This is a genomic window from Streptomyces sp. NPDC023481 (genome assembly GCF_055560195.1).
In genome coordinates, this window is record NZ_JBVHJE010000001.1 from 391,870 (window position 1) to 503,248 (window position 111,379).

116 protein-coding genes and 4 tRNA genes (1 of these 120 cut by a window edge) are annotated in these 111,379 nt (G+C 70.5%); 101 read left to right on the top strand and 19 right to left on the bottom strand.

The window, feature by feature from the left end; translation table 11 throughout:
• The 5 genes from ACZ3ZD_RS01865 to ACZ3ZD_RS01885 form a co-directional block, all read right to left on the bottom strand.
• Window positions 1-660, bottom strand: the 5' portion of a protein-coding gene (locus ACZ3ZD_RS01865; protein ID WP_467392454.1) for a 2-oxoacid:ferredoxin oxidoreductase subunit beta. 402 nt of this gene lie to the left of the window's left edge; 660 of the gene's 1,062 nt are visible here — the first part of the coding sequence; it begins with the start codon at window positions 658-660; its stop codon lies off the left edge, out of view.
• Complete coding sequence (locus ACZ3ZD_RS01870) at window positions 653-2,581, bottom strand: 2-oxoacid:acceptor oxidoreductase subunit alpha (protein WP_467392456.1); 1,929 nt, start codon at window positions 2,579-2,581, stop codon at window positions 653-655. The genes ACZ3ZD_RS01865 and ACZ3ZD_RS01870 overlap by 8 nt, the downstream gene beginning before the upstream one ends.
• 274 nt (window positions 2,582-2,855) lie before the next feature.
• Window positions 2,856-3,527 (bottom strand): LuxR C-terminal-related transcriptional regulator, encoded by a 672-nt coding sequence (locus ACZ3ZD_RS01875; protein WP_467392458.1) that lies wholly within the window; start codon window positions 3,525-3,527, stop codon window positions 2,856-2,858.
• A gap of 231 nt (window positions 3,528-3,758) precedes the next feature.
• On the bottom strand, window positions 3,759-5,084 hold the full coding sequence (locus ACZ3ZD_RS01880; protein ID WP_467392460.1) for a sensor histidine kinase: 1,326 nt from the start codon (window positions 5,082-5,084) through the stop codon (window positions 3,759-3,761).
• Between the two features lie 193 nt (window positions 5,085-5,277).
• The gene (locus tag ACZ3ZD_RS01885) at window positions 5,278-6,555 is read right to left on the bottom strand and encodes a sensor histidine kinase (protein ID WP_467392462.1); all 1,278 of its coding nucleotides are present in this window, start codon (window positions 6,553-6,555) and stop codon (window positions 5,278-5,280) included.
• Between the two features lie 230 nt (window positions 6,556-6,785).
• Here ACZ3ZD_RS01885 and ACZ3ZD_RS01890 point away from each other — a divergent pair, with 230 nt between their 5' ends.
• The 13 genes from ACZ3ZD_RS01890 (at window position 6,786) to ACZ3ZD_RS01950 (ending at window position 18,784) form a co-directional block, all read left to right on the top strand.
• Window positions 6,786-7,205, top strand: a complete 420-nt coding sequence (locus ACZ3ZD_RS01890) for an NADH-quinone oxidoreductase subunit A (RefSeq protein ID WP_467392464.1) — start codon at window positions 6,786-6,788, stop codon at window positions 7,203-7,205.
• A complete protein-coding gene (locus tag ACZ3ZD_RS01895; protein WP_467392466.1) occupies window positions 7,196-7,843 on the top strand; it encodes an NADH-quinone oxidoreductase subunit B in 648 nt (215 codons plus the stop codon). The genes ACZ3ZD_RS01890 and ACZ3ZD_RS01895 overlap by 10 nt, the downstream gene beginning before the upstream one ends.
• The gene (locus tag ACZ3ZD_RS01900) at window positions 7,840-9,246 is read left to right on the top strand and encodes an NADH-quinone oxidoreductase subunit C (RefSeq protein WP_467392468.1); all 1,407 of its coding nucleotides are present in this window, start codon (window positions 7,840-7,842) and stop codon (window positions 9,244-9,246) included. The genes ACZ3ZD_RS01895 and ACZ3ZD_RS01900 overlap by 4 nt, the downstream gene beginning before the upstream one ends.
• Window positions 9,243-10,211 carry a complex I subunit 1/NuoH family protein gene (locus tag ACZ3ZD_RS01905; RefSeq protein ID WP_467392470.1) on the top strand — a complete coding sequence of 323 codons (969 nt, stop codon included), beginning with the start codon at window positions 9,243-9,245 and terminating at the stop codon, window positions 10,209-10,211. Before ACZ3ZD_RS01900 ends, ACZ3ZD_RS01905 begins: the two co-directional genes overlap by 4 nt.
• 2 nt (window positions 10,212-10,213) lie before the next feature.
• Window positions 10,214-10,816 (top strand): NuoI/complex I 23 kDa subunit family protein, encoded by a 603-nt coding sequence (locus ACZ3ZD_RS01910; protein ID WP_467392472.1) that lies wholly within the window; start codon window positions 10,214-10,216, stop codon window positions 10,814-10,816.
• Window positions 10,813-11,415, top strand: a complete 603-nt coding sequence (locus ACZ3ZD_RS01915) for an NADH-quinone oxidoreductase subunit J family protein (protein WP_467392474.1) — start codon at window positions 10,813-10,815, stop codon at window positions 11,413-11,415. The genes ACZ3ZD_RS01910 and ACZ3ZD_RS01915 overlap by 4 nt, the downstream gene beginning before the upstream one ends.
• Window positions 11,415-11,789 carry an NADH-quinone oxidoreductase subunit NuoK gene (gene nuoK / locus ACZ3ZD_RS01920; protein ID WP_467392476.1) on the top strand — a complete coding sequence of 125 codons (375 nt, stop codon included), beginning with the start codon at window positions 11,415-11,417 and terminating at the stop codon, window positions 11,787-11,789. The genes ACZ3ZD_RS01915 and nuoK overlap by 1 nt, the downstream gene beginning before the upstream one ends.
• Entirely contained in the window at window positions 11,786-13,780 is a 1,995-nt protein-coding gene (locus ACZ3ZD_RS01925; RefSeq protein ID WP_467392478.1) for an NADH-quinone oxidoreductase subunit 5 family protein, read from the top strand. The genes nuoK and ACZ3ZD_RS01925 overlap by 4 nt, the downstream gene beginning before the upstream one ends.
• Before the next feature lie 6 nt (window positions 13,781-13,786).
• Window positions 13,787-15,361 carry an NADH-quinone oxidoreductase subunit M gene (locus ACZ3ZD_RS01930; RefSeq protein WP_467392480.1) on the top strand — a complete coding sequence of 525 codons (1,575 nt, stop codon included), beginning with the start codon at window positions 13,787-13,789 and terminating at the stop codon, window positions 15,359-15,361.
• Entirely contained in the window at window positions 15,358-16,875 is a 1,518-nt protein-coding gene (locus ACZ3ZD_RS01935) for an NADH-quinone oxidoreductase subunit N (protein WP_467392482.1), read from the top strand. The genes ACZ3ZD_RS01930 and ACZ3ZD_RS01935 overlap by 4 nt, the downstream gene beginning before the upstream one ends.
• Window positions 16,876-17,064: 189 nt before the next feature.
• Window positions 17,065-17,925 carry a zinc metalloprotease HtpX gene (gene htpX, locus ACZ3ZD_RS01940; protein ID WP_467392484.1) on the top strand — a complete coding sequence of 287 codons (861 nt, stop codon included), beginning with the start codon at window positions 17,065-17,067 and terminating at the stop codon, window positions 17,923-17,925.
• Window positions 17,922-18,314, top strand: a complete 393-nt coding sequence (locus ACZ3ZD_RS01945; protein WP_467392486.1) for a YccF domain-containing protein — start codon at window positions 17,922-17,924, stop codon at window positions 18,312-18,314. Before htpX ends, ACZ3ZD_RS01945 begins: the two co-directional genes overlap by 4 nt.
• A 203-nt stretch (window positions 18,315-18,517) precedes the next feature.
• Window positions 18,518-18,784 carry a GlsB/YeaQ/YmgE family stress response membrane protein gene (locus ACZ3ZD_RS01950; protein ID WP_467392488.1) on the top strand — a complete coding sequence of 89 codons (267 nt, stop codon included), beginning with the start codon at window positions 18,518-18,520 and terminating at the stop codon, window positions 18,782-18,784.
• Between the two features lie 70 nt (window positions 18,785-18,854).
• Here the strand turns inward: ACZ3ZD_RS01950 and ACZ3ZD_RS01955 are convergent, their stop codons facing one another.
• The gene (locus ACZ3ZD_RS01955; RefSeq protein WP_467392490.1) at window positions 18,855-19,343 is read right to left on the bottom strand and encodes a YajQ family cyclic di-GMP-binding protein; all 489 of its coding nucleotides are present in this window, start codon (window positions 19,341-19,343) and stop codon (window positions 18,855-18,857) included.
• A gap of 226 nt (window positions 19,344-19,569) precedes the next feature.
• Between ACZ3ZD_RS01955 and ACZ3ZD_RS01960 the strand changes: the two genes are divergently transcribed.
• The 4 genes from ACZ3ZD_RS01960 (at window position 19,570) to ACZ3ZD_RS01975 (ending at window position 20,539) form a co-directional block, all read left to right on the top strand.
• Window positions 19,570-19,651 (top strand) — tRNA-Tyr (locus ACZ3ZD_RS01960).
• A 108-nt stretch (window positions 19,652-19,759) separates the two neighbouring features.
• The gene (locus ACZ3ZD_RS01965; RefSeq protein ID WP_467392492.1) at window positions 19,760-20,002 is read left to right on the top strand and encodes a hypothetical protein; all 243 of its coding nucleotides are present in this window, start codon (window positions 19,760-19,762) and stop codon (window positions 20,000-20,002) included.
• Between the two features lie 44 nt (window positions 20,003-20,046).
• Complete coding sequence (locus ACZ3ZD_RS01970; protein WP_467392494.1) at window positions 20,047-20,271, top strand: hypothetical protein; 225 nt, start codon at window positions 20,047-20,049, stop codon at window positions 20,269-20,271.
• 55 nt (window positions 20,272-20,326) lie between these two features.
• Window positions 20,327-20,539 (top strand): hypothetical protein, encoded by a 213-nt coding sequence (locus ACZ3ZD_RS01975; RefSeq protein ID WP_358647021.1) that lies wholly within the window; start codon window positions 20,327-20,329, stop codon window positions 20,537-20,539.
• A 200-nt stretch (window positions 20,540-20,739) separates the two neighbouring features.
• Here ACZ3ZD_RS01975 and ACZ3ZD_RS01980 read toward each other — a convergent pair whose 3' ends face one another.
• Together ACZ3ZD_RS01980 and ACZ3ZD_RS01985 are read right to left on the bottom strand one after the other, a co-directional pair.
• Window positions 20,740-21,396 carry an SDR family oxidoreductase gene (locus ACZ3ZD_RS01980; protein ID WP_467392496.1) on the bottom strand — a complete coding sequence of 219 codons (657 nt, stop codon included), beginning with the start codon at window positions 21,394-21,396 and terminating at the stop codon, window positions 20,740-20,742.
• A 157-nt stretch (window positions 21,397-21,553) separates the two neighbouring features.
• On the bottom strand, window positions 21,554-22,813 hold the full coding sequence (locus ACZ3ZD_RS01985; RefSeq protein WP_467392498.1) for an amidohydrolase family protein: 1,260 nt from the start codon (window positions 22,811-22,813) through the stop codon (window positions 21,554-21,556).
• A 395-nt stretch (window positions 22,814-23,208) separates the two neighbouring features.
• On the opposite strand from ACZ3ZD_RS01985, the gene ACZ3ZD_RS01990 reads away from it, so the two are divergent.
• From ACZ3ZD_RS01990 to ACZ3ZD_RS02025, 8 genes are all read left to right on the top strand, one after another.
• Window positions 23,209-23,281, top strand: a tRNA-Thr gene (locus ACZ3ZD_RS01990).
• 46 nt (window positions 23,282-23,327) lie between these two features.
• A tRNA-Met gene (locus ACZ3ZD_RS01995) sits at window positions 23,328-23,400 on the top strand.
• 90 nt (window positions 23,401-23,490) lie between these two features.
• Window positions 23,491-23,655 (top strand): 50S ribosomal protein L33, encoded by a 165-nt coding sequence (rpmG, locus tag ACZ3ZD_RS02000; RefSeq protein ID WP_003948671.1) that lies wholly within the window; start codon window positions 23,491-23,493, stop codon window positions 23,653-23,655.
• Window positions 23,656-23,815: 160 nt separating this feature from the next.
• Window positions 23,816-24,268, top strand: a complete 453-nt coding sequence (locus tag ACZ3ZD_RS02005) for an FAS1-like dehydratase domain-containing protein (protein WP_467392500.1) — start codon at window positions 23,816-23,818, stop codon at window positions 24,266-24,268.
• 7 nt (window positions 24,269-24,275) lie between these two features.
• Complete coding sequence (locus tag ACZ3ZD_RS02010; RefSeq protein ID WP_467392502.1) at window positions 24,276-24,704, top strand: MaoC family dehydratase; 429 nt, start codon at window positions 24,276-24,278, stop codon at window positions 24,702-24,704.
• A gap of 111 nt (window positions 24,705-24,815) precedes the next feature.
• Window positions 24,816-25,385 (top strand): TetR/AcrR family transcriptional regulator, encoded by a 570-nt coding sequence (locus tag ACZ3ZD_RS02015; protein WP_467392503.1) that lies wholly within the window; start codon window positions 24,816-24,818, stop codon window positions 25,383-25,385.
• Window positions 25,386-25,467: 82 nt separating this feature from the next.
• Window positions 25,468-26,928 (top strand): DHA2 family efflux MFS transporter permease subunit, encoded by a 1,461-nt coding sequence (locus tag ACZ3ZD_RS02020; RefSeq protein WP_467392504.1) that lies wholly within the window; start codon window positions 25,468-25,470, stop codon window positions 26,926-26,928.
• Between the two features lie 406 nt (window positions 26,929-27,334).
• Window positions 27,335-28,396 (top strand): UDP-N-acetylmuramate dehydrogenase, encoded by a 1,062-nt coding sequence (locus tag ACZ3ZD_RS02025; protein WP_467392506.1) that lies wholly within the window; start codon window positions 27,335-27,337, stop codon window positions 28,394-28,396.
• A gap of 15 nt (window positions 28,397-28,411) precedes the next feature.
• On the opposite strand, the gene ACZ3ZD_RS02030 is transcribed toward ACZ3ZD_RS02025, so the two are convergent.
• On the bottom strand, window positions 28,412-29,452 hold the full coding sequence (locus tag ACZ3ZD_RS02030) for an adenosine deaminase (protein WP_467392508.1): 1,041 nt from the start codon (window positions 29,450-29,452) through the stop codon (window positions 28,412-28,414).
• Window positions 29,453-29,579: 127 nt separating this feature from the next.
• Window positions 29,580-30,806, bottom strand: a complete 1,227-nt coding sequence (locus tag ACZ3ZD_RS02035; protein ID WP_467392510.1) for a pyridoxal phosphate-dependent aminotransferase — start codon at window positions 30,804-30,806, stop codon at window positions 29,580-29,582.
• A 260-nt stretch (window positions 30,807-31,066) separates the two neighbouring features.
• Here ACZ3ZD_RS02035 and ACZ3ZD_RS02040 point away from each other — a divergent pair.
• From ACZ3ZD_RS02040 to ACZ3ZD_RS02115, 16 genes are all read left to right on the top strand, one after another.
• Window positions 31,067-31,139: transfer RNA gene (locus ACZ3ZD_RS02040), tRNA-Trp, on the top strand.
• 106 nt (window positions 31,140-31,245) lie between these two features.
• A complete protein-coding gene (gene secE / locus ACZ3ZD_RS02045) occupies window positions 31,246-31,530 on the top strand; it encodes a preprotein translocase subunit SecE (RefSeq protein WP_467392512.1) in 285 nt (94 codons plus the stop codon).
• Between the two features lie 80 nt (window positions 31,531-31,610).
• Window positions 31,611-32,492, top strand: coding sequence for a transcription termination/antitermination protein NusG (nusG, locus tag ACZ3ZD_RS02050; protein WP_467392514.1), 882 nt, complete (start codon window positions 31,611-31,613; stop codon window positions 32,490-32,492).
• Between the two features lie 169 nt (window positions 32,493-32,661).
• Window positions 32,662-33,096: a 50S ribosomal protein L11 gene (rplK, locus tag ACZ3ZD_RS02055; RefSeq protein ID WP_362671914.1), complete on the top strand. Its 435-nt coding sequence runs from the start codon at window positions 32,662-32,664 to the stop codon at window positions 33,094-33,096.
• Window positions 33,097-33,202: 106 nt separating this feature from the next.
• Window positions 33,203-33,928 carry a 50S ribosomal protein L1 gene (rplA, locus tag ACZ3ZD_RS02060; RefSeq protein ID WP_467392517.1) on the top strand — a complete coding sequence of 242 codons (726 nt, stop codon included), beginning with the start codon at window positions 33,203-33,205 and terminating at the stop codon, window positions 33,926-33,928.
• Window positions 33,929-34,092: 164 nt separating this feature from the next.
• Window positions 34,093-34,986, top strand: coding sequence for an SCO4651 family lipoprotein (locus ACZ3ZD_RS02065; RefSeq protein WP_467392519.1), 894 nt, complete (start codon window positions 34,093-34,095; stop codon window positions 34,984-34,986).
• 454 nt (window positions 34,987-35,440) lie between these two features.
• The gene (gene rplJ / locus ACZ3ZD_RS02070) at window positions 35,441-35,971 is read left to right on the top strand and encodes a 50S ribosomal protein L10 (protein ID WP_467392521.1); all 531 of its coding nucleotides are present in this window, start codon (window positions 35,441-35,443) and stop codon (window positions 35,969-35,971) included.
• 111 nt (window positions 35,972-36,082) lie between these two features.
• The gene (gene rplL / locus ACZ3ZD_RS02075; RefSeq protein ID WP_467392524.1) at window positions 36,083-36,472 is read left to right on the top strand and encodes a 50S ribosomal protein L7/L12; all 390 of its coding nucleotides are present in this window, start codon (window positions 36,083-36,085) and stop codon (window positions 36,470-36,472) included.
• A gap of 548 nt (window positions 36,473-37,020) precedes the next feature.
• A complete protein-coding gene (gene rpoB, locus ACZ3ZD_RS02080) occupies window positions 37,021-40,506 on the top strand; it encodes a DNA-directed RNA polymerase subunit beta (protein WP_467392526.1) in 3,486 nt (1,161 codons plus the stop codon).
• Window positions 40,507-40,605: 99 nt separating this feature from the next.
• Window positions 40,606-44,505 (top strand): DNA-directed RNA polymerase subunit beta', encoded by a 3,900-nt coding sequence (locus ACZ3ZD_RS02085; RefSeq protein ID WP_467392528.1) that lies wholly within the window; start codon window positions 40,606-40,608, stop codon window positions 44,503-44,505.
• A gap of 705 nt (window positions 44,506-45,210) precedes the next feature.
• A complete protein-coding gene (rpsL, locus tag ACZ3ZD_RS02090) occupies window positions 45,211-45,582 on the top strand; it encodes a 30S ribosomal protein S12 (RefSeq protein WP_003948652.1) in 372 nt (123 codons plus the stop codon).
• A 2-nt stretch (window positions 45,583-45,584) separates the two neighbouring features.
• The gene (gene rpsG, locus ACZ3ZD_RS02095) at window positions 45,585-46,055 is read left to right on the top strand and encodes a 30S ribosomal protein S7 (protein ID WP_009330725.1); all 471 of its coding nucleotides are present in this window, start codon (window positions 45,585-45,587) and stop codon (window positions 46,053-46,055) included.
• Window positions 46,056-46,094: 39 nt separating this feature from the next.
• Complete coding sequence (fusA, locus tag ACZ3ZD_RS02100) at window positions 46,095-48,221, top strand: elongation factor G (RefSeq protein WP_467392531.1); 2,127 nt, start codon at window positions 46,095-46,097, stop codon at window positions 48,219-48,221.
• 156 nt (window positions 48,222-48,377) lie between these two features.
• Window positions 48,378-49,571 carry an elongation factor Tu gene (gene tuf / locus ACZ3ZD_RS02105; protein WP_014674366.1) on the top strand — a complete coding sequence of 398 codons (1,194 nt, stop codon included), beginning with the start codon at window positions 48,378-48,380 and terminating at the stop codon, window positions 49,569-49,571.
• Window positions 49,572-49,782: 211 nt separating this feature from the next.
• Complete coding sequence (locus tag ACZ3ZD_RS02110; RefSeq protein ID WP_467392533.1) at window positions 49,783-52,818, top strand: glycosyl hydrolase 115 family protein; 3,036 nt, start codon at window positions 49,783-49,785, stop codon at window positions 52,816-52,818.
• 222 nt (window positions 52,819-53,040) lie between these two features.
• Complete coding sequence (locus ACZ3ZD_RS02115; protein ID WP_467392536.1) at window positions 53,041-53,526, top strand: VOC family protein; 486 nt, start codon at window positions 53,041-53,043, stop codon at window positions 53,524-53,526.
• Window positions 53,527-53,628: 102 nt separating this feature from the next.
• Here ACZ3ZD_RS02115 and ACZ3ZD_RS02120 read toward each other — a convergent pair whose 3' ends face one another.
• Window positions 53,629-54,084, bottom strand: coding sequence for an ATP-binding protein (locus tag ACZ3ZD_RS02120; protein ID WP_467392538.1), 456 nt, complete (start codon window positions 54,082-54,084; stop codon window positions 53,629-53,631).
• 137 nt (window positions 54,085-54,221) lie between these two features.
• On the opposite strand from ACZ3ZD_RS02120, the gene ACZ3ZD_RS02125 reads away from it, so the two are divergent.
• From ACZ3ZD_RS02125 to ACZ3ZD_RS02320, 40 genes are all read left to right on the top strand, one after another.
• Entirely contained in the window at window positions 54,222-55,067 is an 846-nt protein-coding gene (locus tag ACZ3ZD_RS02125; RefSeq protein WP_467392540.1) for a helix-turn-helix domain-containing protein, read from the top strand.
• On the top strand, window positions 55,064-55,315 hold the full coding sequence (locus tag ACZ3ZD_RS02130; RefSeq protein ID WP_467392542.1) for a DUF397 domain-containing protein: 252 nt from the start codon (window positions 55,064-55,066) through the stop codon (window positions 55,313-55,315). Before ACZ3ZD_RS02125 ends, ACZ3ZD_RS02130 begins: the two co-directional genes overlap by 4 nt.
• A 295-nt stretch (window positions 55,316-55,610) precedes the next feature.
• The gene (locus ACZ3ZD_RS02135; protein ID WP_467392544.1) at window positions 55,611-55,979 is read left to right on the top strand and encodes a hypothetical protein; all 369 of its coding nucleotides are present in this window, start codon (window positions 55,611-55,613) and stop codon (window positions 55,977-55,979) included.
• A gap of 61 nt (window positions 55,980-56,040) precedes the next feature.
• Entirely contained in the window at window positions 56,041-58,203 is a 2,163-nt protein-coding gene (locus ACZ3ZD_RS02140; protein ID WP_467392546.1) for a hypothetical protein, read from the top strand.
• Window positions 58,203-58,733: a hypothetical protein gene (locus tag ACZ3ZD_RS02145; RefSeq protein ID WP_467392548.1), complete on the top strand. Its 531-nt coding sequence runs from the start codon at window positions 58,203-58,205 to the stop codon at window positions 58,731-58,733. Before ACZ3ZD_RS02140 ends, ACZ3ZD_RS02145 begins: the two co-directional genes overlap by 1 nt.
• Before the next feature lie 447 nt (window positions 58,734-59,180).
• Window positions 59,181-59,489 carry a 30S ribosomal protein S10 gene (rpsJ, locus tag ACZ3ZD_RS02150; protein ID WP_003948644.1) on the top strand — a complete coding sequence of 103 codons (309 nt, stop codon included), beginning with the start codon at window positions 59,181-59,183 and terminating at the stop codon, window positions 59,487-59,489.
• A 16-nt stretch (window positions 59,490-59,505) separates the two neighbouring features.
• Window positions 59,506-60,150: a 50S ribosomal protein L3 gene (gene rplC, locus ACZ3ZD_RS02155; RefSeq protein ID WP_067045344.1), complete on the top strand. Its 645-nt coding sequence runs from the start codon at window positions 59,506-59,508 to the stop codon at window positions 60,148-60,150.
• 8 nt (window positions 60,151-60,158) lie between these two features.
• Entirely contained in the window at window positions 60,159-60,815 is a 657-nt protein-coding gene (gene rplD / locus ACZ3ZD_RS02160; protein ID WP_467392550.1) for a 50S ribosomal protein L4, read from the top strand.
• Entirely contained in the window at window positions 60,815-61,234 is a 420-nt protein-coding gene (rplW, locus tag ACZ3ZD_RS02165) for a 50S ribosomal protein L23 (RefSeq protein ID WP_030345427.1), read from the top strand. The genes rplD and rplW overlap by 1 nt, the downstream gene beginning before the upstream one ends.
• A 38-nt stretch (window positions 61,235-61,272) precedes the next feature.
• On the top strand, window positions 61,273-62,109 hold the full coding sequence (rplB, locus tag ACZ3ZD_RS02170; RefSeq protein WP_030601203.1) for a 50S ribosomal protein L2: 837 nt from the start codon (window positions 61,273-61,275) through the stop codon (window positions 62,107-62,109).
• A gap of 12 nt (window positions 62,110-62,121) precedes the next feature.
• On the top strand, window positions 62,122-62,403 hold the full coding sequence (gene rpsS / locus ACZ3ZD_RS02175) for a 30S ribosomal protein S19 (RefSeq protein WP_095748093.1): 282 nt from the start codon (window positions 62,122-62,124) through the stop codon (window positions 62,401-62,403).
• Window positions 62,404-62,446: 43 nt separating this feature from the next.
• Window positions 62,447-62,794 carry a 50S ribosomal protein L22 gene (gene rplV / locus ACZ3ZD_RS02180; RefSeq protein ID WP_037858419.1) on the top strand — a complete coding sequence of 116 codons (348 nt, stop codon included), beginning with the start codon at window positions 62,447-62,449 and terminating at the stop codon, window positions 62,792-62,794.
• Window positions 62,794-63,615 carry a 30S ribosomal protein S3 gene (gene rpsC, locus ACZ3ZD_RS02185; RefSeq protein ID WP_014674374.1) on the top strand — a complete coding sequence of 274 codons (822 nt, stop codon included), beginning with the start codon at window positions 62,794-62,796 and terminating at the stop codon, window positions 63,613-63,615. Before rplV ends, rpsC begins: the two co-directional genes overlap by 1 nt.
• A gap of 5 nt (window positions 63,616-63,620) precedes the next feature.
• Window positions 63,621-64,040: a 50S ribosomal protein L16 gene (gene rplP, locus ACZ3ZD_RS02190; RefSeq protein ID WP_009190136.1), complete on the top strand. Its 420-nt coding sequence runs from the start codon at window positions 63,621-63,623 to the stop codon at window positions 64,038-64,040.
• Window positions 64,040-64,264: a 50S ribosomal protein L29 gene (gene rpmC / locus ACZ3ZD_RS02195; RefSeq protein ID WP_003974259.1), complete on the top strand. Its 225-nt coding sequence runs from the start codon at window positions 64,040-64,042 to the stop codon at window positions 64,262-64,264. The genes rplP and rpmC overlap by 1 nt, the downstream gene beginning before the upstream one ends.
• Entirely contained in the window at window positions 64,264-64,548 is a 285-nt protein-coding gene (gene rpsQ / locus ACZ3ZD_RS02200; protein ID WP_014674375.1) for a 30S ribosomal protein S17, read from the top strand. The genes rpmC and rpsQ overlap by 1 nt, the downstream gene beginning before the upstream one ends.
• Window positions 64,549-64,647: 99 nt before the next feature.
• Window positions 64,648-65,016, top strand: a complete 369-nt coding sequence (rplN, locus tag ACZ3ZD_RS02205) for a 50S ribosomal protein L14 (protein ID WP_003998823.1) — start codon at window positions 64,648-64,650, stop codon at window positions 65,014-65,016.
• A gap of 2 nt (window positions 65,017-65,018) precedes the next feature.
• Entirely contained in the window at window positions 65,019-65,342 is a 324-nt protein-coding gene (gene rplX, locus ACZ3ZD_RS02210) for a 50S ribosomal protein L24 (RefSeq protein WP_310764877.1), read from the top strand.
• Complete coding sequence (gene rplE / locus ACZ3ZD_RS02215) at window positions 65,342-65,899, top strand: 50S ribosomal protein L5 (RefSeq protein WP_019753095.1); 558 nt, start codon at window positions 65,342-65,344, stop codon at window positions 65,897-65,899. Before rplX ends, rplE begins: the two co-directional genes overlap by 1 nt.
• 5 nt (window positions 65,900-65,904) lie before the next feature.
• On the top strand, window positions 65,905-66,090 hold the full coding sequence (locus tag ACZ3ZD_RS02220; RefSeq protein WP_003948630.1) for a type Z 30S ribosomal protein S14: 186 nt from the start codon (window positions 65,905-65,907) through the stop codon (window positions 66,088-66,090).
• A gap of 213 nt (window positions 66,091-66,303) precedes the next feature.
• Window positions 66,304-66,702 carry a 30S ribosomal protein S8 gene (gene rpsH, locus ACZ3ZD_RS02225; protein WP_014674378.1) on the top strand — a complete coding sequence of 133 codons (399 nt, stop codon included), beginning with the start codon at window positions 66,304-66,306 and terminating at the stop codon, window positions 66,700-66,702.
• A 24-nt stretch (window positions 66,703-66,726) separates the two neighbouring features.
• Complete coding sequence (rplF, locus tag ACZ3ZD_RS02230) at window positions 66,727-67,266, top strand: 50S ribosomal protein L6 (protein ID WP_030345438.1); 540 nt, start codon at window positions 66,727-66,729, stop codon at window positions 67,264-67,266.
• A gap of 3 nt (window positions 67,267-67,269) precedes the next feature.
• Window positions 67,270-67,653, top strand: a complete 384-nt coding sequence (gene rplR / locus ACZ3ZD_RS02235; RefSeq protein ID WP_014674380.1) for a 50S ribosomal protein L18 — start codon at window positions 67,270-67,272, stop codon at window positions 67,651-67,653.
• 36 nt (window positions 67,654-67,689) lie between these two features.
• The gene (gene rpsE / locus ACZ3ZD_RS02240) at window positions 67,690-68,295 is read left to right on the top strand and encodes a 30S ribosomal protein S5 (RefSeq protein WP_014674381.1); all 606 of its coding nucleotides are present in this window, start codon (window positions 67,690-67,692) and stop codon (window positions 68,293-68,295) included.
• Between the two features lie 2 nt (window positions 68,296-68,297).
• A complete protein-coding gene (gene rpmD / locus ACZ3ZD_RS02245; RefSeq protein WP_003974250.1) occupies window positions 68,298-68,480 on the top strand; it encodes a 50S ribosomal protein L30 in 183 nt (60 codons plus the stop codon).
• Between the two features lie 2 nt (window positions 68,481-68,482).
• Complete coding sequence (gene rplO, locus ACZ3ZD_RS02250) at window positions 68,483-68,938, top strand: 50S ribosomal protein L15 (RefSeq protein ID WP_023547373.1); 456 nt, start codon at window positions 68,483-68,485, stop codon at window positions 68,936-68,938.
• Between the two features lie 189 nt (window positions 68,939-69,127).
• Window positions 69,128-70,441 (top strand): preprotein translocase subunit SecY, encoded by a 1,314-nt coding sequence (secY, locus tag ACZ3ZD_RS02255; RefSeq protein ID WP_467392556.1) that lies wholly within the window; start codon window positions 69,128-69,130, stop codon window positions 70,439-70,441.
• A complete protein-coding gene (locus tag ACZ3ZD_RS02260; protein WP_467392558.1) occupies window positions 70,441-71,106 on the top strand; it encodes an adenylate kinase in 666 nt (221 codons plus the stop codon). Before secY ends, ACZ3ZD_RS02260 begins: the two co-directional genes overlap by 1 nt.
• Window positions 71,107-71,204: 98 nt before the next feature.
• Window positions 71,205-72,041 (top strand): type I methionyl aminopeptidase, encoded by an 837-nt coding sequence (gene map, locus ACZ3ZD_RS02265; RefSeq protein WP_467393267.1) that lies wholly within the window; start codon window positions 71,205-71,207, stop codon window positions 72,039-72,041.
• A gap of 141 nt (window positions 72,042-72,182) precedes the next feature.
• Window positions 72,183-72,404, top strand: coding sequence for a translation initiation factor IF-1 (gene infA / locus ACZ3ZD_RS02270; protein ID WP_003948620.1), 222 nt, complete (start codon window positions 72,183-72,185; stop codon window positions 72,402-72,404).
• Window positions 72,405-72,464: 60 nt separating this feature from the next.
• Window positions 72,465-72,578, top strand: a complete 114-nt coding sequence (gene rpmJ, locus ACZ3ZD_RS02275) for a 50S ribosomal protein L36 (RefSeq protein ID WP_003998809.1) — start codon at window positions 72,465-72,467, stop codon at window positions 72,576-72,578.
• Window positions 72,579-72,773: 195 nt separating this feature from the next.
• On the top strand, window positions 72,774-73,154 hold the full coding sequence (gene rpsM, locus ACZ3ZD_RS02280) for a 30S ribosomal protein S13 (RefSeq protein ID WP_014674386.1): 381 nt from the start codon (window positions 72,774-72,776) through the stop codon (window positions 73,152-73,154).
• Window positions 73,155-73,219: 65 nt separating this feature from the next.
• A complete protein-coding gene (gene rpsK / locus ACZ3ZD_RS02285; protein WP_003956432.1) occupies window positions 73,220-73,624 on the top strand; it encodes a 30S ribosomal protein S11 in 405 nt (134 codons plus the stop codon).
• A 151-nt stretch (window positions 73,625-73,775) separates the two neighbouring features.
• A complete protein-coding gene (locus ACZ3ZD_RS02290; protein WP_003966937.1) occupies window positions 73,776-74,798 on the top strand; it encodes a DNA-directed RNA polymerase subunit alpha in 1,023 nt (340 codons plus the stop codon).
• An 85-nt stretch (window positions 74,799-74,883) separates the two neighbouring features.
• Window positions 74,884-75,378, top strand: coding sequence for a 50S ribosomal protein L17 (gene rplQ / locus ACZ3ZD_RS02295; protein ID WP_467392560.1), 495 nt, complete (start codon window positions 74,884-74,886; stop codon window positions 75,376-75,378).
• 95 nt (window positions 75,379-75,473) lie between these two features.
• The gene (gene truA, locus ACZ3ZD_RS02300) at window positions 75,474-76,337 is read left to right on the top strand and encodes a tRNA pseudouridine(38-40) synthase TruA (protein WP_467392562.1); all 864 of its coding nucleotides are present in this window, start codon (window positions 75,474-75,476) and stop codon (window positions 76,335-76,337) included.
• 383 nt (window positions 76,338-76,720) lie between these two features.
• The gene (locus tag ACZ3ZD_RS02305; RefSeq protein ID WP_467393269.1) at window positions 76,721-78,139 is read left to right on the top strand and encodes a glycosyltransferase family 2 protein; all 1,419 of its coding nucleotides are present in this window, start codon (window positions 76,721-76,723) and stop codon (window positions 78,137-78,139) included.
• Window positions 78,139-79,164, top strand: coding sequence for a glycoside hydrolase family 26 protein (locus ACZ3ZD_RS02310; protein ID WP_467392564.1), 1,026 nt, complete (start codon window positions 78,139-78,141; stop codon window positions 79,162-79,164). The genes ACZ3ZD_RS02305 and ACZ3ZD_RS02310 overlap by 1 nt, the downstream gene beginning before the upstream one ends.
• Window positions 79,161-80,969: a glycosyltransferase family 39 protein gene (locus tag ACZ3ZD_RS02315; protein ID WP_467392566.1), complete on the top strand. Its 1,809-nt coding sequence runs from the start codon at window positions 79,161-79,163 to the stop codon at window positions 80,967-80,969. The genes ACZ3ZD_RS02310 and ACZ3ZD_RS02315 overlap by 4 nt, the downstream gene beginning before the upstream one ends.
• A 25-nt stretch (window positions 80,970-80,994) precedes the next feature.
• Window positions 80,995-81,735: a polyprenol monophosphomannose synthase gene (locus tag ACZ3ZD_RS02320; RefSeq protein ID WP_467392568.1), complete on the top strand. Its 741-nt coding sequence runs from the start codon at window positions 80,995-80,997 to the stop codon at window positions 81,733-81,735.
• 6 nt (window positions 81,736-81,741) lie between these two features.
• On the opposite strand, the gene ACZ3ZD_RS02325 is transcribed toward ACZ3ZD_RS02320, so the two are convergent.
• Window positions 81,742-82,617 carry a hypothetical protein gene (locus ACZ3ZD_RS02325; RefSeq protein ID WP_467392570.1) on the bottom strand — a complete coding sequence of 292 codons (876 nt, stop codon included), beginning with the start codon at window positions 82,615-82,617 and terminating at the stop codon, window positions 81,742-81,744.
• A gap of 268 nt (window positions 82,618-82,885) precedes the next feature.
• Between ACZ3ZD_RS02325 and rplM the strand changes: the two genes are divergently transcribed.
• The 3 genes from rplM to glmM all read left to right on the top strand — a co-directional run bounded on the left by rplM (window position 82,886) and on the right by glmM (window position 85,399).
• Entirely contained in the window at window positions 82,886-83,329 is a 444-nt protein-coding gene (gene rplM / locus ACZ3ZD_RS02330; protein WP_014674395.1) for a 50S ribosomal protein L13, read from the top strand.
• Window positions 83,330-83,371: 42 nt separating this feature from the next.
• Window positions 83,372-83,884, top strand: a complete 513-nt coding sequence (gene rpsI, locus ACZ3ZD_RS02335; protein WP_019754544.1) for a 30S ribosomal protein S9 — start codon at window positions 83,372-83,374, stop codon at window positions 83,882-83,884.
• 156 nt (window positions 83,885-84,040) lie between these two features.
• Window positions 84,041-85,399 (top strand): phosphoglucosamine mutase, encoded by a 1,359-nt coding sequence (gene glmM, locus ACZ3ZD_RS02340; protein ID WP_467392573.1) that lies wholly within the window; start codon window positions 84,041-84,043, stop codon window positions 85,397-85,399.
• Between the two features lie 12 nt (window positions 85,400-85,411).
• Here glmM and ACZ3ZD_RS02345 read toward each other — a convergent pair whose 3' ends face one another.
• A complete protein-coding gene (locus ACZ3ZD_RS02345) occupies window positions 85,412-86,344 on the bottom strand; it encodes a DUF389 domain-containing protein (RefSeq protein WP_467392575.1) in 933 nt (310 codons plus the stop codon).
• Window positions 86,345-86,365: 21 nt separating this feature from the next.
• On the bottom strand, window positions 86,366-87,334 hold the full coding sequence (gene coaA / locus ACZ3ZD_RS02350; protein ID WP_467393271.1) for a type I pantothenate kinase: 969 nt from the start codon (window positions 87,332-87,334) through the stop codon (window positions 86,366-86,368).
• Between the two features lie 175 nt (window positions 87,335-87,509).
• Here coaA and glmS point away from each other — a divergent pair, with 175 nt between their 5' ends.
• Entirely contained in the window at window positions 87,510-89,357 is a 1,848-nt protein-coding gene (glmS, locus tag ACZ3ZD_RS02355) for a glutamine--fructose-6-phosphate transaminase (isomerizing) (protein WP_467392577.1), read from the top strand.
• Window positions 89,358-89,478: 121 nt separating this feature from the next.
• Here the strand turns inward: glmS and ACZ3ZD_RS02360 are convergent, their stop codons facing one another.
• A complete protein-coding gene (locus ACZ3ZD_RS02360) occupies window positions 89,479-90,258 on the bottom strand; it encodes an SDR family NAD(P)-dependent oxidoreductase (RefSeq protein WP_467393273.1) in 780 nt (259 codons plus the stop codon).
• 78 nt (window positions 90,259-90,336) lie between these two features.
• Here ACZ3ZD_RS02360 and ACZ3ZD_RS02365 point away from each other — a divergent pair, with 78 nt between their 5' ends.
• The 5 genes from ACZ3ZD_RS02365 (at window position 90,337) to tsaE (ending at window position 95,627) form a co-directional block, all read left to right on the top strand.
• Window positions 90,337-90,708, top strand: coding sequence for a holo-ACP synthase (locus tag ACZ3ZD_RS02365; RefSeq protein WP_467392579.1), 372 nt, complete (start codon window positions 90,337-90,339; stop codon window positions 90,706-90,708).
• A gap of 52 nt (window positions 90,709-90,760) precedes the next feature.
• Window positions 90,761-92,194, top strand: coding sequence for an NAD(P)H-hydrate dehydratase (locus ACZ3ZD_RS02370; protein ID WP_467392581.1), 1,434 nt, complete (start codon window positions 90,761-90,763; stop codon window positions 92,192-92,194).
• Between the two features lie 371 nt (window positions 92,195-92,565).
• The gene (gene alr / locus ACZ3ZD_RS02375) at window positions 92,566-93,741 is read left to right on the top strand and encodes an alanine racemase (RefSeq protein WP_467392583.1); all 1,176 of its coding nucleotides are present in this window, start codon (window positions 92,566-92,568) and stop codon (window positions 93,739-93,741) included.
• Window positions 93,742-93,889: 148 nt separating this feature from the next.
• The gene (locus ACZ3ZD_RS02380) at window positions 93,890-95,149 is read left to right on the top strand and encodes an alpha/beta fold hydrolase (RefSeq protein ID WP_467392585.1); all 1,260 of its coding nucleotides are present in this window, start codon (window positions 93,890-93,892) and stop codon (window positions 95,147-95,149) included.
• Window positions 95,115-95,627, top strand: a complete 513-nt coding sequence (tsaE, locus tag ACZ3ZD_RS02385) for a tRNA (adenosine(37)-N6)-threonylcarbamoyltransferase complex ATPase subunit type 1 TsaE (protein WP_467392587.1) — start codon at window positions 95,115-95,117, stop codon at window positions 95,625-95,627. Before ACZ3ZD_RS02380 ends, tsaE begins: the two co-directional genes overlap by 35 nt.
• A gap of 41 nt (window positions 95,628-95,668) precedes the next feature.
• Here tsaE and ACZ3ZD_RS02390 read toward each other — a convergent pair whose 3' ends face one another.
• On the bottom strand, window positions 95,669-96,220 hold the full coding sequence (locus ACZ3ZD_RS02390; protein ID WP_467392589.1) for a hypothetical protein: 552 nt from the start codon (window positions 96,218-96,220) through the stop codon (window positions 95,669-95,671).
• Between the two features lie 121 nt (window positions 96,221-96,341).
• Here ACZ3ZD_RS02390 and tsaB point away from each other — a divergent pair, with 121 nt between their 5' ends.
• From tsaB to ACZ3ZD_RS02410, 4 genes are read left to right on the top strand one after another with little or no spacing between them, the layout of a single operon-like run.
• Entirely contained in the window at window positions 96,342-96,998 is a 657-nt protein-coding gene (gene tsaB / locus ACZ3ZD_RS02395) for a tRNA (adenosine(37)-N6)-threonylcarbamoyltransferase complex dimerization subunit type 1 TsaB (protein ID WP_467392591.1), read from the top strand.
• 29 nt (window positions 96,999-97,027) lie between these two features.
• A complete protein-coding gene (rimI, locus tag ACZ3ZD_RS02400; protein ID WP_467393275.1) occupies window positions 97,028-97,528 on the top strand; it encodes a ribosomal protein S18-alanine N-acetyltransferase in 501 nt (166 codons plus the stop codon).
• The gene (gene tsaD / locus ACZ3ZD_RS02405) at window positions 97,521-98,627 is read left to right on the top strand and encodes a tRNA (adenosine(37)-N6)-threonylcarbamoyltransferase complex transferase subunit TsaD (RefSeq protein WP_467392593.1); all 1,107 of its coding nucleotides are present in this window, start codon (window positions 97,521-97,523) and stop codon (window positions 98,625-98,627) included. The genes rimI and tsaD overlap by 8 nt, the downstream gene beginning before the upstream one ends.
• On the top strand, window positions 98,624-98,890 hold the full coding sequence (locus tag ACZ3ZD_RS02410; protein ID WP_467392595.1) for a hypothetical protein: 267 nt from the start codon (window positions 98,624-98,626) through the stop codon (window positions 98,888-98,890). Before tsaD ends, ACZ3ZD_RS02410 begins: the two co-directional genes overlap by 4 nt.
• A gap of 231 nt (window positions 98,891-99,121) precedes the next feature.
• Here the strand turns inward: ACZ3ZD_RS02410 and ACZ3ZD_RS02415 are convergent, their stop codons facing one another.
• Window positions 99,122-101,452 (bottom strand): beta-xylosidase/alpha-l-arabinosidase, encoded by a 2,331-nt coding sequence (locus ACZ3ZD_RS02415; RefSeq protein WP_467392597.1) that lies wholly within the window; start codon window positions 101,450-101,452, stop codon window positions 99,122-99,124.
• Between the two features lie 115 nt (window positions 101,453-101,567).
• Here ACZ3ZD_RS02415 and ACZ3ZD_RS02420 point away from each other — a divergent pair, with 115 nt between their 5' ends.
• The 3 genes from ACZ3ZD_RS02420 (at window position 101,568) to ACZ3ZD_RS02430 (ending at window position 105,203) form a co-directional block, all read left to right on the top strand.
• Entirely contained in the window at window positions 101,568-102,599 is a 1,032-nt protein-coding gene (locus tag ACZ3ZD_RS02420; protein WP_467392599.1) for a LacI family DNA-binding transcriptional regulator, read from the top strand.
• A gap of 119 nt (window positions 102,600-102,718) precedes the next feature.
• A complete protein-coding gene (locus ACZ3ZD_RS02425; RefSeq protein WP_467392601.1) occupies window positions 102,719-104,059 on the top strand; it encodes an endo-1,4-beta-xylanase in 1,341 nt (446 codons plus the stop codon).
• Window positions 104,060-104,132: 73 nt separating this feature from the next.
• Complete coding sequence (locus ACZ3ZD_RS02430) at window positions 104,133-105,203, top strand: LCP family protein (protein WP_467392603.1); 1,071 nt, start codon at window positions 104,133-104,135, stop codon at window positions 105,201-105,203.
• 113 nt (window positions 105,204-105,316) lie between these two features.
• Here the strand turns inward: ACZ3ZD_RS02430 and ACZ3ZD_RS02435 are convergent, their stop codons facing one another.
• Window positions 105,317-106,483 (bottom strand): THUMP-like domain-containing protein, encoded by a 1,167-nt coding sequence (locus tag ACZ3ZD_RS02435; RefSeq protein WP_467392605.1) that lies wholly within the window; start codon window positions 106,481-106,483, stop codon window positions 105,317-105,319.
• A gap of 91 nt (window positions 106,484-106,574) precedes the next feature.
• Here ACZ3ZD_RS02435 and ACZ3ZD_RS02440 point away from each other — a divergent pair, with 91 nt between their 5' ends.
• The 4 genes from ACZ3ZD_RS02440 to groL all read left to right on the top strand — a co-directional run bounded on the left by ACZ3ZD_RS02440 (window position 106,575) and on the right by groL (window position 110,689).
• Window positions 106,575-107,549: a polysaccharide deacetylase family protein gene (locus ACZ3ZD_RS02440; protein WP_467392607.1), complete on the top strand. Its 975-nt coding sequence runs from the start codon at window positions 106,575-106,577 to the stop codon at window positions 107,547-107,549.
• Window positions 107,546-108,358, top strand: coding sequence for a polysaccharide deacetylase family protein (locus tag ACZ3ZD_RS02445; protein ID WP_467392609.1), 813 nt, complete (start codon window positions 107,546-107,548; stop codon window positions 108,356-108,358). Before ACZ3ZD_RS02440 ends, ACZ3ZD_RS02445 begins: the two co-directional genes overlap by 4 nt.
• Window positions 108,359-108,637: 279 nt before the next feature.
• Window positions 108,638-108,946: a co-chaperone GroES gene (gene groES, locus ACZ3ZD_RS02450; protein WP_066995800.1), complete on the top strand. Its 309-nt coding sequence runs from the start codon at window positions 108,638-108,640 to the stop codon at window positions 108,944-108,946.
• Window positions 108,947-109,063: 117 nt separating this feature from the next.
• On the top strand, window positions 109,064-110,689 hold the full coding sequence (gene groL / locus ACZ3ZD_RS02455; RefSeq protein ID WP_467392611.1) for a chaperonin GroEL: 1,626 nt from the start codon (window positions 109,064-109,066) through the stop codon (window positions 110,687-110,689).
• Window positions 110,690-110,761: 72 nt separating this feature from the next.
• On the opposite strand, the gene ACZ3ZD_RS02460 is transcribed toward groL, so the two are convergent.
• Window positions 110,762-111,205 carry an ATP-binding protein gene (locus ACZ3ZD_RS02460; RefSeq protein WP_467392613.1) on the bottom strand — a complete coding sequence of 148 codons (444 nt, stop codon included), beginning with the start codon at window positions 111,203-111,205 and terminating at the stop codon, window positions 110,762-110,764.
• Window positions 111,206-111,379 lie beyond the last annotated feature (174 nt).

Genomic DNA, 111,379 nt, shown 5'->3' on the forward strand with positions numbered 1-111,379 from the left:
GTTGAAGATGTTGCAGTTCTGGTAGATCTCGATCAGTGCCGTGCCCGGGTGGTCGGCGGCGGCGCGCAGGACCTCGGTGAGGTGCTTGCGGTCGGAGTCGATCGTGCGGGCCACGAAGGACGCCTCCGCGCCGATCGCCAGCGACACCGGGTTGAAGGGGGCGTCCAGCGAGCCCATCGGCGTCGACTTGGTGACCTTGCCGACCTCGGAGGTCGGCGAGTACTGGCCCTTGGTCAGGCCGTAGATCCGGTTGTTGAACAGCAGGATCTTCAGGTTGACGTTGCGCCGCAGGGCGTGGATCAGATGGTTGCCGCCGATGGACAGCGCGTCGCCGTCACCGGTGACGACCCACACGCTCAGGTCCCGGCGGGAGGCGGCCAGACCCGTCGCGATGGCGGGGGCGCGGCCGTGGATGGAGTGCATCCCGTAGGTGTTCAGGTAGTACGGGAAGCGGGAGGAACAGCCGATGCCGGAGACGAAGACGATGTTCTCCCGGGCCAGGCCGAGGTCCGGCATGAAGCCCTGCACGGCCGCGAGGATCGCGTAGTCACCGCAGCCCGGGCACCAGCGCACTTCCTGGTCCGACTTGAAGTCCTTCATCGACTGCTTGGCCCCGGCCTTGGGGACCAGCTGCAGCAGTCCGTTGCCGGTGTCAGTCATCGATGGCCTCCTTCAGCGCCGCGGCGAGCTGTTCCGCCTTGAACGGCATGCCGTTGACCTGGTTGTAGGAGTGGGCGTCGACCAGGTACTTCGCCCGGACGAGGGTGGCGAGCTGCCCGAGGTTCATCTCCGGGATCACCACCTTGTCGTAGCCCTTCAGGACCGTGCCGAGGTTGCGCGGGAAGGGGTTGAGGTGGCGCAGATGGGCCTGGGCGATCAGCTCGCCGGCCGCGCGCAGCCGCCGTACCGCCGCCGTGATCGGGCCGTAGGTCGAACCCCAGCCCAGCACCAGCGTCCGCGCGCCGTGCGGGTCGTCGACCTCCACGTCGGCCACGTCGATACCGTCGATCTTGGCCTGCCGGGTGCGGACCATGAAGTCGTGGTTCGCGGGGTCGTACGAGATGTTGCCCGTGCCGTCCTGCTTCTCGATGCCGCCGATGCGGTGCTCCAGGCCCGGGGTGCCCGGGATGGCCCACGGCCGGGCCAGGGTCTGCGGGTCCCGCTTGTACGGCCAGAAGACCTCCGTGCCGTCCTCCAGCGTGTGGTTCGGCCCGGAGGCGAACCGGACCCGCAGGTCGGGCAGTTCCTCCAGGTCGGGGATCCGCCAGGGCTCCGAACCGTTGGCCAGATAGCCGTCCGAGAGCAGCATCACCGGCGTGCGGTACGTCAGCGCGATCCGGGCCGCCTCCACCGCGGCGTCGAAGCAGTCGGCCGGGGTGCGCGGCGCGACCACCGGCACCGGCGCCTCGCCGTTGCGGCCGTACATCGCCTGGAGGAGGTCGGCCTGCTCGGTCTTGGTCGGCAGACCCGTCGACGGGCCGCCCCGCTGGATGTCCACCACCAGCAGCGGCAGCTCCAGCGACACCGCCAGACCGATCGTCTCCGACTTCAGCGCCACACCCGGGCCGCTCGTCGTGGTCACCGCGAGCGAGCCGCCGAACGCCGCGCCCAGCGCCGCCCCGATGCCCGCGATCTCGTCCTCGGCCTGGAAGGTGCGCACACCGAAGTTCTTGTGCCGGCTCAGCTCGTGCAGGATGTCCGAGGCCGGCGTGATCGGGTAGGACCCCAGGAACAGCGGCAGATCCGCCTGCCGGGACGCCGTGATCAGGCCGTAGGCCAGGGCCAGGTTGCCGGAGATGTTCCGGTAGGTGCCCACGGGGAAGGCCTGCGCGGCCGGCGCGACCTCGTAGGAGACCGCGAAGTCCTCCGTGGTCTCACCGAAGTTCCAGCCCGCCCGGAACGCGGCGATGTTCGCCTCGGCGATCTGGGGCTTCTTGGCGAACTTCGACTTCAGGAACCTCTCGGTGCCCTCGGTCGGCCGGTGGTACATCCAGCTCAGCAGGCCCAGCGCGAACATGTTCTTGCTGCGCTCGGCCTCCTTGCGGGAGAGGTCGAACTCCTTCAGCGCCTCCACGGTGAGCGTGGTCAGCGGCACCGGATGGAGGTTGTAGCCGTCGAGCGAGCCGTCCTGGAGGGGGTCGCCGGCATAGCCGACCTTCTGCAGGGCGCGCTTGGTGAACTCGTCGGTGTTCACGATGATCTCGGCGCCGCGCGGCAGGTCGCCGATGTTGGCCTTCAGGGCGGCCGGGTTCATCGCGACCAGCACGTTCGGCGCGTCACCCGGGGTGAGGATGTCATGGTCGGCGAAGTGCAACTGAAACGACGAGACACCCGGCAGGGTGCCGGCGGGGGCACGGATCTCGGCGGGGAAGTTCGGCAGGGTGGAGAGGTCGTTGCCGAACGAAGCGGTCTCCGAGGTGAACCGGTCGCCGGTGAGCTGCATACCGTCACCCGAGTCCCCCGCGAACCGGATGATCACCCGGTCCAGGCGCCGCACGTCCTTCGCTCCGCCCGGTGTGCGCTGCTCTCCCACGACCGTTCCGTCGGCCTGCTCCGCTGGGCTGCTGACCTGGCTGGTCACTGAACTGGACCTCCTTCGAGGCGGCTGTCCGGGGCCTGGTCGTCCCACGGACCAATCCCAGGATCAACCCTACGTCGGTTAGGGTCGCCTTCCCGAGGTCATCCGTGGATTGGACGAATTCGAGACGGCCTGTCGCGCTGCGTTCACATGATGTCCCGCATCGCCGGAGCGCCGGTCAAGGCGCTCCCCGCGCGTTTCCAGGTTCCTTTCTCCGGCCCCCGTCCGGGGGCCGCTTCGCCGGGGATCCCTCCGCTCTCCGGGACGAGGGCCCGTCTCAGGAGTTCAGGTAGGTGAGAACGGCCAGAACCCGCCGGTGGTCCCCGTCGCTCGGGGCCAGGCCCAGCTTCAGGAAGATGTTGCTGACGTGCTTCTCCACGGCACCGTCGCTGACCACCAGCTGCCGCGCGATCGCCGAGTTGGTACGCCCCTCCGCCATCAGCCCGAGCACCTCGCGCTCCCGGGGCGTCAGCCCCGTCAGCACGTCCTGCTTGCGGCTGCGGCCGAGCAGCTGCGCGACCACCTCGGGGTCCAGCGCCGTACCGCCCTCGGCGACCCGCACCACCGCGTCCACGAACTCCCGTACGTCCGCGACCCGGTCCTTGAGCAGATAGCCGACGCCCCGGCTGGATCCGGCCAGCAGTTCGGTGGCGTAACGCTCCTCCACGTACTGCGACAGCACCAGCACCCCGAGCCCCGGATGCATCCGGCGCAGCAGTACGGCCGCCCGGACGCCCTCGTCGGTGTGGGTCGGCGGCATCCGTACGTCGGCCACCACCACGTCGGGCAGCTCGTCCTGCTCGGCCAGCTCGGCGATGGTCTTCACCAGCGCGTCCGCGTCGCCGACGCCGGCCACGACCTCGTGCCCCCGGTCGGTCAGCAGCCGGGTCAGGCCCTCCCTGAGCAGCACCGAATCCTCGGCGATGACCACCCGCACCCTGTCCTCCACGATCTTCCGGCCCCCCACTGCCCCACGCCCCCGGTCTCCGCGACGGCACCCGTCCGTGCCGTCCCGCGGACCAGCATCCCAGGATTCGCGCCGGGCCGCCCCCGTACCGGGGGAGATCACGGGTGCTCGAAGGGGGTCGCCGCCCTGCCGGTCGTACGGGCAGCGCGCTTCGCGGGGGCGGCCTTCGCGGCGATCGGCATCGCCACCGTACCGGCCCCGGCGGCGCGGAGGTCAGCCGCGCCAGGGCAGTTGCGCGGTCACCCGGGTGGGGCCGCCGGGCGGGGAGTCCACCAGCAGGACGCCGTCCACCGCGTCCAGGCGTGCGGTGAGGCCGGCCAGGCCGGAGCCCCGGGAGGGGTCCGCGCCGCCCACGCCGTCGTCGGTCACCTGGAGCAGCAGCCGGTCCCCGGAGCGGTGGACGCCGACCGTGGCGGACCGGGCCCGGCTGTGCTTGCCGATGTTCTGCAGCAGCTCGGAGACGGTGAAGTAGGCGATGCCCTCGATGGCCGGCGCGGGCCGGGCCGGCAGGTCGACGCTGAGCCGCACCGGCACCGGGCAGCGGGAGGCGACGGCCGACAGCGCCGCGTCCAGGCCGCGGTCGGTCAGTACGGCCGGGTGGATGCCCCGGGCGAGGTCGCGCAGCTCCTGCAGGGCCGTCTTCACCTCGCCGTGCGCCTCCTCCACGAGCCGGGCCGCCGTGTCCGGGTCGTCCCGCAGCTTCTCCTTCGCCAGCCCCAGGTCCATCGCCAGGCCGACCAGCCGGGCCTGCGCCCCGTCGTGCAGGTCCCGCTCGATGCGCCGCAGGTCGGCGGCGGCCGTGTCGACCACGGTCCCGCGGTCCGACTCCAGCTGCACGACCCGCGCCGAGAGCGGCGACGGCCCGAGCAGCCCGCGCACCAGCAGAGCGTCCACGGTGGTCAGCGCCCGTACCAGCCAGGGCGTGGCCAGCGTCGACACCAGCCCGACCAGCGCCGTCACGGTGATCTCGAACGGGTTGTCGAGGTAGACGCTGTGGTGGGCGTCGCCGTACAGCTGCAGGCCGCCCTGGCCGGCGTACACCGGGAACACCCAGAACCACAGCGGATAGGTCAGCAGAGCCCAGCCGTAGACCCAGAAGGCCAGCGCGACCACGAAGGAGAACACCGCCCACGGGAACCGCACCAGCGCGTACAGCGCGTGCCGCCAGGAGGCGCCGCTCTTGAGGAGCGCGACCGTCCAGGCCGCCGGTCCCGGCCCGCGCGGCCGCAGCGGCTCCGGGTCGGCCACCTCCAGGCCGAGCAGCCGGCGCGCCCGCGCCCGCTCCAGCACGCCGAAGCCCCGGCAGCCGGCCAGCGCCGCCGCCAGCACCGGGACGCCGAGGAAGGTCACCAGCAGGCCCGCGCCGAGCGCGACCATCGCCACCGTCCAGGTGAACAGCACGATCGCGATGGGCAGGCCCAGCAGCACGTACGCGAACTCGCGCAGGGTGCGTCCCTCGACCGGCGCCCGCAGCGCGGCGGGCAGCCGGTGGCGCGACCCGCCGTGGTGGGCGTATCCCTGTCCGTACTCCGTGGCCATCGGTGTCGTCCCGTTCTCGTCGTCCTGGCGGCGGATCTGCCGTACTCCCAGGGTCGTCCGCCGCGCGCCCGCGCGACATGGCGTCCGTCGGCGTCTTGAGCGGGGGGTTTTCCCCACCCCGACCGGTCGGGGGCCTGTCCCTCGCCGGGGTTCGGCCCGTACGGGCGGGCCGGCATGCGCGTCCTGCCGGGGATCAGGCCGTACGGCCGCGCCACGGCAGTTCCGCGGTGACCACCGTCGGGCCGCCGGCCGGGGAGTCGACCGTGAACAGGCCGTCCACCGCGCCCAGCCGGTCCGCCAGGCCCCGCATGCCGCTGCCGCCGTCCAGCCGGGCGCCGCCCCGGCCGTCGTCCCTGACCTCGAGGACCAGCCGGTCCGCGGTCCGCCGCACGTCGACCGCGGCGGTCCGGGCCCCGCTGTGCTTGCTGACGTTCTGCAGCAGCTCGGAGACGGTGAAGTAGGCGATGCCCTCGATGGCCTCGGCGGGCCGGGCCGGGAGGTCCACGGTCACCTCCACCGGCACCGTGCAGCGGGAGGCGACGGCCGACAGCGCCGCGTCCAGGCCGCGGTCGGTCAGTACGGCCGGGTGGATGCCCCGGGCGAGGTCGCGCAGCTCCTGCAGGGCCAGCTTCACCTCGCCGTGCGCCTCCTCCACCATCACCGCCGCCGTGTCCGGGTCCTCCAGCAGCTTCTCCTTGGCCAGGCCGAGCCCCATGGCCAGGTTGACCAGTCGCGCCTGCGCGCCGTCGTGCAGGTCCCGTTCGATCCGGCGCAGGTCCGCCGCCGCCGTGTCGACCACGATCCCGCGGTCCGACTCCAGCTCGGCGATACGGCGTTCCAGCTCGTCCGAGGGCGACAGCAGCCCGCGCACCATCGCCCGGTCCAGGTTCGCCATGACCCGCGAGAGGTACGGCAGCACCGGCCACAGCACGAACAGCGAGGTCAGCACGGTGCAGAAGGTGAGGATGCCCCAGGGCAGCCGGATCGCGTGGTACAGCAGGGTCCGCCAGCCCACCGGGTCCTTCAGAGCCATCCGCAGCCGCTGCGCCGCGCCCCCGCCCCTGACGATCGGCAGCGGCGACGGCTCCGCCACCCGCACCCCGAGCAGCTTGCGGGCCCGGGCCCGCTCCAGTCTGCCCAGCTGCCGGGCGCCCAGCAGGCTCAGCGCGAGCAGCGGCAGACCGATCGCGGTGAGGGTGAGGACGCCGCCGGCCACCAGCACGGTCAGCGCGTACACGAACCCGGACACCGCCACCGGCAGGTTCAGCAGGAGATGCGCGATCTCCTTCCAGGTGTGCCCGTCGTAGGCGGGCCGGGGCCGGGGCAGCCGGTGCGGGCCGTCGGATCCGTCGCGTCCGTCGGGTGCTTCGCTTCCGTCGCGTTCGTCGGACCCGTCGCGGTGTTCGGACACGTCGTGTTCTTCGGTGCCGTCGGGGTGCGGCGGGCCGGCGGCGGGGCGGGGAGCGGTCATGCCGATCAGCGTGCCGTGCGCGGCACCCCTGACGCCATGCGGTACGCCTGCCTCCGCCACCGGGGGAAAACCCCACCCGGCCGGGCCCGGCCGTCTCACGGCGTGACGGGCTGCTTACCCGCTCTTTATCAGGGCCTAGACTCCCGTGCGTACAGATCCTCGAATCGCATGGCGACACAGAGGTCACTTGTTCACAAAAGGTCACGAGGTCAGGGAGCGAGGGACGCACCGTGCGGGAGACTCTGGGGGACCCGTCGTTCGCCGCGGCGCACGTCGTCGCGGGCGGCTACTTCCGGTCCTACTCGGTGGTCGGGCTGCTCGCCGTCATCGGCGTGCTGTTCGTCGCGGTCGCCTTCGGCGCGGGCCGGCTGCTGCGCCCGGTCGTGCCGACACCGGAGAAACTCCTGACCTACGAGTGCGGGGTCGACCCCGTCGGCGAGGGCTGGGCCCACACCCAGGTCCGCTACTACGTCTACGCCTTCCTGTACGTGATCTTCGCGGTCGACTCGGTCTTCCTGTTCCCCTGGGCGACGGTCTTCGCCGCCCCCGGCTACGGCGCGACGACCCTCGTGGAGATGTTCGTCTTCCTCGGCTTCCTCGCCGTCGGCCTGCTGTACGCATACAAGAAGGGCGTCCTGGCATGGACGTGAACCCCTCAGTGCCCGATTCCGTGCCCGAGTCCGTGTCCGATTCGGTGCCCGAGCCCGTCCTGCTGCCGGAGCCGAAGAGGCTGGGCGCGCTCGCCCGGCTGGCGCCCGAGCCGATGAAGGTGGTCCTCAACTGGGGCCGCCGCTACTCGCTCTGGGTGTTCAACTTCGGCCTCGCCTGCTGCGCGATCGAGTTCATCGCCGCGTCGATGGCCCGCCACGACTTCATCCGGCTCGGCGTGATCCCGTTCGCCCCGGGCCCCCGCCAGGCCGACCTGATGGTGGTGTCGGGCACGGTCACGGACAAGATGGCCCCGGCCGTCAAACGCCTGTACGAGCAGATGCCCGAGCCGAAGTACGTCATCTCCTTCGGCGCCTGCTCCAACTGCGGCGGCCCGTACTGGGACTCCTACTCCGTCACCAAGGGCGTCGACCAGATCATCCCGGTGGACGTCTACGTCCCCGGCTGCCCGCCCCGCCCCGAGGCGCTGCTCCAGGGCATCCTCAAGCTCCAGGAGAAGATCGCCCGCGAGTCGCTGGGGGAGCGGTACGACAACGGGGCCGCCCGGCCGTCCGCCGCCGCCCTGCAGAGCGGACTGGTGCCCGCCCCGGCCCCGGCCGGTGAGGGAGGCACGCGATGAGCACGGCCGCCGGCTGGCTGCCCGCCCCCGCCGCGGAACTCTTCGGTCCGGAGGCGGTGGCCGAGGAGTCGTACGAGGTGCTGACCGTGGACGTACCGCCGTCCGCCTGGCTCACCGCCCTGGAGACGGCCCGTACGACCCTGTCCTGCACCTACTTCGACTGGCTGAGCGCGGTCGACGAACCGGGCACCGGCTTCCGGGTCGCCGCGCACGTCGTCACCCTGCATCCGGTCCGCCGCCTCCTCGTGCGGACGACGGTGCCGCACGACGCCCCCTCCCTGCCCTCCGCCGTCGGCGTCTACGCGGGCGCCGGCTGGCACGAGCGCGAGACCCACGAGATGTTCGGCGTCGTCTTCGAGGGCCACCCGGGCCTGGAGCACCTGCTCCTCCCGGAGAACTTCGAGGGCCACCCGCTCCGCAAGGACTTCGTCCTCGCCGCCCGCGTCGCCAAGGCGTGGCCGGGCGCCAAGGAGCCCGGGGAGTCCGCGGCGGGTGCGGCGCACGGCGCTCCGAAGCGCCGGCAGATGCTGCCCCCGGGCGTACCGGACCCCAACGAGTGGGGTCCCCAGAAGGGTCAGCTCCCCGCTGCGCCCGCGCGCCCGGCCAGGACGGCGTCCCGTCCGGCGGCCGACCGCCCGGTACGCCGCACCCGCACGGCCTCGGAGGGCTCGGTCGGCCAGACTGCTCCGGCGGCGGGCGAGGCTCCTCCGAGGGCCGGCCAGACTGGTGCTGGTGCTGGTGCTGGTGCTGGTGCTGGTGCTGGTGCTGGTGCTGGTGCTGGTGCGGGTGCCGGTGCGGGTGCCGGTGCTCCCGGTCGGCCGCGTCGGGCGCGGAGTGCGAGCGAGGGCTCGGTGAGCCAGGCGGCGGCGCGGGACGAGGACGCGGCGCCCCGCAAGCAGGCCGCGACCGAGGGCGACGCCACCCGGGTGGCGGCGGAAGGTCCCACGGAAGGGCCGGCCGCCGAGGCCTCGGTGGCGCACGAGCCCGGTCCGGCGCCCGCGGCCGCCCGCCCGCGCCGCGCCCGCAGCGCCTCGGAGGGCTCGGCCACCCAGCGGGCGCAATCGGCGCCCTCGACGGAGCCCGCCGACCCCGGGGGACCGGGCAACGCCGGTCCCGCCCGTCGGAGCACCGCCCCGCGCAGCTCCGACGCCCCGTGGCACCACGCCCGCCCAGCGTTCACCGAGCCGGAGCCGGAGCCGGAGCCGGAGCCGGAGCCGGAGCCGGAGCCTGAGTCGGAGTCGGCGCCCGAGCCGGAGCCGGAGTCCCAGCCACAGTCGCAGCGGCAGCCGGAGGAGGGCGAGGAACGGGCACCGGAGCCGGAGCCCCGGCCGGGACAGGCACCGGCCCCCGACGACCCCACCACCCCCACCACCCCCGACGATCCCGCAGGAGGCCCGCAGTGAACGGCGCGCTGGACGTCGCCCTGCGACTCCTGGTCGTCTTCGTCGTCTTCCTCACCTTCCCGCTGATCGTCGGTCAGACCGAGCACAAGGTGATGGCCCACATGCAGGGCCGCCTCGGCCCGATGTACGCCGGCGGCTTCCACGGCTGGGCCCAGCTCATCGCGGACGGCGTGAAGTTCGCGCAGAAGGAGGACGTGGTCCCGGCGGGCGCCGACCGCCGCGTCTTCCAGCTCGCCCCCGCCGTGGCCCTGCTGCCGTACCTCCTCGTCCTGCTCGCCATCCCGATCGGCCCGAGCGAGGGCGCCGTCGGCCAGGTGCTGGACGCCGGCGTGTTCTTCGTGCTGGCGGTGATGGGCGTCGGCGTGCTCGGCTCGCTGATGGCCGGCTGGGCCAGCGCCAACAAGTTCTCCCTGCTCGGCGGCCTGCGCACGGCCGCCCAGCTGCTCGCCTACGAACTCCCGATGCTGCTGGCGGCGGCCTCGGTCGCGATGGCGGCCGGCACGGTCTCCCTGCCCGGGATCCTGCACTCCTTCCACTGGTGGTGGGTGCCCTGGCAGATCGTCGGCGCGGTCGTCTTCTTCGTCGCCGGACTCGCCGAGCTGCAACGCCCGCCGTTCGACATGCCGGTCGCCGACTCGGAGATCATCTTCGGTGCGTACACCGAGTACACCGGCCTGCGCTTCGCCCTGTTCCTGCTCGCCGAGTACGCCGGCATCGTCGTCCTGTGCGGCCTGACCACCGTCCTCTTCCTGGGCGGCTGGCACGGGCCGTGGGGCGCCGACGGCCTCGGCTGGGTCTGGACCCTGCTGAAGACCGCGATCCTCGCGTTCCTGGTCATCTGGCTCCGCGTCACCTACCCGCGGCTGCGCGAGGACCAGCTCCAGAAGCTCTCCTGGACCCTCCTCGTCCCCCTCTCCCTCGCCCAGATCGCCCTCACCGGCATCGTCAAGGTGGTGATCAGCTAACCATGGCTGTGCCGTCCCCACCCTCCCGTCCCCGCTTCCCCGGTAGCGGCCTCGCCAAGGGCCTGGCCGTCACCCTGCGCACGATGACGAGGAAGCACGTCACCGAGCAGTACCCCGACGTCCTGCCCGAACTGCCGCCCCGCTCGCGCGGCGTGATCGGTCTGTTCGAGGAGAACTGCACGGTCTGCATGCTGTGCGCCCGCGAGTGCCCCGACTGGTGCATCTACATCGACTCCCACAAGGAGACGGTCCCGCCCGCCGCGCCCGGCGGCCGCGAGCGCAGCCGCAACGTCCTCGACCGGTTCGCGATCGACTTCTCGCTGTGCATGTACTGCGGTATCTGCATCGAGGTCTGTCCTTTCGACGCCCTCTTCTGGTCCCCGGAGTTCGAGTACGCCGAGACCGACATCCGCGACCTCACCCACGAGCGGGACAAGCTCCGCGAGTGGATGTGGACCGTGCCGGCCCCGCCCGCCCTGGACCCCGGCGCGGAGGAGCCCAAGGAGATCGCCGCCGCCCGCAAGACCGCCGAGAAGCTGGCCGCGGCCCAGGCAGAACCGTCCGAGCCGGCCGATCCGGCCGAGCCGGGGGAGGGTGCGTCGTGACCTTCGCCGCAGCAACGGCCACCACGGTCGCCGCCGACCCGCACGGCTTCCTCTCCCCGACCGGCGTCGAGATCGCCTTCCTGCTCGTCGGCCTGGTCACCCTCGGCGCCGCGCTCATCACCGTCACCACCCGGCAGCTGGTGCACGCCGCCCTGTGGCTGGTGGTCGCGCTCGGCGGCCTCGCCGTGGAGTACCTGCTGCTCACGGCCGAGTTCATCGCCTGGGTACAGGTCCTGATCTACGTCGGTTCCGTCGTCGTCCTCCTGCTGTTCGGTCTGATGCTCACCCGGGCCCCCATCGGCCGCTCCCCGGACGCCGACTCCGGCAACCGCTGGGCCGCCGTGGCCGTGGCCGTCGCCGCCGCGGCCGCCCTGGTGTGGGTGGTCACCGACGCCTTCCGGACCACCTGGATCGACCTGAGCGGCCCGGCCGCCGGCACCACCGAGGTCACCGGCGCCAGCCTGTTCCGGCACTGGGTGCTGCCCTTCGAGGCGCTGTCCGTACTGCTTCTCGCCGCCCTGGTCGGCGCGATCGTCCTGTCCCGCAAGGCCGGGGCAGGCGCCGCCCCGGCGGTTCCCGGCAAGGAAGGCGCCCGCTGATGCACCTCGCCTATCCCGCCGTACTCTCCGCCCTCCTGTTCTGCACGGGCCTGTACGGCGTCCTCGCCCGCCGCAACGCCATCCTGGTCCTGATGTCGGTCGAGCTGATGCTCAACGCCGTCAACCTCAACCTGGTCGCCTTCGACGTCTGGCTCAGCCGGACCGCGCGGGAGACCCTGCACTCCGGCCAGGCCCTGACCCTGTTCACCATCGCCATCGCCGCCGCCGAGATCGGCATCGGCCTGGCGATCGTGCTCGCCGTCTACCGCAACCGCGGCACCTCCGACATCGACAAGCTCCGCGACACCGCCGAGGGCCCCGGGCCCGAAGGCCCCGACACTCCCGCGGCCGAGAAGGCTGAGGCCACCGCGTGACCACGACCACCCTCGCCGTCCTCGTCCCCCTCCTGCCGTTCCTCGGCGCCGCGGCCGGACTGCTGCTGGGCCGCACCGCCCCCGGGTTCGTCCGCCCGCTCGCCGTACTGCCGCCGCTGGCCTCGCTGGCGCTGGCCGCGCTGGTCGCCGTACGGCAGGGCGGCGGCACGGCCGTCGACGCCCACACCCAGCTGACGCCGACCGGCTCGGTGCCGATCGAGCTGGCCCTGCACATCGACGGCTTCGCCGCGCTCGTCGCCGTCCTGGTCGCCTTCGTCGCGGCCTGCGTGCAGATCTACTCCACCGGCTACCTGCGCGACGACCCCCGCTACCCCTCGTACGCCGCCCTCGTCTCCCTGTTCACCTCCGCGATGCTCCTGGTCGTCTACTCCGGCGACCTGATCGTGCTGCTGGTCGGCTGGGAAGTCATGGGCATCTGCTCCTACTTCCTGGTCGGCCACTACTGGGAGACCCCCGAGGCCCGCGCCGCCTCCCTGAAGGCCTTCCTGGTCACCAAGCTCGGCGACGTCCCGTTCCTCATCGGCCTGTTCGCGCTGGCCGCCGACGCCGGCTCGTTCCGCATCACCCGCGTCCTCGGCGCCGTGGCGAGCGGCGGCATCGGCCACCCCACCGTGATCGCCCTGCTGCTGCTCGCGGGTGTCGCGGGGAAGTCGGCGCAGTTCCCGCTGCACACCTGGCTCCCGGACGCGATGGCGGGCCCGACGCCCGTCTCGGCGCTGATCCACGCCGCGACGATGGTCGCCGCCGGTGTCTACTTCACCGCCCGTCTCCTCCCGCTCTTCGAGGCCTCCCGGGCCGCGATGGTGGTCCTCGCCGTCATGGCCGCCGTGACCATGACCGGCTCGGGTCTGGCCGCGCTCGCCCAGGACGACATCAAGCGCGTCCTCGCCTACTCGACGATCGGCCAGCTCGGCTACATGACCGGCGCCCTCGCCGTCGGCGACCGCGGTGCCGCCGTCTTCCACCTCCTCGCGCACGGCGCCTTCAAGGCGCTGCTGTTCCTCGCGGCCGGCGCGGTCATCCACGCCGCCGGCACCAACTCGCTGGCCGCCATGTCCCGCATGCACGGCCTGCGCGACCGCGTCCCGGACGCCTACTGGACGATGACCGTGGCACTGCTCGCGCTCGCCGCGATCCCGCCCTTCAGCGGCTTCTTCTCCAAGGAGTCCGTCCTCGGCGCCGCCGAGCACGTGACCTCGGGCCACACCGATCACGCCCCCGGCGCCGCCGGCTGGATCGTCCTCGTCGCCGGCCTGGTCACCGCCCTGCTCACCGCCGCGTACGCCGCCCGGCTGTGGCTGCTGGCCTTCCGCGGCCGGGGCGCCGAGGCCCCCGACCACGGCCGCCAGCCGCTGACCATGACCGTGGTGCTCTGGGTCCTCGCGGTCCCCTCCCTCGCCTTCGGCGGGCTCGCCTACCGGTCGCTGCCCGACTGGTTCGACGGCCGCGGCCTGACCCCGACCCTGCTCACCTCGGTCCTCGGCACGGGCCTCGCCCTGGTCGGCGGGCTGCTGACCTACGGCGCCTGGCAGCGCACCGCCGCGCTCGCCGCCCGGGTCCCGCTCGGTGCGGTCGCCGCCCACCCGGAGGAGGACGCCGGCCTGGTCGAGGCGGAGGCCATCGCCACCCACGAACCGGCCTACGGCGACATCGCCTCCGCCCCCGACCCGGCCGACCCCGGGCGGCTGCTACTCGGCCCGCTGCATCCGCACGCGGCCGCCGGTTTCCGCCTGGACGCCGTGTACTCGGCGCTGTTCGTCCGCCCGGTCCAGGCCGGCGCGCGTCTCGTCCGGTTCCTCGACCGCGAGGTCGTCGACACCTACGTCAACGGCGCCGCCGCCCTGCCCCGGCTGCTCGGGGCCGCCGTCCGGCGCGCCCAGACCGGCAATGTGCAGACCTATGTGAGCGCGCTGCTCGCCGGCACCGTCGTCCTGGCGGTCGCCGTCCTCCTCGTCGCCACGGGAGCGTGAGCAGGCGTGATCGATATCAACGAGTCCGTGATGCAGTTCCTTCTGGCATTCCTCGTCGTCGGCCCGCTCCTCGGCGCCGCCGCCGCTCTCCTGCCCGCCCCGCCCGGACTGAAGGGGAAGTCCCCCGGGCAGGCCGTGCTCCGGCACGGTGTGACCGTCACCGGCGCGATCCTCATCGCCGCGATCGTCCTCGCGCTCGGCTTCGACCACGACCATCCGTCGAAGATGCAGGCCACGACCGACATCAGCTGGATCCCCGCACTCGACGTGCGGATCCACCTCGGCACCGACGGCATCTCCCTCCCCCTTCTGGTCCTGACCGCGCTGCTGACCTTCCTCTGCGCGCTCTACTCCTACTTCAAGCCGCCGTCGGGCCCGTCCCCGAAGGCGTTCGTCGCCCTGCTGCTCCTGCTGGAGTCCGGCACCCTCGCGAGCTTCGCCGTCCTCGACCTGCTGCTGTTCTTCCTCGCGTTCGAGATGGTGCTCATCCCGATGTACTTCCTCATCGCCCGCTGGGGCGGCGAGGGCCGGACCCGGGCCGCGTGGAAGTTCATCCTGTTCACGCTTCTCGGCTCCGTCGTCATGCTGCTCGGCCTGCTCCTGATCGGAATCAAGGCGGGCACATTCGACATGGTGGCACTCGCCACTGACAACGGCCGGTCGCTCACCCCGTCCGTGCAGGTCATCGCCGTTCTGGCGATCGGGATCGGGCTCGCGGTGAAGACGCCGATGTGGCCGCTGCACAGCTGGCTGCCCGACGCCCACACCGCCGCCCCGACCGTCGGCTCGGTCCTGCTGGCCGGTGTACTGCTGAAGATGGGCACGTACGGTTTCACTCGCATCCTGCTGCCGGTGGCGCCGCACGGTTTCCACACCTTCGCGCCGTACCTCGCCGCGTTCGCCGTCGTCGGGATCATCTACGGATCCCTGGCCTGCCTGGCCCTCGCCAGGCAGGGAGCGAAGGGCGACCTCAAACGCCTGATCGCCTACTCCTCCGTCGGCCACATGGGCTTCGTCCTGCTCGGCATCGCCACCATGACCCCGACCGGCGTCAACGGCGCCCTGTTCGCCAACATCGCCCACGGCCTCATCACCGGCCTGCTGTTCTTCCTGGTCGGCGCGCTGAAGGACCGCACCGGCAGCACCGACCTCGACACCCTCGCCGAGAAGACCGGCGCCGCGCTGTACGGCAGGGCCCCACGCCTCGGCGGGCTGCTCGCCTTCGGCGCCGTCGCCTCCCTCGGCCTGCCCGGACTCGCCGGGTTCTGGGGCGAGATGCTCGCGCTGTTCGGCGCGTTCCGGCCCGGCACCGACCTCAGCCGGCCCGCCTTCCTCACCTTCATGGCGATCGGCGCGTTCGGCACCCTGCTGACCGCCGCGTACATGCTGATCGTGGTCCGCCGCGTCTGCATGGGCGGCGTGGAGCAGGAGGTCCCGGAACTCGCCGACGTGCACGGGTACGAGTTCGCCGCCTGGACCCCGCTCGTCACCCTCACCGTCCTCGCCGGACTGTGGCCGAGGGCCCTGCTCGGCCTGACCGACCCGGCCGTGCAGCAGCTCCTCGCAGGAGGCAACCGATGAGCGCCCAGCCGCTGGCCGAGTCGCTGGTCCAGTCCGTCGACTGGCTCGCGATCGCCCCGCCCACCGTCGCGGCCGTCGTGGCGCTCGCCGTCCTCGTCGCCGACCTGTTCGTGCCGGAGGCCCGCAAGGCCGTGCTCGGCTGGGTCTCGGTGGCCGGACTGGCCGTGGCGACGGCGCTGCTGCTGCCCCTCCTGGACGGCGACCGCAGCACCTTCTGCACCGGCGGCCACGCGCGCGCGTGCAGCTACACCGCCGACCGCTTCACCCTCGTCATCCAGTTCCTCGTCCTCGGCGGCGCCCTGCTCGCGGCCCTGCTCTCCGTCACCCACCTGGACGACGAACGGCGCCGTGTCCCGGCCGGCGAGTTCTGGTTCCTGCTGCTGTCCTCCGCCGCCGGCGCCGCCCTGCTGCCCGCCTCCCGCGATCTCGCCACGCTGATCGTCGCCCTGGAGGTCGCCTCCCTGCCCGCCTTCGCCCTCGTCGGCATCCGGCACGGCGACAAGCGGTCCTCCGAGGCCGCCCTGAAGTTCTTCCTGTCCTCGGTCACCGCCACCGCGGTCAGCCTCATGGGCATCAGCTTCGTCTACGCCTCCACCGGCACGCTCTACCTCACCCAGGTCGCCCAGCGCCTGCCGCACGTCGACGGGCAACTGCACACCCTCGCCCAGACCGGCGTCGTCCTCACCCTGGTCGGCTTCGCCTTCAAGACGGCCGCCGTGCCCTTCCACTTCTGGGTGCCCGACACCTATGTGGGCGCACCGCTGCCCGTCGCCGCCTACCTGTCCGTCGTCAGCAAGGCCGTCGGCTTCTCCGGCCTGATCCTCGTCACCGTCGTCGCGTTCCCCTCGTACGCCGACGTGTGGGGGCCAGCGCTCGCCGCCCTGGCCGCGCTCACCATGACCGTGGGCAACGTCGCCGCGCTGCGCCAGCAGGCCACGCGCGCGTACAGCGCCGTACGGCTGCTCGCCTGGTCCTCCGTCGGCCAGGCCGGTTACCTGCTGGTGCCGATCGCCGCCGCCGGGTACACCAAGGACGCCCAGAAGGCGATCGGTTCCACGGTCGCGTACGCCCTGATGTACGCCGTCGTGAACCTCGGCGCCTTCGCCGTGGCCGCCCTGGTGGGCCGCGGCCGCGCCCTGAACCGGATCAGCGACTACCGGGGCCTGTACGCCACCAACCCGCTCAGCGCGCTCCTGCTCGCCTTCTTCCTGCTGTGCCTGGCCGGGCTGCCGCCGGGCGTGATCGGCCTGTTCGCCAAGGTCACCGTGTTCTCGGCGGCCGTGCACGCCGGCCTCGGCTGGCTCGCCGTCGTCATGGCCGTCAACGTCGTGATCGCGCTTTTCTACTACCTGCAGTGGACGGCCCTGCTGTTCCGCGCCCCCGAGGGTGAGCCCGCCCGGCACCGCGTCCCGGCCCCCCTCACGGCAGCGCTCGCCCTGACCGGCGTCCTCGGCGTCGCCCTGTCCGGGGCACCCCAGCTGGTCCTCGGCTTCGCGGCCACCGCACTGTTCTGAGGAGTCGTCACGCGCGCGCGGGGCACCCGTTCCGGCACGCGCGCGTGACCGAACCCGCACGTCACCCGGCCGGCCCACGCGCGCCGCCGTACCCGTCGGGGAACTCGGGGCCGCCGCCCGGCGTTGTCATCAGCGGGAGGGTCCACCGGATCAGAGTGTTCCCCATATGCACGACTTGGAGGGCGCACCGTGCACCGCCGGCACAACGGGCTCAGGACCGCCGTACTCCTCGGCGGACTGTCCGCACTCATCATCGTCATCGGCAGCTTCTTCGGCCGGACGGGACTGATCGTCGCGGTCCTGGTCGCCCTGGGCACGAACGCGTACGCGTACTGGAACAGCGACAAGCTGGCGCTCCGCGCGATGCGCGCCCGCCCGGTCAGCGAGTTCGAGGCCCCGGCGCTGTACCGGATGGTGCGGGACCTGTCCACGCAGGCCCGCCAGCCCATGCCCCGGCTGTACATCTCGCCGACGGAGGCCCCGAACGCCTTCGCCACCGGCCGCAACCCGCGCAACGCGGCCGTGTGCTGCACCGACGGCATCCTGCGCCTGCTGGACGAGCGGGAGCTGCGCGGTGTCATCGGCCACGAACTGAGCCACGTCTACAACCGGGACATCCTCATCTCCTCGGTCGCCGGCGCGCTCGCCTCGGTGATCATGTTCCTGGTGAACTTCGCCTGGCTGATCCCGGTCGGCCGTTCGGACGACGACGAGGGCCCCGGCCTGCTCGGCATGCTGCTGATCATGATCCTCGGCCCGCTCGCGGCCAGCCTGATCCAGCTGGCCATCAGCCGCTCCCGGGAGTACGAGGCGGACGCCTCCGGCGCCCAGCTCACCGGCGACCCGCTCGCCCTGGCCAGCGCCCTGCGCAAGCTGGAGGCGGGCACCCAGCAGCTGCCGCTGCCGCCCGAGCCCCGGCTGGAGACCGCGAGCCACATGATGATCGCCAACCCCTTCCGCGCGGGGCAGGGACTGTCCAAGATGTTCTCCACCCACCCGCCGATGGCGGAGCGCATCGCCCGCCTGGAGAAGATGGCAGGACGCCTGTGAAGACCATTCTGAACGTCATCTGGCTCGTCCTGAGCGGCTTCTGGCTGTTCCTGGGCTACCTGGCGGCCGGCGTCCTGCTGTGCGTCACGGTCATCGGCATCCCTTTCGGCATCGCCGCCTTCCGCATCGGCGTCTACGCCCTCTGGCCGTTCGGGTACACCACGGTCGAGCGACGCGACGCGGGCGCGCCGTCCTGCGTGGGCAACGTCCTGTGGCTGCTCCTGGCCGGCTGGTGGCTGGCGCTCGCGCACATCGCCACCGGCATCGCCCTGTGCCTCACGGTCATCGGCATCCCGTTCGGCATAGCGAACTTCAAGCTGATCCCGGTCTCCCTGCTGCCGCTGGGCCGCGAGGTCGTCCGCACCGACCAGCCGTTCGCGGCGCGCTGACCGAGCCGTCGTAGCCGAGCCCTCGCGCCCGGCGCGCGTACGTGTCCTGCGCCGCATCCCGGCGATCCCGGCAACCGGTGAGCGGACCTCCGACGTCCTCTCCTTCGACACGGGCACGATCACGCGTGCGACGGACGGCGGGTCCCATCGGAATCCGAGGGGCCCCACAGTGCGGAGACAGCGCGGAAGGGCAGGTTCACGGCATGAGCATCATCGGTTGGATCATTCTCGGACTGCTGGCCGGAGCCATCGCCAAGGTCCTGCTGCCGGGACGCGATCCCGGCGGCTTCATCGGGACGACCCTCATCGGCATCGCGGGCGCGTTCATCGGGGGCTGGATCTCCGCCCGCTGGCTGAACCACCCGATCAGCAAGCACTTCTACGACGGCGCCACCTGGGCCGCGGCCGTAGGCGGCTCCCTGGTGCTGCTGATCGTCTACCGGATCCTGTTCGGCAACTCACGCGACTGAACCCTCGGCGCGCGAGACACGGAAGTACGGCAAGGGTGGGCACAGCCGGGCGCCCACCCCTGTGCCGGTCCTACCGGTAGTTCACGAACTGCAGCGCGAAGTCGAAGTCCTTGCCCTTGAGGAGGGCGATCACCGTCTGCAGGTCGTCCCGGCTCTTGGAGCTGACGCGCAGCTCGTCGCCCTGGACCTGGGCCTTCACGCCCTTGGGGCCCTCGTCGCGGATGATCTTCGCCACCTTCTTCGCGTTCTCCTGGGAGATGCCTTCCTCGATCGACGCGAAGATCTTGTACTCCTTGCCGGAGAGCTGCGGCTCGCCCGCCTCCAGCGCCTTCAGCGAGATGCCGCGCTTGATGAGCTTCGACTGGAAGACGTCGAGGATGGCCTTCACCCGGTCCTCGGAGTTCGCCTCCATGAGGATCTTCTCGCCGGACCACGAGATCGAGGCACCCACGCCCTTGAAGTCGTAGCGCTGCGAGATCTCCTTGGCGGCCTGGTTGAGGGCGTTGTCGACCTCCTGCCGCTCGACCTTCGAGACGATGTCGAAACTGGAGTCGGCCATGTCCTGTGGCTCCTTGTATCGGGGTGCGTATCGGATGCGTGCCGGCGTGCGCGGCGGCGACCGCCGGACCCGGTGAAGCACCGGGCCGCATCCGCACCAGCCTAGCCACCCCGTGCCCCTCGGGTGGAGATCAATGGGGTGGCGGAGCACCCCTGGGCATCGGGTATTGTTTACGTCGTTGCCGGGGAACACCGCCGAAGGCGGGTTCGAAACGGCAGCGTCACCCGGCGGTGTGCCCGAGCGGCCAAAGGGAGCAGACTGTAAATCTGCCGGCTCAGCCTTCCCAGGTTCGAATCCTGGCGCCGCCACACGGGAGCGAGGCCCCGTGATCTGTGAAAGCAGATCACGGGGCCTTCGTCGTTGTCGGCGGGGTGCGGATGCTGGCGCCTTCCCGCCAGGTCGCTAGAATCGAACGCATGAACGAGCACCGTCCGCTGACGCGTCTCGACATGCCGCGGTTCGCCCGCCGTGTCGTCGAACGCCAGGCTGCCCGGCAGCCCGCACTGACGGACCGGTGGATCGCCGACGAGGGACGCCGGGTGGCCGAGCGGCAGCGTCGTACCGCCGTCCGGGAGCAGGCGGTACGGGTCCTCGCCGACGGCGGTGCCCCCGCGCGCCCGCTGTGCAGGCCGGACACCGTGCCGGGGATTCTCGAATGACCGGCCCGGGTGCGGGCCCGGCCGGTCCGGAAGATGCTGGAGCCATGGCCGGGAAACGTCCCATCGTCGTCCACCTGCCGTCCCCGACCGGCGGTCGCCGGGTGCGGGTGGACGGCGAGATCCTCGGCCTCGCGCACAACGTGCGCGACCTGGTGGAGTTCCTCCGCCGGGCCGGGCTGGAGATCGAACCCGAGGAACTCGCCGACTCGCCGCTGATCGACTGGCGCGGAGTCGGCCCCGACCGGTGGGAGGCGGAGACCCGGACCTGACCCGCTGCCCCCGCGCGGGCGCACGCACGGCCCGCGCCCCGGGCACACTGGCGGCATGTCCTCCCGACGCAGAACCTGTCCCGTGTGCCGCCGCGAGATCGCCGTCGTCGCGGGCCGCTTCGCACGGCACGACCCGCCCGGCGCGCGGGAGAGCGGCGAACTCGTCTCCTGCGCCGGGTCGCGGCAGCCCGCGCAACTCGGCGCGGTGCAGCCGTCACTGGACGGTTACGCGGTGCCCGACTTTCCCGGGCAGCTGCCGCTCTTCTGACTCCTGACGGCCCGACAGCCCGACAGCGCGGCGGGCGGGGGCGCGGTACCGAACCGTCCGACGGCTCGTCAGCGGACGGTGCGAGCGGGCGTGCAGTGGCTTGTCAGCGGATCGTGCGAGCGGGCGTGCGGTGGCTCGTCAGCGGGTCGGTGCGAGTAGGTGTACGGCTGGATCGACGGGTCAACGAGCCGCGGCCGGGCTCAGTTCCCGGCCACCGACTTCACCGCCACCGACACCGGCGCCGAACCGCTGATCAGCTCCAGCGTGAGACCGGCGGTCGCCGGGGTGTCCACCAACTCCGCGAGGACGGCCGCCACGTCGTCCCGTGGGACCGCGCCGCGCCCCGTGTGCGCCTCCAGCCGGACCAGACCGTTGCCCGCGTCGTCCGTCAGCGAGCCCGGGCGCAGGATCGTCCAGTCCAGGGCCTCCTGCCGGGTGACGTACGCGTCGGCCTCGCCCTTGGCGCGCAGGTACACGTCGAACACGTCGTCCCCCTGGTGCGCGGGATCCGCGCCCATCGAGGACACCACCAGGAAGCGGCGCACGCGCGCGCGTACGGCGGCGTCCGCGAACAGCACCGCCGCGCCCCGGTCCACCGTGTCCTTGCGGGCCGTACCGCTGCCCGGGCCGGCCCCGGCCGCGAAGACCGCCGCGTCCGCGCCCTGGAGGTGCGCCGCGACCTCCTCCACCGAGGCGGACTCCAGGTCGAGCAGGACCGGTTCGGCACCCGCCGCCCGAAGATCGTCGCCCTGTTCGGGGTTGCGGATGATGCCCGCCACCTCGTCCCCGCGCGCGGAGAGCAGACGCTCCAGCCGCAACGCGATCTGACCATGACCACCAGCGATGACAGTGCGCATGATTCCGACCGTACGCCCGGGGGGCCGTATCCGCCGCACGAGTTACCGGAGGCCGGGCGCGCGGGCGACCTCACGGGCCTCACGCGCAACTGCCCCCCCGACTCCCTACTCGGCTCCCGGCCCAACTCCTCGCCCTGCTCCCGGCTCACCCCCCGGCTCACGACAGCTCTTTCCGCCCCTGTCGCGGCAGCCCCAGTTCCGCTGCCGCCGCCGAGTTGCAGTACTCGCGGACCGCGCTCGTACGGGCCACCACCCGCCCCCGGTGCACCACGATCCGGCTGTAGGCCAGGGAGAGCGCGCCGGCCAGATGGTCGCCGCGTACGGCCAGCAGCTCGGCCGGGAAGCCCGCCTCCACGCGGACCTCCGGCAGCCCCAGCACCGCGCGTGCCGAGGCGCACACGGCGTCGTAGGCATCCTCCGGGCGCAGCCCGTGGGCGGAGGCGAGGAGGTACGCCGCCTCCAGGGGGTCGCCGCGCCCCACGGGGTTCGATACGTCGCGCAGGGCGCCGCTGCCGGCCGCCACCCGCACCCCGGCTGCGCGCAGCAGCCGTACCGGCGCCGCCCCCCGCCGGTCGGCGGCGCCGCAGCCGCCCTGGGGGAGGCACACCACCGTCACCCCGGCCGCCGCGAGCTGGTCGGCGACGCGGGCGCCGGCCTCGGTGGGCAGGCGGGCGAGGCCGGCGCACGGTCCGATCGTCACGCCGGGGCGCAGGCCCCCCGCCATGGCCGCGAGCCGGGACAGCCGGGCCGGGTCCGTGGCGTCCGTGTGCAGGTCCACCGGGCAGCCGTGTTCGGAGGCCACCTCCAGGACCGCCTCCACGTAGCCGGTGGGGTCCGGGTCGAGGTCGGGGCAGCCGCCGACCACGGAGGCGCCCATCTTCAGCGCGTCCCGCAGCGTCGCCAGCCCGTCGGCGCCGGCCACCCCGGTCAGCAATCGGGGCATCGCCACGGCCGTCAGCTCCGCCAGCCCCCGCAGCGACCGCCGTGCCTGGAGCACCGCGCCCAGCGCGCCGAGCCCCTGGACGTCCCCCACGCGCACGTGCGCGCGTAGCGCCGTCGCCCCGTGCCCGAGTTGCAGCAGGGCCGCCTCCGTCACCCGGCGCTGGACGTCCTCGGGGGTGTACGAGACCGGGCCGGGGCGCTCCGCGGACAGCGCGGTGTCGCCGTGGGCGTGCGGTTCGGCCGGGGCCGGCAGCAGCAGGTAGCCGCTCAGGTCCACGCGTGTGGCGGCCTTGCGGGCCGGTCCCGGGGCGAGGCTGCCGGCCGTACCGACCGCCTCGATGCGCCCTCCGCCCAGCCGTACGTCCACGGTCCGGCCGTCGGTGAGCCGGGCCCCGCAGAGCAGGAGGGCGGCCGGGTCGGACGACCCCGAGGACCCCGACGAGTTCGACGGCGGGTGCGGCTGGCTGTCGGGCATCGCGCTCCAGGGTGGGGTCCGGGGCTCGGGTGGGCCGGCGTGAGGGATCCGGGCCGCGGCCGGCCCATGATCACGCAGAGTGAGACGAGCCTAGGGTGACGAGCCGCGCAGGACGCGGAGGAGCGCAATAGTCGTACCGGCGTGGTCCGCCCCAGGCGGCGCGCGGGCCACCCGCGCGCGTGCGGACGCCTGCGCGTGCGGACGCCGGCCCGGGCTCTGCGTACGCGCGCGTGCAGTCCACGACGGGAAGCGCCACACAGCGGCTGCAGAGGGGCGGCAGAGAGGCTGCGGAGAGGCTTCGGGGACCGCCGGGAGGCCTGGGACGAGGGGTGCGGCGGGCGGTGGGATACGGATTTGGGTGAACGGCGGCAGACCGTGTAATGTCTTCATCGCTCGCCCCAATAGCTCAGTCGGCAGAGCGTCTCCATGGTAAGGAGAAGGTCAACGGTTCGATTCCGTTTTGGGGCTCTGGTGTGAGAGGTTCCCGTCGCGAGGCGGGAGCCGATCTCATCAAAGCGGTGTAGCTCAGTCGGTAGAGCAAGCGGCTCATAATCGCTGTGTCACCGGTTCAAGTCCGGTCACCGCTACTGACAGTAGCCGATTGCGGGGTCGGTCCTTCGATCGGCTACTCTTTCTTGCGTTGAATTAGTCCATCCGTTCGTCTTAGGAGCACTCACGTGGCTGCCACCGACGTCCGCCCGAAGATCACGCTGGCCTGCGTGGAGTGCAAGGAGCGGAACTACATCACCAAGAAGAACCGGCGTAACAACCCGGATCGTCTTGAGATGAAGAAGCACTGCCCGCGTTGCAACGCGCACACCGCGCACCGCGAAACGCGATAAAACAGGCTCGTCCGTGAGGCCGTCCCCTTCCGAGGGGGCGGCCTCACGGCGTTTTCCCGGCCCGGCGCCCGGGACGCCCCCCACTGGACCCGTGCGCGTTCCATGACCGGATTCCCGCTAATTTGGGGCCATCACAGCAGAGATCAGGAGGTGCCGGGCCATGGCGCTCGACCAGTCCTTCGTGGGACGGACCTACCCGCCCACCGCGCCCTACGAGGTGGGCCGGGAGAAACTCCGCGAGTTCGCCGAGGCGGTCGGCGAGACCAACCCGGTGTACACGGACCCCGAGGCCGCCAAGGCGTTCGGTCACCCCGATGTGATCGCCCCGCCGACCTTCGTGTTCTCCATCACCTTCCGGGCCGCCGGGCAGGTCGTCCAGGACCCGCAGCTGGGGCTGGACTACAGCCGCGTGGTGCACGGCGACCAGAAGTTCGCCTACGCCCGCCCGGTGCGCGCCGGCGACCGGCTCACGGTCACCTCCACGATCGAGGGCATCAAGTCCCTCGCGGGCAACGACATCCTGGACATCCGCGGTGAGGTGCACGACGAGGCCGGCGAGCACGTCGTGACCGCCTGGACCAAGCTCGTGGCCCGCGCGGCCGAGGAGGCGTGACGACCCGATGACGGCGAAGATCGCGTACGACGACGTCGAGGTCGGCACCGAGCTGCCGGCCCGGACCTTCCCCGTGACCCGCGCCACGCTGGTGCGCTACGCGGGCGCCTCCGGGGACTTCAACCCCATCCACTGGAACGAGAAGTTCGCCAAGGAGGTGGGCCTGCCGGACGTCATCGCGCACGGCATGTTCACCATGGCCGAGGCGATCCGCGTGGTCACCGACTGGATCGGGGACCCGGGCGCGGTCGTGGAGTACGGCGTCCGCTTCACCAAGCCGGTCGTCGTCCCGAACGACGACCAGGGCGCCCTCATCGAAGTCAGCGGCAAGGTCGCGGCCAAGCTGGACGACAACACCGTGCGGGTGGACCTGACGGCCATGAGCGGCGGCCAGAAGGTGCTGGGCATGTCCCGGGCGGTCGTACGGCTCGCCTGACGGCAGTGGTGTGGAGGTAAGGGGCGTCCGCCTTTGCGGTGCGCCCCTTACGTCCGGGCACACCGACCGGCCCCCTTGCCCAAGTTAGTGATTGAGTACTAACTTGTTCGCATGCCCAGGATGAGCGCAGAGGAGCGGCGCGAGAGCGTCGTCCGTGCCGCGACCGCCGAGTTCGCGCGCGGTGGATACCACGGCACCTCCACGGAGGCGATCGCCAAGCGGGTCGGCGTCTCGCAGCCGTATCTGTTCCGGCTCTTCCCGGGCAAGAAGGCGATCTTCCTCGCGGTGGCCGAACGCTGCGTGGAGGACACGATCCGGACCTTCGAGGAGGCCTCGGAGGGGCTGCGGGGCGAAGAGGCCCTGCACGCCATGGCGAACGCGTACACCAGGGTCATCGCGGAGCAGCCCGAACGGCTGCTGATGCAGATGCAGATGTACGTCGCCGTGGCGGCGGCCGAGCAGGAGGGCGACCGCGAGTTCGGCGAGAAGGTCCGGGCCGGCTGGATGCGGCTGTGGGACACCGTGCACGTACCGCTCGGCGCGGACGTCAGCGAGACCACCGCCTTCATGGCGTACGGGATGCTCATCAACTGCCTGGTGGCCATGGGTTTCCCGCCCGGGCACCGGGTGTGGGAGGGCCTGTACCCGTCGGCCCGCCTCAAGGGTCGCCCGGAGGCGTGAGCGGTACGGAAGCGCGGCGCCTTTCCATGGCCGCGAAAGTTAGTCATCGATAACTAACTATTGATCACCCACTGGGGGAGCGATGTCACAGGAGACAACAGGACCCGGCACCGGCACATCCCGCGCGCGGGCGGTGTGGGCCCTCGTCATCACCAGCGTCGCCGGGTTCATGGCGGCCCTGGACAACCTCGTCGTCACCACCGCCCTGCCCTCCATCCGCGAGGACCTCGGCGGCGCGCTGGACGACCTGGAGTGGACCGTGAGCGCCTACACGCTCACCTTCGCCGTCCTGCTGATGTTCGGCGCCGCGCTCGGCGACCGCTTCGGGCGCCGCAGGCTCTTCATCGCCGGACTCGCCGTGTTCACCGCCGCCTCCGCCGCCGCGGCCATGGCACCGGGCATCGGCTCCCTGATCGCCGCCCGCGCGGTGCAGGGCGTCGGCGCGGCCGTGATGATGCCGCTCACGCTGACCCTGCTGACCGCGGCCGTACCCGCCGCCAGGCGCGGCACGGTGTACGGCATCTGGGGCGCCGTCAACGGGCTCGCCGTCGCCTCCGGGCCGCTCATCGGCGGCAGCCTCACCGAACACGTCTCCTGGCACTGGATCTTCTGGCTGAACGTGCCGCTCGGCCTGGCCGCGCTGCCGCTCGCCCGGCTGCGCCTCGCCGAGTCGTACGGCGCCGGCGCCCGGCTCGACATACCCGGCACGCTGCTCGCCAGCGGTGGGCTCTTCGGGATCGTGTACGGCCTGGTCCGCGGGCCCGCCGACGGCTGGACCGACCCCGTGGTGCTGACCGCGCTGAGCGCGGGCGGGGTGCTGCTGGCAGGCTTCGTCGGCTACAGCTCCCGCGCGGCCGCCCCGATGCTGCCGATGCGGCTGTTCCGTTCCCGGGCCTTCTCCGGCATCAACGCGGCCAGCCTGCTGATGTTCGTCGGCATGTTCGGCTCGATCTTCCTGCTCAGCCAGTACATGCAGGGCGTCCTTGGCTACTCGCCCACCGAGGCGGGCCTGCGGATGCTGCCGTGGACCGGCATGCCGATGCTCGTCGCCCCCGTCGCCGGGATCCTCTCCGACCGGATCGGCGGCCGGCCGGTCGTCGCCGCGGGCCTGTTCCTCCAGGCCGCCGGCCTCGGCTACATGGCCTGGGTGGCCACCACCGACGCCTCCTACGCCGTCCAGCTGCCCGCCCTGGTCATCAGCGGGGTCGGCATGGCCCTGTACTTCGCACCGGCCGCCAACCTGGTCATGTCCAGCGTCCGCCCGCAGGAGCAGGGCATCGCCTCCGGCGCGAACAACGCGCTGCGCGAGGTGGGCGGCGCGCTCGGCATCGCGGTGATGTCGTCGATCTTCTCGGCGCAGGGCGGTTACGAGTCCGCGCAGAGCTTCGTGGACGGTCTGCGGCCGGCCCTGGTCACCGGCTCGGCGGTGGTCGCCCTCGCCGCGCTCGCGGCCCTGGCGATCCCCACCCGCCACCGCGCCGGCCACCCCGCCTCGGCGGCCATACAAGCCCCCGCGCCGGCCCTCGACGCCGCCTCCCGCTGACCCGGCCGGGCAGCCCGGGGGCATTCGCCGGCGGGCGGCCGGCAGCGCCGCACGCGCGCGTGGACCGCGATTACGACGGTCCGCGCGCCTGCGTGCTGTCGGGAGTCGGCGCGGCGCACCCGACGGGAGGGACACGCGCGTGCCCCCGCCGGGCCGGGCGGCCGCACAGGCCCCCGCGCCGGTCCTCGACGCCGCCTCCCGCTGACCCGGCCGGACGGGCCCGAGGGTTCTTCGCCGGCAGCAGCGCGCGTGCGCGCGGACCGACGACGCGCTTACGCCAGTCCGTGCGCGTGCGTGCTGTCGCGTGTTCGCGCGGTGCCCCCCCGAAGAGGCGGCACGCGCGCGTGCCGTCCGGCCGGGTCGCGCGGGCGCGGGGCTGTCGGTGGGGTCTCGTAGTCTTGGGCGCGTGCAGGTACTCCACGATGCCCCCCTTGCCCCGCTGACCACCTTCCGGCTGGGCGGTCCCGCGACCCGGCTGGTGACCGCCGGGACCGACGCCGAGGTGATCGCCGCCGTCCGTGAGGCCGACGACAGCGGTACGCCGCTGTTGGTCATCGGCGGGGGATCGAACCTGGTCATCGGTGACAAGGGCTTCGACGGCACCGCCCTGCGCATCGCCACGCGCGGGGTCGAACTGCGCGGCAGGACCCTGGAGCTGGCGGCCGGCGAGGTGTGGACCGACGCCGTCGCCCGCACCGTGGAGGCCGGGCTCGCCGGGATCGAGTGCCTGGCCGGCATCCCCGGATCCGCGGGCGCCACCCCGATCCAGAACGTCGGCGCCTACGGCCAGGAGGTTTCCTCGACGATCACCGAGGTGATCGCCTACGACCGGCGGGCCGGCGAGACCGTCACCCTGACGAACGAGGAGTGCGCCTTCTCCTACCGGCACAGCCGCTTCAAGGCCGACCCCGAGCGCTATGTCGTGCTCCGGGTCCGGTTCGAGCTGGAGGACGCGGGCGGGCTGTCCGCGCCGGTCAAATACGCCGAGGCGGCCCGCGCCCTGGGCGTGGACCCCGGCGCGAGGGTGCCGCTGTCCGACGCCCGCGCGACCGTGCTGAAGCTGCGTGAGGGGAAGGGCATGGTGCTCGACGCCGAGGACCACGACACCTGGTCCGCCGGGTCCTTCTTCACCAACCCGATCCTCACCGACGAGCAGTTCACCGCGTTCCACGCGCGCGTGCGCGAGCGGCTGGGCGACGGCGTCGAGCCGCCCGCCTACCCCGCGGGAGAAGGCCGTACGAAGACCTCCGCAGCCTGGCTCATCGACAAGGCGGGCTTCACCAAGGGCTACGGCAGCGGTCCCGCCCGCATCTCCACCAAGCACACCCTCGCCCTCACCAACCGGGGCGGCGCCACCACGGAGGACCTGCTCGCCCTGGCCCGCGAGGTGATCGCCGGGGTCCGCGAGGCCTTCGGGATCACCCTGGTCAACGAGCCGGTGACGGTGGGCGTGAGCCTCCGGCCGTAGCTCGAACCCGGTCCTTCACACCGCCGGACCGGCCAGCCAGTCGTCCACGCCGGACAGCAGCCGCGCCTTGACGTCCTCGGGTGCGGCCGAACCACGCACCGACTGGCGGGCCAGCTCCGCCAGCTCGGCGTCCGTGAAGCCGTGCGCGGCGCGGGCGAGCTCGTACTGGGCGGCCAGCCGGGAGCCGAACAGCAGCGGGTCGTCGGCACCCAGGGCCAACGGGACGCCCGCCTCGAAGAGTGTGCGCAGCGGGACGTCCTCCGGCTTCTCGTACACGCCGAGCGCCACGTTGGACGCGGGGCACACCTCGCAGGTCACGCCCCGGTCGGCCAGCCGCTTCAGCAGCCGCGGGTCCTCGGCCGCGCGCACCCCGTGCCCGATCCGCGAGGCGTGCAGGTCGTCCAGGCAGTCCCGGACGGACGCCGGGCCGGCCAGCTCACCGCCGTGCGGCGCCGACAGCAGACCGCCCTCCCGCGCGATGTGGAAGGCCCGGTCGAAGTCCCGCGCCAGGCCACGCCGCTCGTCGTTGGAGAGCCCGAAGCCGACGACGCCCCGGTCCGCGTACCGCACCGCCAGCCGGGCCAGCGTGCGCGCGTCCAGCGGGTGCTTCATCCGGTTCGCGGCGACCAGCACCCGCATGCCGAGCCCGGTCTCCCTGGACGTCGTCTCCACCGCGTCCAGGATGATCTCCAGGGCCGGGATCAGACCGCCCAGCCGGGGCGCGTACGACGTCGGGTCCACCTGGATCTCCAGCCAGCCCGAGCCGTCCCTCACGTCCTCCTCGGCGGCCTCCCGGACCAGGCGCCGGATGTCCTCCGGTTCGCGCAGGCAGGACCGGGCCGCGTCGTACAGCCGCTGGAAACGGAACCAGCCCCGCTCGTCCGTGGCCCGCAGTCTCGGCGGTTCCCCGCTGGTCAGGGCCTCCATCAGCGCCTCGGGCAGACGGACGCCGTACTTGTCGGCCAGTTCCAGGACCGTCGCCGGCCGCATCGAGCCGGTGAAGTGCAGGTGCAGATGGGCCTTCGGCAGCCGGGACAGATCACGTACACGCTCCATTCCCAGATCCTGCCGTACGTCACCGCCGTCCCGGTAGCCGTTTCCCCCGACGTGGTCTTGCTCGCACACAGAAGCGGGCCGCCTCCCCGCAGGGAAACGGCCCGCACGCGCGCGTGGACGCCGGGAATCAGTCCCGCGCCTCCGCCAGCAGCTTCTGTACCCGGCTCACGCCCTCGACGAGGTCCTCGTCACCGAGCGCGTACGACAGCCGCAGGTAGCCCGGCGTGCCGAAGGCCTCGCCCGGGACGACCGCGACCTCGGCCTCCTCCAGGATCAGCGCGGCCAGCTCCACGGTGTCCTGCGGGCGCTTGCCGCGGATCTCCCTGCCGAGCAGCGCCTTGACCGAGGGGTAGGCGTAGAAGGCGCCCTCGGGCTCCGGGCAGACCACGCCGTCGATCTCGTTGAGCATCCGCACGATGGTCTTGCGGCGCCGGTCGAAGGCCTCGCGCATCGCCGCCACGGCCTCCAGGTCGCCGGAGACGGCGGCCACGGCGGCCGCCTGGGCGACGTTGGAGACGTTGGAGGTGGCGTGCGACTGGAGGTTGGTCGCGGCCTTGACGACGTCCTTCGGGCCGATCACCCAGCCCACCCGCCAGCCGGTCATGGCGTACGTCTTCGCCACACCGTTGACGACGATGCACCTGTCGCGCAGCTCGGGCAGGAGCGCCGGCAGGGACACCGAGACGGCGTCGCCGTAGACCAGGTGCTCGTAGATCTCGTCGGTGAGCACCCACAGGCCGTGCTCGGCGGCCCAGCGGCCGATCGCCTCGGTCTCGGCCTCGGAGTACACCGCGCCGGTCGGGTTGGACGGGGAGACGAAGAGCACGACCTTCGTCTTCTCCGTGCGCGCCGCCTCCAGCTGCTCCACCGAGACCCGGTAGCCGGTCGTCTCGTCGGCGACGACCTCGACCGGGACACCGCCGGCCAGGCGGATCGACTCCGGGTACGTCGTCCAGTACGGCGCGGGGACGATGACCTCGTCGCCCGGGTCGAGGATCGCGGCGAACGCCTCGTAGATGGCCTGCTTGCCGCCGTTGGTGACGAGGATCTGGGAGACGTCCGGCTCCCAGCCGGAGTCGCGCAGCGTCTTCGCGGCGATCGCGGCCTTCAGCTCGGGCAGGCCGCCGGCCGGGGTGTAGCGGTGGTACTTGGGGTTCTTGCAGGCCTCGACGGCCGCCTCGACGATGTAGTCCGGGGTCGGGAAGTCGGGCTCACCGGCGCCGAAGCCGATCACCGGACGTCCGGCGGCCTTCAGGGCCTTGGCCTTGGCGTCCACGGCGAGGGTGGCGGACTCGGAGATCGCGCCGACTCGGGCGGAGACCCGGCGCTCGGTGGGAGGAGTTGCAGCGCTCATACGGCCCATCGTTCCAGACCGCAAACGCGCCCGGCACACCGGTTTCACAGACTGAACAGGAAGGGTCGAGGCGTGAACACGGGTCCGAATCCGGCCTCCGGCCAGGACGATCTTCGGCCACGCGGCCCCGGACGGGCGCTATCTGTTCGACGCCGGGCCATGGACCACGTACACTCACACCTCGTTGGCCTTCAGCAGCCGCGGCCGGACCGGTGCACACCGGGCACCCGGTCGGATGCGGTACGTTGGGGGACACACAAAGGGTCGTAGCTCAATTGGTAGAGCACCGGTCTCCAAAACCGGCGGTTGGGGGTTCAAGTCCCTCCGGCCCTGCTACACACACCGCCAGGATGTGTGCGCATGTACGTACAGCATTGCACCGCCGTGCGGCTCAGAAACCGGGCGCGGCACGGCCACGACCCGGGACCAGGTGAGGACAATGACGGACGCCGTGGGCTCCATCGACACGCCTGATGCCCAGGACGAGGTGCCCGAGTCCAAGAAGGCCCGCAAGGGCGGCAAGCGTGCCAAGAAGGGCCCGCTCAAGCGCCTGGCCACCTTCTACCGCCAGATCATCGCGGAACTCCGCAAGGTCGTCTGGCCGACACGCAACCAGCTGACCTCGTACACGACCGTGGTGATCTTCTTCGTCGTCATCATGATCGCCCTGGTGACCGTGATTGACTATGGGCTCAACCACGCGGCCAAGTACGTCTTCGGCTGAGCCAAGAGCGAAGGGCGCCGTGGCACCGGCGCCCGTTTTCGCATGTTCCACCCCTCTGTATCCAGGAAGAAGCAGCCATCGTGTCTGACCCGAACCTGAACGACGACGCCACTGAGCCCCGCGGGCTGGCTGCCGAGACGGCGGATGACGAGCTCGACATCGTCGAGGGCGCGGACGAGCAGGACGAGTTCGAGGCTGCCGAGGCCGAGGCGGGGGAGCCGGCCGAGGAGGCCGCCCTGCACGTCGAGGACGAGGGCGAAGAAGCCGACGAGGCCGCTGAGGCCGACGAGGCCGATGAGGACGCCGTCGCCGCCGAGGCCGCCGAGGAGGAGCCGGCCGCGCCGGTGGACCCGGTCCAGGCCCTGCGCGAGGAGCTGCGCACCCTGCCCGGCGAGTGGTACGTCATCCACACCTACGCCGGTTACGAGAACCGCGTGAAGACCAACCTGGAGCAGCGCGCCGTCTCGCTGAACGTCGAGGACTACATCTTCCAGGCCGAGGTGCCGCAGGAAGAGGTCGTCCAGATCAAGAACGGCGACCGCAAGACGATCAAGCAGAACAAGCTGCCGGGTTACGTCCTGGTCCGCATGGACCTGACCAACGAGTCCTGGGGCGTCGTCCGCAACACCCCGGGCGTCACCGGCTTCGTCGGCAACGCCTACGACCCGTACCCGCTGACCCTGGACGAGATCGTCAAGATGCTCGCCCCGGAGGCCGAGGAGAAGGCCGCCCGCGAGGCCGCCGAGGCCGAGGGCAAGCCCGCCCCGCAGCGCAAGGTCGAGGTCCAGGTCCTGGACTTCGAGGTCGGCGACTCGGTCACCGTCACCGACGGCCCGTTCGCCACGCTCCAGGCGACCATCAACGAGATCAACCCCGACTCCAAGAAGGTCAAGGGCCTGGTCGAGATCTTCGGCCGCGAGACCCCGGTCGAGCTGTCCTTCGACCAGATCCAGAAGAACTAGCCCTTCCTGGGCTTCATGCTTCCGCGCAGGTCAGGCAGGCCGTCACGGTCCGCCTGACCTGCACGGTTTTCAGCCGCGCATCTATACCCGTTATCGTTGTGCGGTATGCCTGCGTCAGGGTCGCGACCCTCGCGCGGGCATGGACCCGAATGAAAGGACCCGGAGAGCAATGCCTCCCAAGAAGAAGAAGGTCACGGGGCTTATCAAGCTCCAGATCCAGGCCGGTGCCGCCAACCCGGCTCCGCCGGTCGGCCCGGCGCTGGGTCAGCACGGCGTCAACATCATGGAGTTCTGCAAGGCCTACAACGCCGCGACCGAGTCGCAGCGCGGTTGGGTCATCCCGGTGGAGATCACGGTCTACGAGGACCGTTCCTTCACCTTCATCACCAAGACGCCGCCGGCCGCGAAGATGATCCTCAAGGCCGCGGGCATCGAGAAGGGCTCCGGCGAGCCGCACAAGACCAAGGTCGCCAAGATCACCGAGGCGCAGGTCCGCGAGATCGCCACGACCAAGATGCCCGACCTGAACGCGAACGACCTGGACGCCGCCGCGAAGATCATCGCCGGTACCGCGCGTTCCATGGGCGTCACGGTCGAGGGCTGAACCCCACCTACGTAAGTCATGCGGCTGCCAGCGATGCGCGGCCGCGCGTGGCAGGGCCTGCTCGGCCCAGTGACCACGACTCCTTTCAGAACACACAGGAGCAGTTGTGAGCAAGCGCAGCAAGGCTCTCCGCGCTGCGGACGCCAAGGTCGACCGGGAGAAGCTGTACGCCCCGCTCGAGGCCGTCCGTCTCGCCAAGGAGACCTCCACGACCAAGTTCGACGCCACCGTCGAGGTCGCCTTCCGTCTGGGTGTCGACCCGCGCAAGGCCGACCAGATGGTCCGTGGCACCGTGAACCTTCCGCACGGCACCGGTAAGACCGCCCGGGTCCTGGTCTTCGCGACCGGCGACCGTGCCGAGGCCGCGCGTGCCGCGGGCGCCGACATCGTCGGCGCCGACGAGCTGATCGACGAGGTGGCGAAGGGCCGTCTGGACTTCGACGCCGTCGTCGCCACCCCGGACCTCATGGGCAAGGTGGGCCGCCTCGGCCGCGTCCTCGGCCCGCGTGGTCTGATGCCGAACCCGAAGACCGGCACCGTCACCCCCGACGTCGCCAAGGCCGTCACCGACATCAAGGGCGGCAAGATCGAGTTCCGCGTCGACAAGCACTCGAACCTGCACTTCATCATCGGCAAGGCGTCCTTCGACGACGCCAAGCTGGTGGAGAACTACGGCGCCGCGCTGGAGGAGATCCTCCGTCTGAAGCCGTCCGCCGCCAAGGGTCGCTACATCAAGAAGGCCGCGGTCAGCACCACCATGGGCCCCGGCGTCCCGGTCGACCCGAACCGCACCCGCAACCTCCTCGTCGAGGAGGACCCGGCCGCCGTCTGAGCCTGAGGCTCGGCACCGGCAGTCGCGTCAGGCACGCGTGAAAAGGGCGGGCCCTGGAACCCTTGAGGTTCCGGGCCCGTCCTTTCTTTGTACGACCTTTCGAACGACTGTCAGTGGCCTGGGCTACGGTGCAGGCACGGCACACGCAACAGGGGTGGGAGTAGATGAACAGCACTACCGCGCGCAGGGTGGCCCTTTCCACAGCGGTGGCGGCCGCACTGACCGGGGTGGCCGCCTGCGGCTCCTCGGGCTCCGGCAAGACGGTGGCGCACGTCAGCCCCATCGCGGCCCTGCGCTCCGCCGAGAAGTCCACCGACAAGGCCGAGTCGGCCAGGGTGCGGTCCACCACCTCCGTCGGCAAGCTCATGTCGATGACCGCGAACGGCGCCCTCGCCTGGGGCGACGGCCTCAAGGGCAACCTCACCATCACGTACACCGGCGGCCAGATGGCCGAGGCGGCGAAGAAGGCCGGCACCTCGTCGATGGAGGCCCGGTATCTGCCGGACGCCTACTACGCGCACATGAGCGACGCCTTCGCCCAGCAGGCGGGCGCCGGCAAGCACTGGATCAAGTACTCCTACGACGACCTCGCCAAGATCGGCGGCGCGTCCGGCTCGTACATGAAGGACCAGATCCAGAACGCCACACCGAACCAGTCCGTGAAGCTGCTGCTGGCCTCCGGTGACGTCAAGAAGGTCGGCGAGGAGACGGTCTCCGGCGCGCACACCACGCACTACTCGGGCACGGTGAATGTCGCCGACCTCGCCGACAAGACCAGCGACCTGAGCGCCGGGCAGCTGTCCGCCCTGAAGAAGCAGCTCAGCCAGGCCGGCGTCACCACGGACACCGTCGACATCTGGATCAACGACCAGGACCTGCTGGTCAAGAAGACCGAGAAGGCGGACACGACCAACGGCGCCATGACCAGCACGACGTACTACACCGACTACGGCACGAAGGTCACCGCCGAGGCGCCGCCGGCGAGCGACACCAAGGACTTCAAGGACCTGCTGAAGGCCGGCGGTCTCGCCTCCGGCGGCACGGGCGCCGGCTCCTGACGTCCCCCGGGGGCGTCACGGCCCTCGCCGGGCCTCCGGGGCGCTCCGGGCGGCGGTGCGTGGGCCTGCGGCGCGCAGACCGGGCCGCACGCCGCCAGGGCCGCCCAGGCCGCCCGGGCCGCCACGGAGCGTCGTACCCGCGGCCAGAACGGCCGGGACAGGGGCCGTGTCCCGGCCGATTTGCCCGGCGGAGCCCCTGTCCCGTACTCTCTTGCAGAAGCCAAAGACCGCTGGTCGTTGCCGTGCTCTCGAACGAGGGTGCGGTGGCCGAAGGATCCGCTGAAAAGTGGGCGACCCGCGCAGGTGACTGTGGAAGTACTCCCGGAGTGCGCGCGCCGAGCGCGTGTGCGGCCGGTCGAGTCCGCCCCGTGCGCCTGCGCCGGGGCGTTTCGTTTTACCCAGTCCTCCTTCGGGTCCGCGCGGTCCGAATCACCCGGAAGGAGGCCGAGGCTCTATGGCGAGGCCCGACAAGGCTGCCGCGGTTGCGGAGCTGACGGACAAGTTCCGCAGCTCCAACGCCGCCGTGCTGACCGAGTACCGCGGTCTCACCGTGGCGCAGCTCAAGACGCTGCGCCGGTCGCTCGGTGAGAACGCCCAGTACGCCGTGGTGAAGAACACGCTGACCAAGATTGCGGCCCAGGAGGCCGGGATCACGCTGGAGGACCAGCTCTTCGCTGGCCCGACGGCCGTCGCCTTCGTCACCGGTGACCCGGTGGAGTCGGCGAAGGGTCTGCGTGACTTCGCCAAGGACAACCCCAATCTCGTCATCAAGGGCGGTGTCCTGGAGGGCAAGGCCCTCTCCGCCGACGAGATCAAGAAGCTTGCGGACCTCGAGTCCCGCGAGGTTCTGCTCAGCAAGCTGGCCGGTGCCTTCAAGGCGAAGCAGTCCCAGGCTGCCTCCGTCTTCCAGGCGCTGCCGTCGAAGCTCGTCCGCACCGTGGACGCGCTGCGCGCCAAGCAGGCCGAGCAGGGCGGTGCCGAGTAATTCGGCTCGCTTTCTGACCCGCACCACCGGCGCGGGTCGCAGCGGGCCGACGTACGCCCGCCTTACCCAGTACATCCGGCACCTGCCGATTTGAGTGGAAGGACCGCCATCATGGCGAAGCTCAGCCAGGAAGACCTGCTCGCCCAGTTCGAGGAGATGACCCTCATCGAGCTCTCCGAGTTCGTGAAGGCCTTCGAGGACAAGTTCGACGTCACCGCCGCCGCTGCCGCGCCGGTCGTCGTCGCCGGTGGTGCCGCTGGTGGCGCCGCCGCCGAGGCCGAGGAGGAGAAGGACGAGTTCGACGTCATCCTCACCGGCGCCGGCGAGAAGAAGATCCAGGTCATCAAGGTCGTGCGTGAGCTGACCTCGCTGGGTCTGAAGGAGGCCAAGGACCTCGTCGACGGCACCCCGAAGCCGGTCCTCGAGAAGGTCAACAAGGAGCAGGCCGACAAGGCCGCCGAGGCCCTCAAGGGCGCCGGCGCCTCCGTCGAGGTCAAGTAAGACCTTCGCGGTCGCCGAAACGGCCCCCTAGGGCTGTAACGCGGACGCACCGAAGGGCGATCATCCATCCGGGTGGTCGCCCTTCGGCGTTCCCCGGGGCCCGGCCTGGCCTGCCTTGCACCTGTGTTCGTGAGGGGTAAGGTGATCTTCGTCGTGTCTCCCGTAGTCCCGGTTCCGGCAAGGAGCCCTTGACGAACCGCACGCAGCGCGCAATTCTCAGGACGCGTCGTCACAAGGATCCGAATCCGAGGCATGGATCGACGGCGAAGAGGGCAGTATCAACGTGCATTGAGGGCGGCAGGCCGAGGCGATTGACAAGGGCGTTGAGCACAACGAGGGTCTTCGAAAACCCGCACTGGACATCAGTGTGCCAAGTGGCTACACTGACCCTTTGCGCTGCCTGTTAGCTGTCCCCTGCCCGTCACCAGGGGTCTGCCCTCACTTGAGCACAGTCGACCAAACCCCCCTGACCTGGGGTTTCCGTCTCTGTGTACGGGAGAGGGACCGGTACGCGCGTAGTGAGTCCGAGCCCTCGGAAGGACCCCCTCTTGGCCGCCTCGCGCACTGCCTCGACCGCGAATACGAACAACGGCGCAAGCACCGCCCCGCTGCGCATCTCCTTTGCAAAGATCAAGGAGCCCCTCGAGGTTCCGAACCTGCTCGCGCTGCAGACCGAGAGCTTTGACTGGCTGCTCGGCAACACCGCCTGGCAGACTCGGGTCGAGGAGGCTCTGGAGAACGGTCAGGACGTCCCCACCAAGTCCGGTCTGGAGGAGATCTTCGAGGAGATCTCCCCGATCGAGGACTTCTCCGGGTCGATGTCCCTGACGTTCCGGGACCACCGCTTCGAGCCGCCGAAGAACTCCATCGACGAGTGCAAGGAGCGCGACTTCACGTACGCCGCCCCGCTCTTCGTCACCGCCGAGTTCACCAACAACGAGACCGGTGAGATCAAGTCCCAGACGGTCTTCATGGGCGACTTCCCGCTCATGACGAACAAGGGCACTTTCGTCATCAACGGCACCGAGCGTGTCGTGGTGTCGCAGCTGGTCCGTTCCCCCGGTGTCTACTTCGACTCCACCATCGACAAGACGTCCGACAAGGACATCTTCTCCGCCAAGATCATCCCGTCCCGGGGTGCCTGGCTGGAGATGGAGATCGACAAGCGTGACATGGTCGGTGTCCGCATCGACCGCAAGCGCAAGCAGTCGGTCACCGTACTGCTGAAGGCGCTCGGCTGGACGACCGAGCAGATCCTCGAGGAGTTCGGCGAGTACGAGTCCATGCGCGCCACCCTGGAGAAGGACCACACCCAGGGCCAGGACGACGCGCTGCTCGACATCTACCGCAAGCTGCGTCCGGGCGAGCCCCCCACGCGTGAGGCCGCGCAGACGCTGCTGGAGAACCTCTACTTCAACCCCAAGCGCTACGACCTCGCCAAGGTCGGCCGCTACAAGGTCAACAAGAAGCTGGGTACGGACACCCCGCTGGACGCGGGCATCCTGACCGTCGAGGACATCATCGCGACGATCAAGTACCTGGTGAAGCTGCACGCCGGCGAGACCGAGACGAGCGGTGACAACGGCGAGACGGTCGTCGTCGAGACCGACGACATCGACCACTTCGGCAACCGTCGTCTGCGCAGCGTCGGCGAGCTCATCCAGAACCAGGTCCGTACGGGTCTGGCGCGTATGGAGCGTGTCGTCCGCGAGCGCATGACGACCCAGGACGTCGAGGCGATCACGCCGCAGACCCTGATCAACATCCGGCCGGTCGTCGCCTCCATCAAGGAGTTCTTCGGCACCAGCCAGCTGTCCCAGTTCATGGACCAGAACAACCCGCTGTCGGGTCTCACCCACAAGCGCCGTCTGTCGGCGCTCGGTCCGGGTGGTCTCTCCCGTGAGCGGGCCGGCTTCGAGGTCCGTGACGTGCACCCGTCGCACTACGGCCGTATGTGCCCGATCGAGACGCCGGAAGGCCCGAACATCGGTCTGATCGGCTCGCTCGCCTCCTACGGCCGGGTCAACGCGTTCGGCTTCGTCGAGACCCCGTACCGCAAGGTCATCGACGGTCAGGTCACCGACGAGGTGGACTACCTGACCGCCGACGAGGAGGACCGCTTCGTCATCGCGCAGGCCAACGCGCCGCTGACGAACGACCTCCGGTTCGAGGAGAGCCGCGTGCTCGTCCGCCGTCGTGGCGGCGAGGTCGACTACGTCGGCGGCGAGGACGTCGACTACATGGACGTCTCGCCGCGCCAGATGGTGTCGGTCGCGACGGCCATGATCCCGTTCCTCGAGCACGACGACGCCAACCGTGCCCTCATGGGCGCGAACATGATGCGCCAGGCCGTTCCGCTCATCAAGTCGGAGGCCCCGCTCGTCGGTACCGGCATGGAGTACCGCTCCGCCGTCGACGCCGGCGACGTCGTCAAGGCCGAGAAGGCCGGTGTGGTCCAGGAGGTCTCCGCGGACTACATCACCACGGCCAACGACGACGGCACGTACATCACGTACCGCCTGGCCAAGTTCGCCCGTTCCAACCAGGGCACCTCGGTCAACCAGAAGGTCATCGTCAACGAGGGCGACCGCGTCATCGAGGGCCAGGTCCTCGCCGACGGCCCGGCCACCCAGAACGGCGAGATGGCCCTCGGCAAGAACCTGCTCGTGGCGTTCATGCCGTGGGAGGGTCACAACTACGAGGACGCGATCATCCTGTCGCAGCGCCTCGTGCAGGACGACGTCCTCTCCTCGATCCACATCGAGGAGCACGAGGTCGACGCCCGTGACACCAAGCTCGGCCCCGAGGAGATCACCCGGGACATCCCGAACGTCTCCGAGGAGGTCCTCGCCGACCTCGACGAGCGCGGCATCATCCGCATCGGTGCCGAGGTCATCGCCGGTGACATCCTCGTCGGCAAGGTCACCCCGAAGGGTGAGACCGAGCTGACCCCCGAGGAGCGCCTGCTGCGCGCGATCTTCGGTGAGAAGGCCCGTGAGGTCCGTGACACCTCGCTGAAGGTGCCGCACGGCGAGACCGGCAAGGTCATCGGTGTGCGCGTCTTCGACCGCGAGGAGGGCGACGAGCTTCCCCCGGGCGTGAACCAGCTGGTCCGCGTCTACGTCGCGCAGAAGCGCAAGATCACCGATGGTGACAAGCTCGCCGGCCGGCACGGCAACAAGGGTGTCATCTCCAAGATCCTGCCGATCGAGGACATGCCGTTCCTGGAGGACGGCACCCCGGTCGACATCATCCTCAACCCGCTGGGTGTGCCGTCCCGAATGAACCCGGGACAGGTCCTGGAGATCCACCTCGGCTGGCTCGCCAGCCGCGGCTGGGACGTCTCCGGCCTCGCCGACGAGTGGGCCCAGCGCCTGCAGGTCATCGGCGCCGACCAGGTCGCCCCCGGCACCAACGTCGCCACCCCGGTGTTCGACGGCGCGCGCGAGGACGAGCTGGCGGGTCTTCTGCAGCACACCATCCCGAACCGGGACGGCGAGCGCATGGTGCTCCCGACCGGTAAGGCGCGGCTGTTCGACGGCCGTAGCGGTGAGCCGTTCCCGGACCCGATCTCGGTCGGCTACATGTACATCCTCAAGCTGCACCACCTGGTCGACGACAAGCTGCACGCCCGGTCGACCGGCCCGTACTCGATGATCACCCAGCAGCCGCTGGGTGGTAAGGCCCAGTTCGGTGGCCAGCGGTTCGGTGAGATGGAGGTGTGGGCGCTGGAGGCCTACGGCGCCGCGTACGCCCTCCAGGAGCTGCTGACCATCAAGTCCGACGACGTCACCGGCCGCGTGAAGGTCTACGAGGCCATCGTCAAGGGCGAGAACATCCCCGAGCCCGGCATCCCCGAGTCCTTCAAGGTGCTCATCAAGGAGATGCAGTCGCTCTGCCTGAACGTGGAGGTGCTGTCCAGCGACGGTATGTCCATCGAGATGCGTGACACCGACGAGGACGTCTTCCGCGCTGCGGAGGAGCTCGGCATCGACCTGTCCCGGCGCGAGCCGAGCAGCGTCGAAGAGGTCTGACGGGAGTTGGGCGGGGCCCTGACCCACCAGGGCCCCGCCGACCCCCAGGCCCCCGTTTCAGACCACAGACTTAACAACCCTGAGAGGGATTGACGCATAGTGCTCGACGTCAACTTCTTCGACGAGCTCCGGATCGGTCTGGCCACCGCTGACGACATCCGTCAGTGGAGCCACGGCGAGGTCAAGAAGCCCGAGACCATCAACTACCGCACCCTCAAGCCCGAAAAGGACGGACTCTTCTGCGAGAAGATCTTCGGTCCGACCCGGGACTGGGAGTGCTACTGCGGCAAGTACAAGCGCGTCCGCTTCAAGGGCATCATCTGTGAGCGCTGTGGCGTCGAGGTCACCCGCGCCAAGGTGCGCCGTGAGCGGATGGGCCACATCGAGCTGGCCGCTCCCGTCACCCACATCTGGTACTTCAAGGGTGTCCCGTCGCGCCTCGGCTACCTGCTGGACCTGGCGCCGAAGGACCTCGAGAAGGTCATCTACTTCGCCGCGTACATGATCACGTACGTGGACGAGGAGCGTCGTACCCGCGACCTGCCCTCGCTGGAGGCGCACGTCTCGGTCGAGCGCCAGCAGATCGAGAACCGCCGCGACTCCGACCTGGAGGCCCGCGCCAAGAAGCTCGAGGCCGACCTGGCCGAGCTGGAGGCCGAGGGCGCCAAGGCCGACGTGCGCCGCAAGGTGCGCGAGGGTGCCGAGCGCGAGATGAAGCAGCTGCGCGACCGCGCGCAGCGCGAGATCGACCGCCTCGACGAGGTGTGGAACCGGTTCAAGAACCTCAAGGTCCAGGACCTGGAGGGCGACGAGCTGCTCTACCGCGAGCTGCGTGACCGCTTCGGCACGTACTTCGACGGCTCGATGGGTGCCGCGGCGCTGCAGAAGCGCCTGGAGTCCTTCGACCTCGACGAGGAGGCCGAGCGCCTCCGCGAGATCATCCGCACCGGCAAGGGCCAGAAGAAGACCCGTGCCCTCAAGCGGCTGAAGGTCGTCTCCGCGTTCCTGCAGACCTCCAACAGCCCCAAGGGCATGGTCCTGGACTGCGTCCCGGTCATCCCGCCGGACCTGCGTCCCATGGTGCAGCTGGACGGTGGCCGCTTCGCGACCTCCGACCTGAACGACCTGTACCGCCGTGTCATCAACCGCAACAACCGCCTGAAGCGCCTTCTCGACCTCGGTGCGCCCGAGATCATCGTGAACAACGAGAAGCGCATGCTCCAGGAGGCCGTCGACGCGCTCTTCGACAACGGCCGTCGCGGCCGCCCGGTCACGGGCCCCGGCAACCGTCCGCTGAAGTCGCTGTCCGACATGCTCAAGGGCAAGCAGGGCCGCTTCCGTCAGAACCTGCTCGGTAAGCGAGTCGACTACTCGGCGCGTTCCGTCATCGTCGTCGGCCCGCAGCTGAAGCTGCACCAGTGCGGTCTGCCCAAGGCCATGGCGCTGGAGCTGTTCAAGCCGTTCGTGATGAAGCGTCTGGTCGACCTGAACCACGCGCAGAACATCAAGAGCGCCAAGCGCATGGTGGAGCGCGGCCGCACGGTCGTGTACGACGTCCTCGAAGAGGTCATCGCCGAGCACCCGGTGCTGCTGAACCGTGCTCCCACCCTGCACCGCCTCGGCATCCAGGCCTTCGAGCCGCAGCTGGTCGAGGGCAAGGCCATCCAGATCCACCCGCTCGTGTGCACCGCGTTCAACGCGGACTTCGACGGTGACCAGATGGCCGTGCACCTGCCGCTGTCCGCGGAGGCGCAGGCCGAGGCCCGCATCCTGATGCTGTCCTCGAACAACATCCTGAAGCCGGCCGACGGCCGTCCGGTGACGATGCCGACCCAGGACATGGTCCTCGGTCTGTTCTTCCTCACCACCGACGGCGAGCTGCGTGACACCAAGGGCGAGGGCCGCGCGTTCGGCTCCACGGCCGAGGCGATCATGGCGTTCGACGCCGGCGAGCTGGCGCTGCAGTCGCAGATCGACATCCGCTTCCCGGTGGGCACCATCCCGCCGCGCGGCTGGACCCCGCCGGCCCGCGAGGAGGGCGAGCCCGAGTGGCAGCAGGGGGACTCGTTCCGCCTGCGCACCACCCTGGGCCGCGCGCTCTTCAACGAGCTGCTGCCCGAGGACTACCCGTTCGTCGACTACTCGGTGGGCAAGAAGCAGCTCTCCGAGATCGTCAACGACCTGGCCGAGCGCTACCCCAAGGTCATCGTGGCGGCGACGCTCGACAACCTGAAGGCGGCCGGCTTCTACTGGGCGACCCGTTCCGGTGTCACCGTGGCCATCTCCGACGTCGTCGTTCCCGAGGCGAAGAAGGAGATCGTCCGCGGCTACGAGGCGCAGGACGAGAAGGTCCAGAAGCAGTACGAGCGCGGTCTGATCACCAAGGAAGAGCGCACGCAGGAGCTCATCGCGATCTGGACCAAGGCGACCAACGAGGTCGCCGAGGCGATGAACGAGAACTTCCCCAAGACCAACCCCATCTTCATGATGGTTGACTCGGGTGCCCGAGGAAACATGATGCAGATGCGGCAGATCGCCGGTATGCGCGGTCTGGTGTCGAACGCGAAGAACGAGACCATCCCGCGTCCGATCAAGGCGTCCTTCCGTGAGGGCCTGTCCGTGCTGGAGTACTTCATCTCCACGCACGGTGCCCGTAAGGGTCTGGCGGACACCGCCCTGCGTACCGCCGACTCCGGTTACCTCACCCGTCGTCTGGTCGACGTCTCCCAGGACGTCATCATCCGCGAGGAGGACTGCGGCACCGACCGCGGCCTCAAGCTCAAGATCGCGGAGCGGGGCGCGGACGGCGTGCTGCGCAAGGCGGAGGACGTCGAGACGTCCGTGTACGCCCGCTGCCTCGCCGAGGACATCGTGGTCGACGGCCAGGTGCTGGCCCCGGCCGGCACCGACCTGGGCGACGTCCTCATCGAGGAGCTCGTCGGCCGTGGCGTCGAGGAGGTCAAGACCCGCTCGGTCCTGACCTGCGAGTCCGCCGTCGGTACCTGCGCGATGTGCTACGGCCGCTCGCTGGCCACCGGCAAGCTGGTCGACATCGGTGAGGCGGTCGGCATCATCGCCGCCCAGTCCATCGGTGAGCCCGGTACCCAGCTGACGATGCGTACCTTCCACACCGGTGGTGTGGCCGGTGACGACATCACCCAGGGTCTGCCGCGTGTGGTCGAGCTCTTCGAGGCCCGTACCCCGAAGGGTGTCGCCCCGATCTCCGAGGCCTCCGGCCGCGTGCGGATCGAGGAGACCGAGAAGACCAAGAAGCTCGTCGTCACCCCGGACGACGGCAGCGACGAGACGGCGTACCCGATCTCGAAGCGTGCCAAGGTCCTGGTCCGCGAGGGCGACCACGTCGAGGTGGGCCAGCAGCTCACCGTGGGTGCCACCAACCCGCACGACGTGCTGCGCATCCTGGGCCAGCGTGCCGTCCAGGTCCACCTGGTCGGCGAGGTCCAGAAGGTCTACAACTCGCAGGGTGTGTCGATCCACGACAAGCACATCGAGATCATCATCCGGCAGATGCTGCGCCGCGTGACGATCATCGAGTCCGGCGACGCCGAGCTGCTGCCCGGCGAGCTGGTCGAGCGCTCCCGCTTCGAGCAGGAGAACCGTCGTGTGGTCCAGGAGGGCGGTCACCCGGCCTCCGGTCGTCCGCAGCTGATGGGTATCACCAAGGCCTCGCTGGCGACGGAATCCTGGCTGTCGGCCGCCTCCTTCCAGGAGACGACCCGAGTCCTGACGGACGCGGCGATCAACGCCAAGTCCGACAGCCTCATCGGCCTCAAGGAGAACGTCATCATCGGTAAGCTCATCCCGGCCGGTACGGGTCTGTCCCGCTACCGCAACATCCGGGTGGAGCCGACCGAGGAGGCCAAGGCCGCGATGTACTCGGCCGTCGGCTACGACGACATCGACTACTCGCCGTTCGGCACGGGCTCCGGCCAGGCCGTTCCGCTGGAGGACTACGACTACGGTCCGTACAACCAGTAAGCGGGCAGTTCGAAGGGCGGTCACCTCTCGGGGTGGCCGCCCTTCGGCGTTGCCGGAGCCGGTCAGGGCAGCCTGTGAGGTGAGTGCGGAGCGAGGGGCGAGGGGCGCGGGGGAGACCGGTGCACCGGTGTCCGTGCGCAGCCGGGGCCGTACGCCGCGAGCAGTTGCCACGCGGGCGCCGGACCGCGCTTCCCGACAGGCGTGCCGGCCGCCTACGGGGCGACGGCGGCGGCCGTGCGCGGATCCGTGACGAGGGGCCGGCCAACGGCACGTAGGGGGAGCCGAGCCGCTCGGCGGGGGCGGTGCGGCGGACGTCTGTCGGGTACGGGAGGCCGAGGGCACCCCGAGGGTGGTGAAGCCGTACCCCGCGGTCGCGCGTGGTTTTCGCGTACTGGTGGCCGGAAACCGTCGCTTCGAGAGATCACGGAGTGTAAGGCCCCTTGACATGTTCCGCAGCCCGGGGCCCCCGGACCCCATTTGTTTTGACCGCAGCGAATGAGGTAGGTACGCTCAGACCTTGTGCCTGGGGTGTGCCCTGGCTCCTGTGCGTGCCTGTAACCGCACGGCGAGCCGCGACCGGCCTCCGTAATTCGCGCCCTTTCCGCCTCGCGGCGGGAGTCTGGCGGATTCGACACACCCGACCGCGTGGGTCGGAGATGTTCCAGGTTAGCTTTACCTGTTCGGCACACAGAAACCGGAGAAGTAGTGCCTACGATCCAGCAGCTGGTCCGCAAGGGCCGGCAGGACAAGGTCGAGAAGAACAAGACGCCGGCACTCGAGGGTTCCCCTCAGCGTCGTGGCGTTTGCACGCGTGTGTTCACGACCACCCCGAAGAAGCCGAACTCGGCCCTGCGTAAGGTCGCGCGTGTGCGTCTGACCAGCGGGATCGAGGTCACCGCTTACATTCCGGGTGAGGGACACAACCTGCAGGAGCACTCCATCGTGCTCGTGCGCGGCGGCCGTGTGAAGGACCTGCCGGGTGTTCGCTACAAGATCATCCGTGGCTCCCTCGACACCCAGGGTGTCAAGAACCGCAAGCAGGCCCGTTCCCGCTACGGCGCCAAGAAGGAGAAGTAAGAATGCCTCGTAAGGGCCCCGCCCCGAAGCGCCCGGTCATCATCGACCCGGTCTACGGTTCTCCTCTGGTCACGTCGCTCATCAACAAGGTGCTGCTGAACGGCAAGCGCTCCACCGCCGAGCGCATCGTCTACGGTGCCATGGAGGGCCTGCGCGACAAGACCGGCAACGACCCGGTCATCACGCTGAAGCGCGCTCTCGAGAACATCAAGCCGACCCTCGAGGTCAAGTCCCGCCGTGTCGGTGGCGCGACCTACCAGGTGCCGGTCGAGGTCAAGCCCGGCCGCGCCAACACGCTGGCGCTGCGCTGGCTGGTCGGTTACTCCCGCGCCCGTCGCGAGAAGACCATGACCGAGCGTCTCCTCAACGAGCTTCTCGACGCCTCCAACGGCCTCGGTGCGGCCGTGAAGAAGCGCGAGGACACCCACAAGATGGCCGAGTCCAACAAGGCCTTCGCGCACTACCGCTGGTAGTCGCTACCCACATCGAGACCGAGAGAAGACTGAAGCCTTATGGCTACCACTTCACTTGACCTGGCCAAGGTGCGCAACATCGGCATCATGGCCCACATCGACGCGGGCAAGACGACCACCACCGAGCGGATCCTGTTCTACACCGGTGTGTCTTACAAGATCGGTGAGGTCCACGACGGCGCTGCCACCATGGACTGGATGGAGCAGGAGCAGGAGCGTGGCATCACGATCACCTCTGCTGCCACCACCTGTCACTGGCCGCTGGAAGACGTCGACCACACCATCAACATCATCGACACCCCGGGGCACGTCGACTTCACCGTCGAGGTGGAGCGCTCCCTGCGCGTGCTCGACGGTGCCGTGACGGTGTTCGACGGCGTCGCCGGTGTCGAGCCCCAGTCCGAGACGGTGTGGCGTCAGGCGGACCGCTACGGCGTCCCGCGCATCTGCTTCGTCAACAAGCTCGACCGCACGGGCGCCGAGTTCCACCGTTGCGTGGACATGATCTCGGACCGCCTGGGCGCTCAGCCGATCGTCATGCAGCTCCCGATCGGTGCCGAGGCCGACTTCAAGGGCGTCATCGACCTCGTGACGATGAAGGCCCTGGTCTGGTCCGCCGAGGCCACCAAGGGCGAGATGTACGACACCGTCGACATCCCGGACACGCACGCCGAGGCTGCCGAGGAGTACCGCGGCAAGCTGCTGGAGGCCGTGGCCGAGAACGACGAGGAGATCATGGAGCTGTACCTGGAGGGCAACGAGCCCTCCGTGGAGCAGCTCTACGCCGCGATCCGTCGTATCACCATCGCGTCCGGCAAGGGCACCGGCACCACCGTGACCCCGGTGTTCTGCGGTACCGCGTTCAAGAACAAGGGCGTCCAGCCCCTGCTCGACGCGGTCGTGCGCTACCTGCCGTCCCCGGTCGACATCGAGGCCATCGAGGGCCACGACGTCAAGGACGCCGAGGTCGTCGTCAAGCGCAAGCCGTCCGACGAGGAGCCCCTCTCGGCGCTGGCGTTCAAGATCATGAGCGACCCGCACCTCGGCAAGCTCACCTTCGTCCGGGTCTACTCGGGCCGCCTGGAGTCCGGCACCTCGGTGCTGAACTCCGTCAAGGGCAAGAAGGAGCGCATCGGCAAGATCTACCGCATGCACGCGAACAAGCGTGAGGAGATCGAGTCGGTGGGCGCCGGCGACATCGTCGCCGTCATGGGCCTGAAGCAGACCACCACCGGTGAGACGCTGTGCGACGAGAAGAGCCCGGTGATCCTGGAGTCCATGGACTTCCCGGCGCCGGTCATCGAGGTCGCGATCGAGCCCAAGTCCAAGGGTGACCAGGAGAAGCTGGGTGTCGCCATCCAGCGTCTCGCGGAGGAGGACCCCTCCTTCCAGGTGCACACCAACGAGGAGACCGGCCAGACCGTCATCGGCGGTATGGGCGAGCTTCACCTCGAGGTGCTCGTCGACCGCATGAAGCGCGAGTTCAAGGTCGAGGCGAACGTCGGCAAGCCGCAGGTGGCCTACCGCGAGACGATCCGCAAGGCCGTCGAGCGCGTCGACTACACCCACAAGAAGCAGACCGGTGGTACCGGCCAGTTCGCGAAGGTGCAGATCGGCATCGAGCCCCTCGAGGGCGGCGACGTCTCGTACGAGTTCGTGAACAAGGTCACCGGTGGCCGTATCCCGAAGGAGTACATCCCTTCGGTGGACGCCGGTGCGCAGGAGGCCATGCAGTTCGGCATCCTCGCCGGCTACGAGATGACCGGTGTCCGTGTCATCCTCCACGACGGTGGCTACCACGAGGTCGACTCCTCCGAGCTCGCCTTCAAGATCGCCGGTTCGCAGGCCTTCAAGGAGGCCGCGCGCAAGGCTTCGCCCGTGCTCCTGGAGCCGATGATGGCCGTCGAGGTCACCACGCCCGAGGACTACATGGGTGAGGTCATCGGCGACATCAACTCCCGCCGTGGCCAGATCCAGGCCATGGAGGAGCGGGCTGGTGCCCGCGTCGTGAAGGGCCTCGTGCCCCTGTCGGAGATGTTCGGCTACGTCGGCGACCTCCGCAGCAAGACGTCGGGTCGCGCAAGCTACTCGATGCAGTTCGACTCCTACGCCGAGGTTCCGCGGAACGTCGCCGAGGAGATCATCGCGAAGGCCAAGGGCGAGTAACGCACCGCGTTCACACGCCGTAGGCTTGACTCCGGAGCCTCCAGGGGCAAACGTCCGCAATCGTGAGCGTTTGCCCCGGGTTCCGGGCCTTTACAGCAAAGATCACCTGGCGCCGATGAAGTAAGGCGTACAGAACCACTCCACAGGAGGACCCCAGTGGCGAAGGCGAAGTTCGAGCGGACTAAGCCGCACGTCAACATCGGCACCATCGGTCACATCGACCACGGTAAGACGACCCTCACGGCCGCCATTACCAAGGTGCTGCACGACGCGTACCCGGACCTGAACGAGGCCACCCCGTTCGACAACATCGACAAGGCGCCCGAGGAGCGTCAGCGCGGTATCACCATCTCCATCGCGCACGTCGAGTACCAGACCGAGGCGCGTCACTACGCCCACGTCGACTGCCCGGGTCACGCGGACTACATCAAGAACATGATCACCGGTGCCGCGCAGATGGACGGCGCGATCCTGGTGGTCGCCGCCACCGACGGCCCGATGCCGCAGACCAAGGAGCACGTGCTCCTGGCCCGCCAGGTCGGCGTCCCGTACATCGTCGTCGCCCTGAACAAGGCCGACATGGTGGACGACGAGGAGATCCTGGAGCTCGTCGAGCTCGAGGTCCGTGAGCTCCTCTCCGAGTACGAGTTCCCCGGCGACGACGTTCCGGTCGTCAAGGTCTCCGCGCTCAAGGCCCTCGAGGGCGAGCAGGAGTGGGTGGACTCCGTCCTCAACCTGATGAAGGCCGTCGACGAGTCGATCCCGCAGCCGGAGCGCGACGTCGACAAGCCGTTCCTCATGCCGATCGAGGACGTCTTCACGATCACCGGTCGCGGTACGGTCGTCACCGGCCGTATCGAGCGTGGTGTCCTCAAGGTCAACGAGACCGTCGACATCATCGGCATCAAGACCGAGAAGACCACCACCACGGTCACCGGCATCGAGATGTTCCGCAAGCTGCTCGACGAGGGCCAGGCCGGTGAGAACGTCGGTCTGCTCCTCCGTGGCATCAAGCGCGAGGACGTCGAGCGCGGCCAGGTCATCATCAAGCCGGGCTCGGTCACCCCGCACACCGAGTTCGAGGCGCAGGCCTACATCCTGTCCAAGGACGAGGGTGGCCGCCACACGCCGTTCTTCAACAACTACCGTCCGCAGTTCTACTTCCGCACGACGGACGTGACCGGCGTGGTGACCCTCCCCGAGGGCACCGAGATGGTCATGCCGGGTGACAACACCGAGATGAAGGTGGAGCTCATCCAGCCCGTCGCCATGGAAGAGGGCCTGAAGTTCGCCATCCGTGAGGGTGGCCGCACCGTGGGCGCCGGCCAGGTCACCAAGATCGTCAAGTAGGTTCCGCCTGCTTGAGGGTCACTGCCTGACCTAAGGGGAGGCCCGTACGACTCCGGTCGTACGGGCCTCTTCTGCATGTCCCGGTCCGCTCGAAACTATTCGGCGCCCGCGACCCGTTCCCTCCGCCGCCGGCTCCCCCCACTATTTGGCATGCCTGTGAACAAAACAGGGGTGGCACGGGCGGTGGCGGTGACGGACCGGGAGGGGTCGTATGTCCGTGGAGCGCAGGGCTGTGCTGGGGGCGGGGCTCGCCGCCGTACCGGTGCTGGCCGCCGGGGCCTCGGGGACCGCGTGGGCGGGCGGTGAGGGCGGCCTTCGGGTGACGGAGCCCGGGGCGTACGTCTCCTTCTCGGGCGGGGCGTTCTCCCTCGTGGGCGCGCCCGTGGTGGTGAGCCGGGAGGATCATCCCGGAGTGGTACGGGTGGCGGGGGATCTCCGGGACGACCTCGAACGGGTGACAGGGGTCCGCTCGGGCGACACGCTCGGCCGCTTCCCGGTGCTGCTCGGCACCATCGGGCGCAGCCCGCTGATCGACGGGCTGATCCGGTCCGGGAAGCTGGACGTGACGGGCGTACGCGGCAGGTGGGAGACCTCGCTGCAGACGGTCGTGGACCGGCCGGTGCCCGGTGTGGAGCGGGCGTTCGTCATCGCGGGCAGCGATCCGCGGGGCACGATCTTCGGGGCGTACGACGTCTCGTACGGCATCGGTGTCTCGCCCTGGCACTGGTGGGACGACGTGCCGCCGGCGCGGCGCCAGCGGGTGTGGGTGCGCCCCGGCCGCTTCACCCAGGGGAGCCCGGCGGTGAGGTACCGGGGCATCTTCGTCAACGACGAGAATCCCGCGCTCGGCACGTGGGCGCCGGCCCACTTCGGTCCGGGCAAGGCACCCGGCTACCCCGGCGGCTTCACCGCGGACTTCTACGCGCGGGTGTTCGAGGTGCTGCTGCGGCTGAAGGGCAACTACCTGTGGCCGGCGGTGTGGGGACGGGCGTTCGCGGAGGACGACCCGGACAACCACCGGCGCGCGTCCGAGTACGGAATTGTCATGGGCACCTCGCACGAGGCGCCGATGATGCGGGGCATCGAGGAGTGGAACCGGCACGCCGGCTCCGGGACCGACCCCTACGGGGGCACGGGCGAATGGTCGTACCGCCGCAACGCGGAGGCGGTCCGCGCGTACTGGCGTGCCGGCATCCAGCGCATGGTCGACGAGGGCTTCGAGGGCGTGGTGACCCTCGGCATGCGCGGCAACGGTGACACCGGCCTCCCAGACGGCGACGGCATCGAACTGATGCAGCAGATCATCGCCGACCAGCGCCGCATCATCGAGGAGGTGACGGGCCGGCCGGCGGCCGAGACACCGCAGGTCTGGACGCTGTACAAGGAGGTCCAGCGCTACTGGGACCGCGGGCTGCGCGCCCCGGACGACGTCACCGTGGTCCTCACGGACGACAACTGGGGCAACATCCGCAGACACCCGGACGGCCCGCGCCCCGGCGGCTACGGCCTCTACTACCACTTCGACTACGTCGGCGCCGGCCGCAACTACAAGTGGGTCGACACCGCGAACCTCGGGAACGTCTGGGACCAGCTCCACCAGGCGCACGCCTACGGCAACCACGGCCTGTGGGTGGCCAACGTGGGCGACCTGAAGGGCAACGAACTTCCCACGGAGTTCTTCCTGACGTACGCCTGGAACCCCGACGCCTGGCCGCTGGAACGCCTCGGCGCGTGGGAGGAGCGCTACGCCCGGCAGAACTTCGGCGCCGCGCAGGCCGGGGAGATCGCCTCGCTGCTGGCCGCCTACGGCCGGCTCCAGGCCCGCCGCAAACCGGAGCTGCTCAACCGCCGGATCACCCTCTCCGGCGACCGCGTGGTCTACGACGACCAGCGGAGCCCGTACTACTTCGCGCACCGGGAACTGGAACGGGTCACCGAGGAGTGGCGCGCGCTGGGCCGGCGCGCGGAACACGTCGAGCGCAGGCTCCCGCCGCGGCTGCGGGACGCGTGGTTCGAACTGGCCGGCTACGCGGTCACGGCGACCGCGAACCTGTACGCGCTGCGGGCGGCTCAGTTCACGAACCTGCTGTACGCGGCGCAGGGCCGGGCCGCGACGAACGACCGCGCGGCCCGGGCGGAGGCGGCCCTCGGCCGGGACCTCGCCCTCGCCGACCGCTTCAACTCCCGTGTGGCGGGCGGCAAGTGGCAGGGGTTCCAGACCCAGCCGCACATCGACTACGGGGACGTCGACCGCTACGGCCCGAACGCGGGCTGGCAGCAGCCCGAGAAGGACGGTGTGGCCCTGCCGGACGTGCTGTTCCCCGCGGTGCGGCGCATCGAGGTGCCCCCGGGCGCGGAACTGGGCGTGTCCGTGGACGGCGCGGAGGACACGGGGCAGTGGTGGCCGGGGGGCTCCGCCTCGGCCGCGTCCCTGCCGCCGTTCAGCCCGTACCAGACCCGTCCCCGGCAGTACGTGGAGATCTTCAACCGGGGCCGTACGGGCTTCCCCTACGAGGTGTCGGTGTCGGCGCCGTGGCTACGGGTGGACCGCCCCCGGGGCCGGGTGGAGCAGCAGGTCCGCCTGGAGGTGGAGGTGGACTGGTCCCGGGCGCCGGCCGGGCGCGCGGAGGCGACCCTGACGGTGCGCGGCGCCGGCGCGTCGGTCCCGGTCCGCTGTGTGGCGCAGCGCCCCTCGGGCGTACGGCCGCGGGGCTTCGTGGAGGCCGGCGGCTACGTGGCGATCGACGCCGAGCACCACGACCGCGCGGTCGGCCGGTGGCGCCGTATCGACGGCATCGGGCGGACCGGGGCGGGCCTGACACCCTGGCCGGTGACGGCCCCGAGCCGGACCCCCGGCGGCTCCTCCCCGCGCCTGGAGTACGAGGTGACGCTGCTGTCCGCCCCCACCGAGCTGACCGTGTGGGCCCTCCTGTCCCCCCGCAACCCGGCCCTCCCCGGCGTCGCCGGCCTGCGCTACGGCATCTCGCTGGACGACGGCCCGATCCGCACCGTGGACATCACGGCCGGCGCGGACGACGGCGCGCTGAACACGGTCTGGGCCCGCCACACCTCGGACAACGTCAACGCGACGGCGACCACGCACACCGTGACCCGCCCGGGCGTCCACCGGCTGACGTTCAGGATGGTGGACCCGACGGTGGTCCTGCAACGCCTGCTGATCGACACGGGGGGCCTGCCGCAGCTGTACCTGGGGCCGCTGGAGAGTTTGCGGGTGGGTCACTCGTAGAGCGGCCTGTCAGTGCGGGCCGGCGAGGTGCCGTGTGAGCAGTGCGGTGGGAGCCGTGTCGCACGGGCAGCTGACGCACGGCGGACAGCAAGCGGAGGCTCGGCCTCGGTACGGGTTCTCTGTGCGACTGCTTCGACGCTTGACCTCAATCAAACTTGAGCTTTTAGGTTCCTTCCAGGGCCGCAGGACCCGACCAGCGGTGCCTTTTCAGGGAGGTTCGCCATGACCGAGCGCACAGACCACATCGAGATCCCCGACCGCTACCGCTACGCCGTGATCCCGCACATCATGGTCGACGACGCCGCTGCGGCGATCGATTTCTACCAGCGGGCGTTCGGCGCCCGTGAGGACTTCAGGATCGACGCTCCGGGCGGCGGGATCCTGCACGCCGAGATCACCATCGGACGGTCGGCCCTGATGCTGGGCGACGCCGGCGTGGACGAGGCGGAGGCCGCCTCCTTCGCCGCGCCGACCTCGCTCGGCGGAGGTACGTCCGTGACGCTGCACGTTTTCGTGCCGGACGTCGACAGCCTGGCGGAGCGCGCGGAAGCCGCCGGCGCGGAGATCCTCCAGCCGCCGAAGGACATGTTCCACGGTGACCGCACCGTCATCCTCAAGGACCCTTCAGGTCACCTGTGGGTGTTCCTGACCCACGTGGAAGACGTCCCGCAGGAGGAGCTTCGGCGCCGCCTGGCCACCGCCGGGTGACCGGACTCCGGTGCGCGCGGCCGTGGGGAGGCTGGTGGGGTCGGGCGGGTCGGCCGACCCGGTCATGGGAAGTACCGACCTCGCCCATGGCCGGGGCGTCGGTCACCGGGACGGGACGGTCCGCGATGCGGTGGGGCGGGTGCTCACCTCCGCCCAGACGGTCTTGCGCGGGTGCCGTCCCTCGGCGACGCCCCAGCGGTCGGCGAGGGCCGCCACGAGCAGCAGGCCGCGCCCTGATTCGCCGTCCTCGGCCGGAGTGGTGAGCCGGGGCAGTCGGTCACCGCGCGTGTCGGTGACCTCGATGCGGAGCGTGCCGCCGGCGACGTAGAGCTGCAGCTGGAAGTCACGGCCGGGGACGCGGCCGTGGGTGGCGGCGTTGGCGGCGAGTTCGGCCACGATCTGCGTCGGTGCCTCCAACGGCAAACCCCACGTGCGCAGTTGCTGCTCGGTGAGCAACCTGGCGAGGCGGGCCCCGCGTGGCGTGGGGGACAGGCGGACGCTGAAGTGCGGGATGTGCCCGTCGTGTTGGTTCTCAGGGGCAGCCGTTTCTTGATTCACGTCACTGAGCGTGGCGGAGTCTGCTTCCGTGAGGGAGTGACTACGCCTGTACGTACGGCGACTGTCCCGGCTTTGTCCCGGCTGTCCCACCTGTCTCGGGCGTTGTACGGGTACGAGTGCGCGCCACAGGAGGAGCGATGGGTGAGGGAGTGGACGAGGCCGGCTGGGACGTCGAGCCCGGCGACGAGATCGAGCCGGTGGTCCAGGCGGTGGGTCGCCTGCTCAAGGTCTGCCGGGAGGCGGCCGGGGTCTCGGTGCCGGAGCTGGCCGAGGCCATGGGATATGGCGAGGACATGATCCGCAAGATCGAACGCGGGGCACGGATCCCCCGGCCGGAGCTGCTGGACAGAGCGGACACGTTCCTGAAGGCGCAGGGTCATCTGAGGGCCTTCACGGAGGACATGAAGAAGGCCCGCTATCCGAAGAAGGTGCGCGAGCTGGCGGAGATGGAGGGGCGGGCGGTGGAGATGTTGCTGTACAGCAACCACAACATCCACGGCTTGTTGCAGACGGAGGAGTACGTGCGAACGATGTTCGAGATGAGGCAGCCCACACTCGCCGAAGACGTCGTGGAGCGGGCAACAGCCGCTCGCGTGGCTCGGCAGGCCGTCTTTGAGCGGGAGCCCGCTCCTACGTTCAGTTTCGTCCAGGAACAGGTGACGCTCGAACGCCCCTACGGTGGGAAAATGGTGCTGCGTCGACAGCTCCAATACCTCTTGCAGTTGGCACAGTTGCGTAACGTCACGCTCCAGGTCATGCCGACCGATCGCGAGGAGCATGCCGGATCGCAGGGTCTGATCGAGGTGCTGAAGTTCGCCGACGGCACTGCGATCGGACGTTCCGAGGGTGCGTTCAACGGGCGCCCGGTCTCAAGCCCCAAAGACCTCCGGATCCTCGAACTGCGCTATGGCATGATCCGGGCGCAGGCTCTCACCCCGAGGGAGTCGCAAGCCTTCATCGAGCAAGCGTTGGAGAGACTATGAGCACTGCCGAACTCCGCTGGTTCAAGAGCAGTTACAGCAGCAGTAGTGAACCCGATGACTGCCTCGAAGTCGCGCTCCACTGGTTCAAAAGCAGTTACAGCAGCAGTAGTGAACCCGGTGACTGCCTCGAAGTCGCCCCCACCCCCACCACCATCCACATCCGCGATTCCAAGCGCCCCGAAGGTCCCCTTCTCACCGCCACCCCGGCCGCCTGGGCGGCGTTCGTCGGACTGGCCCGGCGGTCTTGAGCGACAGCTGAGTACACGTACTCAGGCGCCCCCCGATGCCACTGCTTCCGCAGCGGGCCCGGCGGCGCCGCCGGGACGGGCTGGCGCCGGTGACCTGGCCGGGCCGAACCGTAGCGCGTGCGGGCATCGCCGCGCGCACCGCCGCCGACGGAGAACCGCCTTCGCCCCGTACGCCACACGCACCGCCTGACTCGCCGTAAAGGAGTCGCCAAGGTTGCAGTTGAGCCGGCCGATGGGCCGATCTCTCCGTTAGCGTGACAAGGGCACGCCAGAGTTGCAGACGGGGGTTGGCATCGTGGCAGGCAGTGACAGGGCGACGGGTGGGGGTCGGCCGGACCTCGCGTCGTCTCCGGCGGAGAAGACGGCCGCGGCGAACACGCTGCACAACGACATCCAGCCGGACACCAGGGCGGCGGGACGGTGGGCGGACGACGAGACCAGCGCCGCGGTGAAGGCCTTCGACGCGAAGGACGGGCACGGCTGGCTCCTCTCCGGCGCCCTGGGCAAGGCGCACACGACCTGGGGTGAGCAGGTCCAGGACTTCCTGAACCGGCTGGCGGGTGACGAGGCGGCCCTCAGGAGCGACTCGACGCTGCTGAGCGGGACGGACATCGGGGTGGGCGGCACCGCGCGCAAGGTGTCGGTGCTCGACGCCTACTCGTAGCCGCCGGCGCGCCGAGAGCCCGCCGAGCCCACTCGTACGCCACCGCATCCACGGGGAACCGATGCCGACCTACCACGAGATCCTGACCACCGAACTGTCCACGCTCACCACGGCCGCCGCCCGCTGGGACGGCATGGCGAAGGAACTGGACAAGCAGGAGACGGCCTACCGGCGGGATGTTCACGGCATCACCCTTCGCCCGACGTGGGCGGGGGAGAGCCAGCAGGCCGCGAACGCGCGCTTCGGCATCAGGCTCACGGAGTTCCAGAGCGCCCAGACCGAGGCCAAGGCGATCGCCTCGCTGCTGCGGGACGCGCACACCCAGTTCGCGGACCTGCGTAAGAAGCTGGAGTCGGCGCGGGACGACGCGATCGCCGCGGGCATGAAGGTGTCGGACCAGGGCGTGGTCTCGTACGACACCGAGAAGCTCACCCAGGGCGAGCGGCAGGAACTGGCGCACGACCCCGACTCGCAGGAGAGCGTGCGCAAGGCCGTCGCCTCCTGGCAGGCCCGTATCGACCAGTGCGTGAAGGACGTGGAGGACGCCGACAAGGGCGTCGAAGTCGCCCTCACCGCCGTCGTGAAGGGCCCCGGCACGGTCGGCGGCACCGCCCCCGGCTTCAACGGCAGGGCGCAGGGCGACATCGAGAAGTACGAGGCGGACGAGGCCCGGGACATCGCACGGCGCGTCAACGCGGGGAAGGCGAGCGCGGGCGACTACAAGGAGCTGCAACGGCTCTTCCACGACAACTCCGGTGACAGGGCGTTCAGTCAGACCCTGCTGGACGAGCTGGGCGCCAAGGGCACGCTGCAGCTCTCCAACAGCCTCGACGGGCTCGCCCACCACGGCGACGAGCAGCACCGCGGCCAGTACCTGGACATCCAGAAGGGCCTCGCCACGACGCTGGCGACCGCGACGAAGGACCCGCACTCGGACTTCTACCGGCAGTTCCGCTCGGACATGCGCAAGGCCGGCACCGAGCAGTTCGAGATCGACGGCCTCAGCCCGATCCCGGGCGAGAAGGTCCGCGGCTACCAGAGCCTCGTCACGCTGATGCAGCAGGGCCACGGCTACGACGGGCAGTTCCTCCAGGACACCGCCGACGACATCCGGCACGCGGAGGAGTCGTACATCCCCAAGGGCGACAACGCGGGCGAGTCCCTCTGGGCCCTGCGGGACAGGTTCAGCGGCAAGGACCGGGGCTGGTTCGCCAACGATCCGCTCGACGGCGTGCTCGGGATCATGTCCCACGACCCGAAGACCAGCAGCGCGTACCTGGACCCGGCCCACAACGACAACCTCCAGTACCTGCTCCACGACCGGGACTGGGACACCGTCATCGACCACTACGCGACCCCGCCCGGCGGCACCACCACGGGCATACCCGTCATGGCTGAGGACGGGGACGACCGCAAGGGCTTCGGGAACGCCCTGGTCGCGGCGGCCACCGGCGTCGACCCGGGCGGTCCGCGTCCGATGAGCCCGACGTCACACACCGATGCCAACAACCGGGTGTTCCTGCACTCGCTGGACGTCCTCTCCCAGCAGGGCGACGACATGCCGGCCTCGCTCCGCGACGACATGGCGAAGATCATGGTCAATCACGGCCATGAGACGTACACGGCGATGAGCGACCCGAGCGGCAGCCGGCACTCCGCGGACGGCCCGAACCTCAAGCGCGCCGAGGTCCTGGAGATGACGAAGCAGATATCGCGGAGCCGGGACTCCTACAACCTCCTCCACGAGGGCATGAACTACGCGATCATGGACGACATCCACGACCCCTCGCGCCACCCGGAAGACACCCTCCACGCGGCCGGCACCGCGATCGGCTTCATGGAGGAGGGCCGGTACCAGGCGCTGAAGGCGGACCAGCACGACTACACCTGGGACAAGGCGTGGAGCTACCACACGTCCGGGGCGCTGCTCAACTTCATCCCGGTGTACGGGGACCTCGCCCAGCGCGGTGCCGACGTGGTCACCAGCGCTTGGATCATGGACGAACAGCAGGATCAGTCGGCCGAACTCACCAGCGACAGCCAGGCGACCTACCACCTGCGCCAGAACCAGCTCAATGCCATCGCCCGCGAGTGGTACGCGACCAACGGGCACTGGGCCGACAGCCACACGGGCTACTCCCACGACCAGGGCATGTACGACCAGATCAACGGCGCGGCCAACGACGGCAACGCCTACACACGCGGCATGGCGGGAGCGCAGTGATGATTCCGAAGCGCACGGTGACGGCCCTGCTGTGCGGTGCCCTCCTGGCGGCGGCGGCGGCCGGCTGCGGCAGCGCCCACGCCACCGTTCCCGGGGACTTCTGCAAGGTCCCGGTGCCCAAGGCGGCCCTGGCACCGCTCGTCCCGGACGACGGGACCGTGAAGCAGACGTACCAGGCCACCCGGGCCCAGCCGGGCGCGGCCTGCGCCCTGAGCGCCGGCGGCCACCGCGTGCTGTCCGTCGCCATCGCACGCTGGGACCGGGCCCCGGACCCCGGGGACTGGAAGGCCTCGGCGGCGCCGTACTCGTACGCGGCCGAGCGGTCCGTGTCCTTCCCGGGCCAGGCGGCGATCGGCAGCGACGGCGGCACGGTCCGGGCCACCTGCACCTCCCGCACCGCCTACATGACCTTCGGGATCTACTTCTTCGGGGACCGTGTCGAGAACAGCCCCACCGGCTACAGGAAGCTCCAACGGTTCATCGACGACTTCGTGCCGAAGCAGACCAGGAAGTTCGGCTGCACCAGGTAGTCCCGGCCGCGGGCGCCCCGCGGCGGTTTGACCTACGTCACCTCGGGGGTAATCTCTACGGCTCGATTGGCGGAGCCCCTGCCCCATATGGCAGACTGTCGGAGTTGCTCGGTCGAGTGTTGATGCTGCGCGCCTCCCGCCGGGAGGACCGGAAGCGAGTCCCACAGTACTCGTCGCCCTAACTGCCTGATGGCAGCACTGGGGCGGACGTACGGGAATCTTCCGGGAAGTGTGAGCGCGGCACCGGCCAGGCGCCCGGTGGGCCCGAGGTCCCCGGTCTGCGGTTCCGGAAGGGCCGTGTGCATTCCCTGCAGGGATGTTCGAACAAGGGACATCTGTGTCAGCGAGAGTGCGACACGCCCGACCGCGTGGGTCGGAGGAGTGAAGGCAGCAGAAGGAATCCGCCGGGTTCCAGAGCGTGAGAAGAGACAGGACTACTGAGTAGCCATGGCGGGACAGAAGATCCGCATCCGGCTCAAGGCCTACGACCACGAGGTCATCGACTCCTCGGCGAAGAAGATCGTCGAGACGGTGACCCGCACGGGTGCGTCGGTCGCGGGCCCGGTGCCGCTGCCCACTGAGAAGAACGTGTACTGCGTCATCAAGTCGCCGCACAAGTACAAGGACTCGCGCGAGCACTTCGAGATGCGCACGCACAAGCGCCTGATCGACATCCTCGACCCGACTCCCAAGACCGTTGACTCTCTGATGCGACTCGACCTCCCGGCCGGTGTCGACATCGAGATCAAGCTCTGAGGCCGGTGATCTGAGAATGGCTAAGCAGATCAAGGGCATCCTGGGCGAGAAGCTCGGCATGACGCAGGTGTGGGACGAGAACAACCGTGTTGTTCCGGTCACCGTCGTCAAGGCCGGCCCCAACGTCGTCACCCAGGTCCGTACGAACGACGTCGACGGCTACGAGTCGGTCCAGATCGCCTTCGGCGAGATCGACCCGCGCAAGGTGAACAAGCCCCTCAAGGGCCACTTCGCCAAGGCCGACGTCACCCCGCGTCGCCACCTCGTCGAGATCCGGACGGCCGATGCCGCCGAGTACACGCTCGGTCAGGAAATCACCGCCGAGGTCTTCGAGGCCGGCGTGAAGGTCGACGTCACCGGCAAGAGCAAGGGCAAGGGCTTCGCCGGTGTCATGAAGCGCCACAACTTCCGTGGCCTCGGCGCCGGACACGGCACCCAGCGCAAGCACCGCTCGCCCGGTTCCATCGGTGGCTGCGCCACCCCGGGCCGCGTGTTCAAGGGCCTCCGCATGGCGGGTCGCATGGGCAACGAGCGGGTCACCACCCAGAACCTGACCGTCCACGCCGTTGACGCGGAGAAGGGTCTGCTGCTCATCAAGGGCGCGGTTCCCGGTCCGAACGGCGGCCTCGTCCTGGTCCGCACCGCGGCCAAGGGGGCCTGAGGTAACCGATGAGCACTGTTGACATCCTTTCGCCGGCTGGCGACAAGGCCGGTTCCGTCGAGCTCCCCGCGGAGATCTTCGACGCCAAGGTCAGCGTTCCGCTGATCCACCAGGTCGTCGTCGCGCAGCTGGCCGCTGCCCGCCAGGGCACGCACAAGACCAAGACCCGTGGCGAAGTCCGTGGTGGTGGCAAGAAGCCGTACCGCCAGAAGGGCACCGGTCGCGCCCGCCAGGGTTCGACCCGCGCGCCGCAGTTCGCCGGCGGTGGCGTCGTCCACGGCCCGCAGCCGCGTGACTACTCGCAGCGCACCCCGAAGAAGATGAAGGCCGCCGCCCTGCGCGGTGCCCTCACCGACCGGGCGCGTCACAACCGCATCCACGTCGTCTCCGGCGTGGTCGAGGGCGGCACCCCGTCCACGAAGGCCGCCAAGTCGCTGTTCGGCAAGATCTCGGAGCGCAAGAACCTGCTCCTGGTCGTCGACCGCGCCGACGAGGCCGCGTGGCTGTCCGCCCGCAACCTGCCCCAGGTCCACATCCTGGAGCCGGGCCAGCTGAACACGTACGACGTTCTCGTCTCGGACGACGTGGTCTTCACCCAGGCCGCTTTCGAGTCCTTCGTCGCCGGCCCGAACAAGGCCAACGACACCGAAGGGAGCGAGGTCTGATGGCCATCCGTCACCCCGCCATTGCCTCGAAGGCCGCCAAGGCCGCCAAGGCCGCGCGCGTCGCCAAGGCGCGCCGCCACGCCACCGAGGGCAAGAACACCGTCGAGACCCCGCTCAGCAAGTCGTACACGGACCCCCGTGACGTCCTGCTGAAGCCGGTCGTCTCCGAGAAGAGCTACGCGCTCCTCGACGAGAACAAGTACACGTTCATCGTCGACCCGAACGCCAACAAGACCCAGATCAAGCAGGCCGTCCAGGCGGTCTTCGACGTCAAGGTCACCGGGGTCAACACGATCAACCGCCAGGGCAAGCGCAAGCGGACCCGCACCGGTTTCGGCCAGCGTGCCGCGACCAAGCGCGCGATCGTGACCCTCGCCGAGGGCGACCGTATCGACATCTTCGGCGGTCCGACCGCGTAAGCGGTCAGGATCGTCCGATATCGGACGAGGACTGAGAAATGGGAATCCGCAAGTACAAGCCGACGACTCCTGGCCGTCGTGGCGCCAGCGTCGCCGACTTCGTCGAGGTCACGCGGTCCACGCCGGAGAAGTCGCTGGTTCGCCCGCTGCACAGCAAGGGCGGCCGTAACAACGCCGGTCGTGTGACCGTTCGCCACCAGGGTGGCGGACACAAGCGCGCCTACCGAGTGATCGACTTCCGTCGTCACGACAAGGACGGCGTGCCGGCGAAGGTCGCGCACATCGAGTACGACCCCAACCGCACCGCGCGCATCGCGCTGCTGCACTACGCCGACGGCGAGAAGCGCTACATCCTCGCCCCGCGCAACCTGCAGCAGGGCGACACCGTGGAGAACGGTCCCGGGGCCGACATCAAGCCGGGCAACAACCTGGCCCTCCGCAACATCCCGGTCGGTACCACGATCCACGCGATCGAGCTCCGTCCCGGTGGCGGTGCCAAGTTCGCCCGCTCCGCCGGTGCCTCGGTGCAGCTGCTCGCGAAGGAGGGCGCCTACGCCCACCTGCGCATGCCCTCCGGTGAGATCCGCCTGGTCGACGTGCGCTGCCGCGCCACCGTCGGCGAGGTCGGCAACGCCGAGCAGAGCAACATCAACTGGGGCAAGGCGGGCCGCAAGCGGTGGCTGGGCGTTCGCCCGACCGTCCGTGGTGTGGTCATGAACCCGGTTGACCACCCGCACGGTGGTGGTGAGGGCCGGACCTCCGGTGGTCGCCACCCTGTGTCCCCGTGGGGCAAGAAGGAAGGCCGTACTCGTTCGCCCAAGAAGGCGTCGAACAAGTACATCGTCCGCCGCCGCAAGACGAACAAGAAGCGCTAAGGACGGGTTGAGATGCCTCGTAGCTTGAAGAAGGGACCCTTCGTCGACGACCACCTGATCAAGAAGGTGGACGCCCAGAACGAAGCGGGCTCTAAGAACGTCATCAAGACCTGGTCCCGTCGCTCGATGATCGTCCCGGCCATGCTCGGCCACACGATCGCGGTGCACAACGGCAAGACCCACATCCCGGTGTTCGTCACCGAGTCGATGGTCGGCCACAAGCTCGGCGAGTTCTCGCCGACGCGCACCTTCCGGGGCCACGTCAAGGAAGACCGGAAGTCGAAGCGCCGCTAGTAGCGGATCGCATTCAGACACGTAAGTAACTGAAGGGACAACCATGGAAGCCAGGGCCCAGGCGCGGTACATCCGCGTCACGCCCATGAAGGCCCGCCGCGTGGTGGACCTCATCCGTGGCATGAACGCCACGGAGGCCCAGGCCGTCCTGCGATTCGCTCCGCAGGCCGCCTCGGTGCCGGTGGGCAAGGTGCTGGACAGCGCCATCGCCAACGCCGCGCACAACTACGACCACACCGACGCCGACAGCCTCTACATCTCCGAGGCGTACGTCGACGAGGGCCCGACCCTGAAGCGGTTCCGGCCGCGTGCCCAGGGCCGCGCCTACCGGATCCGCAAGCGGACCAGCCACATCACCGTGGTCGTCAGCAGCAAGGAAGGAACCCGGTAATGGGCCAGAAGGTTAACCCGCATGGGTTCCGGCTCGGTGTCACGACCGACTTCAAGTCGCGTTGGTACGCCGACAAGCTGTACAAGGACTACGTCAAGGAAGACGTCGCCATCCGTCGGATGATGACGTCCGGCATGGAGCGCGCCGGCATCTCCAAGGTCGAGATCGAGCGCACCCGCGACCGTGTGCGTGTGGACATCCACACCGCTCGTCCGGGCATCGTCATCGGCCGCCGTGGCGCCGAGGCCGACCGCATCCGCGGTGACCTCGAGAAGCTCACGGGCAAGCAGGTCCAGCTGAACATCCTCGAGGTCAAGAACCCCGAGACGGACGCTCAGCTGGTCGCCCAGGCCGTCGCCGAGCAGCTCTCCTCCCGCGTCTCCTTCCGCCGCGCCATGCGTAAGAGCATGCAGTCGGCGATGAAGGCCGGCGCCAAGGGCATCAAGATCCAGTGCGGTGGCCGCCTCGGCGGCGCCGAGATGTCCCGCTCGGAGTTCTACCGCGAGGGCCGTGTGCCCCTGCACACGCTCCGCGCGAACGTGGACTACGGCTTCTTCGAGGCCAAGACGACCTTCGGCCGCATCGGTGTGAAGGTCTGGATCTACAAGGGCGACGTCAAGAACATCGCCGAGGTCCGCGCCGAGAACGCTGCCGCCCGTGCGGGTAACCGCCCGGCCCGCGGTGGCGCCGACCGCCCGGCCCGTGGTGGCCGCGGTGGCGAGCGGCGCGGTCGCAAGCCGCAGCAGGCTGCCGGTGCCGAGGCCCCCAAGGCCGAGGCCCCCGCCGCCGCTCCGGCTGAGAGCACCGGAACGGAGGCCTGACCGTCATGCTGATCCCCCGTAGGGTCAAGCACCGCAAGCAGCACCACCCGAAGCGCAACGGTATGTCCAAGGGTGGAACGCAGGTTGCGTTCGGCGAGTACGGCATCCAGGCGCTGACCCCGGCCTACGTGACGAACCGCCAGATCGAGGCGGCTCGTATCGCGATGACCCGCCACATCAAGCGTGGCGGCAAGGTCTGGATCAACATCTACCCGGACCGTCCCCTCACCAAGAAGCCGGCCGAGACCCGCATGGGTTCCGGTAAGGGTTCGCCGGAGTGGTGGATCGCCAACGTCAAGCCCGGACGCGTCATGTTCGAGCTGTCGTACCCCAACGAGAAGATCGCCCGTGAGGCGCTGACTCGTGCGGCCCACAAGCTGCCGATGAAGTGCCGGATCGTCAAGCGCGAGGCAGGTGAAGCGTGATGTCGGCCGGTACCAAGGCGTCCGAGCTGCGCGAGCTGGGCAACGAGGAGCTTCTGGCGAAGCTCCGCGAGGCCAAGGAAGAGCTGTTCAACCTCCGCTTCCAGGCGGCGACGGGTCAGCTCGAGAACCACGGTCGGCTGAAGGCCGTCCGCAAGGACATCGCGCGGATCTACACCCTGATGCGTGAGCGCGAGCTGGGCATCGAGACGGTGGAGAGCGCCTGATGAGCGAGAGCAACGTGACTGAGAACACCGAAGCCCGAGGCTTCCGCAAGACCCGTGAGGGTCTGGTCGTCAGCGACAAGATGGACAAGACCGTCGTCGTCGCCGTCGAGGACCGTGTGAAGCACGCGCTGTACGGCAAGGTCATCCGCCGTACGAACAAGCTCAAGGCCCACGACGAGCAGAACGCCGCGGGCGTCGGCGACCGCGTCCTCCTCATGGAGACCCGGCCGCTGTCCGCGACGAAGCGCTGGCGCGTCGTCGAGATCCTCGAGAAGGCCAAGTAAATCTCCTGCGGGGCGCCCCTCGCAGGACAGTTCCGCCAGGCTCCGGGGACCGCTCGCTGAGCGGTCCCCGGGGAACCGGCAGACATTCAGGAGATAGACGTGATCCAGCAGGAGTCGCGACTGCGTGTCGCCGACAACACTGGTGCGAAGGAGATCCTTTGCATCCGTGTGCTCGGTGGCTCCGGTCGCCGCTACGCGGGCATCGGTGACGTCATCGTCGCCACCGTCAAGGACGCGATCCCCGGTGGCAACGTGAAGAAGGGTGACGTCGTCAAGGCGGTCATCGTTCGCACCGTCAAGGAGCGCCGCCGTCCGGACGGCTCGTACATCCGCTTCGACGAGAACGCCGCCGTCATTCTGAAGAACGACGGCGACCCTCGCGGCACCCGTATCTTCGGCCCGGTCGGCCGTGAGCTGCGCGAGAAGAAGTTCATGAAGATCATCTCGCTCGCGCCGGAGGTGCTGTAAGCATGAAGATCAAGAAGGGCGACCTGGTCCAGGTCATCACCGGCAAGGACAAGGGCAAGCAGGGCAAGGTCATCGCGGCCTACCCCCGCGAGGACCGCGTCCTGGTCGAGGGTGTCAACCGGGTCAAGAAGCACACCAAGGCCGGTCCGACCGCCAGCGGTTCGCAGGCCGGCGGCATCGTCACGACCGAGGCGCCGATCCACGTCTCCAACGTCCAGCTGGTCGTGGAGAAGGACGGCAACAAGGTCGTCACGCGTGTCGGCTACCGCTTCGACGACGAAGGCAACAAGATCCGCGTTGCCAAGCGGACGGGTGAGGACATCTGATGGCTACCACCACCACTCCGCGTCTGAAGCAGAAGTACCGCGAGGAGATCGCGGGCAAGCTGCGTGACGAGTTCAAGTACGAGAACGTCATGCAGGTTCCCGGCCTCGTCAAGATCGTGGTCAACATGGGTGTCGGCGACGCCGCCCGTGACTCGAAGCTGATCGAGGGCGCGATCCGCGACCTGACCACCATCACCGGTCAGAAGCCGGCCGTCACCAAGGCCCGCAAGTCCATCGCGCAGTTCAAGCTGCGTGAGGGCCAGCCGATCGGTGCCCACGTCACGCTCCGTGGCGACCGCATGTGGGAGTTCCTGGACCGCACCCTGTCGCTCGCGCTGCCGCGCATCCGCGACTTCCGCGGCCTGTCCCCCAAGCAGTTCGACGGCCGTGGCAACTACACCTTCGGTCTCACGGAGCAGGTCATGTTCCACGAGATCGACCAGGACAAGATCGACCGCGTCCGGGGTATGGACATCACCGTGGTCACCACGGCGACCAACGACGCTGAGGGCCGCGCGCTCCTCCGTCACCTCGGCTTCCCCTTCAAGGAGGCGTGAGCGAGATGGCGAAGAAGGCTCTCATCGCGAAGGCTGCTCGCAAGCCCAAGTTCGGTGTGCGTGGCTACACCCGCTGCCAGCGCTGCGGTCGTCCGCACTCCGTGTACCGCAAGTTCGGCCTCTGCCGCGTGTGCCTTCGTGAGATGGCTCACCGTGGCGAGCTGCCGGGCGTGACCAAGAGCTCCTGGTAATCCCCCTAACAGGGATTCCAGAGGCTCTCGGTAAGCAATGGGCGTGTCAGGCGCCCACCCCTTCATGGCTTAGGCTTGGAGGGTTGGGCGCCTGACAGTCGCCCGTACGACTTACTACGCCGTAGGTCCACCGCGCCGCACCCGTCCCGTCTCGGATCGGGGAGAGGGATGGCGCACCAGGAAACCCCGGCGAGAGAGGCCGAAGGCCAATTCATGACCATGACTGATCCGATCGCAGACATGCTGACGCGTCTGCGGAACGCGAACTCGGCGTACCACGACTCGGTGTCGATGCCGCACTCCAAGATCAAGTCTCACATCGCGGAGATCCTCCAGCAGGAGGGCTTCATCACGGGCTGGAAGGTCGAGGACGCCGAGGTCGGCAAGAACCTCGTCCTGGAGCTGAAGTTCGGCCCCAACCGTGAGCGCTCCATCGCGGGCATCAAGCGGATCTCCAAGCCCGGTCTCCGGGTGTACGCGAAGTCCACCAACCTGCCGAAGGTGCTCGGCGGCCTGGGCGTGGCCATCATCTCCACGTCGCACGGGCTCCTCACCGACAAGCAGGCCGGCAAGAAGGGCGTGGGTGGGGAAGTCCTCGCCTACGTCTGGTAGCAGAAGGGAACGGAGGAAACAGCTATGTCGCGCATCGGCAAGCTCCCCATCGCGGTTCCCGCCGGCGTGGACGTCACCATCGACGGCCGTACGGTCTCGGTCAAGGGCCCCAAGGGCTCGCTGACCCACACCGTTGCCGCGCCGATCGACATCGCTAAGGGCGAGGACGGCACCCTCCAGGTGCTGCGCCCGAACGACGAGCGTCAGAGCAAGGCCCTGCACGGCCTCTCCCGCACGCTGGTGGCGAACATGATCACCGGCGTGACCCAGGGTTACGTGAAGAAGCTCGAGATCAGCGGTGTCGGTTACCGAGTGACCGCCAAGGGTTCGAACCTGGAGTTCGCTCTCGGTTACAGCCACCCGATCGTGGTCGAGGCCCCCGAGGGGATCACCTTCAAGGTGGAGACCCCGACCCGTTTCTCGGTCGAGGGCATCGACAAGCAGAAGGTCGGCGAGGTTGCGGCCAACATCCGCAAGCTGCGCAAGCCCGACCCGTACAAGGCCAAGGGCGTCAAGTACGAGGGCGAAGTCATCCGCCGCAAGGTCGGAAAGGCGGGTAAGTAAGCCATGGCATACGGGCAGAAGATCCTCAAGGGCGACGCCTACAAGCGCGCCGCGATCAAGCGCCGTCACATCCGGATCCGCAAGCGGATCTCCGGTACGGCGGAGCGCCCCCGTCTGGTCGTGACCCGCTCCAACCGCCACATCGTGGCGCAGGTGATCGACGACCTGAAGGGCCACACCCTGGCGTCGGCGTCCACTCTGGACGCGTCGATCCGTGGCGGCGAGGCCGACAAGTCCGCGCAGGCCAAGCAGGTCGGCGCCCTGGTCGCCGAGCGTGCGAAGGCCGCCGGTGTCGAGGCCGTCGTGTTCGACCGTGGTGGCAACCAGTACGCCGGGCGCATCGCCGCCCTGGCGGACGCCGCCCGCGAAGCCGGGCTCAAGTTCTGAGCCGCTTGTAGCTAGCGGAAAGAGAGAGGTAATCCAATGGCTGGACCCCAGCGCCGCGGAAGCGGTGCCGGTGGCGGCGAGCGGCGGGACCGGAAGGGCCGTGACGGCGGCGCTGCTGCCGCCGAGAAGACCGCGTACGTCGAGCGCGTCGTCGCGATCAACCGCGTCGCCAAGGTTGTGAAGGGTGGTCGTCGCTTCAGCTTCACCGCGCTGGTCGTGGTGGGCGACGGTGACGGCACCGTGGGTGTCGGATACGGCAAGGCCAAGGAGGTGCCGGCCGCCATCGCCAAGGGTGTTGAGGAGGCCAAGAAGCACTTCTTCAAGGTCCCCCGCATCCAGGGCACCATCCCCCACCCCATCCAGGGTGAGAAGGCTGCCGGCGTCGTGCTGCTCAAGCCCGCGTCCCCGGGTACCGGTGTGATCGCCGGTGGTCCGGTGCGCGCCGTGCTCGAGTGCGCCGGTATCCACGACGTGCTGTCGAAGTCGCTCGGCTCCGACAACGCCATCAACATCGTGCACGCGACCGTGGAGGCCCTGAAGGGTCTGCAGCGCCCCGAGGAGATCGCGGCCCGCCGTGGTCTGCCGCTCGAGGACGTCGCTCCCGCGGCCCTGCTGCGTGCGCGTGCCGGGGTGGGTGCGTAATCATGGCGCAGCTCAAGATCACGCAGGTCAAGTCCTACATCGGCAGCAAGCAGAACCACCGTGACACCCTGCGCTCCCTTGGTCTCAAGGGCATCAACACGCAGGTCGTCAAGGAGGACCGCCCCGAGTTCCGCGGCATGGTGCACACCGTCCGCCACCTCGTGACGGTCGAGGAGGTCGACTGATCATGGCGGAGCAGAACCCGCTCAAGATCCACAACCTCCGTCCCGCCCCGGGCGCCAAGACCGCCAAGACCCGTGTGGGTCGTGGTGAGGCGTCGAAGGGTAAGACGGCCGGTCGTGGTACCAAGGGCACCAAGGCCCGCTACCAGGTTCCGGAGCGCTTCGAGGGTGGCCAGATGCCGCTGCACATGCGCCTCCCGAAGCTGAAGGGCTTCAAGAACCCGTTCAAGACCGAGTTCCAGGTCGTGAACCTCGACAAGCTGGCCGCGCTCTACCCCGAGGGTGGCGAGGTCACCGTCGAGGGTCTGGTGGCCAAGGGTGCCGTTCGCAAGAACAGCCTCGTCAAGGTCCTCGGCCAGGGCGAGATCTCCGTGGCGCTGCAGGTGACGGTCGACGCCGTCTCCGGCTCCGCCAAGGAGAAGATCACCGCCGCCGGCGGCACGGTCACCGAGCTCGTCTGAGTCCTTCGGACGACGCCTCGATGACGTAGACGATCCCGACCGGGGATACCTCACAATGAGGTATCCCCGGTTGGTCGTTCCTAGGGGGGCAGTGTCGCCGGTAAGGTGGCCTGCACTGTTCTTTTTCGTATTCGTCGAACCTCACACCGTCACCCTTGACGCAGTCGCGCGGGGGTCGCAGGAGGCACCGTGCTCACCGCGTTCGCCCGGGCGTTCAGGACGCCCGACCTGCGCAAGAAGCTGCTCTTCACACTGGGCATCATCGTGGTCTACCGGGTCGGTACCCACATCCCGATCCCCGGCGTGAACTACAAGGCAGTCCAGACCTGTGTGAACGAGGCGCAGGGCAACCAGGGCCTGTTCGGCCTCGTGAACATGTTCAGCGGTGGCGCGCTGCTGCAGATCACGATCTTCGCGCTCGGCATCATGCCGTACATCACGGCGAGCATCATCCTGCAGCTGCTGACCGTGGTGATCCCGCGCCTGGAGGCCCTGAAGAAGGAGGGCCAGGCCGGCACGGCGAAGATCACGCAGTACACCCGCTACCTCACCGTCGCGCTCGCCATCCTGCAGGGCACCGGTCTGGTGGCCACCGCCCGCAGCGGCGCGCTCTTCAACGGCTGCTCGGTCGCCACGAGCATCGTCCCCGACCAGGCGATCTTCACCACGATCACGATGGTCATCTGCATGACCGCGGGTACGGCCGTGGTGATGTGGCTCGGTGAGCTGATCACCGACCGCGGCATCGGCAACGGCATGTCGATCCTGATGTTCATCTCGATCGCCGCGACCTTCCCGTCCGCGCTGTGGGCCATCAAGAAGCAGGGCACGCTGGCCGGCGGCTGGATCGAGTTCGGCACGGTCATCGCGGTGGGCCTGGTCATGGTCGCGCTCGTCGTCTTCGTGGAGCAGGCCCAGCGCCGCATCCCGGTGCAGTACGCGAAGCGCATGATCGGGCGCCGGTCCTACGGCGGTACGTCCACGTACATCCCGCTCAAGGTGAACCAGGCCGGTGTGATCCCGGTGATCTTCGCCTCCTCGCTGCTCTACATTCCGGCGCTGGTGGCGCAGTTCGCGGGGGGCAAGTCGAACTGGAAGACCTGGATCGAGCAGAACCTCACCAAGGGCGACCACCCGATCTACATCGTTTCGTACTTCCTGCTCATCGTGTTCTTCGCGTTCTTCTACGTGGCGATCTCCTTCAACCCCGAGGAAGTCGCCGACAACATGAAGAAGTATGGTGGCTTCATCCCGGGCATCCGGGCTGGCCGACCGACCGCTGAGTACCTGAGCTACGTGCTCAACCGGATCACCTGGCCGGGTTCGCTGTATCTGGGTCTGATCGCTCTCGTACCGACAATGGCGTTGGTGGGCTTTGGGGCAAGCCAGAACTTCCCGTTCGGCGGGACCAGCATCCTGATCATCGTGGGTGTCGGTCTCGAGACGGTGAAGCAGATCGAGAGCCAGCTCCAGCAGCGCAATTACGAAGGGTTCCTCCGCTGATGCGTATCGTCCTCGTCGGGCCGCCGGGTGCCGGTAAGGGAACGCAAGCCGTCCGGCTCGCAGAGAAGCTGGCCATCCCGCACATCTCCACGGGCGACCTGTTCCGGGCCAACATCAGCCGGCAGACCGAGCTGGGCAGGCTCGCGAAGTCCTACATGGACGCCGGCAACCTCGTCCCCGACGAGGTGACCATCGCGATGGCCAGGGACCGGATGGAGCAGCCGGACGCGGTGAACGGCTTCCTGCTCGACGGCTTCCCGCGCAACGTCTCGCAGGCGGAGGCGCTGGACGAGCTGCTGCGCAGCGAGGACATCACCCTGGACGCGGTCCTCGACCTGGAAGTCCCCGAGGACGAGGTCGTCAAACGCATCGCGGGCCGGCGCATCTGCCGGAACGACTCCTCCCACGTCTTCCACGTGACGTACAGCAAGCCGAAGCAGGAGGGCGTCTGCGACGTCTGCGGCGGCGAGCTGTACCAGCGCGACGACGACTCCGAGGACACCGTGCGCAAGCGGCTGGAGGTCTACCACTCGCAGACCGAGCCGATCATCGACTACTACAAGGCGCAGGGGCTGGTCGTGACGATCTCCGCCCTGGGTCCGGTGGACGAGATCACGCAGCGGGCGCTGGAGGCCCTCAAGCGCGAGAAGGCCGAGAACAAGTAGTTCGCGGTCCTTCCGGCCGCGGTGCCTGCCCGGGCGCCGCGGCCGTACTGTTGTACAGGTACCCAGTCGACGTGAGTGACGGAGAGCGCAGGCCACCCATGGTGCAGATCAAGACCCCCGAGCAGATCGCGAAGATGCGGGCGGCGGGCCTTGTCGTAGCCGCCATCCACGCCGCCACCCGGGAGGCGGCGGTGCCGGGTGCCACCACCAGGGACCTGGACGAGGTGGCCCGCAAGGTCCTCGCCGAGCACGGCGCGAAGTCGAACTTCCTGGGCTACGGCGGCTTCCCCGCGACCATCTGCACCTCCGTGAACGACGTGGTCGTGCACGGCATCCCCTCCGACGACGTCGTCCTGAAGGACGGCGACATCATCTCCATCGACTGCGGCGCGATCGTCGACGGCTGGCACGGCGACGCCGCCTACACCGCGTTCGTGGGCTCCGGCCACTCCCCGGAGCTGGTCGAGCTGTCCCGGGTGACGGAGGAGTCGATGTGGGCCGGCATCGCGGCCATGAAGCAGGGCAACCGCCTGGTCGACGTGAGCCGGGCGATCGAGACCTACATCCGCCGCCAGCCCAAGCCGGGCGGCGGCAAGTACGGGATCATCGAGGACTACGGCGGCCACGGCATCGGCACCGAGATGCACATGGACCCGCACCTGCTGAACTACGTCGACCGCCGCCGCGGCAAGGGCCCCAAGCTGGTGCCCGGCTTCTGCCTGGCGATCGAGCCGATGGTCTCGCTCGGGACCCCGCGCACGGAGGTCCTCTCCGACGACTGGACGGTCATCACGACGGACGGCACCTGGTCCTCGCACTGGGAGCACTCGGTCGCCCTGACCGAGCAGGGCCCGCTGGTCCTGACCGCCCCCGACGGCGGCCGGGCCAAGCTCGCCGAGTACGGCGTCACGGCCGCCCCCGACCCTCTCGCTTAGGGATCACCGGTATGGGGCAGACTTCCTCGATTCGCGTTTCAGGGTGCTCCGACGTAGACTGACTCGTCGGCTCTCGTGCACCCGCATGCCTGCATGCGCTCGTGCGGAGTCGATCAAGGTAGTCGATTCGAAGGGCGAAGCGTGGCCAAGAAGCAAGGTGCCATCGAGATCGAGGGCACTGTCGTCGAGTCTCTGCCGAACGCCATGTTCAAGGTCGAGCTCCAGAACGGCCACCAGGTCCTGGCACACATCAGCGGCAAGATGCGTATGCACTACATCCGCATCCTCCCTGACGACCGGGTCGTGGTGGAGTTGTCTCCGTACGACCTGACGCGTGGCCGGATCGTCTACCGGTACAAGTAGATCTTGCCCGCGCCCCGGGCCCGCCCGGTGCGATGGCACTGACCCGGAGAACCTCACCCCATGAAGGTCAAGCCGAGCGTCAAGAAGATCTGCGACAAGTGCAGGGTGATCCGCCGTCACGGCCGGGTCATGGTCATCTGCGAGAACCCGCGCCACAAGCAGCGCCAGGGCTGACGCACGACCATCACCCTCTGCACCTCTATCGCAGAGATTCGCGCGACGCGAGCTGAAATGTTCATACGCAGGACCCGAGCCGCCCGATACGGCTCGACACCCCCGGTCGGAGGCCGGGGACCCGGTTCGTACCTGGTACGGCGGCCGGGAGCCGGTTCTGTGGAAGACCTCCGAAGATTCACCAGGAGCCATTGAATGGCACGCGTTTCCGGTGTCGACATCCCGCGCGACAAGCGCGTGGAGATCGCCCTCACCTACGTGTTCGGCATCGGCCGGACCCTCTCGAAGGAGACGCTGGCTGCGACCGGCGTCGACCCGAACACCCGCGTTCGTGACCTCTCCGAAGAGCAGCTGGTCGCGATCCGCGAGTACGTCGACAACAACATCAAGACCGAGGGTGACCTCCGTCGCGAGATCCAGGCCGACATCCGCCGCAAGGTCGAGATCGGTACCTACCAGGGTCTCCGTCACCGTCGCGGTCTGCCCGTCCGCGGTCAGCGCACCAGCACCAACGCTCGCACCCGCAAGGGGCCGCGTCGCGCCATCGCCGGCAAGAAGAAGCCGGGCAAGAAGTAGTCCGCAGCGGACACCTGTCCACGGTCTTCGCTGTAGGACCGACCACCTCCCGTAGGAGTTAGTAGATGCCCCCCAAGGGACGTCAGGGCGCTGCCAAGAAGGTGCGCCGCAAGGAAAAGAAGAACGTCGCTCACGGCCACGCGCACATCAAGAGCACGTTCAACAACACGATCGTCTCCATCACGGACCCGTCCGGCAACGTGATCTCCTGGGCCTCCGCCGGCCACGTCGGCTTCAAGGGCTCCCGGAAGTCCACGCCGTTCGCCGCGCAGATGGCCGCCGAGTCGGCTGCCCGCCGCGCCCAGGAGCACGGCATGCGCAAGGTCGACGTGTTCGTGAAGGGCCCGGGTTCCGGTCGTGAGACCGCGATCCGTTCCCTGCAGGCCACGGGCCTCGAGGTCGGCTCCATCCAGGACGTCACCCCGACCCCGCACAACGGCTGCCGCCCGCCGAAGCGCCGTCGCGTCTGACGCACCGGCCGCTTCAGGGACTTCCGGGCGGTACGGCCCCCTGCAAAGGGCCGTATCGCCCGTACCCTTGCAGTACCCGCGCTTCTCACAGGTGCGGTTTCCGTCGGACGTCAAATAGCGGGCGTCCACGAAAGAAGGATCTGATCCACACATGCTGATCGCTCAGCGTCCCTCGTTGACCGAAGAGGTCGTCGACGAGTTCCGCTCCCGGTTCGTGATCGAGCCGCTGGAGCCGGGCTTCGGTTACACCCTCGGCAACTCCCTCCGCCGTACCCTCCTGTCCTCGATCCCCGGTGCCGCTGTCACCAGCATCCGGATCGACGGCGTGCTGCACGAGTTCACCACCGTGCCGGGCGTCAAGGAGGACGTCACCGACCTGATCCTCAACATCAAGCAGCTGGTCGTCTCCTCGGAGCACGACGAGCCGGTCGTGATGTACCTGCGCAAGCAGGGCCCGGGTCTGGTCACCGCCGCCGACATCGCGCCCCCGGCCGGTGTCGAGGTGCACAACCCCGACCTCGTCCTCGCCACGCTCAACGGCAAGGGCAAGCTGGAGATGGAGCTGACCGTCGAGCGCGGTCGCGGCTACGTCTCCGCCGTGCAGAACAAGCAGGTGGGCCAGGAGATCGGCCGTATCCCGGTCGACTCGATCTACTCGCCGGTTCTCAAGGTCACCTACAAGGTCGAGGCCACGCGTGTCGAGCAGCGCACCGACTTCGACAAGCTGATCGTCGACGTCGAGACCAAGCAGGCGATGCGTCCGCGTGACGCCATGGCCTCCGCCGGTAAGACGCTGGTCGAGCTGTTCGGTCTCGCCCGCGAGCTGAACATCGACGCCGAGGGCATCGACATGGGCCCGTCCCCGACGGACGCCGCCCTCGCCGCCGACCTGGCGCTGCCGATCGAGGAGCTGGAGCTCACCGTTCGGTCGTACAACTGCCTCAAGCGCGAGGGCATCCACTCCGTGGGTGAGCTGGTCGCGCGTTCCGAGGCCGACCTCCTCGACATTCGCAACTTCGGTGCGAAGTCCATCGACGAGGTCAAGGCGAAGCTGGCCGGCATGGGCCTGGCCCTGAAGGACAGCCCGCCCGGATTCGACCCCACGGCCGCCGCGGACGCCTTCGGTGCGGACGACGACGCGGACGCGGGTTTCGTGGAGACCGAGCAGTACTGATCGGTCGTTGCCGGTGAGCATCCGCTCATCGGGTTCCTGACCCCGGTACCTGATACGGCCGGGGCAGACACACAGGAGAAGAACCATGCCGAAGCCCACCAAGGGTGCCCGTCTGGGCGGCAGCGCCGCGCACGAGAAGCTGCTCCTCGCGAACCTCGCGAAGAGCCTCTTCGAGCACGGCCGGATCACCACCACCGAGGCGAAGGCGCGCAAGCTGCGTCCGTACGCCGAGCGTCTGGTCACCAAGGCGAAGAAGGGCGACCTTCACAACCGCCGTCAGGTGCTCCAGGTGATCACGGACAAGAGCGTCGTCCACACGCTCTTCACCGAGATCGGCCCGCGCTACGAGAACCGTCCCGGTGGCTACACCCGCATCACCAAGATCGGTAACCGCCGTGGCGACAACGCGCCCATGGCCGTCATCGAGCTGGTCGAGGCGCTGACGGTCGCCCAGCAGGCGACCGGCGAGGCCGAGGCCGCCACCAAGCGTGCGGTCAAGGAGTCCGAGGAGGCCAAGGCCTCCGAGACGACCGAGGCTCCGGCCGAGGAGGCCGCTGCCGAGGAGTCCAAGGACGCGTAAGCGTTCCGCGCGGCTCCCGCGCCCCTGACGGGCGTTCGCGGGCCCGCTCCTTTCGAGGAGCGGGCCCGCTTTCGTGTTCCTGAGAGGATCTGTACGTGAGTGATGAAGCAGCGCCCGGTTACGTCCGCCTCCGCCTCGACCTTTCCTACGACGGCACCGACTTCTCCGGGTGGGCCAAGCAGGCCGGGGGACGGCGGACCGTGCAGGGGGAGATCGAGGACGCCCTGCGGACGGTGACCCGGTCCCGGGAGACCTACGAGCTGACGGTCGCCGGGCGGACCGACGCCGGCGTGCACGCGCGCGGACAGGTCGCCCATGTCGATCTGCCCGAGGGCGTGTGGCGCGAGCATCACGAGAAGCTCCTCAAGCGGCTCGCCGGCCGGCTGCCGAGGGACGTCCGGGTCTGGGCGCTGCGCGAGGCGCCGAGCGGTTTCGACGCGCGGTTCTCGGCGGTGTGGCGGCGGTACGCCTACCGGGTCACCGACAACCCCGGGGGAGTGGATCCCCTGCTGCGCGGTCACGTCCTCTGGCACGACTGGCCGCTGGACGTGGACGCCATGAACGAGGCGGCCCGGGCGCTGCTCGGCGAGCACGACTTCGCCGCCTACTGCAAGAGGCGCGAGGGCGCGACCACGATCCGCACGCTCCAGGAGCTGAGCCTGGTCCGGGGCGACGACGGGATCATCACGGCGACCGTGCGGGCGGACGCGTTCTGCCACAACATGGTGCGCTCGCTGATCGGGGCGCTGCTGTTCGTCGGGGACGGGCACCGGGGTCCCGAGTGGCCCGGGAAGGTGCTGGCCGCGGGGGTGCGGGACTCCGCCGTGCATGTCGTACGGCCGCACGGGCTGACGCTGGAGGAGGTCGGCTACCCGGCCGACGAGCTGCTGGCGGCGCGCAACAGGGAGGCCCGGAACAAGCGGACGCTTCCCGGCGCGTCCGGCTGTGAAACCTGTTAGTTACGTTGCATTTCGTGTCACTTATGCCCCATGTCTGGACTTACCTGACGTAACGGTCGTGGCCAACTCTTACGCCTTTCACATACCTGGATTACTGTTACGCCTTCCGGCCGCATGTTCGACAGGGGTGGCCGGGTTGGCTGGGGGGTCGACGGGTCGTCACGGGCCCGGGGTTGGACAACGGAATGACTTCAGTGGGTCCCGTGCGGACCGGGGGGCGTCGCGCGGCGCGCCGCAGTGGTGGGCGGCGCCGGACGGGGCGCGGCGGGCACCCCGCGCTGGGCCTGCTGCCGCTGCCGCCGACGGACCGGGAGAAGTACTCCTACGCGCACCGGAACCTGTGGATCCTGACCATCAGCTCGCTGGTCAGCTTCTGCTGCCTGGTGACGAGCCAGTTCAAGCTGGCGCAGTCCACGCCGGTGCTGTGGATCTACACCCCGCTGCTGGTCTTCACGGTCGTCTACTACCTGATCTCGCTGCGGGTGAACGGCTTCACCCGGGACTTCGACATCGCCCACCACCGGCGGCTGGTGCAGAACTGGCGGCCCGAGGTCTACCCGACCGTCGACGTGTTCCTGCCGGTGTGCGGCGAGCCCATCGAGGTGCTGCACAACACCTGGCGGCACGTGCGGGCGATGGCCGACCGGTACCCGGGCCGCTGCGTGCCGTTCGTGCTGGACGACGGCGCGAGCCCGGAGCTGGCGGCGATGGCCCGGGACTTCGGCTTCCGCTACGGCACCCGGGACAACCGGGGCTGGTTCAAGAAGGCCGGCAACCTGCACTTCGGTTTCGGCCGGTCCGACGGCGAGTTCATCCTCATCCTCGACGCCGACTTCACCCCGCGCGCCGACCTGCTGGAGGAACTGCTGCCGTACATGGCGGACGATCCGCGGATCGGCATCGTCCAGTCCCCGCAGTACTTCCGGGTGCTGGACTCGCAGAACTGGATCGAGCGCGGTGCGGGCGCGGTGCAGGAGCTGTTCTACCGCTCCGTGCAGGTGTCCCGGCAGGGCAGTGACGGCGCCATCTGCGTCGGCTCCTGCGCGATCTACCGGCGTGCGGCCCTGGAGACCAACGGCGGTACGACCCTGATCGAGCACTCCGAGGACGTGCACACCGGCTTCGACCTGCGCGGACTCGGCTGGGACCTGCGCTATGTGCCGGTCGCCGTGTCCACGGGCGTGTGCCCGGACACCGCCGGCGCTTTCTTCAACCAGCAGTACCGCTGGTGCTCGGGCTCGATGAGTCTGCTGGGCAGCCGCAAGTTCTGGCAGGCGAGGATCCGGCTCTCCAGCCGGCTGTGCTACATGTCCGGGTTCTTCTACTACATCCACACCGCGCTGTTCACCTTCGCGGCCCCGGTCATCCCGATCGTGCTGCTGCTGATGATGCCGGAGAAGCTCAAGGTCGAGCACCTGCTCCTGGTGCTGCCCAGCATCCTCTACACCACGATCGTCTTTCCGATGTGGCACCGGGCGCCGTACCGCCTGGAGGCCTGGGCGGCCCGCATGATGTACGGCTGGGCGCACGTCTTCGCCATCTGGGACATCCTGCGCAAGAACCGCATGGGCTGGCAGCCGACCGGTTCCTCCGGCGCCAAGAAGAACAAGACGCGGCGCTTCTGGATCGGCATGTGGGCGTGGAGCGGCGGCACGGCGCTGGTCTGGGTCACCGCGGCGGTGTACCGGACCTTCACCATGAACGCCCCCGACTTCGCCCTGGTCCTGTCCTCCGGACTGTTCTACGCGCTGGTCGTCGGCCGCGTGCTGGTGCAGCCGCGCGCGGGGGCGGAAGCCGCCTGATGCGACTGACGAAACCTTTCTTCAGGGTTCGTGCGACCCTGGCCGGCACGCTCGCCGGCCTCCTCGCGCTCACCGGCTGCTCGCTCCTCGGCGACGACGGCGGCGCGCCCGGATCCGGCGCCGGCAAGGCGGCCCCGCACTCCTCGGCGAGCGCCCCCCAGGACATCCCCTACGACGTCACGCCCCTGCTCAAGCCCGCGAAGAAGTACTACGGCGTGGCCGTGCCGGGCGCCCCGACCTCCATGAAGAACGTCGACGCGTACACGAGGGCCACCGGCAAGCGGCCCAACCTCGTGGAGTACTACGCCGGCTGGGGCGACGGCTTCGACGCCTCCGGGGTGCGCAGGGCCTGGGCCGGGGGCGCGCTGACGCTGATGTCCTGGGAGCCCTTCGACACCCCGCTCGCCGACATCGCGGCGGGCAGGTCCGACACGTACCTCAAGGAGTACGCGACCGCCGTCCGCCGGCTGAACCTGCCCGTGGTGATCGACTTCGCGGACGAGTTCAACGGGGGCTGGGAGAAGTGGGGCACGAAGCACGTGACCCCGGCCCAGTACGTGGCCGCCTGGCGGCACATCCACCAGACCTTCGTGAAGACCGGCGCCACCAACGTCATCTGGGCCTGGTCGCCCAACATCGTCAACCCGGTGCCCGACGTGAAGCTCAAGCCGTACTACCCGGGCGACGCCTACGTCGACTGGGTCGGTCTGATCGGCTACTTCACCCTCGGCTCCGACAACTCCTTCGACAGCGTCTTCGGGACCACCCGGGACCGGATCCGCACCTTCACCAAGAAGCCGTTCCTGCTGCTGGAGACCGCCGCCATGCCCGGTGAGCGGCGCCGCGCCGACGTCAAGAACCTGTTCGCGGGCGTCGCGGCCGACGACGACATGCTCGGCTTCATCTGGTTCGACTACAAGAAGCGCGCCGACTGGCGGCTGGAGGCCAGCCCGTTGGCGCTGAACGAGTTCAAGCGCCTGGCCGCCGACGACCGGTTCGGCTTCGACGTACGGAAGCCGTCATGACCTCACGCCACTACATCCCCGAGCCGTACGACCCGTACGCCGACGACGAGCCGCAGGGCGGCTGGTTCAACTCCGACGGCTACATCCCGAGCCAGCCGCGGGGCTACGACGTCCCGCAGGCGTACGACAGCCCCGAAGCCGCCCAGGACCACGCCGTCCCCGACGGGTACGACTACGACCCCCGGACCTTCCCCTACCAGCGGGTCGACGACCAGGAGACGTTCGCGCTGCGGACCGTGCCGGAGACGGCCGAGCCGGCCGAACCCGGGTACCACGTGCCGCAGACCCCCGAGGTCGGCTGGGACATGGCCGCGAGCCGGCGACGGGCCTGGGTCAGCCGGGCCGTGCTGCTGTTCGTGCTGGCCGTGCAGGCGGTGCTCTCGCTGCGCCTGTCCAACACGGCGTTCCAGGACGAGGCCCTGTACCTGTCGGCCGGCCACGCCGAGCTGCAGCACCTGCTGCACGGCACCCCGCTGCCGGTGAACTACGCGGCCTACTTCTCCGGCTCGCCGCAGCTGTACCCGGTGCTCGCCGCCGCCGTCGACGGCCGCTTCGGGCTCGCCGGAGCGCGCACCCTCAGCCTGGCCTTCATGCTCGGCACCACCGCGCTGCTGTACTCCTTCACCCGACGGCTGTTCAACGAGCGGGCCGCGCTGGCCGGCGCGGCGCTCTTCGCCGTGGTGCAGTCGACCGTCGTCATGGGCTACTTCGCCACCTACGATGCCGCCGCCGTCTTCCTGCTGGCCCTGACCACCTGGATCGTCGTCCGCACCGACCGGGCGCCGGTGGCCGCCGTGCTGCTCGCCGCACCCGTCGCCGTGCTCGCCGTCGGCGTGAAGTACGCGTCGGGGCTGTACCTGCCGACCATCGTCGTGCTCGCGCTGCTCACCGGCTGGCCGCACAAGGGCGGCAGGGCCTTCCTGCGGATGCTGCTGCTCGCGCTCGGCATCGGCGCCCTGCTGGCGGTCGGCATGTACAGCACCGACCTGTTGGCCGGTGTGCGGCAGACCACCACCGCCCGCGACCACGGCTCCGACAGCGCCGCCTTCCTGCTCCAGCGGTCGGCCGAGTGGGGCGGGCTGATGTTCCTCACGGCCGTCGGCGGCGCGCTGTCCTATGTGCGGCGCAGCAGGATGAACGAGTCGCCGCTCGCCCACCGGCTCGGCAACCCCGGCTGGCGCTGGCGGGCGCTGCTCGGGCTGGTGCTGTGCGGCACCGCGCTGCTGGCGCCCGCGTACCAGGTGCACCTGGGCACGGTGGTGTCGCTGTTCAAGCACGTCGGGTTCGGACTGCTCTTCGCCGCGCCGATGGCCGGCGTGGGCGTGACCCGGCTGATCGGCGCCCACTTCCGCTACCCGCAGCTCGGCATCATGCTCTGGACGGTGACGCTCTGCCTCGGCATCTCCCAGGCGGACTGGCGGTTCGGCGTCTGGCCGGACTCCGCGAAGATGATCCAGGTCATCGACTCCCACGTGGACCGCGAGGGCCACTACCTGGCCGCGACGCCCGAGGTGCCCGTCTACTACCTGCGGGAGAAGACCAGCCAGCGGCAGTGGCAGGGCGTCTTCGCCATGGAGTACACGGACCGCAGGGGCCGGCACTTCTCCGGCGACGCCGGCTACCGGGCGGCGCTGCGCGACGGCGCGTACGACCTGGTCGTCCTGGACGGCCTCACCAATCCCCGGGTGGACACCGTCGTCGCGGACGCCCTCAAGGGCAACGCGCACTACCGGCTCCTCGCCGACCTGCCGTTCCGCAACTCCAGCGGAACCGGCCACTACCGCATCTGGATCAGGACATCCTGACCAGGACCTCCCGAGGCGGAAAGCTGTGAACGACGTGACACAGGTCACCGTGGTGATGCCGACCTACAACGAGGCGGCGAACCTGCCCGGCATGGCCGAGGCGGTGCTGGCCCTGCCCCTGGACGGGCTCCATCTGAAGATCGTGGACGACTCCAGCCCGGACGGCACCGGGCGGATCGCCGAGGAGCTGGCCGAGCGGCACAACCGGGCCGGCCGGCACCGGATGAGCGTGCTGCACCGCACCGAGAAGGACGGGCTGGGGCGGGCGTACACGGCCGGCATGTCCGCCGCGCTGGAGGAGGGCGCCCGCTACGTCGTCCAGATGGACGCCGACGGCAGCCACCCGGTGGAGGCCGTGCCCCGGATGCTTGAGGCGGCCCTGGACTCCGGCGCCGGGCTGGTCGTCGGCAGCCGGTACGTCGAGGGCGGCTCGCTGGACGAGCGGTGGGGCGCGCACCGGGTGCTGCTGTCCCGCTTCGCCAACCGGTACGCGCGCGCCGTCCTCGGCACCGAGATCCGGGACATCACCGCCGGCTTCAACCTGTGGTCGGCGGCGACCCTGCGGGACGTGGACCTGTCGTCCCTGGACAGCGCGGGCTACAGCTTCCAGGTGGAGCTGAAGTACAAGGCCGTACGGGCCGGGCACCGGGCCGTGGAGATCCCGATCCGCTTCACCGAGCGCACGGAGGGTGTCTCCAAGATGACGCTGCGCACCCAGCTGGAGTCGGCCGTGGTCCCCCTGCGGCTGCGGCTGAAGCGGCGCTAGGTCCGGTCACCGGTTCGCGGCGGCCGAGGCCTGGGCCTGGCCGCGGCGGTTGATCTGGTTCGCGGTGAACTGGGCCAGGTCGTTGCCGGTACGGAAGACCTTGGTGTCCTTGGTGGTGACGTTCTTGCCGCTGGTGAAGCCGGAGATCGTGAAGTAGGCGTAGCGGCCGTAGGCGTTGCGGGTGGAGCGGCAGAACGCGCCGTCGCAGAACGGCTTGACGCCCTTGCCGAACAGCGAGCGCACGAGGCTCCGGTCGTCGGTCTGCGCCTTGGCCTTCGCGGCCTGGGCGGCGGTGTCGAACACGGCGACGCCGACGGTGACCGCGATGCCGCCGTTGCTGTAGGTGGTGCGCATCAGGCGGGTGCAGCGGTTGGCGGTGAGGATCTTGGGCAGGGTGCCGCCGGCGGCGGTGGCGCAGCTCGTGGTGTCGGCCGTCGGGCCCTTCTTGTACACCGTGCCGCTCATGGTGAGCTGCTTGCCCGGGAACAGGGTGTCCGGGCCGAGCGGGGCGGTGTCCTTGGCGGCGCTGGATATGAATTCGCCCGGGTCCAGCGGTGGCGGGGCGCTGGTGGGCGCGAAGGACGGCGTCGCGCCGGCGGAGCCCGGTATGGAGGCGCTGGCGGGCAGGTTGGAGGGGCCGGCCTGCGGATCACCGCCGTTCGCGTTGACCACGGCCATGGCGACCGCGGTGCCTATCGCGACCGTGGCGAGCCCGCCGCCGGCTATGAACAGCAGCCTGCGGCGCTTGTTCCGCGTCTCCGAGGCCTCGGCGAGCGCGGCCCAGTCCGGTGTCCCGTCGTCGGCCGAGCTGGTCCACGGCTGCTGGGATTGCGGTTTCCAGGGATCCCACTGAGACTGGGGTCCCCCCTGCCCGTAGTTCATGGGGCGCATCTTAGACGGGGGGCCGGGGGTGCGGGGTCCGTCGACCGGCCTGCCTCGTTTTGACCCGTCCGGGGGCCGACCGGTAACCTACTTCTTCGTTGTGTATTGGCTTGCTCATTCTCACGGGACGGGCCCTTACACCGGTCCACCGGGCCGATGACCAGCGACCCCACGCACGCGGTTTGCGTCGCCGCAGTGGGTCAGGGCTGTCGTGATCGTTTCGGTGACCTTGTTTAGGACCATTCACTCGAAGCGAAGGCTACGAACCGTGCGTACGTACAGCCCCAAGCCCGGCGATGTGACGCGCCAGTGGCACGTCATCGACGCTCAGGACGTTGTCCTGGGCCGTCTCGCCACCACTGCTGCGACCCTCCTGCGGGGCAAGCACAAGCCGATCTACGCGCCGCACGTCGACGCTGGTGACTTCGTCATCATCATCAACGCCGACAAGGTGCACCTGTCCGGCAACAAGCGGACCCAGAAGATGGCGTACCGCCACTCCGGCTACCCGGGTGGTCTGCGCTCCGTCCGCTACGACGAGCTGCTCGACAAGAACCCCGAGAAGGCCATCGAGAAGGCCGTCAAGGGCATGCTCCCCAAGAACTCCCTGGGCCGTCAGATGCTCTCGAAGCTGAAGGTCTACAAGGGTGACCAGCACCCGCACGCTGCCCAGCAGCCGGTGCCGTTCGAGATCACCCAGGTCGCGCAGTAAGTCCGGCCACCCCCTAAGACCGAAGAGAATCTGAGGAGAATCGTGGCCGAGACCACTGCCGAGCAGCCGCTCGAAGAGCTTGACATCGACAGCTACACCACCGAGTCCGAGGTCCCCGTCGAGGGTGAGTACACCTCGGAGTCCCTGGCCTCCCGCTTCGGCGAGCCCCAGCCGGCCGCCGGCCTGGGTCGCCGCAAGAACGCCATCGCCCGCGTCCGGATCGTCCCGGGCACCGGCAAGTGGAAGATCAACGGCCGCACCCTCGAGGACTACTTCCCGAACAAGGTGCACCAGCAGGAAGTGAACGAGCCCTTCAAGGTGCTCGAGCTCGAGGGCCGTTACGACGTCGTCGCCCGCATCGCCGGTGGCGGTGTCTCCGGTCAGGCCGGTGCGCTCCGTCTCGGTGTCGCCCGTGCGCTGAACGAGGCCGACGTCGACAACAACCGCGGCCCGCTGAAGAAGGCCGGCTTCCTCAAGCGCGACGACCGTGCGGTCGAGCGCAAGAAGGCCGGTCTCAAGAAGGCCCGCAAGGCTCCGCAGTACAGCAAGCGCTAAGCAAGAGCTGCCTGCTCGTACTCCGAACGCCCCGGCGGCACGCCATGTGTGCCCCCGGGGCGTTCGCTTATCCGAGCCAAGGGCGTATAACGACACAAGACGCTCTACGGCTTGTGTGATCGCATGCTTCCTCGACCTGTTTCCCCGGGAGGACAAGTGGGACGACTCTTCGGCACGGACGGCGTGCGCGGTGTCGCCAACGCGGATCTGACGGCCGAGATGGCGCTCGGCCTCTCCGTCGCCGCGGCGCACGTGCTGGCCGAGGCGGGCACCTTCGAGGGCCACAAGCCGACGGCGGTGGTCGGACGGGACCCGCGCGCGTCCGGGGAGTTCCTGGAGGCGGCCGTGGTCGCCGGGCTGGCGAGCGCGGGCGTGGACGTGCTGCGGGTCGGCGTGCTGCCGACGCCCGCGGTGGCCCACCTGACCGGCGCGCTCGGCGCCGACCTCGGCGTGATGCTCTCCGCCAGCCACAACGCCATGCCGGACAACGGCGTCAAGTTCTTCGCCCGCGGCGGCCACAAGCTCGCCGACGAGCTGGAGGACCGGATCGAGGCGGTGTACGAGGCGCACCGGCACGGCGAGCCCTGGGAGCGGCCGACGGGCGCCGGGGTCGGCCGCGTACGGTCGTACGGCGAGGGCTTCGAGCAGTACGTCGCCCACCTGCTGTCGGTCCTGCCCAACCGGCTCGACGGGCTGAAGGTCGTCCTGGACGAAGCGCACGGCGCGGCCTCGGGGGTCTCGCCGGAGGTGTTCGCCCGGGCCGGCGCCCAGGTCGTCACGATCGGCGCCGAGCCGGACGGCCTCAACATCAACGACGGCTGCGGCTCGACCCACCTGGACCAGCTCAAGGCGGCGGTCCTGGAGCACGGCGCGCACCTCGGCATCGCGCACGACGGCGACGCCGACCGCTGCCTGGCCGTGGACCACACCGGCGAGGAGGTCGACGGCGACCAGATCCTCTCCGTGCTCGCGCTGGCGATGCGGGAGCGTTCCGCACTGCGCTCCGACACCGTCGTCGCGACCGTGATGTCCAATCTGGGCTTCAAGCTGGCCATGGAGCGCGAGGGCATCCGGCTCGTGCAGACCGCCGTCGGCGACCGGTACGTCCTGGAGGAGATGAAGGAGCACGGCTACGCCCTCGGCGGCGAGCAGTCCGGGCACGTCATCATCCTCGACCACGCGACCACCGGGGACGGCACGCTGACCGGGCTGCTGCTGGCGGCGCGGGTCGCCGAGAGCGGCCGTACGCTGCGGGAGCTGGCCTCCGTCATGGAGCGGCTGCCGCAGGTCCTCGTCAACGTGCCCGACGTGGACAGGTCGCGGGTGGGAACGTCCGCGGACCTCGCCGCCGCCGTGGCCGAGGCCGAGAAGGAGCTGGGGGCCACCGGCCGGGTGCTGCTGCGGCCCTCCGGTACGGAGCCGCTGGTACGGGTCATGGTCGAGGCCGCCGACATCGAGCAGGCCCGCGCGGTCGCCGGGCGGCTGGCCGACGCGGTCAAGTCCGCACTGGGGTAGTGCCCCGGCGCCTCAGCCGAGACGTTTCCCCTGCCTGGACCAGAAGTACTTCTGGGTCAGCAGGGTGAGCGTCCCGGCCAGGACGATGCCCAGCAGGTTCAGCAGCAGCTGGACCGTCGAGCCGCTCGTCTGGGACGTGTCGCCGTAGGCCAGCGCCACCGCCGCGTTGGCCGCGGCCGGCACCGTCGTCACCGAGATGGCCACGCCCACCAGCGCACCCGACTTGGACGAGGTCAGGGACAGCGTGCCGGCGATCCCGGCGAGCACGGCGACGACGAACGAGAACCAGTCCGGGGCGTAGATGAACCCGGTGTTCGGCCTGTCCGCCCTCAACCGGGCTTCGCTGAACAGGCCCACCGCGTCCATCAGCAGGCTGAACGCGGAGGTCAGGGCCATGGCCACCGCGAAGCCCACCAGCAGCGCGATCAGGGAGCGCCACGCCAGGCGCGGATGGCGCCGGACCACGGCCGTGCAGATGCCGGCGAGCGGCCCGAACTCCGGACCCACCGCCATCGCGCCCACGATCAGGATCGCGTTGTCCAGCACCACACCACAGGCCGCGATCATGGTGGCCAGGGTGATGAAGGCCACGTAGGTGAACGACAGCGTCGACTCCTCGTGGGTCGCCTCGGTCAGCCCCTCCCACAGCACCGCGTCCGCGCCCTCGCCCGGCGCCTGGGCCTCGGCCCGGTCGGCGCGCCGGGACAGCGACAGGTCGACGGTCTCGACGGCGATCGAACCGGTGTCGTCCAGCCCGAGCCGCCGCAGCCCGGCGATGAGTCCGTCGGCCGCCTCGCGGGCCACGTCGCACAGGACGAGGTCGCCGGCCGGGTCGCGGGCGGCGCCCGGCAGGACGACGAGGTGGGTGGTACCGACCGTCCGCTCGATCAGCCGGACCACCTCGTCGGTCCGCTCCGCCGGGGTGATCAGGCGCAGATGCAGCATGCGCCCATCCAACAGGGTCGGCTACAGCTTGCGCAGCCGCAGGCGCTGCACCTTGTGGTCCGGGCCCTTGCGCACGATGAGGGTGGCCCGGCCGCGGGTCGGGGCGATGTTCTCGACCAGGTTGGGCTTGTTGATGGTCCGCCACAGCGTCCGGGCGTAGTCGAGGGCCTCCTCCTCGGAGACCTGGGTGTACTTGCGGAAGTACGAGTTCGGGTTCTGGAACGCGGTCCGGCGCAGCTTGCCGAAGCGGTTGAGGTACCAGCGCTCGATGTCCTCGGCGCTCGCGTCGACGTACACGCTGAAGTCGAAGTAGTCGGCGAGACCGACCCGGGTGCGGCCGTCCTTGCCGGGCAGGGCGGGCTGGAGGACGTTCAGGCCCTCCACGATCAGGATGTCCGGGCGGCGGACGGTGAGCTTCTCGTCCGGCACGATGTCGTAGATGAGGTGGGAGTAGACCGGCGCGGACACCTCGCCCTTGCCGGCCTTGATGTCGGCGACGAACCGGGTGAGGGCCCGGCGGTCGTAGGACTCGGGGAACCCCTTGCGCGACATCAGGCCGCGGGCCTCCAGCTCCCGGGTGGGCAGCAGGAAGCCGTCGGTCGTGACCAGTTCCACGCGCGGGTGCTCGGGCCAGCGGGAGAGCAGGGCCTGGAGCAGCCGGGCCACCGTGGACTTGCCCACGGCCACGGAGCCGGCGACCCCTATGACGAACGGGGTGCCCGACTGGGAGCCCTGTTCGCCCAGGAAGGTGTTGAGCGCGCCCCTGAGGCCGTCCGTGGCGCCGACGTAGAGGTTGAGGAGCCGGGAGAGCGGGAGGTAGATGTCCCGCACCTCGTCGAGGTCGATGACGTCGCCGAGACCGCGGAGCTTCTCCACCTCCTCGGCGGTGAGCGGCAGCGGCGTCTTGTCGCGCAGCGCGCTCCACTCGGCGCGGGTGAGGTCGACGTAGGGAGTCGCCTCCGGCCTGTGCCGGTGGGCGCTCCGGGGCATCGAGGAGACCGGTGAGATCACAGTCCATTGTTAACGGAGTTTGAACGGGACGGTGGGTGGGGTCCGTCACGCGCGCGGACCGGCTCCGCCGGGGCCTTCGTACGGTGGTGGGAATTTCCGAATCCGGGCAGCCGGAGGCCTTTTCCGGCCGTCGCGGGACCGTAGGCTGCCGCTCATGTGCGGAATCGTGGGTTACGTAGGGTCACAGTCGGCGCTCGACGTCGTGACGGCCGGGCTGAAGCGGCTGGAGTACCGGGGGTACGACTCGGCGGGTGTCGCCGTGCTCGCGGACGGCGGGCTGGCCGCCGCCAAGAAGGCCGGGAAGCTGGTCAACCTGGAGAAGGAGCTGGTCGACCGGCCGCTGCCGACCGGCACGACCGGCATCGGCCACACCCGCTGGGCCACCCACGGCGGTCCCACGGACGGCAACGCGCACCCGCACCTGGACAACGCGGGCCGGGTCGCGGTGGTCCACAACGGCATCATCGAGAACTTCGCGCTCCTGCGCGCGGAACTGGCCGAGCGCGGCCACGAGCTGACCTCCGAGACGGACACCGAGGTCGTCGCCCACCTGCTCGCCGAGGAGTTCTCCTCCTGCGCGGACCTCGCCGAGGCGATGCGGCTGGTGTGCCGGCGGCTGGAGGGCGCGTTCACGCTGGTCGCGGTGCACGCCGACGAGCCGGACGTGGTGGTCGGCGCCCGCCGCAACTCGCCGCTGGTGGTGGGCGTCGGGGAGGGCGAGGCGTTCCTGGCCTCCGACGTCGCCGCGTTCATCGAGCACACGCGTTCCGCGGTCGAGCTGGGCCAGGACCAGGTGGTGGAGCTGCGCCGGGACGGGGTCACCGTGACGGGCTTCGACGGCCGCCCGGCCGAGGTCCGCTCCTACCACGTGGACTGGGACGCCTCCGCCGCCGAGAAGGGCGGCTACGACTACTTCATGCTCAAGGAGATCGCCGAGCAGCCCAAGGCGGTCGCCGACACCCTGCTCGGCCGCATCGACCCGTCCGGCTCGCTCACCCTGGACGAGGTGCGGATCAGCCCCTCCGAGCTGCGCGAGGTCGACAAGGTCGTCATCGTCGCCTGCGGTACGGCCTTCCATGCCGGCCTGATCGCCAAGTACGCCATCGAGCACTGGACGCGGATCCCCTGCGAGGTGGAGCTGGCCAGCGAGTTCCGCTACCGGGACCCGATCCTGGACGGGCGGTCGCTGGTGATCGCCATCTCCCAGTCCGGCGAGACCATGGACACCCTGATGGCGCTCAGGCACGCCCGCGAGCAGGGCTCCAAGGTGCTGGCGATCTGCAACACCAACGGCTCGACGATCCCCCGCGAGTCCGACGCGGTGCTGTACACGCACGCCGGCCCGGAGGTCGCGGTCGCCTCGACCAAGGCGTTCCTCACCCAGCTGGTCGCCTGCTACCTGGTCGCCCTGTACCTGGGCCAGGTGCGCGGCACGAAGTGGGGCGACGAGATCCAGGCCGTGATCAGGGACCTGTCCCGGATCTCGGAGGAGGTCGAGCGGGTCCTGGAGACCATGGAGCCGGTACGGGCGCTGGCGCGGACCCTGGCCGCGAAGGACACCGTGCTGTTCCTCGGCCGGCACGTGGGCTATCCGGTGGCCCTGGAGGGGGCGCTGAAGCTGAAGGAGCTGGCGTACATGCACGCCGAGGGCTTCGCCGCGGGCGAGCTGAAGCACGGTCCGATCGCGCTGATCGAGGAGGACGTGCCGGTGGTGGTCGTCGTACCGTCCCCGCGTGGCCGGTCGGTCATCCACGACAAGATCGTCTCCAACATCCAGGAGATCCGGGCGCGCGGCGCGCGCACCATCGTGATCGCGGAGGAGGGCGACGAGACGGTGGTCCCGTACGCCGACCACCTGATCCGGATCCCGGCCACCCCGACGCTGCTCCAGCCCCTGGTGGCCACGGTCCCGCTCCAGGTCTTCGCCTGCGAGCTGGCGACGGCCCGTGGCAACGAGGTGGACCAGCCGAGGAACCTGGCGAAGTCGGTCACGGTGGAGTGAGCCGGGTGAGCGGAGTGAGCGGCTCCATGAGCGGGGGCGCGGGCGGGGGACCGTGCGGGAGGGTGAACGGCCGCGTGCCGTCCGCCCCTTGGCCGGCACGCGGGTGGTCTCGGGGTGGGGCTCAGTGCACGGAGAAGCCGCCGTCCACGTGGAGCGACTGGCCCGTGACGTAGGCGGAGGCGCGGCTCGCCAGGAAGACCGCCGCGCCCGCGAAGTCCTCGGCGAGCCCGTTGCGGCCGGTCAGTGTGCGCGCGGCCAGCGCCGCCACCCGCTCCGGATCGGACGACAGCCGCCGGTTCAGCGCGGTCGTCACGAAGCCCGGCACCAGGGTGTTGCAGGTGACCCCGTACGGTGACCAGGCCTCGGCCTGGGATCGGGCCAGGGACTCCAGCGCGCCCTTGGAGACGCCGTAGGCGCCGCTGTCCACGAAGGCGCGGTGGGCCTGCTGGGAGGAGATGTGGACGATCCGCCCGAAGCCCCGCTCGGCCATGCCCGGCCCGAACCGCTGCCCCAGCAGGAAGGGCGCCTCCAGGTTCACCGCCATCGTGCGGTCCCACACGTCCTCGCCCAACTCGCCCAGCGGCGGACGCAGGTTGATCCCGGCCGAGTTGACGAGGATGTCGGGCTCGCCGAAGACGGCCGCGGCCTCCTCGGCCGCCGCGCGCACGCCGTCCCGCGACCCCAGGTCCCCGGCGACCCAGCCCGCGCGGCAGCCGTCGGCCGTCAACTCGTCCACCGTCTCGACCAGTTGCTCCCGCCCGCGGGCCACGACCACCACGCTCGCCCCGGCCCGCGCCAGCGCCCCCGCGATGGCCCGCCCGATGCCGGAACTCCCGCCGGTCACCACGGCGGTGCGGCCGTCCAGGGAGAAGAGGTCTGCCAGATAGGCCTGCGAGGAGATCATGCCGGAAGCCTAGAACCCGGTCCGCCGACGTGGTGTCGCCGGATCCCGTTCCGCCGGGGTCGTAGGGTGCTCGCCATGAGCATCATCGGGGTGGGCATCGACGTCGCCGAGATCGACCGGTTCCGGGCGTCCCTGGAGCGCACGCCGGGGCTGGCCGACCGGTTGTTCGTGCGGCGCGAACTGCTGCTGCCCAGCGGGGACCGGCGCGGGATCGCCTCGCTCGCGGCCCGGTTCGCGGCCAAGGAGGCGCTGGCGAAGGCGCTGGGCGCGCCGCCCGGGCTGCAGTGGACCGACGCCGAGGTGTACGTGGAGGACAGCGGGCAGCCGCGGCTGAGGGTGCAGGGCACGGTGGCCGCGCGGGCGGCGCAGCTGGGCGTACGGGCCTGGCACGTGTCGCTCAGTCATGACGCGGGCGTCGCCTCGGCCGTGGTGATCGCCGAGGGCTGACCGGGCCGGACCCGGGTGTGGGCGGTGGGGGTCGCGGGGCACACTCGGTGCCATGCGTACTGCGTACAGCGTGGAGACGGTAAGGGCGGCCGAGCGGGCGCTGATGGCACGGCTGCCGGAGGGCGCGCTGATGCAGCGGGCCGCCGCCGGGCTGGCCGCCGCCTGCGCCGAACTGCTCGGGCGGGTGTACGGCAGCCGGGTGGTGCTGCTCGTCGGCAGCGGGGACAACGGCGGGGACGCCCTGTACGCCGGGGCCCGGCTGGCCCGGCGCGGCGCCGGCGTGACGGCCGTCCTGCTGACACCCGGACGGGCCCATGGCGGGGGGCTCGCGGCCCTGCGCCGGGCGGGCGGCACGGTCGCCGCCGCCGACTCGGCGGAGGACCTGATCACGCGGGCCGACCTGGTCGTGGACGGCATCGTCGGGATCGGCGGCACGGGCGGGCTGCGGCCGGACGCCGAGCGGCTCGCCGGGCTGGTGGCGCGCTCCGGGGCCGCGGTGGTGGCCGTGGACCTGCCCAGCGGCGTCGACGCGGACACCGGGCGGGTGCGGGGGGCCGCGCTCCGGGCCGACCTGACCGTCACCTTCGGCGCGTACAAGCCCGGACTGCTGGTGGATCCCGCGCGCGAGTACGCCGGGGTGGTGCGGCTCGTGGACATCGGGCTGGCGCCGGCGGCCGCCGACGCCGCGCTTCAGGCACTGCAACACGCCGACGTGGCACGGCTGTTGCCGGCACCGGCGGCCGAGAGCGACAAGTACCGGCGGGGGGTCGTCGGGATCGCCGCGGGGTCGGCCCGGTATCCGGGGGCGGCCGTGCTGGCGGTGTCGGGGGCGCTGCGGGGCGGCGCCGGGGCCGTACGGTACGTCGGTCCGGCCGGGGACGCCGTCCTCGCGCGCTTCCCGGAGATCCTCGTCTCCGACGCCGGGCCCGCCAAGGCCGGCCGGGTGCAGGCCTGGGTGGCCGGGCCCGGCGCCGGGGACGACGCCGGCAGCGTGGCCGAGGTGCTGGCGGCGGACGTGCCGGTGCTGCTGGACGCGGACGGGCTGCGGCTGGCCGAGCGGGACGCGGTGCGGCGGCGTACGGCGCCCACGCTGATGACCCCGCACGCCGGGGAGGCCGCCGCGCTGCTCGGGGTGCGGCGCGAGGAGGTCGAGGGGGCCCGGCTGGCGGCGGTGCGGGAACTGGCGGCGGCGTACCGGGCGACCGTGCTGCTGAAGGGGTCGACCACGCTGGTCGCCGGGCCGGACGGCGGGGCGGTGCGGGTCAACGCCACGGGGACGCCGTGGCTGGCCACCGCCGGGAGCGGGGACGTGCTGTCCGGGCTCGCCGGGTCCCTGCTGGCGGCGGGGCTGGGCGCGCTGGACGCCGGGAGCGTCGGCGCGTACCTGCACGGCCTCGCGGGCCGCCTCGCCGCGGCCGGCGCCCCCGCCGGCGCCCATGACGTCGCGTCACACATCCCGGACGCGTGGCGCAACGTGAGCTTCTGACCCGGGCGTACGGCCCCTGGTCTGGACGTTCGGTCCCGGCCCCGGGTGTGTGGCCGCGACCCGACGTTCGGCCCTGGCCCGGACCTTCGGCCGTGACCCGACGTACGGCCCTCGCCCCAGCGTTCGGCGTTCGGCGTTCGGCCCTGGCCTGGACGTACGGCCGTGACCCGACGTACCACCCTGACCCGGGCGTTCGGCGTTCGGTCCTGGCCGGGGCGTTCGGCTCTGGCCCGGGCGTTCGGTCATGGGCCGACGTACGGTCCCGGCCCGGGCGTTCGGCTCCGGTGCGTCGGCCCGCGGGGCCGCCGTGCGTGGGCTCGGTGGGGCGGTGCCCGGGGGCTGTCGGCGGCCTCTGAGACACTGGGGGCGCCATGAGTGAGACAGCAGCTGTGCCGACCGCCGCCCTGCGCGCCCGCGCCGAGATCGACCTGGGCGCCCTGCGCGCCAACGTGCGGGCCCTGCGCGCCCGGGCCGAGGGCGCCGCCGTGATGGCCGTCGTCAAGTCCGACGCGTACGGCCACGGCGCGCTGCCGTGCGCCCGTGAGGCCCTCGCCGCGGGCGCCACCTGGCTCGGCACGGCCACGGCCGAGGAGGCCCTCGCGCTGCGCGCGGCCGGGCTGCCCGGCCGCATCCTGTGCTGGCTGTGGGTGCCGGGCGGCCCCTGGCGGCAGGCGATCGAGGCCGACCTCGACGTGTCGCTGAGCGGCATGTGGGCCCTGCGGGAGGTCGTCGAGGCCGCTCGGGCGGCGGGGCGCCCCGCGCGCGTGCAGCTCAAGGCCGACACCGGACTCGGACGCAACGGCTGCCAGCCGGGGGAGGACTGGTCCGAGCTGGTCGGTGCCGCGCTGCGCGCGGAGGCCGAGGGCCTGGTCCGGATCACCGGTCTGTGGTCGCACTTCGCGTGCGCCGACGAGCCGGGCCACCCGTCGATCGCCGCCCAGCTCACCCGGTTCCGGGAGATGACGGCGTACGCCGAGGAGCGGGGCGTACGGCCCGAGGTGCGGCACATCGCCAACTCGCCGGCCACCCTCACCCTGCCCGAGGCCCGCTTCGACCTGGTCCGCACGGGCATCGCCGTGTACGGCGTCTCGCCCAGCCCCGAGGTCGGCGCCCCGGCCGACTACGGGCTGCGCCCGGTGATGACGCTCAGCGCCTCGCTGGCCCTCGTCAAGCGCACCCCGGCCGGCCACGGCGTCAGCTACGGCCACCACTACGTCACCCCCGGCGAGACCACCCTCGGCCTGGTGCCGGTCGGCTACGCGGACGGGGTGCCGCGGCACGCCTCCGGTACCGGCCCGGTACTGGTCGACGGCAAACTGCGGACGATCGCCGGGCGGGTCGCCATGGACCAGTTCGTGGTGGACCTGGGCGGCGACGAGCCCCCGGTGGGCAGCGAGGCGGTGCTGTTCGGACCGGGTGACCGGGGCGAGCCCACCGCCGAGGACTGGGCGCGGGCCTGCGGCACGATCGCGTACGAGATCGTGACGCGCATCGGAACGCGCGTTCCGCGCGTCTATGTGAACGGGTCCGTGAGCGGGTCCGTGTGAGCGGGTCCCGGTAACCGGGCTGGGCGAACGGATCCGTGCGCACGCGAGCAGGTCCGCGCGCGTACGTGAAGGGGTGGGGAAGCCGGGTAACCCGATCCTCAGCGACACCCATCGAGTCGAACGAGAGTACGGCGAAGAGGAGCGGTACGTGAGCGAGAGCAGCGCGGAGGCCGTGGCGGACGTCGTCGCCGCGGCGGCCGCCGCGTCCGCCGCGGGGGCGGCGGGGAGCTGGCGCAGGACGACCGGCATCGCCGGCGCCGCGATAGGCGTGCTCGCCGCGGGCGCGGCGGCCGGTGTGGCCATCGAGCGGATGACGGTGGGCCGCGGGACGCGCAGGAAGGCACGGCTGGCGCTGGACTCGGCGGGCCCCTACGGCACGCTGCGCGGCACCCCCGGCAAGGCGTACTCCGACGACGGCACCGAGCTGTACTACGAGGTCGACGAGGTCGAGCCCGACCTCGGCCCGAACGTCTCCCCGCGCCGGCGCAGGCTCTTCGGCCGCAAGGCGCCCGCCCCGGTCACCGTCGTCTTCTGCCACGGCTACTGCCTCAGCCAGGACTCCTGGCACTTCCAGCGGGCGGCCCTGCGCGGGGTCGTCCGCACCGTGCACTGGGACCAGCGCAGCCACGGCCGGTCCGGGCGGGGCGTGGCCCAGACCCGGGACCGGGAGCCCCTCACCATCGACCAGCTCGGCCGGGACCTGAAGGCCGTCCTCGACGCCGCCGTGCCGGACGGGCCGATGGTGCTGGTCGGCCACTCGATGGGCGGCATGACCGTGATGGCCCTCGCCTCGGAGTTCCCGGAGCTGATCCGGGACCGGGTCGTCGCCACCGCCCTGGTGGGCACGTCGTCCGGGCGGCTGGGCGAGGTCAACTTCGGGCTGCCGGTGGCCGGTGTCAACGCGGTGCGCCGCATCCTCCCCGGGGTGCTCAAGGCCCTCGGACAGCAGGCGGAGCTGGTGGAGAAGGGGCGCCGGGCCACGGCCGACCTGTTCGCCGGGATCATCAAGCGGTACTCGTTCGCGGGGCGGGACGTCGACCCGGCGGTCGAGCGGTTCGCCGAGCGGATGATCGAGTCGACGCCGATCGACGTGGTCGCCGAGTTCTACCCGGCCTTCACCGACCACGACAAGACCGAGGCGCTCGCCTGCTTCCGGGACATGCCGGTGCTCGTGCTGGCCGGCGTGCGGGACCTGGTCACGCCCAGTGAGCACAGCGAGGCCATCGCCGACCTGCTGCCCGACGCCGAGCTGGTCCTCGTGCCGGACGCCGGGCACCTGGTGATGCTGGAGCACCCGGAGGTGGTCACCGACCGCCTCGCCGACCTGCTCACCCGCGCGGGCGCGGTGCCGGCAGGGGCTACCGTAAGTGGCTATGGAAGCACCAGCAGCACCGCAGGACCCCGCTGAGACCCAGCTGACCGTCACCTCCCCGGAGCAGATGCGGGAGCTGGGCCGCCGGCTGGCCGGACTGCTGCGCGCGGGCGACCTGGTGATGCTCACCGGGGAGCTGGGCGCGGGCAAGACCACGCTGACCCGCGGGCTCGGCGAGGGCCTCGGGGTGCGCGGGGCGGTCACCTCGCCGACCTTCGTGATCGCCCGGGTCCACCCGTCCCTCGGCGGCGGTCCGCCCCTGGTGCACGTCGACGCCTACCGGCTCTCCGGCGGCCTGGACGAGATGGAGGACCTGGACCTCGACGTCTCGCTGCCCGACTCGGTGATCGTCGTGGAGTGGGGCGAGGGCAAGGTCGAGGAGCTGACCGAGGACCGCCTCCAGGTCGTCATCCACCGCGCCACCGGCGACACCACGGACGAGGTACGCCACGTCACGGTCACGGGCCTGGGCGACCGCTGGTCCGGGACCACCCTGACCGCGCTGAGCGCCTGAGAGCCGGCCCCGGGGGGCGGCCGGCGGCACCGGGCAGGCGGCTAGCGGATCACCGTCACGCGTACTCCGATCGTCGCGAACCTCCACATCGCGTCGCCGTCCGCCCGGGTCTCCCGGATGCCGCCCGTTTTCACGCTGGTGTCGAGGGGGGTGGCCGGGCCGTCGTCCACCGCCGCGCTGAAGCCGATGGCCACGCCGTCCACGCTGGTGAAGCGCACCACGTGCTCGACGGGTACGCCGTCGGTGCCGGTGGCCGCGTGGGAGCGGGAGGTGACCCAGTACGTGCCGGCCGGCGGGTCGACGCTGCCCGGGCGCACCGGGAAGGTGCGCTGCACCCGGTTCCCGGGCGACACCAGCCAGACCCGGTCGTCGTCCACCGAGTACACGACCCGTTCACCCGTTCCGGAGCCGCTCGGCAGGGCGGTCGGGTGCTGCCGGTCCCGGGGTGCCTTGGCCGCGGCCGCCGCCCGCGCCGCCGCCCCCGCGCCGCCGTGCGCCGGGGCGGTCGCCTGGGCCCGGTAGGCGAGGACGCCGACGGTTGCCAGGGCCGCCGCGGTGAGGCCGGCCACGATCGCCGAGCTGGTCCCTGCCACCCGCACCCACCTCCGCTCGTCTGACTCGTGTCATATGTCGTACTTCGTACCGACCGTAGCAGCCGGTGACCGTGCGTACGGGACGGCGGTGCGCGAGCCGCGGGCGCCGTAGGCTGTTCGCGTGCTCTTGCTCGCTCTGGATACCGCCACACCCGCTGTCACCGTCGCGCTGCACGACGGCACCGACGTCATCGCCTCGTCGAGCCAGGTGGACGCGCGCCGGCACGGCGAGCTGCTGCTGCCGGCCGTCGACCGCGTCCTGGCCCGGGCCGGCCTGACACTCGACGCCGTCACCGGCATCGTCGTCGGCACCGGCCCCGGCCCCTACACCGGCCTGCGCGTCGGCCTGATGACCGCCGACACCTTCGGCCTCGCGCTCGGCGTCCCGGTGTACGGCCTGTGCACGCTGGACGGCCTCGCCCACGCCGCCGACATCGAGGCGGGCCCCTTCGTGGTGGCGACCGACGCCCGCCGCAAGGAGGTCTACTGGGCCACGTACGCCGACTCCCGGACCCGGCTGACCGGTCCGTCCGTCGACCGCCCCGCCGACATCGCGGAGCAGGTCGCGGGTCTGCCCGCGGTCGGCGCCGGCGCGCTGCTCTACCCGGACACGTTCCCGAGCGCCCACGAGCCCGAGCACGTGTCCGCCGCCGCCCTCGCCTCGCTCGCCGCGCGCAGGCTGGCCGCCGGCGAGGAACTCCCCGCGCCCCGGCCGCTGTACCTGCGCCGGCCGGACGCCCAGGTCCCCAAGAACTACAAGGTGGTCACCCCCAAGTGACACAGCCGGCACCCCCCCGACTGCGCGAGATGCGCTGGTGGGACATCGACCCGGTCCTGGAGCTGGAACGGGACCTGTTCCCCGAGGACGCCTGGTCCCGGGGCATGTTCTGGTCCGAGCTGGCCCACGCCCGGGGCACCGGCGCCACCCGCTCCTACCTCGTCGCCGAGTCCGCCGACGGCCGGATCGTCGGGTACGCGGGCCTGGCCGCCGCCGGTGAGCCGGCCGACGTCCAGACCATTGCCGTAGCCCGCGACCACCAGGGCACCGGCCTCGGCGCCCGGCTGCTGACCGAGCTGCTGCGGGCGGCGACCGCGTTCGAGTGCCACGAGGTGCTGCTCGAATGCCGGGTCGACAACCTCCCCGCCCAGAAGCTCTACGAGCGCTTCGGCTTCGTCCCCATCGGCTTCCGGCGCGGCTACTACCAGCCGGGCAACGTCGACGCCCTGGTGATGCGGCTGACCAGGGAACCCGGCGGCGGCTCCGCCGCGGGCCCCGCCCCAGTACAAGGAACCGATATCAATGACTGACTCACGCGACGAGCCGCTCGTCCTCGGCATCGAGACCTCCTGCGACGAGACCGGCGTCGGCATCGTCCGCGGCACCACCCTGCTGGCGGACGCCGTCGCCTCCAGCGTCGACGAGCACGCCCGCTTCGGCGGTGTCGTCCCGGAGGTGGCCTCCCGGGCGCACCTGGAGGCGATGGTCCCGACGATCGACCGCGCGCTGAAGGAGGCGGGGGTCAGCGCCAGGGACCTGGACGGCATCGCGGTCACCGCCGGTCCGGGCCTCGCCGGCGCCCTGCTCGTCGGCGTCTCGGCGGCCAAGGCGTACGCCTACGCCCTCGGCAAGCCCCTGTACGGCGTCAACCACCTCGCCTCCCACATCTGCGTGGACCAGCTGGAGCACGGCCCGCTGCCCGAGCCGACCATGGCCCTGCTGGTCTCCGGCGGCCACTCCTCGCTGCTGCTGTCTTCGGACATCACCTCCGACGTCCGCCCGATGGGCTCGACCATCGACGACGCGGCCGGCGAGGCCTTCGACAAGATCGCCCGCGTGCTGAACCTGGGCTTCCCCGGAGGCCCGGTCATCGACCGTTACGCGCGCGAGGGCGACCCGCGGGCGATCGCCTTCCCGCGCGGCCTGACCGGCCCGCGCGACCCGGCGTACGACTTCTCCTTCTCCGGCCTGAAGACCGCCGTGGCCCGCTGGATCGAGGCCAAGCGGGCGGCCGGCGAGGAGGTCCCCGTGCGCGATGTGGCCGCCTCCTTCCAGGAGGCCGTGGTCGACGTGCTCACCCGCAAGGCCGTCCGCGCCTGCAAGGACGAGGGCGTGGACCACCTGATGATCGGCGGCGGTGTGGCGGCCAACTCCCGGCTGCGCGCGCTCGCCCAGGAACGCTGCGAGGCGGCCGGCATCCGGCTGCGCGTGCCGCGTCCCAAGCTGTGCACGGACAACGGCGCGATGGTGGCGGCGCTCGGCGCCGAGATGGTCGCCCGGAACCGGGCCGCCTCCGGCTGGGACCTGTCGGCCGACTCCTCCCTGCCGGTCACCGACCCGCACGTGCCGGGCCACGGTCACGGTCACGACCATGTGCACGAGGTCAGCAAGGAGAACCTGTACTCGTGACGGTCGCGTTGATGTGGGAGGCCCGGGCCACCGAGGGGCGCGGGGCGGACCTGCTCGCCTGGGTACGCGAACAGCCGCTCGCCGGCGAGCCGTTGCGCCGTGAGACCTTCCGCGCGCCGCAGGACCGGGTGCTGGTCATCACCTGGTGGGACGCCCCGTACGACGCCTCGTTGCCCGAACTTCCCGAGCCCGGGCCCGACTTGGTGACCCGGGCCGTGCACCGGTGGCGGTTCGAGGCGGTGGCGGGTCATCAGGACCGCTGAGGGCGGACCGCTGAGGTTGCGCGAGCACCCCTCATCTGGGCTATGATCATCACACAGCGAACGGCCGGAACCCGGGAATCGGGAACCGACCCGGACGCAGTGCGTTGGTGGTCCAAGGAAAGACGTCCCGCTTCCTGCGGGGAGATGCAGGTGCAAGGCCTGCCCGGCGCTCCACTCGACACCCCGCCCCGGGATCCCGGCGGCGGGGTGTCCGCGTTCCGTCCCGGTGTCCTACTCCCCGGCCTCCCCGGCGTTCTCCTGGCCGGCGTCCTCCACCACCTCGCAGCGCAGCCGCCGTTCCGGCCCGACCACCCGCGTCGGCCCCGTCAGCCGCAACCGCGCCCGGTGCCGTACCTCCGCGCTCGACGGGCCGACGCGCAGTTCCAGCTCGCCGGGTTCCACCACCCGCGCCCCCGTGCGGTCCGTGAAGGACGACAGGTCGGCGTGGAAGCGGAAGGTGAGGCGGCGCGCGGCGCCCGGGGCCAGGTCCAGGCGCCGGTAGCCGACCAGCCGCACGTCCGGGCGGGTCACCGAGGCCACCGGGTCGTGCAGATAGAGCTGGACGACCTCGGTACCCGCCCGGTCACCGGTGTTGCGGACGGTGACGGAGAGGTCGTACGACCCGTCCGTGCCGATGTCGGCCGCGGAGCCCGCGAAGTCCTCCCAGGCGAACGCGGTGTACGAGCGGCCGTGCCCGAACGGGTACAGCGGGGTCGGATCCAGGCTGCTGACCTCGCCGGCCAGGCCCAGCGGCGGCTGGAGGTAGGTCCACGGCTGGCCGCCGGGCAGCCGCGGGACGCTCACCGGGAGCCGGCCGGAGGGGTTCACCCGGCCCGACAGCACCCCGGCGACCGCCGGGCCGCCCTCCTCGCCGGGGAAGAAGGCCTGCACCACCGCGCCGAGCCGGCCGTGCCAGCGGCCCAGGGCGTAGGGGCGGCCGGTGAGCAGCACCAGGACCACCGGGACGCCCGTCGCCACCAGCGCGTCCAGCAACTCCCCCTGCACACCCGGCAGTCGCAGGTCCGTCGCGTCGCAGCCCTCGCCCGAGGTGCCGCGCCCGAACAGGCCCGCGCGGTCGCCGAGCACCGCCACGCACACGTCCGCCTCCGCCGCCCGGGCCACCGCCTCCGCGAAGCCGGCGGTGTCCGGGTCCGCGACGCCGCAGCCCTCGGCGAACGTGACCTTGGCGTCCGGGAGTTCGGTGCGCAGGGCGTCCAGCACGGTGGGGATCTCGATGCCGACCGGGACGTCGGGGTGGTGGGTGAGGACATGGGAGGGGAAGGAGTAGCAGCCGAGCATGGCGAGGGCGTCCGCCGCGCGCGGACCGACGACCGCCACCCGGGTGTCCGGGGCCAGCGGCAGCAGCCCGTCGGGGTTGTCCAGCAGCACCACCGACTCCCGCGCCAGCCGCCCGGCGACGGCCCGGTTCGCCGCCGAGTCCAGGTCGAGCGGGCCCTCCGGCTCCGGCCGCCAGTCCTCGTCCAGCAGGCCCAGCTCGCACTTCTGGAGCAGGACGCGGCGGGCCGCGCGGTCCACCAGGGACCGGGGTACACGTCCCTCCCGTACGGCCGCCACCAAGGGCTTGCCGTAGCAGTCGACGGTCGGCAGCTCCACGTCGATGCCGGCGGCCAGCGCCCGGTGGGCCGCCTCCGCCTCGTCCGCCGCGACCCGGTGCAGGCTGCGCAGGAAGGCGATGCCGAAGTAGTCGGCGACCACCGTGCCGGTGAACCCCCACTCCTCGCGCAGCAGCCCGGTCAGCAGCCCCGGGTCGGCGGAGGCCGGCACGCCGTCGGTCTCCGTGTAGGCCGCCATCACCGAGCGGGCGCCGCCCTCGCGCAGTGCCATCTCGAACGGCGGCAGGGTGACGTCCGCGAACTCCCGCACCCCCGCCCGTACCGGGGCCAGGTTCCGGGCGCCCGCCGAGGACGCGTACCCGGCGAAGTGCTTGAGCGTGGCGATCACACCGGCCGACTCCAGGCCGCGCACATAGGCCGTGCCGATGGTGCCGACCAGGTACGGGTCCTCGCCGATCGTCTCCTCGACCCGTCCCCAGCGCGGGTCGCGGACGACGTCCAGGACGGGGGCCAGGCCCTGGTGCACCCCGGCCGCGCGCAGGTCGCGGCCGATGTGCCGGCCCACCTGCTCGACCAGCTCCGGGTCGAAGGAGGCGCCCCACGCGAGCGGGACCGGGTAGGCGGTGGCCCGCCAGGCGGTGAAGCCGGCCAGGCACTCCTCGTGCGCGACCGCCGGGATGCCGAAGCGGTTCGCGGCGGCGATCCGGCGCTGGGCACGGGCCAGCGCCCGCGCGCCGACGTCCGGGTCGACGGGGGCGGTGCCGAAGGAACGGGTCAGCTGGCCGAGGCCGTGGCTGATCAGCTCGTCCCAGTCGTGGGCGGCGGTCATCTCGCGCTGGAGCGGGGCGACTCCGTCGCCGTCCGTGGCGGCGCCCACCCACACCCCGTACAGCTGGGCGGCCTTCTCCTCCAGGGTCATCCGGGACAGCAGGTCGGCCACCCGGGCGTCGGCGGGCAGGGCGGGGTCGCGCCAAGGAGCGGTGGTCATGGAACTCCCGTCTCGACTCTGCTACGAATGTTTCGAGTAATACCTCGAATGTTCCGGGAACCTATGGCGCGCCAGGGCCTTCGTCAAGAGGTACGGCGGGGATACGATCGCGGGCATGACGCCTTCGAAGCCCGCAGAAACGCAGACGGCGACCCTCGCCGAGATCGCCCGGGAGGCCGGGGTCTCCGCTCCGACTGTTTCGAAGGTCCTCAACGGCCGTGCCGACGTCGCCCCCGCCACCCGCACCCGCGTCGAGGAGCTGCTGCGCGTCCACGGCTACCGGCGCCGGCGCGCCGAGGCCTCCCGCTCGCCCCTGATCGACCTGGTCTTCCACGAGCTGGAGAGCGCCTGGGCGCTGGAGGTCATCCGGGGCGTGGAGAACGTCGCCCGGGACGCCGGGCTGAGCGTGGTGCTCTCCGAGTCGGCGGGCCGGCTCACCCCGGGCCGGACCTGGGCCGACCAGGTCGCCGCCCGCCGCCCGCACGGCGTGGTGCTGGTGCTGTCCGGGCTCGACGAGTCCCAGCGGGCGCTGCTGACGAGCCGGTCCATCCCGTTCGTGGTCATGGACCCGGCCGGCGACCCGGGCCCGGACGTGCCGTCCATCGGCGCCACCAACTGGCAGGGCGGGCTCGCCGCCACCCGCCACCTGGTCGACCTCGGGCACACCCGGATCGGCGCGATCAGCGGGCCGTCCCGGATGATGTGCAGCCGGGCCCGGGTGGACGGCTACCGGGCCGCCCTGGAGACGGCCGGACTGCCGGTCGACCCCTCGCTCGTCGCGGCCGGCGACTTCCACCACGACGCCGGCTACCGCCTGGGCCTGGAGCTGCTGCGCCGCCCGGACCGGCCCACCGCCGTCTTCGCCGGCAACGACCTGCAGGCGCTCGGCCTGTACGAGGCCGCCCGCGAACTGGGCCTGCGCATCCCGGAGGACCTGAGCGTGGTCGGCTTCGACGATCTGCCGGTGGCGCGCTGGGTGGGGCCGCCGCTGACGACCGTGCGGCAGCCGCTCACGGAGATGGCGGAGGCCGCGGCCCGGCTGGTGCTGGAGCTGGGGCGGGCGCAGGAGGACCGGGCGGCGACGCGGGTGGAGCTGGCGACGAGCCTGGTGGTCCGGTCCAGCACCGCAGCGCCTGCGGGGGCGTAGCGGCACGCGCACGGCGGCGGCCCCGGCGGGTCGGGCATTCGTATTGACGGGGGCGGGGGGCCACCCCACACTGCTCCGCAGTCAATCGGTTTCTCGACCGAAACTTTCGGAGGCCCGTCATGAGATCCTCCCTGTGCGCCGTGCTGGCCGCGCTCGTCGCCGCCGTCGGCCTGTCCACCGCAACCGCGCACGCGGCCGACACCCCGCTGCGCGACCTCGGCGCGGCGAAGGGCAAGATCGTCGGCACGGCCGTCACCGGTTCCAAGCTCACCGGCGGCTACGGCGACGTCACCGGCACCCAGTTCAGCTCCCTCACCCCTGGCAACGCCATGAAGTGGGGGAGCGTCGAGCCGGTCCGGGGCAGCTTCGACTGGACCGAGGCCGACCAGATCGTGGCCTTCGCCCAGGCCCACCACCAGCAGGTACGCGGCCACACCCTGGTCTGGCACAGCCAGAACCCGAGCTGGCTGACGAACGGCAGCTGGACCCCCGCCCAGCTGGGCGGCCTGCTGCAGAACCACATCAGCACCGAGGTCGGCCGCTACAAGGGGAAGATCGCCGCCTGGGACGTCGTGAACGAACCCTTCAACGAGGACGGCACCTACCGCTCCGGCCTCTGGTACAACGCCCTCGGCTCCGGCTATATCGCCAACGCTCTGACCTGGGCGCACGCGGCCGACCCGGACGCGAAGCTGTACATCAACGACTACAACGTGGAGGGCGTGGGCGCGAAGTCCACCGCCCTGTACAACCTCGTCAGGTCCCTGAAGCAGCAGGGCGTTCCCATCGACGGCGTCGGTCTCCAGGCCCATCTGATCCTCGGCCAGGTGCCGTCGACGCTCCAGCAGAACATCCAGCGTTTCGCCGACCTCGGCGTCGACGTGGCGATCACCGAGCTGGACGTACGGATGCAGCTGCCCGCCGACAGCGCCAAACTCGCCCAGCAGGCAGCCGACTTCAAGTCCGTGGTGGCCGCCTGCGCGGCCGTGTCCCGGTGCGTCAACATCACCGTCTGGGGCTTCACCGACGCCGACTCCTGGGTGCCGGGCACCTTCCCCGGGTACGGGGCGGCGACGCCGTACGACGAGAACCTCCAGCCGAAACCGGCGTACTACGGCATCGCGGAGGCGCTCGGCGGTTCCACCACCACCCCGCCGCCGGGCAACGGCGGCTGCACCGCCGCCTACACCGTCACCAGCCAGTGGAACACCGGCTTCACCGGCCAGGTGAGGATCTCCTGCTCCGGCGCCTCCCTGTCCGCGTGGAAGGTGAACTGGAGCTACGGCGCCGGCCAGCAGCTCACCCAGGCCTGGAACGCCACCTGCACCCAGTCCGCCGCGGCCGTCTCCTGCGCCAACGCCCCCTACAACGGCTCGGTCCCGGACGGCGGTTCGGTGACCTTCGGGTTCAACGGGTCCTGGAACGGGAGCAATCCGGTGCCCGTCGTGACGCTGGGATGAGAATTCCCGAAGAAAACCGATTCGGACGGCTTCCGCTAACAGTCCGCTCATCATTCGGACTTACGTTCCTGTCGTGACGCGACACACGGAGCAAGAGGGGCAAGGGGAGCGGGAGGAGCCGGGCGGCACGGGCAGACGGACGGGCCGGCGACCGAGAGCACTGCGGATCGCCGGCCTCACCCTGGCCGGCACCCTCGTGCTGGCCGCGGCGGCGGCCGGCTGGGCCTACCGGCACCTCGACCGCAACATCCGAAGCGTCGACATCGACGGCGCGCTCGGCGACGACCGTCCGGCCGGTGCCCTGCTCACCCCGTCCGCCGGCGCCTCCCCGCTGCCCACCGGCTCCCTGAACATCCTGATCCTCGGCTCCGACTCGCGCAGCGGCAGGGCCAACCAGGAGCTGGGCGGCGGGGACAGCGGCGGCGCCCGCTCCGACACCGCGATGGTCGTGCACCTCGACGCGGGCCGTACGAGGGCCACCGTCGTCAGCATCCCCCGCGACACCCTCGTCACCCGCCCGTCCTGCCCGCTGCCCGACGGCGGCAGCACGGCACCGGCGTACGGCACGATGTTCAACAGCGCCTACGCGGTGGGCGGTCCGGTGTGCGCGGTGAAGACCGTCGAGTCGCTCACCGGCGTCCGTGTGGACCACTACCTGGAGATCGACTTCTCCGGCTTCGCGAAGCTGGTCGACGCGCTCGGCGGGGTCGACGTCACCACCACCGAGGACATCGACGACGACCAGAGCCATCTGCACCTCCGGGCCGGTACCCACCACCTCGACGGCAAGCAGGCCCTGGCCCTCGCCCGCACCCGGCACGGCATAGGCGACGGCAGCGACCTCGGCCGCATAGGGTTGCAACAGGCGCTCGTCAAGGACCTGTTGGAGCAGCTCTCGGGCGCCGGCCTGCTCACCGACCCGGCCCGGCTGTACCGGGTCGCCGACGCCGTCACCGCGAGCCTCACCACCGACACCGGCCTGGACTCCCTGAGCGAGCTGATGAGCCTCGGCCGCAGCCTGCACGGCCTGACCGCCGACCGGGTGCGGACGGTCACCATGCCCGTCGTCACGGCCCCCTCCGACCCCAACCGGGTCGTCGCCGAGGAGCCGCGGGCGAGCCGGCTCTGGGCGTCCCTGCGCTGATCCGCACGACCCTCCGGCTGACCGGCCGGTCTGCTGCGGTGCGCTACGCGCTGAAGCAGCCGACCGGCCGCCCGCACGGCAGAGCCTGCCGGCGTCGGGGAAGCGCGCCGGTGTCAGCCCAGCGGGTGGCCGATCAGCATCGTCGGCGCCCCGGCGACCCGGGTGAGGAACACGGTGGCCGCGTTCGGCCCCTGCGGCCGTACCTTGCGGCGCAGCTCCTCCGGTTCCACCGCCGAGCCGCGCTTCTTCACGGTCAGCACCCCGACCTCGCGCTGCCGCAGCAGCGCCTTCAGCTTCTTGACGTTGAACGGCAGCCGGTCGGTGATCTCGTATCCGGTGGCGTACGGCGTGGGCCGCGGCTCGTCGGCGGTGACGTAGGCGATGGTCGGGTCCAGCAGCCCGCCGCCGACCTCCTCGGCCACCTCGGCGACCAGGTGGGCGCGGATCACGGCACCGTCCGGCTCGTACAGGTAGCGCCCCACCGGCCGTACCGCGGGATCGGGCAGCCCGCGGCCGGACAGGGTGCGCGGGCCGGGCAGCAGCGTGGCCCGTACGGCGCCCGGCGCGCCCGTCCCGAACCACAGCACCGCCTCCTTCACGTCCCCGCCGTCGGAGATCCACTCGGCCTCGGCCGCCGCCGGGACCACCTCGTGCGGGATGCCCGGCGCGATCTTCAGCGCGGCCCGGGGCGCGGCGAGCGCGGCCCCGACCGCCCAGGACAGCGGCGGCGAGTACGCCTCCGGGTCGAACACCCGGCCGCGCCCGCCCCGGCGCGCCGGGTCCACGAACACCGCGTCGTACCCGGCGGTGTCCACCTCCGTGACATCGGCCTCGCGGACCTCGATCAGTCCGGCCAGCCCCAGCGCCTCGGCGTTCGCCCGGGCCACCGCCGCCGTGAGCGGGTCCCTGTCCACGGCCAGCACCCGGATCCCGGCCCGGGCCAGCGCGATCGCGTCCCCGCCGATCCCGCAGCACAGGTCGGCGACCGAGGTCACACCCAGCTCCCGCAGCCGCCCGGCCCGGTACGCCGCCACGCTCGCCCGGGTGGACTGCTCGACCCCGTGGGGCGTGAAGAACATCCGCCCGGCGTCCCGCGCCCCGAACTTCGCCACCGCCCGCTGCCGCAACCGGGCCTGGCCGAGCGCGGCCGAGACCAGCTCGGCCGGGTGGTCGCGGCGCAGCCGGGTGGCCACGGCCAGTTCCCGGGCGGGCTCGGTGTCCCGCACCTCGTCGAGGAGGGCGCGGCCTTCGGGGCTGAGGAGCAGAGCGAGGTCGTTCACCGGGTCATTGTGGGCCAGTCGGTGGATGGTGTGCCCGGCGGCGGCGGTGTCGGCCGGGAACGGGGGCGGGGGTCTGGGAGGATCCGACGCCATGCGAGAAGTACTACAAAATGACAAAAAGCGGGCGGGGCGCGCCGCGAGCACCGCCCGGAGGACGGCCGTGAGCGCCTGCCGGAAGACGGCCGTGAGCACCTCCCGGAAGGCGGTCGTCGGCTCCGCGGCTCTCACCCTGACCGCCGCCGCCCTCGTCTCCGGCTGCGCCGGCGGTACCGAACCCGCCACCGGCCACGGTGCCCCCGCCCCCGCCCACGCCATGGACCCCCGGACCCGGGCGGCCGTCGAACGCGCCCGGCTGGCCGCCGCCGCCCGGCGCTGGGGCCTGGACCGCGCCCCCCTCACACCCCCCGCGCCCCCGGCGAGGAAGCCGAAGATCACCCCGCGCGACGGCTTCGAGGTGGACGGCCAGGAGGAGGAGAACCTCCCGCCGGTCTTCACCACGATCCCCACCAAGCAGCGGATCGTCTTCCTCACCATCGACGACGGCGCCGAGAAGGACCCGGCGTTCCTGCGCATGATGAGCGAGCTGAAGGTGCCGTACTCGGCCTTCCTCAGCAACTACCTCGTCAAGGACGACTACGGCTACTTCCGCCGGATGCAGGCCCAGGGCGTGACCCTCAACAACCACACCCTCACCCACCCCTACCTGCCCGGGCTCACCTACGAGGAGCAGAAGGACGAGATCTGCGGCATGCAGGCCGTCATGAAGAAGCAGTTCGGCAAGGCGCCCACCGTGCTCCGGCCGCCGTACGGCAACTACAACGGCGACACCCTGCGCGCCGCCAAGTCCTGCGGGATCAAGTACGCGCCCATCTGGGACGAGGAGGTCTTCGTCGACCACTGGGAGTACCGCGACTGGGACCGCAGCCTGCACCCCGGCGACATCGTCCTCACCCACTTCCGCGGCCGGAACGACTGGAACGGCACGATGGTGGACGACATGCGGCGCTTCCTGGACAAGGTCACGCGCGAGGGCTACGCCGTGGCCCGCCTGGAGGACTACCTGTGAGGCGCCTGCGGGGCCCGGCCGCGGTCCTCGCCCCGGCCCTGCTCCTGGCGGGGTGCGCCCCGTCGGTCGACCCCATCGAACGCCTCGGCGAGAAGGCCGCCGAAGGGGTACGCCCGCACGCCACCGCGCCCGGCCCCGGCTACCGGCACTGGGGCCTGGCCCGGCCGCTCGTCCGCCTGCCGGTGCACCCCACCCGCCCGCTCGCCGAGCACTCGGGGGCCGCCGCCCTGCCCCCGGTGGTCGACCACGTCCGCACCCGCGACCCGGTCGTCTTCCTCACCTACGACGACGGCGCCGAACGCGACCCCCGCTTCGTCGGCATGGTCCGCGACCTGCGGCTCCCGGTCACCCTCTTCCTCACGGACAGCGTCGCCGCCCCCGGCTACGGCTATTTCGCCCGCCTGCGCGCGCTCGGCGCCGGCATCGAGAACCACACCGTCGACCACCGGGCGCCGGCCGGGCTGCCGTACGCCGGCCAGCGCGCCGAGATCTGCGGCCAGCAGAGCCGCCTGCGCGCCCGCCTCGGCGTCACCCCGCGCCTCTTCCGCCCGCCCTACGGCTCCTACGACCGCACCACCCGGCGCGCCGCGGCCGGCTGCGGCATCTCCACCCTCGTTCTGTGGCGCGCCGCCCTCACCCCGGCCGGCCTCACCTACACCCACGGCCCCCACCACCTGCGCCCCGGCGACATCGTCCTGATGGGCCCGGACGAGTCGACGGGCCCCCCGCTGCGAGAACGCGCGGTCCGGGTGGTCAGGAACGCCCAGGAGAGGGGCCTGACCGTGGGGCGCCTGGAGGACTACCTCTGACCACCGGCCCGCCGCCCACCGATCACCGGCCGCCGCCCACCGGCCCGCCGCGCCGGTCCGCCGGGCACCCGCGCACCGCTCGCGGCCGACGCGCCACACGGCAATTGGCACTCCGCTTGACCGAGTGCTAATCCCGGTCATAGTCTCGGGTCTGGCACTCCCCCCTGGAGAGTGCCAGACAAACGCGACGGGCAGGTCCGGCACCCGCGACGACGGATCGACCTGGTCGCCACCTCAGACAGTTAACCCCGTGAGATCTCCGAAGGGGGAGGTCGGATCGTGACGACCACCAGCTCCAAGGTTGCCATCAAGCCGCTCGAGGACCGCATCGTGGTCCAGCCGCTCGACGCCGAGCAGACCACCGCCTCTGGCCTGGTCATCCCGGACACCGCGAAGGAGAAGCCCCAGGAGGGCGCCGTCCTCGCCGTGGGCCCGGGCCGCTTCGAGAACGGCGAGCGTCTGCCGCTCGACGTCAAGGTCGGCGACGTCGTCCTGTACAGCAAGTACGGCGGCACCGAGGTGAAGTACAACGGCGACGAGTACCTCGTCCTCTCGGCTCGCGACGTGCTCGCGATCATCGAGAAGTAATCACCTCAAGCAACTCTCTGCTTGAGCAGCGCCCCTGGCCCCCGCATCCGATAAGAAGCCGGGCGCCCGGGGCGCTGCGTTTTTCACCCACAGATTCCCGAGAGGGCTCCCGCTGCCATGGCGAAGATCCTGAAGTTCGACGAGGACGCCCGTCGCGCCCTTGAGCGCGGCGTCAACAAGCTTGCCGACACGGTGAAGGTGACGATCGGCCCCCGCGGCCGCAACGTCGTCATCGACAAGAAGTTCGGCGCCCCCACCATCACCAACGACGGTGTCACGATCGCCCGCGAGGTCGAGATCGAGGACCCGTACGAGAACCTCGGCGCCCAGCTGGTGAAGGAGGTGGCGACCAAGACCAACGACATCGCGGGTGACGGCACCACCACCGCCACCGTCCTCGCCCAGGCGCTGGTCCGCGAGGGTCTGAAGAACGTCGCCGCCGGTGCCTCCCCGGCCGCCCTGAAGAAGGGCATCGACGCCGCGGTCAAGGCCGTCTCCGAGGACCTGCTCGCCTCGGCCCGCCCGATCGACGAGAAGTCCGACATCGCCGCCGTCGCCGCGCTGTCCGCCCAGGACCAGCAGGTCGGCGAGCTGATCGCCGAGGCCATGGACAAGGTCGGCAAGGACGGTGTCATCACCGTCGAGGAGTCCAACACCTTCGGTCTGGAGCTGGACTTCACCGAGGGCATGGCCTTCGACAAGGGCTACCTGTCGCCGTACTTCGTGACGGACCAGGAGCGCATGGAGGCCGTCCTGGAGGACCCGTACATCCTCATCCACCAGGGCAAGATCTCCGCCATCACGGAGCTGCTGCCGCTGCTGGAGAAGGTCATCCAGGCCGGCTCCTCCAAGCCGCTGCTGATCATCGCCGAGGACCTGGAGGGCGAGGCCCTGTCGACCCTCGTCGTCAACAAGATCCGCGGCACCTTCAACGCCGTCGCGGTGAAGGCCCCCGGCTTCGGCGACCGCCGCAAGGCGATGCTGCAGGACATGGCGGTCCTCACCGGCGCCACGGTCATCTCCGAGGAGGTCGGCCTCAAGCTCGACCAGGTCGGCCTTGACGTGCTGGGCTCCGCCCGCCGCGTGACGGTCACCAAGGACGACACCACCATCGTGGACGGCGCCGGCAACTCCGCCGACGTCCAGGGCCGGGTCGCCCAGATCAAGGCCGAGATCGAGAACACCGACTCCGACTGGGACCGCGAGAAGCTCCAGGAGCGCCTCGCGAAGCTGGCCGGCGGCGTGTGCGTGATCAAGGTCGGCGCCGCCACCGAGGTGGAGCTGAAGGAGAAGAAGCACCGTCTGGAGGACGCCATCTCCGCGACCCGCGCCGCGGTCGAGGAGGGCATCGTCTCCGGTGGTGGCTCCGCCCTGGTCCACTCCTCCAAGGTCCTCGAGGGCAACCTCGACAAGACCGGCGACGAGGCCACCGGTGTCGCGGTCGTCCGCAACGCCGTGGTCGAGCCGCTGCGCTGGATCGGCGAGAACGCCGGCCAGGAGGGCTACGTCATCGTGTCCAAGGTCAAGGACCTGGACAAGGGACAGGGCTACAACGCCGCCACCGGCGAGTACGGCGACCTGATCAAGGCCGGCGTCATCGACCCGGTCAAGGTCACCCGCTCCGCCCTGGAGAACGCCGCCTCCATCGCCTCCCTGCTGCTCACGACCGAGACCCTGGTCGTCGAGAAGAAGGAAGAAGAGGAGCCGGCCGCGGCGGGCCACGGCCACGGTCACGCCCACTGAGCTCGGTATTGACCTGAACTGAGCCATGGTGCCCGGTACCCCCGCGGGGGTACCGGACACCATGCGTCTTCGTCAGCGCGCCTCACCGGACACGACGGCCCACACGGTCTTGCCGGGCGCGCCGGCCCGGGGTGCCGTGCCCCACTCCTTGGCGAGTGCCGCGACCAGGAGGAGACCGCGGCCACCGTCCCCGTCGGCCGGGGCGCCCCGGGCGACGGGCAGGCGCTCCCCGCGGGTGTCGCTCACCTCCACCCGCACCCGTCCCGCCTCGGCGCTCAACCGCAGCTCGGCATCTCGTCCGGGGACCCGTCCGTGAGTGACGGCGTTGGCGGCCAGCTCGGCGACGATCAGCTCGACCGTGTCGTGCACCGGCGTCCCGTAGGGCCAGCCCCAGGCGTCCATCTGCTGGGAGGCGAGGCGCCGGGCGAGACGGGCGCCGCGCGGGGTCGCCGTGAACCGCAACGTGAAGCCGGTCCCGGGGCCCGGCCCGTGGGTGCTGTGGGGAGGGGTGGTCATGCGCCCGAGGTTCTCGTTCCCAGACACGCCTGACCAGGAGAAACGGCTCTACGGCCGCAGGCTGTAGGGGTATGGCGGCCCGGTGTGGGGGTTGTCGGGAGCGAGTCCCGGGCCGACCGGTCCGCTCACCGGCCGCCGGATTTCACTCACACGAGGCAACTTGTGCCTTCTGGG

Coding starts and splice junctions, on each gene's coding strand:
- alr (WP_467392583.1), top strand. CDS start 92,566: ATGAGTGAGACAGCAGCTGTGCCGACCGCCGCCCTGCGCGCCCGCGCC.
- rplF (WP_030345438.1), top strand. CDS start 66,727: ATGTCGCGCATCGGCAAGCTCCCCATCGCGGTTCCCGCCGGCGTGGAC.
- ACZ3ZD_RS02415 (WP_467392597.1), bottom strand. CDS start 101,452: ATGACCACCGCTCCTTGGCGCGACCCCGCCCTGCCCGCCGACGCCCGG.
- rplD (WP_467392550.1), top strand. CDS start 60,159: ATGAGCACTGTTGACATCCTTTCGCCGGCTGGCGACAAGGCCGGTTCC.
- ACZ3ZD_RS01895 (WP_467392466.1), top strand. CDS start 7,196: ATGGACGTGAACCCCTCAGTGCCCGATTCCGTGCCCGAGTCCGTGTCC.
- ACZ3ZD_RS02220 (WP_003948630.1), top strand. CDS start 65,905: ATGGCGAAGAAGGCTCTCATCGCGAAGGCTGCTCGCAAGCCCAAGTTC.
- rpsS (WP_095748093.1), top strand. CDS start 62,122: ATGCCTCGTAGCTTGAAGAAGGGACCCTTCGTCGACGACCACCTGATC.
- ACZ3ZD_RS02310 (WP_467392564.1), top strand. CDS start 78,139: ATGCGACTGACGAAACCTTTCTTCAGGGTTCGTGCGACCCTGGCCGGC.
- groL (WP_467392611.1), top strand. CDS start 109,064: ATGGCGAAGATCCTGAAGTTCGACGAGGACGCCCGTCGCGCCCTTGAG.
- rplC (WP_067045344.1), top strand. CDS start 59,506: ATGGCTAAGCAGATCAAGGGCATCCTGGGCGAGAAGCTCGGCATGACG.
- rpsG (WP_009330725.1), top strand. CDS start 45,585: ATGCCTCGTAAGGGCCCCGCCCCGAAGCGCCCGGTCATCATCGACCCG.
- ACZ3ZD_RS02440 (WP_467392607.1), top strand. CDS start 106,575: ATGCGAGAAGTACTACAAAATGACAAAAAGCGGGCGGGGCGCGCCGCG.
- rplJ (WP_467392521.1), top strand. CDS start 35,441: ATGGCGAGGCCCGACAAGGCTGCCGCGGTTGCGGAGCTGACGGACAAG.
- rpsJ (WP_003948644.1), top strand. CDS start 59,181: ATGGCGGGACAGAAGATCCGCATCCGGCTCAAGGCCTACGACCACGAG.
- ACZ3ZD_RS02345 (WP_467392575.1), bottom strand. CDS start 86,344: ATGCTGCATCTGCGCCTGATCACCCCGGCGGAGCGGACCGACGAGGTG.
- rplQ (WP_467392560.1), top strand. CDS start 74,884: ATGCCGAAGCCCACCAAGGGTGCCCGTCTGGGCGGCAGCGCCGCGCAC.
- ACZ3ZD_RS01965 (WP_467392492.1), top strand. CDS start 19,760: ATGAACGAGCACCGTCCGCTGACGCGTCTCGACATGCCGCGGTTCGCC.
- rplK (WP_362671914.1), top strand. CDS start 32,662: ATGCCTCCCAAGAAGAAGAAGGTCACGGGGCTTATCAAGCTCCAGATC.
- ACZ3ZD_RS02020 (WP_467392504.1), top strand. CDS start 25,468: ATGTCACAGGAGACAACAGGACCCGGCACCGGCACATCCCGCGCGCGG.
- rpsE (WP_014674381.1), top strand. CDS start 67,690: ATGGCTGGACCCCAGCGCCGCGGAAGCGGTGCCGGTGGCGGCGAGCGG.
- ACZ3ZD_RS01975 (WP_358647021.1), top strand. CDS start 20,327: ATGTCCTCCCGACGCAGAACCTGTCCCGTGTGCCGCCGCGAGATCGCC.
- ACZ3ZD_RS02260 (WP_467392558.1), top strand. CDS start 70,441: ATGCGTATCGTCCTCGTCGGGCCGCCGGGTGCCGGTAAGGGAACGCAA.
- ACZ3ZD_RS02145 (WP_467392548.1), top strand. CDS start 58,203: ATGATTCCGAAGCGCACGGTGACGGCCCTGCTGTGCGGTGCCCTCCTG.
- rpmC (WP_003974259.1), top strand. CDS start 64,040: ATGTCGGCCGGTACCAAGGCGTCCGAGCTGCGCGAGCTGGGCAACGAG.
- ACZ3ZD_RS01885 (WP_467392462.1), bottom strand. CDS start 6,555: ATGACCGCTCCCCGCCCCGCCGCCGGCCCGCCGCACCCCGACGGCACC.
- ACZ3ZD_RS01980 (WP_467392496.1), bottom strand. CDS start 21,396: ATGCGCACTGTCATCGCTGGTGGTCATGGTCAGATCGCGTTGCGGCTG.
- rplR (WP_014674380.1), top strand. CDS start 67,270: ATGGCATACGGGCAGAAGATCCTCAAGGGCGACGCCTACAAGCGCGCC.
- ACZ3ZD_RS02290 (WP_003966937.1), top strand. CDS start 73,776: ATGCTGATCGCTCAGCGTCCCTCGTTGACCGAAGAGGTCGTCGACGAG.
- fusA (WP_467392531.1), top strand. CDS start 46,095: ATGGCTACCACTTCACTTGACCTGGCCAAGGTGCGCAACATCGGCATC.
- ACZ3ZD_RS02005 (WP_467392500.1), top strand. CDS start 23,816: ATGGCGCTCGACCAGTCCTTCGTGGGACGGACCTACCCGCCCACCGCG.
- rpsK (WP_003956432.1), top strand. CDS start 73,220: ATGCCCCCCAAGGGACGTCAGGGCGCTGCCAAGAAGGTGCGCCGCAAG.
- coaA (WP_467393271.1), bottom strand. CDS start 87,334: ATGCCCCGGAGCGCCCACCGGCACAGGCCGGAGGCGACTCCCTACGTC.
- map (WP_467393267.1), top strand. CDS start 71,205: ATGGTGCAGATCAAGACCCCCGAGCAGATCGCGAAGATGCGGGCGGCG.
- rplO (WP_023547373.1), top strand. CDS start 68,483: ATGGCGGAGCAGAACCCGCTCAAGATCCACAACCTCCGTCCCGCCCCG.
- ACZ3ZD_RS02015 (WP_467392503.1), top strand. CDS start 24,816: ATGCCCAGGATGAGCGCAGAGGAGCGGCGCGAGAGCGTCGTCCGTGCC.
- ACZ3ZD_RS01950 (WP_467392488.1), top strand. CDS start 18,518: ATGAGCATCATCGGTTGGATCATTCTCGGACTGCTGGCCGGAGCCATC.
- ACZ3ZD_RS01955 (WP_467392490.1), bottom strand. CDS start 19,343: ATGGCCGACTCCAGTTTCGACATCGTCTCGAAGGTCGAGCGGCAGGAG.
- rpsC (WP_014674374.1), top strand. CDS start 62,794: ATGGGCCAGAAGGTTAACCCGCATGGGTTCCGGCTCGGTGTCACGACC.
- ACZ3ZD_RS02110 (WP_467392533.1), top strand. CDS start 49,783: ATGTCCGTGGAGCGCAGGGCTGTGCTGGGGGCGGGGCTCGCCGCCGTA.
- rpsQ (WP_014674375.1), top strand. CDS start 64,264: ATGAGCGAGAGCAACGTGACTGAGAACACCGAAGCCCGAGGCTTCCGC.
- ACZ3ZD_RS02370 (WP_467392581.1), top strand. CDS start 90,761: ATGCGTACTGCGTACAGCGTGGAGACGGTAAGGGCGGCCGAGCGGGCG.
- ACZ3ZD_RS01985 (WP_467392498.1), bottom strand. CDS start 22,813: ATGCCCGACAGCCAGCCGCACCCGCCGTCGAACTCGTCGGGGTCCTCG.
- rplE (WP_019753095.1), top strand. CDS start 65,342: ATGGCTACCACCACCACTCCGCGTCTGAAGCAGAAGTACCGCGAGGAG.
- rplX (WP_310764877.1), top strand. CDS start 65,019: ATGAAGATCAAGAAGGGCGACCTGGTCCAGGTCATCACCGGCAAGGAC.
- rpsM (WP_014674386.1), top strand. CDS start 72,774: ATGGCACGCGTTTCCGGTGTCGACATCCCGCGCGACAAGCGCGTGGAG.
- ACZ3ZD_RS02460 (WP_467392613.1), bottom strand. CDS start 111,205: ATGACCACCCCTCCCCACAGCACCCACGGGCCGGGCCCCGGGACCGGC.
- rplP (WP_009190136.1), top strand. CDS start 63,621: ATGCTGATCCCCCGTAGGGTCAAGCACCGCAAGCAGCACCACCCGAAG.
- rplL (WP_467392524.1), top strand. CDS start 36,083: ATGGCGAAGCTCAGCCAGGAAGACCTGCTCGCCCAGTTCGAGGAGATG.
- tsaD (WP_467392593.1), top strand. CDS start 97,521: ATGACTGACTCACGCGACGAGCCGCTCGTCCTCGGCATCGAGACCTCC.
- rpmD (WP_003974250.1), top strand. CDS start 68,298: ATGGCGCAGCTCAAGATCACGCAGGTCAAGTCCTACATCGGCAGCAAG.
- glmS (WP_467392577.1), top strand. CDS start 87,510: ATGTGCGGAATCGTGGGTTACGTAGGGTCACAGTCGGCGCTCGACGTC.
- ACZ3ZD_RS01910 (WP_467392472.1), top strand. CDS start 10,214: ATGGCTGTGCCGTCCCCACCCTCCCGTCCCCGCTTCCCCGGTAGCGGC.
- ACZ3ZD_RS02140 (WP_467392546.1), top strand. CDS start 56,041: ATGCCGACCTACCACGAGATCCTGACCACCGAACTGTCCACGCTCACC.
- rpmJ (WP_003998809.1), top strand. CDS start 72,465: ATGAAGGTCAAGCCGAGCGTCAAGAAGATCTGCGACAAGTGCAGGGTG.
- rpsH (WP_014674378.1), top strand. CDS start 66,304: ATGACCATGACTGATCCGATCGCAGACATGCTGACGCGTCTGCGGAAC.
- secE (WP_467392512.1), top strand. CDS start 31,246: ATGACGGACGCCGTGGGCTCCATCGACACGCCTGATGCCCAGGACGAG.
- tsaE (WP_467392587.1), top strand. CDS start 95,115: ATGGAAGCACCAGCAGCACCGCAGGACCCCGCTGAGACCCAGCTGACC.
- rplV (WP_037858419.1), top strand. CDS start 62,447: ATGGAAGCCAGGGCCCAGGCGCGGTACATCCGCGTCACGCCCATGAAG.
- ACZ3ZD_RS02010 (WP_467392502.1), top strand. CDS start 24,276: ATGACGGCGAAGATCGCGTACGACGACGTCGAGGTCGGCACCGAGCTG.
- ACZ3ZD_RS01900 (WP_467392468.1), top strand. CDS start 7,840: ATGAGCACGGCCGCCGGCTGGCTGCCCGCCCCCGCCGCGGAACTCTTC.
- ACZ3ZD_RS02365 (WP_467392579.1), top strand. CDS start 90,337: ATGAGCATCATCGGGGTGGGCATCGACGTCGCCGAGATCGACCGGTTC.
- rplB (WP_030601203.1), top strand. CDS start 61,273: ATGGGAATCCGCAAGTACAAGCCGACGACTCCTGGCCGTCGTGGCGCC.
- ACZ3ZD_RS01970 (WP_467392494.1), top strand. CDS start 20,047: ATGGCCGGGAAACGTCCCATCGTCGTCCACCTGCCGTCCCCGACCGGC.
- ACZ3ZD_RS02420 (WP_467392599.1), top strand. CDS start 101,568: ATGACGCCTTCGAAGCCCGCAGAAACGCAGACGGCGACCCTCGCCGAG.
- rplW (WP_030345427.1), top strand. CDS start 60,815: ATGGCCATCCGTCACCCCGCCATTGCCTCGAAGGCCGCCAAGGCCGCC.
- nuoK (WP_467392476.1), top strand. CDS start 11,415: ATGCACCTCGCCTATCCCGCCGTACTCTCCGCCCTCCTGTTCTGCACG.
- ACZ3ZD_RS02115 (WP_467392536.1), top strand. CDS start 53,041: ATGACCGAGCGCACAGACCACATCGAGATCCCCGACCGCTACCGCTAC.
- ACZ3ZD_RS02130 (WP_467392542.1), top strand. CDS start 55,064: ATGAGCACTGCCGAACTCCGCTGGTTCAAGAGCAGTTACAGCAGCAGT.
- ACZ3ZD_RS02125 (WP_467392540.1), top strand. CDS start 54,222: ATGGGTGAGGGAGTGGACGAGGCCGGCTGGGACGTCGAGCCCGGCGAC.
- ACZ3ZD_RS02065 (WP_467392519.1), top strand. CDS start 34,093: ATGAACAGCACTACCGCGCGCAGGGTGGCCCTTTCCACAGCGGTGGCG.
- ACZ3ZD_RS02315 (WP_467392566.1), top strand. CDS start 79,161: ATGACCTCACGCCACTACATCCCCGAGCCGTACGACCCGTACGCCGAC.
- ACZ3ZD_RS02425 (WP_467392601.1), top strand. CDS start 102,719: ATGAGATCCTCCCTGTGCGCCGTGCTGGCCGCGCTCGTCGCCGCCGTC.
- ACZ3ZD_RS02035 (WP_467392510.1), bottom strand. CDS start 30,806: ATGAGCGCTGCAACTCCTCCCACCGAGCGCCGGGTCTCCGCCCGAGTC.
- ACZ3ZD_RS02030 (WP_467392508.1), bottom strand. CDS start 29,452: ATGGAGCGTGTACGTGATCTGTCCCGGCTGCCGAAGGCCCATCTGCAC.
- ACZ3ZD_RS01935 (WP_467392482.1), top strand. CDS start 15,358: ATGAGCGCCCAGCCGCTGGCCGAGTCGCTGGTCCAGTCCGTCGACTGG.
- ACZ3ZD_RS01880 (WP_467392460.1), bottom strand. CDS start 5,084: ATGGCCACGGAGTACGGACAGGGATACGCCCACCACGGCGGGTCGCGC.
- rimI (WP_467393275.1), top strand. CDS start 97,028: ATGCGCTGGTGGGACATCGACCCGGTCCTGGAGCTGGAACGGGACCTG.
- ACZ3ZD_RS02325 (WP_467392570.1), bottom strand. CDS start 82,617: ATGAACTACGGGCAGGGGGGACCCCAGTCTCAGTGGGATCCCTGGAAA.